The sequence below is a fragment of the Laceyella sacchari genome, assembly GCF_004343255.1.
Lineage (GTDB): Bacteria > Bacillota > Bacilli > Thermoactinomycetales > Thermoactinomycetaceae > Laceyella > Laceyella sacchari.
In genome coordinates this window covers 516,529-629,448 of the sequence record NZ_SMDD01000003.1, presented here as the reverse complement: position 1 = coordinate 629,448, position 112,920 = coordinate 516,529, and the positions used below count along the sequence as shown (strand labels likewise).

Annotated in this window: 125 protein-coding genes, 1 pseudogene, 1 riboswitch and 1 other annotated feature (2 of these 128 cut by a window edge); of the genes and pseudogenes, 96 read left to right on the top strand and 30 right to left on the bottom strand. The window is 50.6% G+C overall.

The annotated features are described in order from the left end of the window. The 3 genes in view from EDC32_RS13500 to nadA are tightly spaced (at most 12 nt apart) and all read left to right on the top strand, a layout consistent with a single transcriptional unit that may run on beyond the window. On the top strand, positions 1-1,233 hold the 3' portion of the coding sequence (locus EDC32_RS13500) for an L-aspartate oxidase (protein ID WP_132222940.1). Its footprint begins 279 nt before the window's first position; only the last 1,233 of its 1,512 coding nucleotides appear in the window; the start codon falls outside the window, past its left edge; its stop codon occupies positions 1,231-1,233. 12 nt (positions 1,234-1,245) lie between these two features. Then, positions 1,246-2,094: a carboxylating nicotinate-nucleotide diphosphorylase gene (gene nadC, locus EDC32_RS13495; protein ID WP_132222938.1), complete on the top strand. Its 849-nt coding sequence runs from the start codon at positions 1,246-1,248 to the stop codon at positions 2,092-2,094. Continuing rightward, positions 2,094-3,197 carry a quinolinate synthase NadA gene (nadA, locus tag EDC32_RS13490; protein WP_132222937.1) on the top strand — a complete coding sequence of 368 codons (1,104 nt, stop codon included), beginning with the start codon at positions 2,094-2,096 and terminating at the stop codon, positions 3,195-3,197. The genes nadC and nadA overlap by 1 nt, the downstream gene beginning before the upstream one ends. An 89-nt stretch (positions 3,198-3,286) precedes the next feature. Here the strand turns inward: nadA and EDC32_RS13485 are convergent, their stop codons facing one another. Beyond that, on the bottom strand, positions 3,287-4,444 hold the full coding sequence (locus tag EDC32_RS13485) for an SH3 domain-containing protein (protein WP_132222935.1): 1,158 nt from the start codon (positions 4,442-4,444) through the stop codon (positions 3,287-3,289). Positions 4,445-4,710: 266 nt separating this feature from the next. Further along, a complete protein-coding gene (locus EDC32_RS13480) occupies positions 4,711-5,856 on the bottom strand; it encodes an SH3 domain-containing protein (protein ID WP_132222933.1) in 1,146 nt (381 codons plus the stop codon). A gap of 335 nt (positions 5,857-6,191) precedes the next feature. Here EDC32_RS13480 and EDC32_RS13475 point away from each other — a divergent pair, with 335 nt between their 5' ends. The 11 genes from EDC32_RS13475 (at position 6,192) to EDC32_RS13425 (ending at position 18,588) form a co-directional block, all read left to right on the top strand. Beyond that, complete coding sequence (locus tag EDC32_RS13475; RefSeq protein WP_132222931.1) at positions 6,192-7,331, top strand: HAD family hydrolase; 1,140 nt, start codon at positions 6,192-6,194, stop codon at positions 7,329-7,331. A gap of 142 nt (positions 7,332-7,473) precedes the next feature. Beyond that, positions 7,474-8,085 (top strand): superoxide dismutase, encoded by a 612-nt coding sequence (locus EDC32_RS13470; RefSeq protein WP_022736931.1) that lies wholly within the window; start codon positions 7,474-7,476, stop codon positions 8,083-8,085. A 168-nt stretch (positions 8,086-8,253) separates the two neighbouring features. Next, entirely contained in the window at positions 8,254-8,535 is a 282-nt protein-coding gene (locus EDC32_RS13465; protein WP_132222929.1) for an alpha/beta-type small acid-soluble spore protein, read from the top strand. 137 nt (positions 8,536-8,672) lie between these two features. Then, complete coding sequence (locus tag EDC32_RS13460) at positions 8,673-9,773, top strand: MGDG synthase family glycosyltransferase (protein ID WP_132222928.1); 1,101 nt, start codon at positions 8,673-8,675, stop codon at positions 9,771-9,773. 98 nt (positions 9,774-9,871) lie between these two features. Beyond that, positions 9,872-10,882: a fumarylacetoacetate hydrolase family protein gene (locus tag EDC32_RS13455; protein ID WP_246026950.1), complete on the top strand. Its 1,011-nt coding sequence runs from the start codon at positions 9,872-9,874 to the stop codon at positions 10,880-10,882. Positions 10,883-10,967: 85 nt separating this feature from the next. Further along, a riboswitch (SAM riboswitch) is annotated at positions 10,968-11,079 on the top strand. An 87-nt stretch (positions 11,080-11,166) separates the two neighbouring features. Further along, positions 11,167-12,483 (top strand): homoserine dehydrogenase, encoded by a 1,317-nt coding sequence (locus tag EDC32_RS13450; protein WP_132222926.1) that lies wholly within the window; start codon positions 11,167-11,169, stop codon positions 12,481-12,483. A 164-nt stretch (positions 12,484-12,647) separates the two neighbouring features. Further along, positions 12,648-14,036 (top strand): 23S rRNA (uracil(1939)-C(5))-methyltransferase RlmD, encoded by a 1,389-nt coding sequence (gene rlmD, locus EDC32_RS13445; RefSeq protein WP_132222924.1) that lies wholly within the window; start codon positions 12,648-12,650, stop codon positions 14,034-14,036. Positions 14,037-14,071: 35 nt separating this feature from the next. After that, a complete protein-coding gene (locus EDC32_RS13440; RefSeq protein WP_132222922.1) occupies positions 14,072-15,031 on the top strand; it encodes a nucleoside recognition domain-containing protein in 960 nt (319 codons plus the stop codon). A gap of 126 nt (positions 15,032-15,157) precedes the next feature. Next, positions 15,158-15,622 (top strand): GNAT family N-acetyltransferase, encoded by a 465-nt coding sequence (locus tag EDC32_RS13435; RefSeq protein WP_106341636.1) that lies wholly within the window; start codon positions 15,158-15,160, stop codon positions 15,620-15,622. A gap of 362 nt (positions 15,623-15,984) precedes the next feature. Then, a complete protein-coding gene (gene abc-f, locus EDC32_RS13430) occupies positions 15,985-17,565 on the top strand; it encodes a ribosomal protection-like ABC-F family protein (RefSeq protein WP_158283389.1) in 1,581 nt (526 codons plus the stop codon). A 120-nt stretch (positions 17,566-17,685) separates the two neighbouring features. Further along, complete coding sequence (locus tag EDC32_RS13425; RefSeq protein WP_132222918.1) at positions 17,686-18,588, top strand: DMT family transporter; 903 nt, start codon at positions 17,686-17,688, stop codon at positions 18,586-18,588. 34 nt (positions 18,589-18,622) lie between these two features. Here the strand turns inward: EDC32_RS13425 and EDC32_RS13420 are convergent, their stop codons facing one another. Together EDC32_RS13420 and EDC32_RS13415 are read right to left on the bottom strand one after the other, a co-directional pair. Continuing rightward, positions 18,623-18,979, bottom strand: a complete 357-nt coding sequence (locus EDC32_RS13420; protein WP_132222916.1) for a YolD-like family protein — start codon at positions 18,977-18,979, stop codon at positions 18,623-18,625. Further along, entirely contained in the window at positions 18,976-20,205 is a 1,230-nt protein-coding gene (locus tag EDC32_RS13415) for a DNA polymerase IV (RefSeq protein WP_132222914.1), read from the bottom strand. Before EDC32_RS13415 ends, EDC32_RS13420 begins: the two co-directional genes overlap by 4 nt. 117 nt (positions 20,206-20,322) lie before the next feature. On the opposite strand from EDC32_RS13415, the gene EDC32_RS13410 reads away from it, so the two are divergent. The 3 genes from EDC32_RS13410 (at position 20,323) to EDC32_RS13400 (ending at position 22,751) form a co-directional block, all read left to right on the top strand. Next, entirely contained in the window at positions 20,323-21,927 is a 1,605-nt protein-coding gene (locus EDC32_RS13410; RefSeq protein ID WP_132222912.1) for an amidohydrolase, read from the top strand. An 83-nt stretch (positions 21,928-22,010) separates the two neighbouring features. Beyond that, positions 22,011-22,439 (top strand): cell wall hydrolase, encoded by a 429-nt coding sequence (locus tag EDC32_RS13405; protein WP_132222910.1) that lies wholly within the window; start codon positions 22,011-22,013, stop codon positions 22,437-22,439. 12 nt (positions 22,440-22,451) lie between these two features. Continuing rightward, a complete protein-coding gene (locus EDC32_RS13400; protein WP_054095919.1) occupies positions 22,452-22,751 on the top strand; it encodes a spore coat protein GerQ in 300 nt (99 codons plus the stop codon). Positions 22,752-22,841: 90 nt separating this feature from the next. On the opposite strand, the gene EDC32_RS13395 is transcribed toward EDC32_RS13400, so the two are convergent. Further along, on the bottom strand, positions 22,842-23,285 hold the full coding sequence (locus EDC32_RS13395) for a YtoQ family protein (RefSeq protein WP_132222908.1): 444 nt from the start codon (positions 23,283-23,285) through the stop codon (positions 22,842-22,844). Between the two features lie 428 nt (positions 23,286-23,713). Here EDC32_RS13395 and EDC32_RS13390 point away from each other — a divergent pair, with 428 nt between their 5' ends. The 6 genes from EDC32_RS13390 to sat all read left to right on the top strand — a co-directional run bounded on the left by EDC32_RS13390 (position 23,714) and on the right by sat (position 27,973). Further along, complete coding sequence (locus EDC32_RS13390; RefSeq protein ID WP_132222906.1) at positions 23,714-25,342, top strand: nitrite/sulfite reductase; 1,629 nt, start codon at positions 23,714-23,716, stop codon at positions 25,340-25,342. Beyond that, positions 25,339-25,560, top strand: a complete 222-nt coding sequence (locus tag EDC32_RS13385; RefSeq protein WP_106341631.1) for a DUF3906 family protein — start codon at positions 25,339-25,341, stop codon at positions 25,558-25,560. The genes EDC32_RS13390 and EDC32_RS13385 overlap by 4 nt, the downstream gene beginning before the upstream one ends. A gap of 66 nt (positions 25,561-25,626) precedes the next feature. Further along, positions 25,627-26,355 (top strand): phosphoadenylyl-sulfate reductase, encoded by a 729-nt coding sequence (locus EDC32_RS13380; protein ID WP_132222904.1) that lies wholly within the window; start codon positions 25,627-25,629, stop codon positions 26,353-26,355. Continuing rightward, a complete protein-coding gene (locus EDC32_RS16875; RefSeq protein ID WP_375163152.1) occupies positions 26,301-26,498 on the top strand; it encodes a TSUP family transporter in 198 nt (65 codons plus the stop codon). Before EDC32_RS13380 ends, EDC32_RS16875 begins: the two co-directional genes overlap by 55 nt. Before the next feature lie 56 nt (positions 26,499-26,554). Further along, complete coding sequence (locus tag EDC32_RS16870) at positions 26,555-26,725, top strand: hypothetical protein (RefSeq protein WP_158283388.1); 171 nt, start codon at positions 26,555-26,557, stop codon at positions 26,723-26,725. A gap of 87 nt (positions 26,726-26,812) precedes the next feature. After that, complete coding sequence (gene sat, locus EDC32_RS13370) at positions 26,813-27,973, top strand: sulfate adenylyltransferase (RefSeq protein ID WP_132222900.1); 1,161 nt, start codon at positions 26,813-26,815, stop codon at positions 27,971-27,973. An 84-nt stretch (positions 27,974-28,057) separates the two neighbouring features. Here sat and EDC32_RS13365 read toward each other — a convergent pair whose 3' ends face one another. Next, on the bottom strand, positions 28,058-28,774 hold the full coding sequence (locus EDC32_RS13365) for a S1C family serine protease (RefSeq protein WP_022736911.1): 717 nt from the start codon (positions 28,772-28,774) through the stop codon (positions 28,058-28,060). Between the two features lie 232 nt (positions 28,775-29,006). Here EDC32_RS13365 and EDC32_RS13360 point away from each other — a divergent pair, with 232 nt between their 5' ends. Further along, complete coding sequence (locus tag EDC32_RS13360) at positions 29,007-29,579, top strand: biotin transporter BioY (protein ID WP_132222898.1); 573 nt, start codon at positions 29,007-29,009, stop codon at positions 29,577-29,579. Between the two features lie 52 nt (positions 29,580-29,631). Here EDC32_RS13360 and EDC32_RS13355 read toward each other — a convergent pair whose 3' ends face one another. After that, positions 29,632-30,012 carry a hypothetical protein gene (locus EDC32_RS13355; protein ID WP_132222896.1) on the bottom strand — a complete coding sequence of 127 codons (381 nt, stop codon included), beginning with the start codon at positions 30,010-30,012 and terminating at the stop codon, positions 29,632-29,634. 57 nt (positions 30,013-30,069) lie between these two features. Between EDC32_RS13355 and EDC32_RS13350 the strand changes: the two genes are divergently transcribed. The 3 genes from EDC32_RS13350 (at position 30,070) to cobT (ending at position 32,371) form a co-directional block, all read left to right on the top strand. Next, positions 30,070-30,261 (top strand): YqgQ family protein, encoded by a 192-nt coding sequence (locus EDC32_RS13350; RefSeq protein WP_132222894.1) that lies wholly within the window; start codon positions 30,070-30,072, stop codon positions 30,259-30,261. Between the two features lie 86 nt (positions 30,262-30,347). Next, a complete protein-coding gene (locus EDC32_RS13345) occupies positions 30,348-31,265 on the top strand; it encodes an inositol monophosphatase family protein (RefSeq protein ID WP_246026948.1) in 918 nt (305 codons plus the stop codon). Positions 31,266-31,282: 17 nt separating this feature from the next. Beyond that, positions 31,283-32,371 (top strand): nicotinate-nucleotide--dimethylbenzimidazole phosphoribosyltransferase, encoded by a 1,089-nt coding sequence (cobT, locus tag EDC32_RS13340; protein WP_246026947.1) that lies wholly within the window; start codon positions 31,283-31,285, stop codon positions 32,369-32,371. Here the strand turns inward: cobT and EDC32_RS13335 are convergent. Then, positions 32,321-32,737: a hypothetical protein gene (locus tag EDC32_RS13335; RefSeq protein WP_132222890.1), complete on the bottom strand. Its 417-nt coding sequence runs from the start codon at positions 32,735-32,737 to the stop codon at positions 32,321-32,323. The two genes, cobT and EDC32_RS13335, sit on opposite strands and share 51 nt — an antisense overlap. A 232-nt stretch (positions 32,738-32,969) precedes the next feature. Between EDC32_RS13335 and cobD the strand changes: the two genes are divergently transcribed. The 6 genes from cobD to cbiB are packed head-to-tail and all read left to right on the top strand — an operon-like array spanning position 32,970 to position 37,661. Continuing rightward, positions 32,970-34,082 carry a threonine-phosphate decarboxylase CobD gene (cobD, locus tag EDC32_RS13330; protein ID WP_158283387.1) on the top strand — a complete coding sequence of 371 codons (1,113 nt, stop codon included), beginning with the start codon at positions 32,970-32,972 and terminating at the stop codon, positions 34,080-34,082. 10 nt (positions 34,083-34,092) lie between these two features. Then, positions 34,093-34,641, top strand: coding sequence for a bifunctional adenosylcobinamide kinase/adenosylcobinamide-phosphate guanylyltransferase (gene cobU, locus EDC32_RS13325; protein ID WP_132222886.1), 549 nt, complete (start codon positions 34,093-34,095; stop codon positions 34,639-34,641). After that, entirely contained in the window at positions 34,638-35,384 is a 747-nt protein-coding gene (cobS, locus tag EDC32_RS13320; RefSeq protein WP_132222884.1) for an adenosylcobinamide-GDP ribazoletransferase, read from the top strand. The genes cobU and cobS overlap by 4 nt, the downstream gene beginning before the upstream one ends. Then, complete coding sequence (locus EDC32_RS13315; protein WP_132222882.1) at positions 35,381-35,986, top strand: histidine phosphatase family protein; 606 nt, start codon at positions 35,381-35,383, stop codon at positions 35,984-35,986. The genes cobS and EDC32_RS13315 overlap by 4 nt, the downstream gene beginning before the upstream one ends. Positions 35,987-35,991: 5 nt before the next feature. Further along, positions 35,992-36,681, top strand: coding sequence for an adenosylcobinamide amidohydrolase (locus tag EDC32_RS13310; RefSeq protein ID WP_158283386.1), 690 nt, complete (start codon positions 35,992-35,994; stop codon positions 36,679-36,681). 5 nt (positions 36,682-36,686) lie between these two features. Next, a complete protein-coding gene (cbiB, locus tag EDC32_RS13305; RefSeq protein ID WP_132222878.1) occupies positions 36,687-37,661 on the top strand; it encodes an adenosylcobinamide-phosphate synthase CbiB in 975 nt (324 codons plus the stop codon). Positions 37,662-37,665: 4 nt separating this feature from the next. Here cbiB and EDC32_RS13300 read toward each other — a convergent pair whose 3' ends face one another. Then, on the bottom strand, positions 37,666-38,070 hold the full coding sequence (locus EDC32_RS13300; protein WP_132222876.1) for a DUF3054 domain-containing protein: 405 nt from the start codon (positions 38,068-38,070) through the stop codon (positions 37,666-37,668). Between the two features lie 92 nt (positions 38,071-38,162). Between EDC32_RS13300 and EDC32_RS13295 the strand changes: the two genes are divergently transcribed. The 3 genes from EDC32_RS13295 to EDC32_RS13285 are packed head-to-tail and all read left to right on the top strand — an operon-like array spanning position 38,163 to position 39,530. Continuing rightward, positions 38,163-38,858 (top strand): serine/threonine protein kinase, encoded by a 696-nt coding sequence (locus EDC32_RS13295; protein ID WP_132222874.1) that lies wholly within the window; start codon positions 38,163-38,165, stop codon positions 38,856-38,858. Between the two features lie 4 nt (positions 38,859-38,862). Next, on the top strand, positions 38,863-39,285 hold the full coding sequence (locus EDC32_RS13290) for a CoA-binding protein (RefSeq protein WP_132222872.1): 423 nt from the start codon (positions 38,863-38,865) through the stop codon (positions 39,283-39,285). 56 nt (positions 39,286-39,341) lie between these two features. Next, on the top strand, positions 39,342-39,530 hold the full coding sequence (locus EDC32_RS13285; protein ID WP_132222870.1) for a hypothetical protein: 189 nt from the start codon (positions 39,342-39,344) through the stop codon (positions 39,528-39,530). A gap of 143 nt (positions 39,531-39,673) precedes the next feature. Here EDC32_RS13285 and EDC32_RS13280 read toward each other — a convergent pair whose 3' ends face one another. Next, positions 39,674-40,147, bottom strand: a complete 474-nt coding sequence (locus EDC32_RS13280) for an acyl-CoA thioesterase (RefSeq protein ID WP_132222868.1) — start codon at positions 40,145-40,147, stop codon at positions 39,674-39,676. 256 nt (positions 40,148-40,403) lie between these two features. Between EDC32_RS13280 and EDC32_RS13275 the strand changes: the two genes are divergently transcribed. The 11 genes from EDC32_RS13275 (at position 40,404) to EDC32_RS13225 (ending at position 48,065) form a co-directional block, all read left to right on the top strand. Further along, positions 40,404-40,898 (top strand): DUF3907 family protein, encoded by a 495-nt coding sequence (locus tag EDC32_RS13275; RefSeq protein ID WP_158283385.1) that lies wholly within the window; start codon positions 40,404-40,406, stop codon positions 40,896-40,898. A 55-nt stretch (positions 40,899-40,953) separates the two neighbouring features. Then, entirely contained in the window at positions 40,954-41,673 is a 720-nt protein-coding gene (locus tag EDC32_RS13270) for a tetratricopeptide repeat protein (RefSeq protein ID WP_022736892.1), read from the top strand. Positions 41,674-41,988: 315 nt separating this feature from the next. Next, complete coding sequence (locus EDC32_RS13265; RefSeq protein ID WP_158283384.1) at positions 41,989-42,369, top strand: DUF309 domain-containing protein; 381 nt, start codon at positions 41,989-41,991, stop codon at positions 42,367-42,369. A 93-nt stretch (positions 42,370-42,462) separates the two neighbouring features. Further along, positions 42,463-43,026: a hypothetical protein gene (locus EDC32_RS13260; protein WP_132222862.1), complete on the top strand. Its 564-nt coding sequence runs from the start codon at positions 42,463-42,465 to the stop codon at positions 43,024-43,026. Positions 43,027-43,066: 40 nt separating this feature from the next. Further along, positions 43,067-43,309, top strand: coding sequence for a hypothetical protein (locus EDC32_RS13255; RefSeq protein WP_132222860.1), 243 nt, complete (start codon positions 43,067-43,069; stop codon positions 43,307-43,309). A 90-nt stretch (positions 43,310-43,399) separates the two neighbouring features. After that, positions 43,400-44,065: an NAD-binding protein gene (locus tag EDC32_RS13250; protein ID WP_158283383.1), complete on the top strand. Its 666-nt coding sequence runs from the start codon at positions 43,400-43,402 to the stop codon at positions 44,063-44,065. Positions 44,066-44,080: 15 nt separating this feature from the next. After that, positions 44,081-44,617: a hypothetical protein gene (locus EDC32_RS13245; RefSeq protein WP_132222856.1), complete on the top strand. Its 537-nt coding sequence runs from the start codon at positions 44,081-44,083 to the stop codon at positions 44,615-44,617. A 1,027-nt stretch (positions 44,618-45,644) separates the two neighbouring features. Beyond that, positions 45,645-45,929, top strand: a complete 285-nt coding sequence (locus EDC32_RS13240) for a hypothetical protein (protein ID WP_132222854.1) — start codon at positions 45,645-45,647, stop codon at positions 45,927-45,929. 127 nt (positions 45,930-46,056) lie between these two features. Then, complete coding sequence (locus EDC32_RS13235) at positions 46,057-46,272, top strand: hypothetical protein (protein WP_132222852.1); 216 nt, start codon at positions 46,057-46,059, stop codon at positions 46,270-46,272. Positions 46,273-46,314: 42 nt separating this feature from the next. Then, positions 46,315-46,602, top strand: coding sequence for a spore coat protein (locus tag EDC32_RS13230; protein ID WP_158283381.1), 288 nt, complete (start codon positions 46,315-46,317; stop codon positions 46,600-46,602). Between the two features lie 5 nt (positions 46,603-46,607). Next, positions 46,608-48,065 (top strand): FMN-binding glutamate synthase family protein, encoded by a 1,458-nt coding sequence (locus EDC32_RS13225; protein WP_132222848.1) that lies wholly within the window; start codon positions 46,608-46,610, stop codon positions 48,063-48,065. A 52-nt stretch (positions 48,066-48,117) separates the two neighbouring features. Here the strand turns inward: EDC32_RS13225 and EDC32_RS13220 are convergent, their stop codons facing one another. Further along, complete coding sequence (locus tag EDC32_RS13220; RefSeq protein WP_054096026.1) at positions 48,118-49,176, bottom strand: isocitrate/isopropylmalate family dehydrogenase; 1,059 nt, start codon at positions 49,174-49,176, stop codon at positions 48,118-48,120. Between the two features lie 630 nt (positions 49,177-49,806). Between EDC32_RS13220 and nagZ the strand changes: the two genes are divergently transcribed. From nagZ to acsA, 10 genes are all read left to right on the top strand, one after another. After that, positions 49,807-51,564 (top strand): beta-N-acetylhexosaminidase, encoded by a 1,758-nt coding sequence (nagZ, locus tag EDC32_RS13215; RefSeq protein ID WP_158283380.1) that lies wholly within the window; start codon positions 49,807-49,809, stop codon positions 51,562-51,564. Then, positions 51,561-51,950: a DUF948 domain-containing protein gene (locus EDC32_RS13210; protein WP_158283379.1), complete on the top strand. Its 390-nt coding sequence runs from the start codon at positions 51,561-51,563 to the stop codon at positions 51,948-51,950. The genes nagZ and EDC32_RS13210 overlap by 4 nt, the downstream gene beginning before the upstream one ends. Positions 51,951-51,970: 20 nt before the next feature. Further along, complete coding sequence (locus EDC32_RS13205; RefSeq protein WP_029071882.1) at positions 51,971-52,264, top strand: YtxH domain-containing protein; 294 nt, start codon at positions 51,971-51,973, stop codon at positions 52,262-52,264. 145 nt (positions 52,265-52,409) lie between these two features. Beyond that, positions 52,410-52,757, top strand: a complete 348-nt coding sequence (gene ytxJ, locus EDC32_RS13200) for a bacillithiol system redox-active protein YtxJ (RefSeq protein WP_132222840.1) — start codon at positions 52,410-52,412, stop codon at positions 52,755-52,757. A gap of 95 nt (positions 52,758-52,852) precedes the next feature. Next, positions 52,853-53,947 (top strand): bifunctional 3-deoxy-7-phosphoheptulonate synthase/chorismate mutase, encoded by a 1,095-nt coding sequence (locus EDC32_RS13195; RefSeq protein WP_132222838.1) that lies wholly within the window; start codon positions 52,853-52,855, stop codon positions 53,945-53,947. A gap of 194 nt (positions 53,948-54,141) precedes the next feature. Next, positions 54,142-55,518, top strand: a complete 1,377-nt coding sequence (locus EDC32_RS13190; protein ID WP_132222836.1) for an SseB family protein — start codon at positions 54,142-54,144, stop codon at positions 55,516-55,518. A gap of 145 nt (positions 55,519-55,663) precedes the next feature. Further along, positions 55,664-56,701, top strand: coding sequence for a catabolite control protein A (gene ccpA, locus EDC32_RS13185; RefSeq protein WP_022736871.1), 1,038 nt, complete (start codon positions 55,664-55,666; stop codon positions 56,699-56,701). A 33-nt stretch (positions 56,702-56,734) separates the two neighbouring features. Then, a complete protein-coding gene (locus tag EDC32_RS13180; protein WP_132222834.1) occupies positions 56,735-57,451 on the top strand; it encodes a 5'-methylthioadenosine/adenosylhomocysteine nucleosidase in 717 nt (238 codons plus the stop codon). A gap of 59 nt (positions 57,452-57,510) precedes the next feature. Continuing rightward, positions 57,511-57,663, top strand: coding sequence for a DUF1540 domain-containing protein (locus tag EDC32_RS13175; protein ID WP_132222832.1), 153 nt, complete (start codon positions 57,511-57,513; stop codon positions 57,661-57,663). Positions 57,664-57,783: 120 nt separating this feature from the next. Further along, entirely contained in the window at positions 57,784-59,502 is a 1,719-nt protein-coding gene (acsA, locus tag EDC32_RS13170; RefSeq protein WP_132222830.1) for an acetate--CoA ligase, read from the top strand. A 41-nt stretch (positions 59,503-59,543) separates the two neighbouring features. Here acsA and EDC32_RS13165 read toward each other — a convergent pair whose 3' ends face one another. Together EDC32_RS13165 and EDC32_RS13160 are read right to left on the bottom strand one after the other, a co-directional pair. Continuing rightward, positions 59,544-61,820, bottom strand: coding sequence for a transglycosylase domain-containing protein (locus EDC32_RS13165; protein ID WP_158283378.1), 2,277 nt, complete (start codon positions 61,818-61,820; stop codon positions 59,544-59,546). A gap of 418 nt (positions 61,821-62,238) precedes the next feature. Beyond that, the gene (locus EDC32_RS13160) at positions 62,239-64,587 is read right to left on the bottom strand and encodes a transglycosylase domain-containing protein (protein ID WP_132222826.1); all 2,349 of its coding nucleotides are present in this window, start codon (positions 64,585-64,587) and stop codon (positions 62,239-62,241) included. Between the two features lie 81 nt (positions 64,588-64,668). Further along, positions 64,669-64,886: a binding site (T-box leader), on the top strand. A 44-nt stretch (positions 64,887-64,930) separates the two neighbouring features. Here EDC32_RS13160 and tyrS point away from each other — a divergent pair. Continuing rightward, positions 64,931-66,190 carry a tyrosine--tRNA ligase gene (gene tyrS / locus EDC32_RS13155; RefSeq protein WP_132222824.1) on the top strand — a complete coding sequence of 420 codons (1,260 nt, stop codon included), beginning with the start codon at positions 64,931-64,933 and terminating at the stop codon, positions 66,188-66,190. 190 nt (positions 66,191-66,380) lie between these two features. Next, positions 66,381-66,764, top strand: coding sequence for a hypothetical protein (locus EDC32_RS13150; protein ID WP_132222822.1), 384 nt, complete (start codon positions 66,381-66,383; stop codon positions 66,762-66,764). Positions 66,765-66,832: 68 nt separating this feature from the next. On the opposite strand, the gene EDC32_RS13145 is transcribed toward EDC32_RS13150, so the two are convergent. The 3 genes from EDC32_RS13145 to trmB all read right to left on the bottom strand — a co-directional run bounded on the left by EDC32_RS13145 (position 66,833) and on the right by trmB (position 69,138). Continuing rightward, positions 66,833-67,243: an NUDIX hydrolase gene (locus tag EDC32_RS13145; RefSeq protein ID WP_132222820.1), complete on the bottom strand. Its 411-nt coding sequence runs from the start codon at positions 67,241-67,243 to the stop codon at positions 66,833-66,835. A gap of 350 nt (positions 67,244-67,593) precedes the next feature. Continuing rightward, positions 67,594-68,196: a 30S ribosomal protein S4 gene (rpsD, locus tag EDC32_RS13140; RefSeq protein WP_022736862.1), complete on the bottom strand. Its 603-nt coding sequence runs from the start codon at positions 68,194-68,196 to the stop codon at positions 67,594-67,596. Positions 68,197-68,457: 261 nt separating this feature from the next. Continuing rightward, positions 68,458-69,138: a tRNA (guanosine(46)-N7)-methyltransferase TrmB gene (trmB, locus tag EDC32_RS13135; RefSeq protein ID WP_246026946.1), complete on the bottom strand. Its 681-nt coding sequence runs from the start codon at positions 69,136-69,138 to the stop codon at positions 68,458-68,460. 173 nt (positions 69,139-69,311) lie between these two features. Here trmB and holB point away from each other — a divergent pair, with 173 nt between their 5' ends. Together holB and EDC32_RS13125 are read left to right on the top strand one after the other, a co-directional pair. Beyond that, entirely contained in the window at positions 69,312-70,322 is a 1,011-nt protein-coding gene (gene holB, locus EDC32_RS13130; RefSeq protein ID WP_158283377.1) for a DNA polymerase III subunit delta', read from the top strand. Positions 70,323-70,501: 179 nt separating this feature from the next. Continuing rightward, complete coding sequence (locus EDC32_RS13125) at positions 70,502-71,104, top strand: histidine phosphatase family protein (protein WP_132222814.1); 603 nt, start codon at positions 70,502-70,504, stop codon at positions 71,102-71,104. Here the strand turns inward: EDC32_RS13125 and EDC32_RS13120 are convergent. Further along, the gene (locus EDC32_RS13120) at positions 71,086-71,928 is read right to left on the bottom strand and encodes a diacylglycerol/lipid kinase family protein (protein WP_132222812.1); all 843 of its coding nucleotides are present in this window, start codon (positions 71,926-71,928) and stop codon (positions 71,086-71,088) included. The two genes, EDC32_RS13125 and EDC32_RS13120, sit on opposite strands and share 19 nt — an antisense overlap. A 50-nt stretch (positions 71,929-71,978) precedes the next feature. On the opposite strand from EDC32_RS13120, the gene EDC32_RS13115 reads away from it, so the two are divergent. The 3 genes from EDC32_RS13115 to EDC32_RS13105 all read left to right on the top strand — a co-directional run bounded on the left by EDC32_RS13115 (position 71,979) and on the right by EDC32_RS13105 (position 73,566). Continuing rightward, positions 71,979-72,455 (top strand): PaaI family thioesterase, encoded by a 477-nt coding sequence (locus tag EDC32_RS13115; RefSeq protein WP_132222810.1) that lies wholly within the window; start codon positions 71,979-71,981, stop codon positions 72,453-72,455. A gap of 12 nt (positions 72,456-72,467) precedes the next feature. Further along, on the top strand, positions 72,468-72,902 hold the full coding sequence (locus EDC32_RS13110; RefSeq protein WP_054095940.1) for an NUDIX hydrolase: 435 nt from the start codon (positions 72,468-72,470) through the stop codon (positions 72,900-72,902). A gap of 106 nt (positions 72,903-73,008) precedes the next feature. Beyond that, positions 73,009-73,566, top strand: a complete 558-nt coding sequence (locus tag EDC32_RS13105; RefSeq protein WP_132222808.1) for a hypothetical protein — start codon at positions 73,009-73,011, stop codon at positions 73,564-73,566. A 26-nt stretch (positions 73,567-73,592) separates the two neighbouring features. Here EDC32_RS13105 and EDC32_RS13100 read toward each other — a convergent pair whose 3' ends face one another. Then, on the bottom strand, positions 73,593-74,093 hold the full coding sequence (locus tag EDC32_RS13100) for a GAF domain-containing protein (protein WP_132222806.1): 501 nt from the start codon (positions 74,091-74,093) through the stop codon (positions 73,593-73,595). Positions 74,094-74,242: 149 nt separating this feature from the next. Between EDC32_RS13100 and EDC32_RS13095 the strand changes: the two genes are divergently transcribed. The 6 genes from EDC32_RS13095 to hfq all read left to right on the top strand — a co-directional run bounded on the left by EDC32_RS13095 (position 74,243) and on the right by hfq (position 80,794). Continuing rightward, entirely contained in the window at positions 74,243-75,373 is a 1,131-nt protein-coding gene (locus tag EDC32_RS13095) for an aminopeptidase (RefSeq protein ID WP_132222804.1), read from the top strand. 22 nt (positions 75,374-75,395) lie between these two features. After that, positions 75,396-75,878 carry a PTS sugar transporter subunit IIA gene (locus tag EDC32_RS13090; protein ID WP_022736852.1) on the top strand — a complete coding sequence of 161 codons (483 nt, stop codon included), beginning with the start codon at positions 75,396-75,398 and terminating at the stop codon, positions 75,876-75,878. Positions 75,879-75,957: 79 nt separating this feature from the next. After that, entirely contained in the window at positions 75,958-77,004 is a 1,047-nt protein-coding gene (locus EDC32_RS13085; protein WP_132222802.1) for a M42 family metallopeptidase, read from the top strand. Positions 77,005-77,197: 193 nt separating this feature from the next. Beyond that, the gene (locus EDC32_RS13080; protein WP_132222800.1) at positions 77,198-79,657 is read left to right on the top strand and encodes a DNRLRE domain-containing protein; all 2,460 of its coding nucleotides are present in this window, start codon (positions 77,198-77,200) and stop codon (positions 79,655-79,657) included. 230 nt (positions 79,658-79,887) lie between these two features. Beyond that, positions 79,888-80,367 carry a PaaI family thioesterase gene (locus EDC32_RS13075; RefSeq protein WP_022736849.1) on the top strand — a complete coding sequence of 160 codons (480 nt, stop codon included), beginning with the start codon at positions 79,888-79,890 and terminating at the stop codon, positions 80,365-80,367. 196 nt (positions 80,368-80,563) lie between these two features. Beyond that, positions 80,564-80,794, top strand: a complete 231-nt coding sequence (hfq, locus tag EDC32_RS13070; protein ID WP_132222798.1) for an RNA chaperone Hfq — start codon at positions 80,564-80,566, stop codon at positions 80,792-80,794. 65 nt (positions 80,795-80,859) lie between these two features. On the opposite strand, the gene EDC32_RS13065 is transcribed toward hfq, so the two are convergent. Continuing rightward, a complete protein-coding gene (locus EDC32_RS13065; protein ID WP_102993134.1) occupies positions 80,860-81,225 on the bottom strand; it encodes a hypothetical protein in 366 nt (121 codons plus the stop codon). A 302-nt stretch (positions 81,226-81,527) separates the two neighbouring features. Here EDC32_RS13065 and EDC32_RS13060 point away from each other — a divergent pair, with 302 nt between their 5' ends. After that, a complete protein-coding gene (locus EDC32_RS13060; RefSeq protein WP_022736846.1) occupies positions 81,528-81,809 on the top strand; it encodes an Fpa/YlaN family protein in 282 nt (93 codons plus the stop codon). A 91-nt stretch (positions 81,810-81,900) separates the two neighbouring features. On the opposite strand, the gene cax is transcribed toward EDC32_RS13060, so the two are convergent. Next, entirely contained in the window at positions 81,901-82,962 is a 1,062-nt protein-coding gene (gene cax, locus EDC32_RS13055; RefSeq protein WP_132222796.1) for a calcium/proton exchanger, read from the bottom strand. A gap of 227 nt (positions 82,963-83,189) precedes the next feature. Here cax and EDC32_RS13050 point away from each other — a divergent pair, with 227 nt between their 5' ends. After that, positions 83,190-84,008, top strand: a complete 819-nt coding sequence (locus EDC32_RS13050; RefSeq protein ID WP_022736844.1) for an NYN domain-containing protein — start codon at positions 83,190-83,192, stop codon at positions 84,006-84,008. A 116-nt stretch (positions 84,009-84,124) separates the two neighbouring features. Then, the gene (locus EDC32_RS13045; protein WP_132222792.1) at positions 84,125-84,496 is read left to right on the top strand and encodes an Asp23/Gls24 family envelope stress response protein; all 372 of its coding nucleotides are present in this window, start codon (positions 84,125-84,127) and stop codon (positions 84,494-84,496) included. Positions 84,497-84,550: 54 nt separating this feature from the next. Here the strand turns inward: EDC32_RS13045 and EDC32_RS13040 are convergent, their stop codons facing one another. Then, on the bottom strand, positions 84,551-84,895 hold the full coding sequence (locus tag EDC32_RS13040) for a YugN family protein (RefSeq protein ID WP_022736842.1): 345 nt from the start codon (positions 84,893-84,895) through the stop codon (positions 84,551-84,553). 185 nt (positions 84,896-85,080) lie between these two features. On the opposite strand from EDC32_RS13040, the gene EDC32_RS13035 reads away from it, so the two are divergent. The 8 genes from EDC32_RS13035 to EDC32_RS13000 all read left to right on the top strand — a co-directional run bounded on the left by EDC32_RS13035 (position 85,081) and on the right by EDC32_RS13000 (position 91,492). Then, positions 85,081-86,244 carry a M20 metallopeptidase family protein gene (locus tag EDC32_RS13035; RefSeq protein ID WP_132222790.1) on the top strand — a complete coding sequence of 388 codons (1,164 nt, stop codon included), beginning with the start codon at positions 85,081-85,083 and terminating at the stop codon, positions 86,242-86,244. A 58-nt stretch (positions 86,245-86,302) separates the two neighbouring features. Next, positions 86,303-86,752, top strand: a complete 450-nt coding sequence (locus EDC32_RS13030; protein ID WP_022736840.1) for a CBS domain-containing protein — start codon at positions 86,303-86,305, stop codon at positions 86,750-86,752. A 214-nt stretch (positions 86,753-86,966) separates the two neighbouring features. After that, positions 86,967-87,314, top strand: coding sequence for a cupin domain-containing protein (locus EDC32_RS13025; RefSeq protein WP_132222788.1), 348 nt, complete (start codon positions 86,967-86,969; stop codon positions 87,312-87,314). Between the two features lie 226 nt (positions 87,315-87,540). Beyond that, positions 87,541-88,584: a stage V sporulation protein AD gene (gene spoVAD, locus EDC32_RS13020; protein ID WP_132222786.1), complete on the top strand. Its 1,044-nt coding sequence runs from the start codon at positions 87,541-87,543 to the stop codon at positions 88,582-88,584. Then, positions 88,568-89,218, top strand: a complete 651-nt coding sequence (locus tag EDC32_RS13015) for an SGNH/GDSL hydrolase family protein (RefSeq protein ID WP_158283375.1) — start codon at positions 88,568-88,570, stop codon at positions 89,216-89,218. The genes spoVAD and EDC32_RS13015 overlap by 17 nt, the downstream gene beginning before the upstream one ends. Before the next feature lie 121 nt (positions 89,219-89,339). Further along, complete coding sequence (locus tag EDC32_RS13010) at positions 89,340-90,188, top strand: SPFH domain-containing protein (RefSeq protein WP_132223018.1); 849 nt, start codon at positions 89,340-89,342, stop codon at positions 90,186-90,188. Continuing rightward, positions 90,185-90,370, top strand: a complete 186-nt coding sequence (locus tag EDC32_RS13005) for a type II toxin-antitoxin system antitoxin (RefSeq protein WP_022736833.1) — start codon at positions 90,185-90,187, stop codon at positions 90,368-90,370. The genes EDC32_RS13010 and EDC32_RS13005 overlap by 4 nt, the downstream gene beginning before the upstream one ends. Before the next feature lie 75 nt (positions 90,371-90,445). Beyond that, positions 90,446-91,492 carry a S8 family peptidase gene (locus EDC32_RS13000; RefSeq protein ID WP_132222782.1) on the top strand — a complete coding sequence of 349 codons (1,047 nt, stop codon included), beginning with the start codon at positions 90,446-90,448 and terminating at the stop codon, positions 91,490-91,492. Here EDC32_RS13000 and EDC32_RS12995 read toward each other — a convergent pair. Both EDC32_RS12995 and mgtE read right to left on the bottom strand, forming a co-directional pair. Then, the gene (locus EDC32_RS12995; RefSeq protein WP_132223016.1) at positions 91,489-92,790 is read right to left on the bottom strand and encodes a hemolysin family protein; all 1,302 of its coding nucleotides are present in this window, start codon (positions 92,788-92,790) and stop codon (positions 91,489-91,491) included. The genes EDC32_RS13000 and EDC32_RS12995 overlap by 4 nt on opposite strands. A gap of 48 nt (positions 92,791-92,838) precedes the next feature. Further along, complete coding sequence (mgtE, locus tag EDC32_RS12990; RefSeq protein ID WP_158283374.1) at positions 92,839-94,197, bottom strand: magnesium transporter; 1,359 nt, start codon at positions 94,195-94,197, stop codon at positions 92,839-92,841. Between the two features lie 88 nt (positions 94,198-94,285). On the opposite strand from mgtE, the gene EDC32_RS12985 reads away from it, so the two are divergent. Both EDC32_RS12985 and EDC32_RS16425 read left to right on the top strand, forming a co-directional pair. Then, positions 94,286-94,648, top strand: coding sequence for a hypothetical protein (locus tag EDC32_RS12985; protein ID WP_132222778.1), 363 nt, complete (start codon positions 94,286-94,288; stop codon positions 94,646-94,648). A 125-nt stretch (positions 94,649-94,773) separates the two neighbouring features. After that, complete coding sequence (locus tag EDC32_RS16425; RefSeq protein ID WP_158283373.1) at positions 94,774-94,911, top strand: hypothetical protein; 138 nt, start codon at positions 94,774-94,776, stop codon at positions 94,909-94,911. A 46-nt stretch (positions 94,912-94,957) separates the two neighbouring features. Here the strand turns inward: EDC32_RS16425 and EDC32_RS12980 are convergent, their stop codons facing one another. Then, positions 94,958-95,299: a protease complex subunit PrcB family protein gene (locus EDC32_RS12980; protein WP_158283372.1), complete on the bottom strand. Its 342-nt coding sequence runs from the start codon at positions 95,297-95,299 to the stop codon at positions 94,958-94,960. Between the two features lie 238 nt (positions 95,300-95,537). Here EDC32_RS12980 and EDC32_RS12975 point away from each other — a divergent pair, with 238 nt between their 5' ends. The 3 genes from EDC32_RS12975 (at position 95,538) to EDC32_RS12965 (ending at position 99,394) form a co-directional block, all read left to right on the top strand. After that, the gene (locus tag EDC32_RS12975) at positions 95,538-97,025 is read left to right on the top strand and encodes a DEAD/DEAH box helicase (RefSeq protein ID WP_132222774.1); all 1,488 of its coding nucleotides are present in this window, start codon (positions 95,538-95,540) and stop codon (positions 97,023-97,025) included. Then, positions 97,009-98,871 carry a helicase-associated domain-containing protein gene (locus EDC32_RS12970; RefSeq protein ID WP_132222772.1) on the top strand — a complete coding sequence of 621 codons (1,863 nt, stop codon included), beginning with the start codon at positions 97,009-97,011 and terminating at the stop codon, positions 98,869-98,871. Before EDC32_RS12975 ends, EDC32_RS12970 begins: the two co-directional genes overlap by 17 nt. 100 nt (positions 98,872-98,971) lie before the next feature. Next, positions 98,972-99,394, top strand: coding sequence for a YlbF/YmcA family competence regulator (locus EDC32_RS12965; protein WP_246026945.1), 423 nt, complete (start codon positions 98,972-98,974; stop codon positions 99,392-99,394). On the opposite strand, the gene EDC32_RS12960 is transcribed toward EDC32_RS12965, so the two are convergent. After that, positions 99,391-99,717, bottom strand: coding sequence for a hypothetical protein (locus tag EDC32_RS12960; protein WP_132222768.1), 327 nt, complete (start codon positions 99,715-99,717; stop codon positions 99,391-99,393). The two genes, EDC32_RS12965 and EDC32_RS12960, sit on opposite strands and share 4 nt — an antisense overlap. 222 nt (positions 99,718-99,939) lie before the next feature. On the opposite strand from EDC32_RS12960, the gene EDC32_RS12955 reads away from it, so the two are divergent. The 6 genes from EDC32_RS12955 (at position 99,940) to EDC32_RS12930 (ending at position 104,098) form a co-directional block, all read left to right on the top strand. Continuing rightward, positions 99,940-100,194, top strand: coding sequence for a YlbG family protein (locus tag EDC32_RS12955; RefSeq protein WP_022736822.1), 255 nt, complete (start codon positions 99,940-99,942; stop codon positions 100,192-100,194). A gap of 224 nt (positions 100,195-100,418) precedes the next feature. After that, positions 100,419-101,633 (top strand): MFS transporter, encoded by a 1,215-nt coding sequence (locus EDC32_RS12950; RefSeq protein WP_022736821.1) that lies wholly within the window; start codon positions 100,419-100,421, stop codon positions 101,631-101,633. A 234-nt stretch (positions 101,634-101,867) separates the two neighbouring features. Beyond that, the gene (locus tag EDC32_RS12945; RefSeq protein WP_022736820.1) at positions 101,868-102,386 is read left to right on the top strand and encodes a hypothetical protein; all 519 of its coding nucleotides are present in this window, start codon (positions 101,868-101,870) and stop codon (positions 102,384-102,386) included. A gap of 56 nt (positions 102,387-102,442) precedes the next feature. After that, a complete protein-coding gene (locus EDC32_RS12940; RefSeq protein WP_158283371.1) occupies positions 102,443-102,802 on the top strand; it encodes a YkvA family protein in 360 nt (119 codons plus the stop codon). A 212-nt stretch (positions 102,803-103,014) separates the two neighbouring features. Next, positions 103,015-103,815, top strand: a complete 801-nt coding sequence (gene minD, locus EDC32_RS12935) for a septum site-determining protein MinD (RefSeq protein ID WP_022736818.1) — start codon at positions 103,015-103,017, stop codon at positions 103,813-103,815. A gap of 22 nt (positions 103,816-103,837) precedes the next feature. After that, positions 103,838-104,098, top strand: coding sequence for a hypothetical protein (locus EDC32_RS12930; RefSeq protein ID WP_054095945.1), 261 nt, complete (start codon positions 103,838-103,840; stop codon positions 104,096-104,098). 53 nt (positions 104,099-104,151) lie between these two features. Here the strand turns inward: EDC32_RS12930 and EDC32_RS12925 are convergent, their stop codons facing one another. Continuing rightward, positions 104,152-105,000: a hypothetical protein gene (locus tag EDC32_RS12925; RefSeq protein WP_132222764.1), complete on the bottom strand. Its 849-nt coding sequence runs from the start codon at positions 104,998-105,000 to the stop codon at positions 104,152-104,154. Positions 105,001-105,301: 301 nt separating this feature from the next. On the opposite strand from EDC32_RS12925, the gene EDC32_RS12920 reads away from it, so the two are divergent. Next, a complete protein-coding gene (locus EDC32_RS12920) occupies positions 105,302-105,724 on the top strand; it encodes a hypothetical protein (protein ID WP_132222762.1) in 423 nt (140 codons plus the stop codon). Positions 105,725-105,761: 37 nt separating this feature from the next. Here EDC32_RS12920 and EDC32_RS12915 read toward each other — a convergent pair whose 3' ends face one another. Continuing rightward, positions 105,762-105,980 carry a hypothetical protein gene (locus EDC32_RS12915; protein ID WP_022736814.1) on the bottom strand — a complete coding sequence of 73 codons (219 nt, stop codon included), beginning with the start codon at positions 105,978-105,980 and terminating at the stop codon, positions 105,762-105,764. A gap of 426 nt (positions 105,981-106,406) precedes the next feature. Between EDC32_RS12915 and EDC32_RS16420 the strand changes: the two genes are divergently transcribed. Together EDC32_RS16420 and EDC32_RS12910 are read left to right on the top strand one after the other, a co-directional pair. Then, a complete protein-coding gene (locus EDC32_RS16420) occupies positions 106,407-106,574 on the top strand; it encodes a hypothetical protein (protein WP_022736812.1) in 168 nt (55 codons plus the stop codon). A gap of 276 nt (positions 106,575-106,850) precedes the next feature. After that, positions 106,851-110,417, top strand: a complete 3,567-nt coding sequence (locus tag EDC32_RS12910) for a bifunctional 2',3'-cyclic-nucleotide 2'-phosphodiesterase/3'-nucleotidase (RefSeq protein ID WP_132222760.1) — start codon at positions 106,851-106,853, stop codon at positions 110,415-110,417. 85 nt (positions 110,418-110,502) lie between these two features. On the opposite strand, the gene EDC32_RS12905 is transcribed toward EDC32_RS12910, so the two are convergent. Further along, positions 110,503-111,168: an SOS response-associated peptidase gene (locus EDC32_RS12905; RefSeq protein WP_132222758.1), complete on the bottom strand. Its 666-nt coding sequence runs from the start codon at positions 111,166-111,168 to the stop codon at positions 110,503-110,505. A gap of 396 nt (positions 111,169-111,564) precedes the next feature. Between EDC32_RS12905 and EDC32_RS12900 the strand changes: the two genes are divergently transcribed. Next, positions 111,565-111,783 (top strand): hypothetical protein, encoded by a 219-nt coding sequence (locus EDC32_RS12900; protein ID WP_132222756.1) that lies wholly within the window; start codon positions 111,565-111,567, stop codon positions 111,781-111,783. A gap of 143 nt (positions 111,784-111,926) precedes the next feature. Here the strand turns inward: EDC32_RS12900 and EDC32_RS12895 are convergent. Both EDC32_RS12895 and EDC32_RS12890 read right to left on the bottom strand, forming a co-directional pair. After that, positions 111,927-112,268, bottom strand: a pseudogene (locus EDC32_RS12895) (manganese catalase family protein); the annotation flags it as partial. A gap of 36 nt (positions 112,269-112,304) precedes the next feature. Continuing rightward, a protein-coding gene (locus EDC32_RS12890; protein WP_132222753.1) for a 3'-5' exoribonuclease YhaM family protein crosses the window boundary here: on the bottom strand, positions 112,305-112,920 show its 3' portion. It continues 362 nt past the right edge of the window; the window shows 616 of its 978 coding nt (coding positions 363-978); its start codon lies beyond the right edge, outside the window; the stop codon is at positions 112,305-112,307.

Genomic DNA, 112,920 nt, shown 5'->3' with positions numbered 1-112,920 from the left:
CTGTCTGGATGGGGTACTCCGTTTGACCAGGAAGGTGCGCAATTTGCTTTGGGGCGGGAAGGCTCCCATAGTGTTTCGCGCATCTTGCATGTCGGTGGGGACTCGACGGGGGCGGGCATCACAGACAGCTTGTTGAAGCAGGTGCAAGCTCATGAGCGGATTGAAATCATGACGCACACCATGGTGGCGGATCTGATTGTGCATGGGGGAGTCTGCCTTGGGGTCACCGCGCTCGATGAAGGCCGTGAACCGATCGCTTACCTGGCGCGCAAAGGGGTAGTTTTGGCCACGGGCGGTTGTGGACAGTTGTACCGCTATACAACGAACGATCTGGTGTCCACCGGCGATGGTTTTGCGATGGCCCATCGTGCCGGCGTTAAATTGATGGACATGGAATTTGTGCAGTTTCATCCAACCGCGCTCGCGATAGAGCAAAATCCGATGTTTTTGGTTTCGGAAGCGGTACGTGGAGAAGGCGCGCATTTGGTGAATGACCGGGGCGAAGCGTTTATGGTGCGTTACCACTCCTGGAAAGATTTGGCCCCGCGCGATGTTGTCTCCCGCGCGATTTATACGGAGATGAAAGCAGGAAGAAAGGTTTTCCTCGATGCTCGCGTTCTGGGAGAGCGGTTTGAGAAACGCTTTCCGAAGATCTACCGGCAAGCGCGCGAACACGGAATCGATCCTGAAACAAACCTCATTCCTGTAACTCCGGCGGCTCATTTCATCATGGGTGGGATACAAACGGATTTGCACGGACAAACCTCGTTGCCGCGTCTGTTCGCGTGCGGGGAAGTCGCTTGCACGGGTGTTCACGGAGCGAACCGCTTAGCGAGCAACTCCTTGTTGGAAGGAGCCGTGTTTGCGCAACGGGTGGCGGATAAGCTGTCTTCCTTGGCGGAGCAAGCAGTTGAGGATGTGCCCGATTTTTCTATTCCGACTTTGTGCAATGATAAGCAATCTGAAGAAAAGTTAAAACAATCCATACGTCAGATCATGTGGGACTATGCAGGAATTGTAAGAACGGATGAAGGTTTGCGCAATGGTCTATCCCTACTGGATAAGGTGGCGGCACAAGTAAAAGATGGGATGCTTGAAACGAGAAATATGTTAATAACTGCACAAATCATTATGAAAGCGGCGTGCATGCGTGAGGAGAGCCGCGGCGGTCACTACCGGCGCGATTTTCCGGAAACTCGGGTAGAGTGGTCTCATAAACATTTGGTGATATAGGGAGTATGGAAGATGAATCCAATTTATTTAAAGCAGTTTATTCGTGAAGTTTTGAACGAAGATATCGGCGCCGGTGATTTGACGACGGAAGCACTCGTTCCGGAAGGGCACCGTAGCACCTGCGTGCTTCTAGTCAAGCAGCAGGGGGTGGTGGCCGGTCTGCCGGTCGCTGAACAAGTGTTTAAAGAATTGGACCCCGCCTGTGAATGGACTCCCTTGGTTGAAGAAGGGGCGGAGGTGGACAAAGGAACGGTGATCGCGCGGATCACGGGAAGCACCCGTGCTATTTTGACCGGAGAACGGGTTGCGCTCAACCTAATGCAGCGCATGTCGGGTATTGCAACCGTTACCCGTGAGCTGGTCAACAAGCTGGAAGGGCTTTCATGCCGTGTACTGGATACGCGCAAGACGACGCCGGGGTTGCGCCAGCTGGAGAAATACGCGGTACGTGTTGGAGGTGGCGTCAATCACCGCTATGGTTTGAGCCACGGGGTGATGATCAAGGATAACCACATCGCCATGGCCGGAAGTTTGGAAGAAGCCATCAAGCGTGTACGCGAACGGGTTGGGCACATGGTGCAAATTGAAGTAGAGGCCGACACACTGGAGCAAGTGAAACAGATATTGGCGTTCGATGTTGATGCGATCTTGTTGGACAATATGGATCTGGATACTATGCGCCAGGCAGTGAAGTTGATTGATGGCCGCGTGTGGACGGAAGCGTCAGGAGGCATCACTCCCGAGACGATCCGCCCGATTGCGGAGACCGGGGTGGATGCGGTGTCTTTGGGCTGGCTCACACACTCTGTCTCTTCACTGGATATCAGTTTGGATTTTGAAGATGAAAAGGGGGATGAATAATGTCTATTGACACGCTCACCTATTTGGACGCGGAGTTGCCCGAAGTTTACCGCAACATGTCCAGCCAGGAGCTGGATGAACGCATCGCTCGCGCTAAGCAACAACTGGGGCGGGATCTCGTGATTTTGGGCCATCATTATCAACGGGATGATGTGATCAAGTTTGCTGATTACCGTGGAGATTCGTTGAAGTTGGCGCGGATCGGCGCGGAGCAGAAAGAAGCCAAAACCATCATTTTCTGTGGAGTACATTTTATGGCCGAGACGGCTGACACATTGGCTCAAGATCATCAAATCGTCATTTTGCCCGATTTGCGGGCGGGATGTTCGATGGCCGATATGGCTGACATTGAAGACCTGGAAGAGGCGTGGGAGATCCTGCAAGAACGGTTCGGCGACACGATCATTCCGCTGACATATGTTAACTCCACTGCTGCGATTAAGGCGTTTGTCGGCAAACATGGTGGAACCACATGTACTTCTTCCAATGCCCACAAGGTGCTGGAGTGGGCTTTCAGCCAGAAAAAGCGAATTCTCTTCTTGCCTGACCAACATCTGGGCCGTAACACGGCATATGCGATGGGCATCCCGTTGGAGCAGATGGTGGTTTGGAACCCGCAAACGGAAGAATTTGAAGAAGTAAAAGGCGATTTGGAGCAAACATTGATGATTTTGTGGAAGGGTCACTGCTCTGTGCATCAGAAATTTACGGTTGAGCAAATTAAACGCATTCGTGAGCGGGACCCGGAGATGAAAGTGATCGTGCATCCGGAATGTTCGTTTGATGTGGTGCAAATGGCTGATGACTCCGGATCGACGGAGTACATCATCAAAACGATTGAAGCGTCTCCAGCGGGGAGCAAATGGGCTGTGGGAACGGAAGTCAATTTGGTGCAACGGTTGGCCAATGAGAATCCGGACAAAAAAGTGGTGCTGTTAAGCACGACGATGTGCCCTTGCCTCACCATGAACCGCATCGACCGTCCTCATCTTTTGTGGGCGTTGGACAGCGTCTTGGAAGGTCGTCCCATTCATGTGATCAAAGTGGATGATGAAACCAAGCATTGGTCCAAAGTGGCGTTGGATCGGATGTTGGCAATTTAATAAAGAGGGAATACAAAATCACCTCTTGCTTTGCAGAAAAACGAAAAGGAGCCCGATCATGGGCTCCTTTGTTATATGAAGGGGAACAGTTATTTGGCGACGGAATTGTGAATAAATCCAGTGCGTCCGTCTTTTAACTTCACAATAAACCATTCGCCGTTTGTGCCTGTGCGTTCCAGTTTGGTGCCTTTGGCCACTCGCATGATAATGGTTGCTTTTTGTGAAGGGGCGTTGCGAATGTTGGCCAAGTTCACCGTTACGGTCACCATTTGCTTTTGCACCGGTGCTGTTGCGGAGATTTTGGAGACCGATTTATGGACATACGCTGTGTAGCCTGTTGTCAGTTGAACCCGGAACCAATCTTTGTTCTCACCGGTCAGCGCGATTTTGGTTCCTTGTTTCACTTTTTGCACGATCGGTGCACTCAGTGAAGGGTTGGAACGAATGTTGACCACGTTTTCAGTGGTGACCACGGTTCCGCTTTTGGAGACAAACGAGGAAGTTGGTGTGTCGCTTGGTTGACCGGAAACTTTGGTGACGGTCGAGTTGTGGATGAAACCAATCTTCCCGTTTTCCAGTTTTACTTGGTACCAATCTTTGACGAAGCCGGTCAATTCCAAGACGATACCTGTTTTCTCCTGTTGGATGATAAAGGCACCAATCGATGGACCGGTACGTACATTGGCCAAATTGACGGTGACTTTCACTTTCCCTTCAGTTGGTTGTACAGCGAACGAGGGGTCGCCTGACCATTTGCCGTTGGAAGCGCCTTTGTGAATCCATACCGGCGTTCCTTCAGGGATGGTATTGTACAATTCAATCAAGTCTTCTTTTTTCATGCGCACACAACCACTGGAAGCGTGCGTGCCGATAGACTCAGGCTTGTTGGTGCCGTGAATGCCGTAAGTGCGGCCATTGTCGCCGTTGACGCTCAGACCCATCCATTTTTCCCCGAGGGGATTGTTTGGGTCGCCGCCAGGAATGTTTTTCCAACCCGGCTTGTTGATCTTCACGACCATGGTGAATGTGCCTTCAGGTGTGAGTTCTTCCGTCCGCCCGGTAGCGACCGGATAGGTTTTTTTCAATTCACCGTCTTTATACAAATGCAACTTATTGTTGGTTTTGTCGATCTCTACTTGGTAATTGGGTGCGGCCCCAGACGTCGTGTAGTAGAACCCGAACACGACGGCGATGGCAACAAGTGTGGGGACGAACCATTTCAGATGTCTACCCGTAACTCTTCCCACCTGCGGGCCAGATGACGAGCAGGTGGGTTTCACCTCTCTTTGTTTATGTTTTTCAATGTATTTGTGATTTGCTCTCTTCTCTAAATGCGAACAGACGGCTTCCCCTTCATGTGTTCATGAGGACAAGCCATTTGCAGGCGTGTCTTTTTTACTATACAAGGAAAAGGAAGCGAACGGGGGAGTATATTTTAGCTAAAATATGAATTATTGATTAACAAAATATGGCGCCCGTAAGCGCCATGAAAGACCGTCGCGGATATGCACTTTCAGGAAACACAAGAACGATGGATGTATGCCGTGCTTCCGCTTTTCAGCCGGATTTGTACCCACTCTCCCGACATGCCCGTCTTGGTCAGTGTCGTGCCCTTGGCCACGCGTTGCAGTACCTTGCCGGTAGTAGAAGGCGTGGCGCGGATATTGGCGAGATTGACACTCACTTTTACGGTGGAAGTGGAGGCTGTGCTTCGGGTGGCCACCGTGTAGTGCAGATATGCGGTGTTGCCATTAGCCAATTTGATGCGGAACCATTCCTTGCTAGCTCCAGTCAAAGTAAATTTGGTACCTTTTTTCGCTTTGGTGACAATGGAAGCGGACAGGCTTGGAGCGGAACGGACATTGGCGACCGAAGCCGTCACCGTCACTTGCCCGGTAGCCGGTTGGATGCCGGATGTCGGGGATTGGTCGCTCCCCTTGGCCTCATACTTTACATAGGGACTGTACACAAATGCGAGGCGCCCATTGGGCAATTTCACTTGATACCAATCGCCGGAAATGCCGGTGACCGTCAAGCGGGTGCCTTTTGCCAGGGTTTGAATGACGAAGGAACCGGTTGATGGGCCTGTACGGGCGTTGACATTGCTACCCGTGATCGTGGCTGTCCCTGATTTGGGTTTGAGTCCGACGCGGCTGTCCCCACGCCATTGGTTGTTGCTGGTTCCGGAGTGAATCCAAACCGGAGTTCCTTCATAAATGGTGTTATACAATTCAATCACGTCTTTGTTGTGCATCCGGACGCAACCGCTGGAGGCATGTTTGCCAATGGATTGAGGATTGTTTGTCCCGTGAATGCCATAGGTGCGGCCGTTGTCGCCGCGGACGCTGATGCCATTCCAACGCTCCCCGAGCGGATTGTCGGGATGGCCGCCAGGAATGTTTTTCCAGCCTGGCTTGTTGATTTTGACTACTATGGGCCAAGTGCCTTCAGGTGTGAGTTGGCTGGTTCGCCCAGTTGCCACGGGGTACACCTTGCTCACTTTGTCATTTTTGTATAAGTAGAGTTTGTTCGTTTTTTTGTTAATTTCGATTTTGTAGTCAGTTGAAGCCGCGAAGCTGTGTTGTGGAATGATCAATGTGGCCATTAAGGCGATGATGGCAATCAAGCCCATGTTCAAAAGTATCTTTCTATGGAACAATATGTCCCCCTCCCTTTAAGTAAAAAGCCTTTGGCGACGGGCAAAATTTGACAAATGCCTCTATTTCGATCATACTTCATGTCAAATTCCCTGTGAAGACTATATAATCAAAAATATTTAAAAATAATCGTAAGATCATTAACTTGCCTTCTACCTGCCAGATTGGGATGCCTGCATTGTGCCGGTGGGTAGGGGATTGATGGCGAGTGACATCATTTTAATAAAGAATTAATGCGATAAAGGCTAGAAGTCGGCGGCGGGTTAATGGTAACATCAATCTCATAACAAACGGCAAGGCAAAAGCGAATGCCATCACTTTGGGGGAGGGTTTTGCGGTGTATAAGACGGTTTTGTTTGATGTGGATGGTGTGTTTTTGAGTGAAGAGCGGTGTTTTGATGCTTCGGCTCTGTCAGTGTGGGAATTGTTGCATGCCCCCCACTTCCTTGCGTTGCCGCAAGCGGAGCATGATGTTCAACCGGAAGAATCCGCCATTCGGCTGATCCGGGACCGGGTGTTCGACCGCAATCGGGTTTTGGATTGGATGAAGACGCGGGGGCTTAATTCCAATTGGGACATGGTATATCTCGCTTTTGCGGGCCAACTGCTTTTGTTGTTGAAACATCTGTATCCAACGCATCCGACGGAAGTGAAGGCGTTTGTCAGCCAGCCGATCACGGAGGAAGCGCTTGCCGGAATCCAGCAGTGGGCAGGAAAAGATAAGAATGGATTCGCACCAGAGTTCACCCGGTTCCCGGATCTTTTTGCAGGGCAAGAGCAGTTGGACAAGATGGCTTTGCTCACCTATTTCAACACGTTAGCCTCTGATTGGTTTGACGTAGAAGTGAAGCAGTTTTCACGAAACAGCGCCTTGTGGGAATGCTGTTACTCCGTTTATCAGGAGTGGTATCTGGGGGATGAATTGTACCGAAAAAGCGAAGGTGTCGATGTGCGCATGCCCGGAAAAGTAGGCTTTTTGCAACAGGAAATTCCCATTGTCGCCCCTGAACGGATGGGGGAGATGCTCAAGCTGCTCAAAGAGAAAGGGATTACCGTGGGCATCGGAACCGGGCGCACCTTTGAAGAAACGGCAGTGCCGCTAAAACAGCTGGGGCTATTCGGATTGTTCGATAAGTCGCACATCGCCACGGCATCAGACGTGATCGCTGCAGAGGAAGCCTATCCTGAAAAGGCGCCGCTCGGCAAACCCGAACCATATACGTATATTAAGGCTCTCTTGGGGGCGTCGTCCTCCATAGAAGCGTGTCTCGATTGCGCTTTGCCGCTGGCAGAGGGTGCTGAGATCTTGATCGTGGGGGATTCCGTCGCCGACTTTTTGGCAGCCAGAAAAATGGGTTGCGCTTTTGCGGCCACTTTGACAGGTTTGACTGGGAAGGCGGCGCGGGCTAAGTTTGAGCAGCTGAGGGCGGATTACATTCTGGACGATGTGACTGAATTGATGAAGGTGTTCACTTAAGAAAAATAAGTTTTTGGGTGAGTTCGTTGACTAACATCACCGATTTTTTGCATAATAAAAATTGAGACGCAATCATGATAGCAGCTCTTCTCCCCATCTTGGGGAATAGGAGTGTGGACATATTACATAGGAGGGTTCTGGAATGGCGAAATTCGAATTGCCCGCATTGCCTTACGCTTTTGATGCTTTGGAGCCGCATATTGACGCGCAAACCATGGAAATTCACCATGACCGCCATCATGCCACATATGTGAACAACTTGAACGCCGCTCTGGAAGGAGTGGAAGTGAGCGCTACTTCCGTAGAAGCGTTGATTGCCAACCTGGATGCACTGCCAGAGAACGTGCGCACCGCTGTTCGTAACAATGGTGGTGGCCACGCTAACCACAGCCTGTTCTGGGAAATCTTGAGCCCAAATGGCGGCGGTGAACCAACTGGCGAAGTGGCTCAAGCGATCAAAGATACATTTGGCGATTTCGACAGCTTCAAGAAACAATTCACCGATGCGGCGACCAAGCGCTTCGGTAGCGGTTGGGCTTGGTTGGTTGTGAAAGACGGCAAGTTGGCTGTGACCAGCACCCCTAACCAAGACAGCCCGCTGATGGAAGGGGCTACACCAATCTTAGGCCTGGACGTATGGGAGCACGCTTACTACCTCAAATACCAAAACAAGCGCCCGGCTTACATCGAGGCTTTCTGGAATGTGGTCAACTGGGAAGAAGTAAACAAACGTTATCTCGCCGCGCGCGGATAATCGGGAAGCGCAACCCGTTATGGGTTGCGCTTTTTTTGCTCTGGCGGGGCATGCCGGGGCGGAGTGTGCGCTTTTGCGCCCTGTAAACAAAAAGTGTAGAATAAAAAAAGTTCACCCCTTATATTTGCTGAAGTGTTGTCGCAGACTATCCAACAAGGAGGGGATGTGATGGCGCGCAAAAGAAAAAACCGGTTGCTCCATCCCGCAGCCAGACAGGGAATGGATATGCTTAAGAAGAATGTGATGGGCAAGGCGTTGGGCAAGCATATCGCAAGCCCAGATGACGTAAGTATGGAAGTAGCCAAGCAATTAGGCATTCCGTTTCAGGAGCGTGGGAACGGAGAGCTGAAGGCTGAAGACGCCGGCAAGATCGGCGGAGTCATCGGAGGAAGCATGGTGAAAGAACTGGTGCGCATGGCTGAGGCCTCGTTGGCTCACAACCGAAAATGAGGGCAAATCGGTATGAACGGTTAGTTAAGATTAGTATAGAAATCAACAGATTCATATATATGCGCTAAATGAGCGCGCTATAATGGGGAAGACGGGTTAAGGAGGGGAGTGCCATCGAACGCATACTCTTGCTTACAATGGGATTTGGGACAGGCCACAACTCCGCCGCCAAAGCGTTGGCGTGCGAGTTTAATAAACAACCGAACGTCACCGCGGAAGTCGTTGATCTGCTGCAACTCATTCCAAACAGTTTTCATCCCCTGTTGCAGTCCGGATACCACGGCATGCTAAGTAAGTTTCCGACCTTATACTATTATTTATATGATTGGACTCACCATAACAAAGTCATTCGGTACGTTTCTAGTGAAGTGATTGAAAAGATGGGCTGGTCCATTCGCAAAAGGTTGAATCAGCTGATTCGCGTGACGGAGCCAACCAAAATTGTGACCACCCATCCTTTCGGATTGCTCATGTGTCCGGACATCTACGAAGAGATCCCGACGGTTGGGGTGGTGACGGATTATGAGTTGCATCCCATTTGGCTCGCTCGCGTGCCCCATGTGTTGTGCGTGCCCAAAAAATTGCCTAATTGGCATCAGTTTGAGCGGATACAGTGGCAAACCGGGTTGTCATTGATTGAGACCGGCATTCCGGTCAATCCCACATTTTATGAGCATGTATCCAAGCAAGAGGCGTGCCGCCGGTTGGGGTTGTCCCCCGTGCGCCCGGTGGTGCTCGTCATGGGCGGAGGCACTGGCCTGGGACCGTTGGAACAAGTTGTGGGCGAATTGCAAGAGTTGGACCATTTGCAGTTGGTGGTGCTGACAGGGAAGAATCGGGGGTTGTTTGAGCGGCTGACTCAACAGTTTGTTGCACCGCACATACGGATTGAGGGGTATCGCACCGATGTACCCTTATGGATGTCCGCCGCCGACCTTTTGATCACCAAGCCGGGTGGGGTGACCATCACCGAGGCTATTGCTAAACAGTTGCCGATGCTGTTGTTTGAAGCTTTCCCGGGTCAGGAAGAAGCTAATCAGCAATATCTCTTGCATCATCGCGTCGCCATGATTACGCGTCCGTCAACCATTCGCCTGCAAGTCTCCAAACTGCTCGATTCACCGTTGCAATTGGGGCGGATGCGCGAACGGTTTGAGGTACTGATGTCATCAGACGCGTGTCAGAGAATCGTCAAAGAGACATGCAATGCCAAAGCTCCCATTTTACAGACTTTGTAATGAAGTCTGTTTTTTTATGCGCCGTAGGATGAATCATTTCGCCGCTTGCTAAACGATTCAAAGTTGGAATATTGTAAAAAGGAGGGGAGGGAAAGTGGATGAAGTTGGTTACTTATATGGTTAAAGTGGATGAACTCAATATTCAATCACAAGATGGGATGCTGGCCCGTTTGGGCTGGGTGCGGGACGGGCATGTGATCGATGTCGGGCTGGCACAGCAGTGCATGGAGTTGGAGCAAAACCTCGTCTTTCCTTACCGTCTCGCCACCGACATGCTTACGTATTTGCAACGGGGTGAACAGGAACGCGACTTTCTGCAACAACTGGATCAAGCATTGGGGCAGAGAGATTGGTTGCGCTTGCAAGTGGAAGGGGAACCGGTGGCATTGGCTCTGGCCGAAGTGGATTTATTTGCGCCGATTGCGACACCGAGTAGCCTGCGCGATTTCTACGCCTTTGAAGAACATGTGCGGACATGCCGCCAAAAGCGGGGATTGGACATGGTACCGCAGTGGTATGAAATCCCCGTTTTTTATTTTTCCAACCATCAAGCAGTGATTGGCCCAGAAGCGCCTGTGAAAAAACCGGCGTACACCAATCAGCTGGACTATGAATTGGAGATTGCCTGTGTCATCGGCAAAAGGGGTAAGAACATCAAGCGCGAAGAGGCTCTTGCCCATATCGCAGGCTTCATGATTATGAATGATTGGAGTGCTCGCGACGCCCAACTGCAAGAGGTGGCGGTCGGGCTTGGGCCGGCGAAAGGGAAAGACTTCGCTACTTCGCTTGGCCCCTGGTTGGTGACGACAGATGAATTGGAAGATTGTCGCGATGGAGAGCACTGGTCGCTTACGATGCGCGCGCGTGTTAATGGCCGTGAGCTATCCAAAGGGAATACCAAAGAGTTGCATTGGACCTTCGCGCAAATGATTGAACGGGCGTCTGCTGAGTGTGAATTGGTACCAGGAGACGTGATCGGATCAGGCACGGTGGGCACAGGTTGCTTGTTGGAGTTGGGTGAGGAAGTCCACCCTTATCTCCAACCAGGAGATGTGGTAGAATTGGAGATCGACCGCTTGGGATTGTTGCGCAACACGATTGTGGAATGACATTTTCTTTTTAATAATTGACAAGTATCCTCGGTTAGCCCATAATAAATTAAAATATTGGAAAAACGATATCGGTTGTACGACTTTCTTATCCAGAGTGGCGGAGGGACTGGCCCGATGAAGCCCGGCAACCTCGGTATATCCTTACCGGAAGGTGCCAAATCCTGCAGTGCCCATGTTGCACTGAGAGATAAGAAGAATGGTTTCGTCGTGTGCAAAAACCCTCTTCTTATCTAGAAGAGGGTTTTTTCTATATTCAAACACAATCATTTGGAGGGATTGGGATGGAACAGGTGCGAGTGGCACTGTTGGGCTTGGGTACGGTAGGCACCGGCGTGTGGAAGATGATTCAAAGCAACCAAGACGTGATCGCCCGGCGCACGGGCATGTGGGTAACGGTGGAGGCCATCTTGGTGCGCGATATCAACAAAGAACGCCAAGTGGAAGGAACGCAATCGTTGTTGACCAACTGTTTTGACGAAGTGCTGGCCCGCGAGGTAGATGTAGTTATCGAAGTGATGGGAGGCGTCGAACCGACCCGTGATTATTTGCGGCGGGCAATGGAAAACGGTTGTCACGTTGTGTCCGCCAACAAGGAGTTGTTGGCCCGCCATGGGGAAGAATTGCGCGCATGGGCAAAGCAGTTTGGTGTGAAGTTGGCTTATGAAGCCAGTGTGGGCGGTGGAATTCCGATTATCGGCACGGTTTCCCATTTCCTGAAGGCCAATCGCATATGCAAAGTTTCTGGCATATTAAATGGTACAACCAACTTCATTCTAACCAAAATGAAGGACGAAGGTCGTACGTATGAGGACATATTGATAGAAGCGCAGCAAAAGGGATATGCTGAAGCGGACCCGACGGCAGATGTTGAGGGAATCGATGCTGCTCATAAACTGTCGATTCTCTCGCGCCTCGCTTTTGATGTGCATGTGCCTGTCGATCAGATTCAGCGGGTGGGCATCACACAGATCTCCCCGATCGAATTGGAGTTGGCCGATCAGCTTGGCTTTGCGGTTAAATTGCTTGCTTCCGCTGAACAATACGGTGAAAACGGCCCAGTGTCCTGCTCGGTATCCCCTACCTTGTTGCCGTTGTCCCATCCCTTGTCCAATGTGAACGATGTGTACAATGCTGTGCATGTAGAGGGAGACTTTGTTCAGGACCTTACGCTGATCGGCCAGGGGGCGGGTGAGAAGCCGACTGCCAGCGCTGTGGTGGAGGATTTGTGCAACTTGTGGCGGTTGACGGGACAGACCGCCGGCAAAGCGGCTCCCCGCGCATTGTTATTGGAGAGTGCGGATGGAGATGGTTCACGCTTTCATCTCTTGTCTTATCCGTCCGTGCAAGCATCGGCTGCCCAAGTGGTCGGGCACCTGGAGCGGGCAGGTCTACCGGTACAGGCATGGAAGGCGACGCAAGAGGGAGAAACAACGTGGTTAGCGTTGATCGCCAACGGATGGAAGCAAGGGCAAGCGGATTGTTTGTTGCGTGAGCGGAGCTTGGCAGTGACTTGGCATGCAAACCGTCCCGTTGTGGGCGGAGGGGTTCCATGGAGCTCCAAGGCAGTGCCGTTGGCTAAAGCGGCGGGCGGCCAGTGAACAGGCAGAAGGCTCCTGCTGTTTAAAGCTTTTGGTTTTTTCTTTATTCCGGCGGCCACCAATGGCCGTCTTTTTTTGGAATCACCTGCCCGTCAGACCTGCGTTTTCAAATTGTTTCGGGTACAATAGGATAAGCGCATTTATTAAGGAAAGGAAAACGGCAGATGAACAAGTCAACCAAGCAAGCAAAACAGATTCGCTTGAAGCGGGGAGAGGTGATCCAGCTTCCCATCCGCCGCATCGGCATCAATGGCGAGGGTATAGGCCACTACCAAAAGCAAGTCGTTTTTGTGGAAGGCGCTGTACCGGGTGAAATCGTGGTTGCCCGTGTGGTACAAGTGGAACCCAAATTTGCCAAAGCCCAATTGCTGAAAGTGAAGAAAAAATCAGCTTATCGGGTGGAACCGCCGTGTCCGGTGTATCGGGAGTGCGGTGGGTGCCAATTGCAGCACATTGACCGCCGGATGCAGAAGCGCTTGAAGCGGGAGTTGGTTGCCGAGAGTTTCGCCAGGTACGCTGGTTTGCGAGATGTGCCGATCGGCGAGACTGTCACCATGGATGAACCGTGGTCGTATCGCAACAAGGCGCAATTTCCTTTACGGCGCGTGGGCGGTCAAGTCTCTATGGGCATGTTTTCCGCCGCTTCTCACCAATTGGTTGATGCGAGTGCATGCATGGTGCAACACCCTAAGCTGAACGAAGCCCTTTATAAAGCCAAGCGACTGGTGGAGGAGTTGGGGGTGGATATCTATGATGAGCGGAAACATCGCGGCACACTCAGGCATTTGGTGGGGCGGATTGCTTTCGCCACGGAAGAAATCCAGTTGGTGTTGGTCACCCGGACAAAATCATTTCCCGAAGAAGAAGCTTTTGTGCGTGAAGTGACCCGAAGGCTACCTCAAGTGAAAAGCGTAGTGCTGAACTACAATCCAGATAAAACTTCGCTTGTATTTGGAGAAGAGTCCCGGCTGTTGTGGGGGAATGAGAAGCTGATTGAGCGATTGGGAGAGTTGACGTTTGCGTTATCTGCCCGGGCCTTCTTTCAGCTCAATCCCGTCCAGACCGTCCGGCTGTATGACGCGGTCAAACGAGCAGCTCGCCTGACAGGGACAGAAACTGTGATTGACGCCTATTGCGGAGCAGGAACCATCGGCTTGTGGTTGGCGTCTGGAGCGAAGCGTGTCATCGGCATGGATACAGTACCTGAAGCTGTTGCCGATGCCAAGGAGAACGCCAAGTTGAATGGTATCGCCCATGCCGAATATTACGTGGGTGCGGCAGAAACGCTTTTGCCCAAGTGGATCAAAGAAGGGTTGCAGCCAGATGTTATCGTGGTAGATCCGCCGCGGACCGGATTGGGACAGCCTCTGTTGCAGGCTCTGATGCGGACAAAGGTGCCGCGCTTGGTATATGTTTCTTGCAATCCAGCGACGTTGGCCAAAGATTGTGCGCAGTTGTTGAAGAGCGGGTATCGGGTTGCAGGGATTGAACCGTTTGATATGTTTCCGCAGACAGCGCATGTGGAAGCCGTGTGTGAATTGGTGCAGACATAAATGAATAGCAAAACAGAAAGAGCGGGTGGGAGAAGATGAACCGTAGCGTGGATTGGAAGAAGGGGATGCGCGCTGGCCTTAAAACATCGTGGGAGTTGAGCAAAATCGTTCTTCCCATTGCATTTGTCATTCAGGTGGCTAAGCAGACGCCCGTGTTGGAATGGGTGACGGAACGCATTGCTCCCTTTATGTCTGTGTTTGGATTGGGTGGGGAAGCGGCGATTCCGCTGGTGTTGGGCAATGTGTTAAATCTTTATGCCGCATTAGGGGCTATGCAGGCGGTTGACTTGACGGTGAAGCAAGCGTTTATCTTGGCGGTCATGCTTAGCTTCTCACACAACATGTTTATCGAATCGGCGGTTTGTCGCCGGGTGGGTGTGGCGACATGGGCCGTGATCACTGTGCGGATGGGACTGGCAGTGGTCTCGGCCTTGATCATCAACTGGACGTGGGCCGGTGGCGGAGAACCGATCACACAAGGAGTGTTGGCGCCAGTTGAGCATGCCCGTGCCGACGGCTGGGTGGATATCTTGCTGACGGCCCTCTACGCATCGGCCGAAGGTGTATTGCAACTGGTGGTGATTGTGCTGCCGTTGATGGTCGTTTTGCAGGCCCTCAAGGATGTCGGTTTTCTGGATCGGGTGGCGCAGTGGATTATGCCGCTGCTCAAACCTTTGTCGATTTCCGGGCATGGAGCGATTGCGATGGCCACGGGGTTGTTTGCTGGCTTGTTTCTGGGGGCGGGTCTTATCATTCAAGAGGCGGAAGAGCGCAATTTTTCCAAGCGTGATATGACATTGATTATGATTTTTTTGGCCGCTTGTCATGCGGTCGTTGAGGATACCTTGATTTTTGTCCCACTTGGAATTCCGGTCATTTACCTGTTGTTGATCCGATTGCTGGCTGCGATCGCCGTCACACTGGTTGTCGCACGCCTTTTAGTGAATTCCGGAGAAGAGCCCTTAGGGCAGCGGATGCAAAGACAGGTGCATTGAAATTGATGATTGGGTATTTTTCTACATTTTATAAATGTTTAGCAGGGTTAATCTATATAAAAGTCGAATAAAATCATTTAATATTCTAGTGGTTTGGTGCAATGACATGAAAGGGATGAACATGACATGGAACTCGTTTTTCGCACGATTAAACCTGCTGATGCACCTGTGTTAAAGGAATTCTTGGAGTTGGCGATGGAGTTTTATGGAAACGAACGTGAACAAATGATGGATCATTATCTCGCAGATTGGGGAAAACGGGTGGATATCGGCTTTATCGTTTTATTAAAGAAAGAAAAAAAGCCGATTGGTGCAGTATGGTTCCGCCAATTCACACAAGACCGCCCGGGGCTCGCTTTTCTTGATGAGAAGACGCCAGAGCTGATTGCCGCTGTTTCGCCAGAGTATCGCAATCAAGGGATTGGGCGCTACCTGATTACCCGGTTGGTTAATCAAGCCCGCATGGAGGGCTTTCAGGCACTTTCGGTTGCCGTGCATAAGGATAACCCGGTGCTCGGCTTATACGAGCGGCTCAGCTTTCAAGTTGAGCGCGAAGATGGGTCTCTCAAGGTGTTGCGGTTGACGCTTTAGCCTTGAAACTCCTGGGCGCATTGTTTTTTACCGTTTTTGCTTCGGTAAGGTTTGCCTTTTGCCCGATCGTCTTGCAGTTCGTTGACCGAGTGCGTTTGGGAGGGTTATAATAAATGACAAATTGAAGGAAAGGAACGGTATGCGAACAATGGACAATGTATCTCGCTAATCGAAACCAATCATTGAGGAATCAATTACTCAGTGTTTTCGGAGCGGGATTCGTCTGTCCATTTTTCGTTATTGCACGAGCATCACTGGCGCGTTGCTTGGCTGGTTTATACCTGTCAAGTGATGGGCTTTTCGTGTATGCCGTTAAACGGATATGGCATGAATCCTCTCTGAGAACGAAGGGAGGATTTTTTTTGTTTTTGCTAGAAGCGGCAAATGTGAATAAGTGGTTGGGTGAGCGGTTGTTATTCTCATTGGATGAATTGAAGGTACAAGCCGGTGAAAAAATCGGCATCGTCGGTTTGAACGGCGCTGGCAAAACGACGCTTTTGCGCACATTGGCCGGGGAAGAGCCCGCCGACGAAGGACGGATTGTGCGGCACGGTTCGGTGGCCTGGATCAAACAACTGGTCAGCGACAGCGAAATGCCGCTGAGCGGGGGTGAACAGGTGCGCGAGCAGATTAAACGGGCCTTTTCAAAGCAAGCCTCGCTTTTGTTAGCGGATGAGCCGACTTCTCACCTCGATTTGGCCGGGGTCAAGTGGCTGGAGAAAGAGTTGCGGTCGACAGACCGTGCCGTCCTGCTGATCTCACATGACCGGGCGCTGTTGGATGCGGTTTGCGGTAAGATTCTGGAGATTGAACAGGGAGTGTGCACACTGTATCCGGGCAACTACTCCTTTTACCGCGAAGAAAAGGAACAGCGTCGCGCCTTTGCCCAAGCGGAGTATAATCAGTACGTGGCCGAGAAAAAACGGTTGCAAGCGGCGATTCGTGAAGTGAAAGAACGGTCGCGGAGGATGATGAAGCCGCCGAAGGGGATGAGCGTGTCCGAAGCACGTATGGGAAAAGATTATCGAGGGACGAAGCAGGGAAAAGTGGCGGGACGCGCGAAAGCGCTCGAATCGCGGTTGGCCCGCTTGGAAGAGAAAGAAAAGCCGCGCGAGTTGCCGCATGTGCAATTTGATGCCAGCCATCACCATCCCATCGGAAGCAAGGTGGTGTTGCGACTGGAGCAAGTCGGCAAACCAGGCCTGTTTGCACCGTTACGGTGTGCGATTCCGACGGGAGCGAAGGTGGGCGTGATTGGTGCCAATGGTGCGGGCAAATCGACATTGCTTCAGTTGCTGGTTTCCCGCGCGCCTAGGGTTGCCTGGGCCTCGGCGGCGAAAATCGGTTTTTTCCAGCAACAACTCAATGTGTTGGATGAAAGAAAATCGATTTTGGAGAATGTGCGGATATCCAGCCGGTATGATGAGACCATGATCCGCACGGTACTTGCTCGGCTGTTGTTTCGCCGTGAGGAGGTGCACAAGCCGGTGAGCGTGCTCAGCGGCGGCGAGCGGGTGAAGGCGGCGCTGGCCAAAGTGTTTTTGAGCGAGTCCAATGTGTTGGTGTTGGATGAACCGACCAATTTCTTGGATCTGTTTGCGCGCGAGGAGTTGGAACGGGTGCTTAAAAGTTATCCGGGAACGTTGCTGTTCGCTTCGCATGACCGTCATTTGCTCCGGGAGGTGGCTGACCGCTTGATTATCATTGATGATCAGCGCGCCGTTTATTTCCAGGGAACGTTTGCGGAGTATGAGCGAAGCTTGACCCGAACAGTCGCCTCTCAGCCCCAACAGTCGGCTGAGTCCTTGTTGCGGGTTGAAACGGCATTGGCGGAAGTGCTGGGGCGACTCGGTTTCCCGTTACCAGAGGCGGAGCGAGCTGAGCTGGAACGGCGTTTTCAGGAGCTGGTGCGAGAACGCGATCGGTTGAAACGAGGGAAATAGAAGCGTGTGAGAGGGTTGCATCCATGGGGTAGGATGCGGCCCTTTTTTCGTTGAGGGAGTGGAGACATCGGCATGGTTTTGCCTTAAAATCAGAATATGATGCCAAAGGGAGGTGAAACGATGAATCCATCGCGTGCCGGTGTGTTTTTGTTACTCGCATTGGGAGTGGTGGCATTCTCTTTTTCCGGTATTTTCATCAAGTGGTCGTCTGCGCCTGCCAGCGTGTTGGCCACGCATCGTTTGTCGCTGACTGCGTTGCTCATGTTGCCATGGGTCTGGCGGGAGCGTGCCGGGCTGACTGGCCTGACGGGTAAGGATTGGGTTCGGCTGTCGCTGTCGGGCTTTTTTTTGAGCTTGCATTTCTTGTTCTGGATGTCATCCTTCCATTACACCTCAGTGGCTAGTGCAATGATTTTCTTGAATCTGACCCCGCTCCTGGTGGCGGCGGGAGCTTTTCTGATGTTTAAGGAGAAGTATCCGGCACGTGCGTTTTGGGGAATGGGATTGGCGCTGGTCGGCACGGGGCTGGTTGTTGGCGGTGATTTTACTTGGACCCTTACGGCGCTGTGGGGAGATGTCTTGTCGTTTTTGGGCGCGGTTGCTGTTGCCATCCATATGCTATTGGGGCAAAATTTGCGCCAGCGCATCTCTTCGACGGTTTACAGTTTTGTGGTGTTTGTGGTCGCCACCTTGGTGCTGGCCGGATATAACGTTGTTTTCGGTGTCCCGCTGTTTTCCTATCCAGCTGAAGAATGGGGCATCTTCTTCCTGTTGGCCGCCGTGCCGACCGTCTTTGGCCACTTGTTGTTCAATTGGTTGCTCAAGTTTACCAAAGCGGTTACGATTCAGATGGCCGTACTGGGTGAACCGGTAGGAACGGTTTTGTTGGCGGCGTGGCTCCTTGATGAGGCGGTCATTTGGTCGCAACTGGTGGGTGGATTGCTGTCTATCGTCGGAATTGTGTGGTTTATTCGGGCGCAGGCGCGGTCAGAAGAAGATGGCAAGGTTCAGACGGCTGCTTGAGAAGGCTTCAACCTCTGAGCGGAGCCACATGGCCTTATACGTCATCCCTGTCCGTAGCCTTTTCCATTCCGTAGATGTCGGAGAAGGGAATGGTGGTGGTTTCCCGCCCATTGGCCAGTCGAATCCAGCGCTCATGCGGATTGATTTTTTGCACAAAGCCGCACCATTCACAGGGGCGGCGCCGGCTCACATAACGGACGAGCAGAGGGAAGTCGCCATCCACCGCCTCCATCAGCAGGCGATTCATCTCGACGAGCTGGTCTTCATCCAACTGAGGGGGAATGAACGCTTCCTCGTCCTGTTTGCGTTGCAAGAGTGCCGCACGGTGTTCTGGGAGAAACATACGGCTGCCTTCCCACAGCATGTTGTGGCGATTCAAAGATTCATTCATCGGTAATGCCCTCCTATTTTTTGTGACCGTTCCAGAGCTTGCCCGGCGCGGGTTAGCGAAGCGGCTCGCAAAATGGCAGTAGGACCGAAGCGTTGGTTGATTTCATCCATGACATGGCCCAAACGGTACTGTTGCTCATTGTTCTCAAATAAGCTGAGTTGCATGGGTTGATCAGTGGACAGCTGGCTCAGGCTTACACCGATGGAACGGATCGGCTGGCCGTCCCAAAAGCGGGTGAACAATTCCCGGGCATGGCTAAATACAGTCATCGTGTGATTGGTTGCTTCCGGCATGGTGCGTTGCCGATGGAAGCCGCTGGGGAAGTTGAAATCGGCTCTGCGGCAACCGACGCTGACAGTCCACCCCACTTGCCGTTGCCGACGCGCGCGCCGGCACACTTCCTCGCACAACTCCAATAAAACGACACTGATTTCTTCCGCGGTGCGATAGTCACGGGGCAAGGTCATCTGATGCCCGATTGCTTTTTGTTTTTGAAACGTGTCAGGATGAACGGGTGATAGGTCAATGCCGTTGGCTGTCATCCACAGAACATGCCCGTTCACTCCCCACCGTTTTCGCAGGCGAGCCAGTGGGCAACGGGCGAGGTCGCCAATTGTGGCGATTCCCATGCGGCGCAAGTGGCGTCCCATCCGTTTGCCGACACCAAACATTTTTTCAACGGGCAACGGCCAGAGATGGGTTTCCAACTTGTCTTTGGTCAGTTCAAACAAGCCGCTTTCGTTCTTTTTGGCAAAGTGGTCGCAAGCCATTTTGCTGAGCACTTTGTTGGGGCCGACGCCAATTCGGGCATACAGACCGAGTTGGATGGCGATCTCTTGTTGGATTTTGCGGGCCGTTTCCATCGGGGAGCCGAATAATGTTTGGCAACCGTTGATGGAAAGGAATTGCTCATCAATCGAATACGGTTCAACCCGATCGCTAAATTGGCCCAAAATCTCTGTAATCCGCAAGGAGGTTTGCAGGTAAAGAGACATTCGCGGCCGAACCACGGTCAAGTGGGGGCAACGCTCTTCCGCTTCCCGCAAGGTGATAGCGTTTTGGATGCCATACGATTTGGCGAGCGGGCAAGCGGCGAGGATGACGCCACTTCGCCGCTCTGGGTCACCCGAGACGACCAGGGGGCGATGTTGCAACTCGGGCCGCAAGGCTTTTTCGATGCTGGCGTAGAAAGATTGCATGTCAATGAGAAGCACCGTTGATTCCATATGGGTCACTCCATTATGCGAACATATGCTTGCGTTTGGTTTTATTATATGCAAATATATGTTCGGGTAATATCGTAAAATGTTTCCAATCAGATCAGGACAGGGGAGAGGACTGGCATGAACGGGAAAACGATCTATTATCACGGACGGATCATCACATTGGACCCGTCCCAGCCATTGGCGGAAGCGGTAGTTGTGGAGCAGGGGCGGATTGTAGCGGTGGGGGAGACGGAACAGCTTTTGCTCGATCATGGCCGGGCGCAAGTAAACAAGGTAGATTTGCAAGGGGGCTATGTTTATCCGGGGTTCGTCGACAGCCATCTTCACCTGTCAGGGGTTGGGCAACGGTTGCGATGGCTGGATCTGGGTGTGTGTCGGAGCAAAACGGAGTTATTGCAGGCAATCAAACGGCGGGTGGTAACCAGCAAAGAGGGTGAATGGATTCTGGGCATGGGGTTGGATGAAAACCGTTTGCAGGGCGGCGCACCGACACTGGAAGAGTTGGATGAAGCCAGCCCCCACCATCCCGTGCTTTTGGCCCGGGTCTGTTTGCATGCTCATCTCGTCAATTCGGCTGCTTACCGGGTGGCGGGGATCACAGAGTCAACGGCGCCACCGGAAGGCGGTATGTTTGGGAGGGACGGAAGCGGACGGCTGAACGGATGGGTGTATGAACAAGCTTCCCAGCCTTTCTATGCTGCGCAACCCACCCCGTCTTACCACGAAAAGAAAGAGGCGATTCGCCAAGCGATGAAACAGGCGTTGGCTTGTGGATTAACTGGCGGGCACAGCGAAGATTTGCGGTATATCGGAAATGTCGGGGAGTTGGTGCGGATTTATCGCGAGTTGGTGGATGAGGGAGTGAAGTTTCGAACGCATCATCTGTTGTATCACCCTTATCTGGCTGAACTCGATGAGCTGGAGCCAACGGAGCTGGTGCCAAATCCGTGGGTTCGCTTGGGGGCGGTAAAAATTTTTGCCGACGGTTCGATTGGCGGAAGGACCGCGTTGATGTCGGCACCTTATACCGATGATCCGAATCAAATCGGGGTGGCGATCCACGAGCAAGCGGAATTGCTGGACTTGGCGCGCCGTGCTGCTACCTGTGGACGCCCCATCGCGGTGCATGCGATTGGTGATGAAGCGGCGCGCCGGGTAATTGAGACCATGGAGCAAGTCCCCGCTCCGGCAGGAGAGCTACGGCATCGCCTCATTCATGGTCAATTTTTGCGGGCGGATCTGATTGCGCGCCTGCAAAGGCTGGATGTGGTGGTGGACATTCAACCGCGTTTTGTAGCGAGCGACTTTCCATGGGTGTTAGAGCGGGTGGGAGAACAACGGATTGCTTATGCCTATGCATGGAAAACGTTGCTCGAAACAGGAATTTCCTGCGCGGCAGGGAGTGATGCTCCAATCGAGCCTTTGCATCCGCTCTTGGGAATGCACGCGGCAGTGACCCGGCGACGCCTGGAAGATCCAGTTACTCATCCTGGATATCTGCCTGAGCAGAAATTGCAACCGCTTGCGGCTTTGCGTTTGTTTACGCAGGGAAGCGCTTACGCGGAAGGCATGGAAAAGGAGAGAGGCGTGATCGCTGTTGGGCGCTGGGCAGATCTCACCGTGTACGACCGCGATCTTTTGCAGTGCCCAGCGGAGGAATGGATCAAAGCGAAGACGGTGTGCACAGTGGTGAACGGACAGATGGCATACGATGGGAGATAATCCGAACCCGTCGACTCCGCTTCCAAACATTTGATGTTCTTTTTTGACAAGGGGCCACATATTTTTACCTCAGGGGGGATGGTATGGCCATCATCAACGCGCGGGAAAAAGATGTCAAGTTGTTGGCCCGGTTGATGCGGGCGGAAGCAGAAGGAGACGGGAAACTTGGTATGTTGAATGTGGGCAATGTGGGCGTGAACCGGGTGTTGGCCGATTGTCTCGATTTTGAGGGGCTACGCTCGGTCCAGGACATGGTGTTTCAATCTCCGGGCGGGTTTGAAGCAGTGCAAAAGCCTTATTTCTACCAAGCGGCGCGCCAACAGGACATCCGGCTGGCCCGACAAGTCGTTCGCGGCCAGCGGTTCACCCCAGGACGGTATGCTTTGTGGTTTTTCGAGCCACCGGGAGCATGCCCGGCCCGATGGTTCAACCAAGTTAACGCCGGGCGTTATAAAAGCCATTGCTTTTATATACCGAGCCAATCGGATTGCCCCAAAGTATTCAGTTTTTAGGAGGCGGTGGAGATGTACTGGTCTTATCCATATGTTATGGGCATGGATGCCAATGTGTCGCAGCGGCGGCAGGAGCGGCGGTTTTCGGAAGATTTGATGCAAGCCAATGTGGGAAGACGAATCACGGTGTTTTTGACTTATGATGGTAGCCAACAGTGGCGGGATGTGACATTCTCGGGGGTGTTGCGCCAAGTGGGCCGGGATTATTTCATGATCCGGGAACAGAATTCTGGCCGGGACATGATGTTTTTAAACATCAATTTGGATTATGTGGTATTTGAGGATCAACCAGCGCGATTGGCGGAAGCATAGGGGAATGTGTGAAATGGAACGATGGCAAGCCGGGCGGAAAGGCGCCTGGTTTTTTCTGTGGATGAAAGGACTCCAACAAAGCGGAGTCCTTTACTCTTCAAAGAGATAGGCCAAGGCGTCCAAAGCTTGTTCAGGGGTCTCGACGACCAGTTGCGCGCGTTGGGCGAGTTCTTTGAGCGGATGGTGCAGACTTTCTGGCCGGATGAGAATCAATGGCTTATTTAAAGCCAAAGCCATAGATGCATCCATGGCCGTGTTCCATTGCCGGTATTTTTCACCGAACAGTGCGATCACAATGTCGGCTTTTTGCATCCAAACCCGTGTACGCAGGTTATTCACTTCTGAAGCGACATGGTCGCGATACACAGCATTTGGTTGCGTTCCTTTGATGCGTTCGCCGATTGCATCGGAGAGGTCATGGTTTTCTTGCGGCCCTTTGAAGCGGATGGGGAGGTTGCGGGCTTGCGCGCCTTGACGCAATTGTTCCCGCCAATCATCGTGAATCTGCCCAGCCAAATATACGATCAATTCCATAGCAAAACGCCTCCTTGATTCCCACGGGGGAATGTGTTTTACATGGCGGCTCCGTGTGGGCGGGCCACAAACTAAAGTGTATCAAATGAGCGTTCTGCGATAAATGGGTTTGCCGTGAATCGGAACAAGTGAAGAGGAAGGGTTGGCAGAACATTGGTGAAAAAAAGCTTCTTACAATCGAAAATGAATGGATCGTATCAACAGGGAGGTTCGGTCAAATTTTAATAAACCCGATCATCTAACTTGGGTTATGATGTAAGAATTGAATAAAAATGATTGACTGTATTAGTTATCTATTTTATTCTTAAAGCAGTGTACTTAATTCCGAGTTAATGTATATGGAATACCTGTTTTGCATGAGCAGACGCTGGAGGAAAGCGTGGGTTGTCTGTTAACACGGGGGAAATTGGGCAAAGGGAGTGACTGCCATGACGGTAGAATGGAAGTGGGCTGAACAAGCAGACAAACTAAACTCAGTAGAGCAATTGAAATTGAGACAGGATGGGCTCGACATCATCGACGAGATCAGAGAAGTTTACGCCAAACAGGGATTTGCCTCCATTCCGGAGGAGAAATTCGCCTTGTTCAAATGGGCGGGCATATATCAACAGCGCCCAAAATCTGACGGTTACTTCATGATGCGGGTTCGCATTCCCACCGGCATCTTAAACAGCCGTCAAGCGAGAGTCATCGCGGAGCTCTCTGAACGGTTCGGACGTGGTTTGATCGATGTGACGACGCGGCAGGCCATTCAATACCATTGGTTACGGGTGGAAAATCTGCCGGAGATGTTCGACCGTTTAGGCGAAGTAGGCCTCCATTCATACGAAGCGTGTGGAGATTGCCCACGGACCATTATTGGCAATCCGCTGGCGGGCATCGATCCCAATGAATTGATTGATACCCGGCCGATTGTGGCTGAGTTGGAGAAGACTTTTTTGCTGAACAGAGAGTTTTCCAACCTGCCGCGCAAGTACAAAATTTCGGTTTCGGCAAGCATTTATAATCCTGCCCATGCGCAGATCAATGATCTTGCGTTCACTCCCGCAGTCAAAGAAATAGATGGGGAAGAAGTGGTTGGATTCCATGTTTGGGTGGGCGGCGGCTTGTCCAACCGTCCGCATTTGGCACAACAATTGGATATATTTGTCCGACCGGAGCAAGTGGTGGATGTAGCCGTGGGTGTGACCAAAGTGTTCCGCGATTATGGATATCGACAAAAACGACACCGCTCCCGCCTGAAATTCTTGGTTGCCGACTGGGGCCCGGAGAAATTTTTGGAGGTGTTGTCCGGCGAGATCGGCACCTACCCGACGCGCGGGGAAGATCGGATCGTTGGCTGGAATGCAGGATATTTCACCGGAGTGCATCCGCAAAAACAAGCGGGCCTCTCCTATGTGGGGTTGAGTATTCCGGTCGGCCGGACTTCGGCGGAAGAATTCACAGCGTTGGCTGATTTGGCTGATCGTTATGGCTCGGGCACATTGCGCACAGTCAACACGCAAAACATTATCATCTCCGATGTGCCTGATGAGAAGGTAGCAGCCTTGCTCGAGGAGCCGCTCTTGAAGCGGTTGAGCCCGTCGCCAAAACCGTTTGAAGGCCACGCCGTGTCCTGCACCGGCAATGAGTTTTGCAACTTGGCGCTCACAGAGACGAAAGAGTTGATGCGAGAAGTGGCGCGGTATCTGGATGAGCATGTGGAATTGGATACCCCGATCCGGATTCATGTCAATGGATGCCCCAACTCCTGCGGACAACAGCAAATCGCCGACATCGGCTTGATGGGTGGCAAAAGCAAAACAGCCCAAGGGATGGTCGAGTCTTACCAAATCTCCGTCGGCGGTCATCTGTTCGGAGCAGGGAAGTTCAACACTCCGCTCAAAGGGCGTGTGGCCAAAGAGCATGTAGCTCCGGTGCTGAAAGAGCTTGTTCTGTTCTATAAGGAACAAAGACAGGCCGGAGAACGGTTTACACAGTTTATCGAGCGAGTTGGCATAGAGGCGTGCCAAGCAGAGCTGGATCGCATTTGTGAACGGGTGGTGCCGTCAGTATGAGCCAGGAATTGTACTTATACCGGTTGAAGGCTGAACTGAAAAACGGTGACACCCATGCGGTGGTGGTGTTGTCGACGGGCGATGAGCAAGCTTTCACCCATGCGGAAAAGGAATTGGAGCGTTATCTCATAGCCACACCAGATGTGAGGGAATGGACACTGGAAGAGAAAAAGAGAGTTCGCCCGGGTTCTGGTTACGTCTTGTCGTCCAACGGCTGAAATTGGTCTGATATGTGATCAAACCGTGCAACCAGACATATATGGAATGGGTGAGGAGGAATGAAAATGGAAAAACAGCTGTTGCAACAAGCGGTGTTGGATGAAACGCGGCTGAAGAGTTTGCAAGAAGAGTTGCGGACGAAACATCCGGAAGAAATCATCCGTTTCGGCGTAGAAGAGATTGGAGTCAAAGCGATCACGCTGGCTTGTAGTTTCGGTTATGAGGATGTGGCGCTGGTGGATATGGCGCTGAAGGTAAATCCTGAACTAGATATTTTTTATTTGGACACTGACTTGCACTTTGCGGAGACATATCAGGTGCGCGACCGCTTGAGCGAGCGTTACCGGAAAGAATTTATTCGTGTTGCGCCGGCACTGACGTTGGAAGAACAACAGGAGCACTACGGTGCTGAGCTTTGGAAACGCGATCCCGACTTGTGTTGCAAATTGCGCAAGGTGGAGCCGCTGAGAAAATTCCTGACCGGCTATCAAGGGTGGATCACCGGCATCCGTCGCGAACAGTCGCCCACGCGAGCGCATGCGGAAGTAATTGAATGGGATAAAGCCTTTGGCATGGTCAAATTGAATCCTTTGGCCTTTTGGAATGAAAAACAGGTGTGGAACTATATCTTCGCTCATGATATTCCGTACAACCCATTACACGACCAACAGTATCCGAGTATTGGTTGCCAGCCATGCACCCGGCAAGTGAAACCGGGTGAAGATCCGCGCGCGGGCAGATGGGCCGGGTCTGCCAAAACGGAATGCGGGTTGCACGTCTCGCAAAGCGAGTAATGTTGACAGTCTCCTTCACTGGATTCATCGTCGGTTTGCTTGTGGGCTTGGCGGGAATGGGTGGGGGGCTTCTGATGACACCGCTACTCATCTTGCTGTATGGCTTTTCACCGACGATGGCAGTGGGGACGGACTTGATATAAGCAGCAGTGACCAAAGTGGTGGAGAGATTTCAGCATTTCCGCCGGAAGACAGTCGATTGGAGCATTGTTGGCGCCTGGCCAAAGGAAGCGTTCCAGGCGGTTTGTTGGTGGGTCTGACATCGCTTGGCAGCGGGACGCAGTTTATGGCAATCTTGCTTTCCAGCAAGTCACTCGCGGCGGCGAAATTGGTGGAACCGATGTGGTTCATGCCTTTTTTCTCACCTTAAGCGCGCGGGTGCGATGCATGCTTCATTCGGTCAGGTGCACTTGGAGTTTGTTACAGGAATCAAGATGGTGTGAAGGGAGACGAAAGCATGGCAGAATTGATCGCCCCTCACGGAGGACGATTGGTGCAACGTGTTGCAACAGGAGCAGAAAAAGAGAAATGGTTAGAAAGGGCGGCGGCGTTTCCCTCCATATCGGTCGGCGCAGTGACATTGTCTGACTTGCATTGCTTGGCAACGGGCGTGTTTTCCCCGCTGACAGGATTTCTCAATGAGCGGGATTATCAGACCGTTCGGGACGAGATGCGGCTTGCTGACGGTACGGTATGGAGCATTCCTATTACCTTGCCTGTTCCGGAAGAGAAAGAGGCAGAAGTTAAGCGAGCGGAGTATGTGTCCCTGGTGACGGAAACAGGAGCGCTTGTGGCCGTGGTACGCGTGGAAAGTGTGTACAGAGTGGATCCGGAGTTGGAAGCGAGCAAAGTGTATCAGACCGTGGATCGCAACCATCCTGGGGTTGCCCGGTTGGCCGCGCAGTCAAACGTGTATCTAGGCGGGGAAATCACGCTCCTGGAAAGATTGGATCAAGGCATTTTTGCGAAGTATGCGTATGACCCCGCCGATACGAGAAAAATGTTTGAAGAGCGGGGCTGGCGGAAAGTTGTCGGCTTTCAGACGCGCAACCCTGTGCACCGGGCGCATGAATACATCCAAAAAGCGGCGTTGGAAACGGTGGATGGTCTCTTTTTGCATCCGCTGGTAGGGCAGACGAAGTCGGATGATATCCCTGCTGATGTGAGATTAAAAAGTTATGAAGTGATTTTGGAACACTACTACCCGCGCGACCGGGTGATGTTGGGTGTATTTCCGGCAGCCATGCGTTACGCCGGGCCACGTGAGGCCATCTTCCATGCGATGGCTCGCAAAAACTACGGTTGTACCCACTTCATCGTCGGCCGCGACCATGCGGGGGTAGGAGATTATTATGGCACTTATGATGCGCAAAAAATCTTTAGCCGGTTTACCCCTGACGAATTGGGAATCACCCCACTGTTTTTTGAACACAGCTTTTATTGCAAGAAGTGCGCGGGAATGGCTTCATACAAAACATGCCCGCACGGCAAAGAAGACCATGTGATCCTGTCAGGAACAAAAGTAAGACAGATGTTGCGCGAGGGAACGATGCCGCCACCGGAGTTTTCCCGTCCAGAAGTGGTTCGGGTGTTGATTGACGGCATGAAAAACGCTTAAACAAACAAATTTGAACAACGAAATCGCCAGGAAACAAAATGCAAACCACCCGGCATATGCCGAGGTGGTTTGTCGCTTTTGCGGTCATGGCAAGAAACGTCGGATGTCAGCCAACACATCTTCAATGGGGATCGCAAACCCCAAGCTCTGTGAGGGAAAAATAATCAGGGTGTTGATGCCGATCACTTCGCCTAAGATGTTGACCAATGGCCCGCCGCTGTTGCCGGGATTGATGGCGGCATCGGTCTGAATGACGTTGTCATAGTGCAAGCCATTGATGTGGAGGGGACGATTTTTGCCGCTGATCACCCCGACGGTGACGCTCTGTTCCAGGCCCATCGGATTGCCCATGGCCAGCACCCATTCTCCCACTTGGGTCGCTTCGGAAGATCCCAAAGTAAGCGACTTTAAAGGCCGCGGTGGTTGAATTTTCAATACAGCAATGTCCTTGTCCGGGTGGGACCAAACCACAGTGGCGGGCAAGATGCGCTTGACTCCGTCCACTTTGACCCGGATTTCCGACGTGCGTTCAATCACATGCTGATTGGTCAAGACATAACCGGACGGATGGATGATGAAACCCGAACCGAATTGGCGCGACCGGTTGACCGGCTTGGCGAGTTCGGGAAACAGCATGCCCAAGACCGCGCTTTGCAGAGAAAGGCCTCTTTGCTCTTCCATGGTTTCAATTGCTACGACACCGCTTTTGATACGGCGGGCGACGGATACAAAGAGATTGGCGGGGTGATGGGCAGCAAGTCGAAATTTGTGCGTGTACGCACGCGGATTATCATGGTTCAAAGAAGGTCACTCCTCAGCACTTGTTGACCTGGATGGGATATCTTATGTTCCGCGCCTGCGCGCTGACAAGGCGCTTGCCCGGAAACAGGCGAATCAATTGGCATGGGGATAGCACACAGAGAGGCGAAGTGAGGTTTGTTTGTAAACGGGAAAAGGTTAATTGGTTGACAATATAAACCGAACGCTATAATCTAAAAATGATTTTATAGTCATTTATTAAGGAGACTGCAAGATGGACAAAAACAGGCAGACCGTGCGTGACATGACATGGATTGCATTGTTCACGGCATTGTTGGCAGTGAGCGGACAATTTCAGATTCCGATAGGACCGGTTCCTATCACCCTGCAACCATTGGTAGTCATGTTGGCAGGCTCTCTCTTAGGCGCCAAGCGGGGCGTTATCAGCATGGCGGTGTTCATTGGCCTCACCGCGGCCGGGGCACCAGTCATGGCGGGAGGAACAGGCGGGCTGGCTAAGTTGGTCGGGCCGACCGGAGGGTATGTCTTCAGTTGGCTGTTAGCCGTTTGCGTGATTGGTTGGATGGTTCAGAAGATGGCGCGGCATGGGCAGATCGCCTTATGGCAGCTTATCTTGGCCCACTTGGTCGGAGGCGTCGCAGTGGTACATGCGATCGGATTCGCTTGGGTGGTCACGTACTTGAACCTTCCCCTCACCATGGGCACGTTGAGCGCAAGTCTGTTGATTTTCCTGCCTGGCGACATCGCCAAAGCTGTGGTCGGTGCCATTGTGGCGCAAGCGATGTATCGTGCGATTCCCGCTTTGCGTCCCGTGTCGAAGGGATAATCCCATAATAAAAAGCCCCCCTGTTCCGTCATCAGGCATGGGGGGCTTTTTATTATGGCAACAGCGTTAAGTTGGTCACTTGGCTCAAAAAATGGATAAAACGGCTGTTGAGGGGAATGATCAAGTCCGCGGTATCTTGGGTGAATGCGCCTTGGCGGTTGACCAGATGAAGACGGGCGACGGATAGCTTGTAAAAATCACGGTGCCGATTGGGTTCGAGCCAGCCAACCACCGAGTGGGTTCCGCGCTGGTTGGTTTGCAGGGGATAGGGGACCAGGCCCAAAATGTCATCTAAAAAAATATGGTAGGATAAATGGGGACGTTGAAAAATCAACTCTTTGGTTGTCAAGGTGGCTCCCCAATGGTTGTGACGTTGTGACAAAATCAATTGACCGGCTAATTGTTTGATGGGAATGAATGATGATCGGTACATGGGGACACACCTTTCTTGGTTGAGTTGCAACTATTGTATCATAAGGGAGGGAATCTGATGCGGACGTTCGCGGATGTGCGCAAGCTATTGAAGCAATTCGGAACCGTCATTTACACCGGGGATCATCTCGGCGATTGTGAGTTAATCTTAGATGAATTGCGGGAAATGAAAGCGTATGGGATGATCGACGCGGACACGTACCGGATGGCCGTGATGATAGTAAAAAGCAGCCAACAACGCCAAGCTTGACCAGGGTATGCCCGGCAAATCAAGTTGATGGGGAAGTAGCGGCAGAGAAATCTTTCTCGAAGAGTACCGAAGTACAAGTGAAGCGAATGAGAAAATGGTTTTGGAGCCGCTGGCCGATTCATCAGACATGCAATAGTGGGAAAATTTACTCCAGTATGCTGGATACAGCGTCGTCAGGCGTGAACGGTTTGTTGACAGGAGGCGATCAAGTGGAGTGGCAACGAGTGGTACAGGAGGCACGCGCGGCTGCCGAAGAATTGGCGGTTGCGGCAGGGAAATTGGCGAAGGAAGCTTTTCTCCAGGACAAGGAGATCGAAGCCAAAGGGGAATACGGTGACATTGTGACGGAGATTGACCGCCAAGCGGAAGAATGGATTGTGTCTGGCATTAAGAAACGGTTTCCTAGTCACCGCATCTTGGGTGAGGAGTTTGGCTGGCAAGGTGGGAACGATCCCGACTGGTCCTGGATGATCGATCCGCTGGACGGTACCAACAACTATGCGATCGGATTGCCGGTGTATGCAGTGTGCATCACCTGTTTTTATCGTAATGAGCCCGTATTGGGAGTCATCTATGATTCGCATTTAGAACGGTTGTATGTTGCTGTAAAAGGGGAAGGGGCAACAGTCAACGGCAAACCGCTAACCATCGAACCTCAATCGTTCAAGCGCCCCACTGTCGCCTGGGTACAGGGACATCATGTACAGGGGGATGATCGCTCTTTGGCTTTGCGCCAAGCCTTGGAACAACGGTGTAAGCGGGTGTTGCGCCTCTGGGCTCCTGGGATCGCTTGGAGCTTGTTGGCACAAGGGCAGATTGATGCCATGGTGGTGTACCGTTCCGGTGGGGTCGACATGTATGCGGGAATGCTATTGGCCCGTGAAGCGGGTGCCGTCACCGTCGATTATGGGGGCAAAGCGTTTGAAGGCATCGATCCCGACGCTTCCTTGATCGCCTGTCATCCCGAGAAGTTGACAGAGATCATCAAGTTGGTGCGAACATAAAAAAGGGGGGCATCGTGGTGCGTCAGATAAATCACAAACGACTGCATGAAGAGGTTAAGAGACAAGCAAAGCGGCATGTGGACAATTTGACCAAGCCGTTGGGCAGCTTGGGGGCGTTGGAACAGATCTATGTTAGACTAGCCGGCATCACTGGACAATTGCATCCGGATATCGGCCAAAAAGCGATTGTCATCATGTGCGGGGATCATGGTATCGCGGAAGAAGGGGTGAGTGCCTATCCGCAGGCCGTGACTGGATTGATGATACATAATTTCGCCAAAGGCAAAGCCGCGGTCAATGTGTTAGCTCGCCAGCATGGAGCAGAAGTAAGAGTGGTTGATGTTGGGAGTTTGTTGGATGAAGTGCCAAACCCCGTAGTGGACAGACGGGTGCGCAAGGGCACTGCCAATTTTACGGTTACTCCGGCGATGAGCCTGGATGAAGCGGAGCAAGCCATTCAGGCCGGGGTGGACGTTGTTCGCCGATTGAAGGCAGAAGGAACGCGCTTGCTGGCTGTTGGCGAGATGGGCATCGGCAATACGACTTCGGGGGCAGCTTTGACCGCGGCGTTCACCGGATTGGAGGTGGAGCACCTGACTGGCCGCGGCACGGGGGTCTCCGACGAAAGCTTGTCTAAAAAGCAACAGGCGATTAAACAGGCACTTGCCACTCATCGCCCTGACCCTAGTCGTCCGCTCGAAGTGTTGGCTCAACTGGGTGGCTTGGAAATTGCAGGCATGGTAGGGTGCTATTTGGGGGCGGCGCAAGAGGGGTTGCCGGCGGTGATGGATGGTTTGATTTCCACCGCCGCCGCCCTCGTTGCCGTAAGATTAGAACCGATGGTCAAAGACGTGTTGTTTGCTTCCCATTTGTCGGTGGAACCGGCTCATGCCGTGCTGTTGCAAGAATTGGGTTTGGAGCCACTCATTGCGGCCGGCATGCGGCTGGGAGAAGCGAGCGGCGCAGCGCTCAGCTTTCCGCTGTTTGATTCAGCTGTGGGATTGGCCAGGGAAATGGCTACCTTCGCCGATCTGGGTTTACCTGAACCAAACTCGTCACTTGGTGAAATAGAGCAGGGCGAAGAACAGGGTACCAATCAGCCATAGCCACCATAACTCCACGCATTGTATCAGCAACAGCTTGGAGGCGGGAAGTGGGATGGCGGGATTTTGCCGATAGATCACAACCCAGTATCCGTCATTTACCGCATGGATGTCATGTTGCCATTCATCCTCGTGTTTTGAGGTGAGCCAAGCATCCATGCTTTCTTCCATGCCCCGATGAAAGAAGCGGGCGCGGGTGAGCAGGCGGTGTGCAGGATCATGGATCAAATGGGCGAAATAACCCGTTTCCAACTCGGTGAGGGTGGCAATGGCATAGCCGCGGTTGAAATGTTCGTTTAACCAATCTTCTTTCTCACGAATTTCTTCTTTGGTGAAGAAACGTGAACGAAAGTGCACGTTGTCAGCCATAGGCATTCTCCTGACGATGAAAAGGTGTCTTTGTTGATCTTATTCGAAGACAAGCGTCATTTTAAAGAGGTTTTATAAAAAAGCGCATTCTTTCCACGGTGAGAGTGCGCTTTTTTGCAAATGGGGCTGAGTGTGCCCGTCTGGCGTGTTATGATGAAATGGCAGACTTTGAAAAGGTCACCGCAAGGTTAAAAAGGGGTTAATGAAGGGAAAAGAGAAGGGAAGGACAGAGATGATGATCGAACGTTTTGGGCACGGCGGGGATCTGGCCACAGCCCAAGCGATGTTCTTAATCGAAGAAAATGCATGGCTTGATTTCAGTTCAAACATATATCCTTACGGCCCTCCATCCAGTGTGTTGGATGTGTTAAATCAGGCGCTCAGAGAGCCTGGGGTTCCTGTGTTAAGCCGTTATCCCGATCCGGACGCTCGCGTGTTACGGCGGATGATCGCCCAGTTTCACGAAATGGATGCGGAGGGGGTGATCGTGGGCAATGGAGCGGCTGAACTCATCGATTTGTTGGTGCAGACCTTGTCGCCACAGAAGGTTGGTGTGATTCAGCCCGCTTTTGCCGAATATGCGGACAGTGCCACAAAGCGGGGAATACCCGTGCATTCAATCCACACCTGCTGGGAAGAAGGGTTTCTGCCTGAGCCGTCTGCGGTGGAGGCATTGATGAAGGAAGTGGATGCGCTCTTTGTAGGGACGCCGAACAATCCCACCGGTCATCTGTTCCCCGCCGGACTAATGGAGCAGATGGCGGCATGGGCGAAGCGGTGGCAGACTTGGTTGATTGTGGATGAGGCGTTTCTCGATTTCGTGGCCGATGGGGAAGAATGTTCGGCATTGCGGTTGATTTCTGCCCATCCACAGGTGATGGTGTTGCGCTCATTGACAAAATTCTTCGCATTGCCCGGCCTGCGGTTGGGATATGTAGTGGCTGCTCCCGAAGTCGCCGCGCGGTTGCGCTTGATGCGGACGCCATGGAATGTGAATGGTTTGGCGCAGATGGCGGGCGAAGAGGTGATGCGCCCGGAAGTGTATCGTGCGCATGCGTTGGCGGTGCGTCGCTGGCTTGAGCCGGAGCGCGCGCGGATGATTGGAGAATTGGCTCAGTTTTCGGAAATGGCGTTTTTCCCAAGCGAAGCCAACTATCTGTTGGGAAGGGTTAACGGCGGCAAGATGGACGCGCGGCAACTTCAATACGCCTGCGCCAGTCAAGGTGTCCTGATCCGGAGTTGCGCCAATTATCCAGCATTGGGGGACGATTATTTCCGTATTGCCATCAAAAGACCGGAAGAGAATGACCGGCTGCTCGCTGTATTGCGGTCATGTATGGATTGAGGAGGAAACGATGGGAATTCGATTGGTAACGGGCGGCGTGCGTTCTGGCAAAAGCCGTTTCGCCGAATCGTTGTGTGTGAAAGAGGGGAAACCGGTCGTCTATTTGGCAACAAGCCAAGTGATGGACGATGAGATGAAGGCACGTGTGATAGCCCATCAGCGGCAACGGCCTAAAGAGTGGGAAGTGAAGGAGGAAGCGTTTGATTTGGCAGGAGTGATCGCAGAGATCCCCACGGGTAGCGTACTGTTGGTTGACAGCCTTACGGCTTGGGTCAGCAATCTGTTAATGAGCGAACCTCTCGCGGAAGGGGAAGATCCTTCTCGTTGGCGCTCTCGGAGGCTGACGCAGGTAGAATCGCATGCGCATGCGTGGCTTGACTGTCTGGCGGCGCGAGATGCGGTGATCGTGACTGATGAGGTAGGTTTAGGCGGTGTGGCGATGCATCCGATTAGCCGGTGTTTCCAAGATGCGCTCGGCTGGGTGAATCAGCAAGTGGCACTACGGGCGGATGAAGTGTGGTTTGTCGTATCTGGTGTGCCGTGGAGAGTGAAAGGATGAGCGGTTTTGCACATGCAGTTGCGTTTTTGACCCGGTTGCCCATGCCGCGGCGATGGTTGTTGGGAGATTATCGGACCAGTCCGATGTGGTATCCCGTGGTGGGGGCGTTATTGGGTTTGTTGTTGGTCTGTTTCGATTGGCTAGTGGCCCAATGGTTCCCGCAGATGGTGCGCGCGGTGCTGGATGTGGGATGTTTGGTTTATCTCACTGGCGGATTACATTTGGATGGGCTGATGGATACTGCCGATGGGTTTGGGGCCAATCGTGATCCCGAGCGCACACGACAAATCATGAAAGATCCGCGTGTCGGAGCGATGGGCGTGTTAGCCGGCGTTCTCGCTCTGTTGTTAAAAACGGCCACCTTGTATTATCTCTTGCAGTCCCATGTTTGGAACGGAGCTTTTGCTTGGGCTAGTTCGGTGATGCTCGCGCGCTTTGCGGCCGTTGTGGCGATTTTCGTGTTTCCTTATGCCCAAGCGCAAGGATTGGGAAGTGGCTTGAAAGAATCCTTAACTTTGCGGCGCATGAATATGGCCAGTTTTTTCACCATTCTCCCCCTGATCTGGTGGTGGGAGTGGGAAGGCATCGTCTTGTTGGGCATTGTGTTCGTTTGGACTTGGTACCTCGGCAAAACGGCGGTTCGCCGGTTGGGAGGTTGCACGGGCGATATATACGGGGCTTTGATTGAAGGGGCTGAAATCGTTGCCTTGCTCTTTTTTACGTTGGGGGTGAAACTGGCATGAAATGGATTTGGATTCGGCATGGGGAAACGAAAGCTAATCGCGACAAAAGGTACTGCGGACAACTGGATGAACCGTTGACGGAGGTTGGCAAGAAACAAGCGCTGCTGCTGTCCAACCAATTGGCGGATTTGAAGCTGGATGCCATCTATGCCAGCGATCTGCAACGATGTGCCGAAACAGCGCAAGCCATCAAAGAGGCTCACCCGTCACTTTCCATCCGTTTCACGCCGGCACTGCGCGAGTGCTCTTTTGGCGCTTGGGAAGGGCGAACTTATGATGAGCTGATGGGCACTGATCCCGAACATGTAGGCAAATGGCTGGAAAATCCATTTTTTCATGCTCCTCCAGACGGTGAAACCCTACGTGACCTGGATCAGCGCTTGATGGCATGGGTTAGGCAGGTGATCAAGCGGCATCGAGGGGAGACGGTTTGCGTTGTGACGCATGGTGGGCCGATGCGATGGTTTTGGGCACGGATGATTCGCCGCGATTGGGAGTCTTTTTGGGAGCCGGAGTTGCAGACGGGTCAAGGCTGGCTGGTAGAACGTATTGGAACGGAGTGGCAAGTCGTGAGGAAGTTTGGGGAAGAACGGGAGGAGTGAGTGGGATGTTGCCACAGGAAAGCCGGCTGACAGTGCAATGGGACGCAGAAATGATTCAGCTGGTCGCAGCAAAGCCCCTCACTTGCCTGAGCAGTGCGGTGGTTGGCGGAGGTGTGCAACAGGCGGTGCGCATCATCAATCGCCATGTAGATAAACAATATGACGCGCTTGATCCCACGAAGGAGATCAACGAATGGTTGGCTACGCGGGGCATACCGCGAGAAGGAACAGTTGTATTGCTGACCGCGGCTGATTTGACATTGGGCAGTGAACAAACAGCGGAGACACCGACATTTAGCTTGAGGACATGGGTGACGGCTGGGATCGGGAATGCAGCGCGAGCCGGGCAGAAGGGACCCACATTCAGGGAGCCCTCTTTTGGCATGCCTGGTACAATCAATATTTTGTTGTTGATTGAGGGAGCCGTCGCTCCAGCCGCGCTGGTAGGCGGGGTGATCACGGCCACAGAAGCGAAAGCGGCGGCATTAGCCGATTTGGGAGTGACAGATTGCAAAGGGCTGGTGGCGACAGGGACGACGACCGACGCAGTGGTTATCGCCGCTACGGGGAATATCCGGGGTGGAGTTATCCATCCGTATGCCGGCACCCTGAGTCCGCTTGGGCAAGCGATTGCGCGGACAGTGTATGCGGGAGTTACAGAAGCGGTGGAAAACGAACGGCGCAGAAAGCGGTGAGGAAGATGGATTGGGGTTTAATCATATTGTTCGCTTGCCTGCTGGATGTGACGTGCGGAGATCCGCGATGGCTGCCCCATCCAGTAGTGGGGATGGGGAAAGTGATTTCCTGGATGGACCGAGGGATTGGCCGGTGGCTGGAGAAGAAAGGTTGGTCTAATGAGACTCACCGTGTCCCCATTCGTTGGCTGGGGCTCAGTTTCCCTATCGTGGTTGTCGGTGGCGTCTGGATGGTTTGCGCGGGATTGGTGCATCTGGCCTATGATTGGCAACCGCTGGCTGGAGGGATGCTGGAAGCGATGATGATTTGGCTGGCGATTGCACCTCGAGGATTGGCTGAAGCAGGGTTGAACATATACCGCGCGCTTAACAAGCAGGAACTGGAGGAAGCGAGGCGCCAGCTGGCGATGGTCGTCAGCAGGCAAACGGAAGGGTTGGATGAAGGAGAGGTGGTGCGCGGGGGAGTGGAAACCGTCGCCGAAAATCTGGTCGACGCCATCGTGGCACCGCTGTTTTTTGCGGCCATCGGAGGGGCGCCTCTGGCGATGGCGTATCGGGCGGTGAATACGCTGGATGCGATGGTGGGTTACCGCTCTGAACGTTATCTTCATCTGGGGACAGCTTCGGCCCGCTTGGATGACTTGTGTAACTTTATCCCCGCCCGCCTGACAATCGGGGTTTTGCTATTGGTGTTTTGGATCATGCGCTTAGATGTGAGACAGGCTTGGCGCACTTACCGTCGCGATGCCCATCTTCATCCCAGCCCCAACAGCGGAATACCCGAGTCTTTGGTTGCGGGAGCACTCCATATCCAATTGGGTGGGGTAAATGTTTACCATGGGCGCCTGTCAGAACGGGCGCGGCTGGGAGACCCGATCGAACCGCGCCAGGCCAAGCATCTGTTGCAAACAGTGCGTGTGATGTGGTGGGCGACCGGGGTGTGGGTGGCTATCCTGGTCGGGGTCAGTGCATTGGTTTAACTCTTTATTGACCTGGTTTGACCACCCAGCGCCGGACAACCCAGCACCATCCCAACCGCCACAGCGAGAAAGCGACCAACATGAAGAGGGCGGTGATGCACAGAAACAGCCAGTCAAAAGGGCGATTCAGATACCAAGCCCTGAGCGCGGTTCCCAAGCAAGTGCTGATCAGAACCGCGCCGCACAACTGGAGCCAACCCGACAGTAGCGGTTGACGATGCGGAGCGCGATAAAGCCCCATAGAGAATGCGACCATGAACCAGGCGATGAGGAAGGGAGCGGCCGTAGTCAACACCGACGGCACATCCAACGGCATCTGGTGAGTGACGCGCCCTTGCCATGAAAAATAGATAAACAAGAAGCTATCCCCAAGCAAAAGAGATGCCAATAACTTATAACATTGGCGCATGTTCTTCACTCCAATCGGGAAAATACTGTCTATAGAATAATAGAAATCTTTGATTCGGTACAGGGGCACACTCAATCACAGGAGGATCCGGAATGGATGACAAGCTTGATGCAAGCTTAAAGGAAATCATCGTTCATGCGAATGACCGAAATGAATTAGTGGATGTGAAATATATCCCATCACCCTTGCGCTTGATCGGCGTTGGTACGGATGCGGTGGTCGTCCAGCATCCCGACTACCCTGACCTGGTGTTCAAATGTTACGCGCCAGATCGGCTCGCCAAAAAAGAACAGGAAAAACAAGTGTATGAACGCTTGGGAAACTCGCCGTACTTCGCTCGCTTACGTGGGAGTGGAACCAATTACTTGGCGTTGAGTTATGAACAGGGTCCCACGCTGTACCAATGTTTGGAGCGGGGAATCACCATCCCAGAGCAAGTGATCGAGCAAGTGGAAGAAGCGCGCCGATTTGCAAGGAGCAAGGGGCTCAATCCGAGGGACATTCATTTGAAAAACGTGATTCTGCAAGGAAATAAGGCCAAGGTGATTGATGTCTCTGAATACTTGAACCCCGGCGATGACAAGAGATGGGATCATCTTGTTGAGGGATATAATGCGTTTTACAGTTTAATCAAGGGAAAAAAACTGCCCATTTGGTTGATTGAGATGGTGAAACATATTTATTTGCAACAACAGGACGGACCTTTTCATTTGCAAGAATTCGGCAAAAAAATCATGCAACGGTTCGGTCTGGGACTAACCAATCACGATCGGAATGAAGGAGGATAATCATATGTTTCAAAATCCAACGGATCAGGAAAGAAAAGAATTGCTGGCAACTGCCAAAAATATTGCCGTCGTCGGTTGTTCCAACAATCCGGAGCGAACCAGTTATCTGATTGCGGAAGCATTGCAAAAAGCTGGTTATCGTATTTTTCCGGTGAACCCCAATCTGACAGAACCGGTTCTCGGGGAACGTCCCTACGCTTCCTTGGATGAGATTGCTGAACCGATTGACATTGTGGATGTGTTCCGGCGGAGCGAGGCGGTTTTGCCCGTGGTGGAAGAGGCGGTTAAGGTGAAACCGCGCGCAATCTGGATGCAGTCAGGCGTGGTGAATGAGGAAGCAGCCCGCTTGGCGCAAGAGCATGGCATCATGGTGGTCATGGATCGTTGCATCAAAGTGGATCACGCGATCTTGCTCGGCGGAAAATAGGTGTGGATGGTGGGAGGGCTGCAAGCGGATAAACATCACAGCAAGAGGTGAGGCGAATGCAAGCAATAACCTTGTCCCGCTTGGTGTTGGACCGGATGCCCGAAATACATGAGCTGTTGACGGAAACAGAAAAAGAAGCACAAATCCTCATCTATGGTGAAGTGTCAGCATTAAAAGAAGAAGAGATTTATTACATTGTCGCTGAAACGATTGCAAAAAAGCGCATGTGCTTATATTACCACTAGGGGCATGTCTGGTGAATGGCTAATAAAGCAAAGCACCAGAGAACATAAGGACGATTTGTAATGAAATGATCTGGTCTCTCATGAGGCCTCTTTTTTTCCTCCCCGCACGCCTTGAAGGTGCGGGGAGTGTTGGTTGTGGCGGATTAAGGCTGCTCTTTTTCAAAGGAGCGAATCAATTCTTTCGCCTGTTCAGGCAAAGGCTGGCTTTTGCCAGTCGCGGGATTGACATAAACCACTGTGCCGCGTCCGATGGCTGCGATGATTTCTTCCTCTGTCAAAAATAAAGCGTATTCAATATCTAAGCTGCTTGTTCCAATACGACTGACGCGAACACCTAGGCGCACATCTTTGCCGAAATGAATTTCTCGCAGATATTGGCATTCTAGATTGGCCGTGACAATATATCCGCCTGGCTCTGTCGGGGACTGCAATAGATAACGGGTCAGACCCAATTTTTCCAGATAAGCGATCCTGCCATGCTCGAAATAGCTGAAGTAGCTCACATTATTGATATGCCCCAACATGTCGGTATCGGAGAAGCGGACCTGGATCGGAGTGAAGAAGCGGAATTGTGTGCTCCATTGGGCCAAGTCGGTGGGTGGCCAAGCTGTGTTCATATGCCATTCCTCCAGTGGGATTTAAACTAGGTGTGTCTGGCAAGTCGCGTTGACGCATATCATAAGGATCAGACACGCCTTGGTTTCGGTAAATTCTTGTTTCGTTATATGAATTCCTTCTAAGGTCCTAGTCTTTTTCTCTCTTCTTATTTTTAAAATATCTAAATTGATTGCAGAAATGAAATGGGCCATATGATATACTAAAAGTGGAAATTTAACATGGGCGTAGTTTGTCGCAACAGGGGGTTGTTTCATCGTGCCAGCTGAGCAAACCAAAGAGCTGTGCATTCTGGTGAAGGAACATTTGAAAGAGGCCAAGACACAACTGAACGAGTTTTTGGATTATACCGCCTTGCCGCAGCTGACGAGTGAGTTCGCACCAGCAACCAAAGAGCAGGAAGCGTACGTTCGGGAGTTTTTGCATGATTTGCGCTATCTGAGTGTCGCCTGCGAACGGGGCTATGAACAGGTAAGCCGGGTGTTGCGTCGTGCTGATTTTCATCAGGAGCTTGCGGAAAAAGCGTTGCGTAACATCGCCCATACTTGTGTTCATTTCTTCTATCATCCCCAAAACGAAGTGTATTGGGAAAACAGCCGATATAGTTATACACGGGGTGACAGCATTATTTTTCGGCAGACGCCGCCGACCATGTTGCGCCGCGTTACGCTCTCATTGTCGGGATTATTCACCACATTGCGGGATGAGCTGGACTGTTACGAGACGGACGATGTGACCCGCATGCGTCTGTGATCGCGATCAGGTAGCTGCGCTTAGGATTTTATATTAGATAAAGGGGGAGAGAAACGTGGCCGGACCCATTATCGAGTTGGATTTCGCAAGGGAGGCACAAGGGAAGCGGTATATATCGGGGAGCTACCGCCGCAATCGGGCAAAGCTGGAACGCATGATCAAGGAGGAGCCTCAAGCGGAGTATTTTTTGATGTTGGCTGTGCTGGAGGTCAGAAAGCAATATTGGAGCCGGGCGCATCAGGCTGTGGAAAACGCGCTCGCCCTCGCACCAGATCACAAAGAAGCGCATCTGCTGTATGCGCAAATATTGGAAGCCCAACAGGAGCTGACGGAAGCGGGCCGGTCTTATCAAGCGATTTTGCACCGGTTTCCCCACTTCAGCAGGGGGTATCGGGAGTATGCCCGTTATTTGATGACCCATACCGATTGTATCACCATGGCACAAAACTTGTTGTTGCGGGGGCTGGAGTTGGAGCCTACCGACGCGCTGAGCCATATTTTGATTGCGGAGATTTGTTTGTTGCGCGGCAAAACGGGACAGGCGCTGTTGCACTTTGAATTGGCGCAACAATATTATATGGAGCACCCCCGCTACCATCTGGGGAAAGCCCGATTGTTCATGGAGATGGAGCGCTATGAGGAAGCGGCCAAGCATCTCAAAATGGCGATGCGCCTCGATCCGAAGAATAAAGTGCTGCGAAATCAATTCGCGCAGGTGCTGAAAGCGACCAACACGCCGAAAATCTTTATGTTTTGGAAGCGTTGGGTGATTTGAAAAGAAGGGCAAAATTGAAAAAGTTTGAAAACAACCCTCGACACCATATCGACAAAATTCGCGGAGCGTGATAAAATGGTTCCTGTAAGTAAGGTTGACCTTCTTGCTTACGCTACCACGCTTCTTTTAACTCCTTAATCTTGACCCTCTTTCATGTGACCAGGAACGGAACCTGGTCTTTTTTCTTTGCCTTTTTTAGGCAAGGTTTCCTTGATAGGGCAAGTTCATATAAAATGAAATCGGATGAATGAAATTTTCCTTCGCCGGGAAAAGCGAAGTCTCCCGCGCGTTTGGAGAGAGGAAAGGGAGTTGGCGATGTACCACACCAATTATCTCAGTTTCTTCCGCCATTATCACGCCGAAGAATATTGGGAAGCGCATGAAGTGTTGGAGGAGCTTTGGCAAACACAGCGGGACAATGATTTTTATCACGGACTGATCCAGATTGCGGCGATCATGCACCAACTAAAGCGTGGTAAAGTGCGGGGAGCGCGTAAATTGGCCACAAGCGCCTATCGCTATCTGTCGCCTTTCCGCCCTGAACGCGACGGAGTAGATGTGGAGGCGTTGCTGGTGTGGCTGGCCTTGTGCTTAGAGCGTTTGCCGGAAGGTCAAGCGGTCATGGCGTTGCCAGATTTGGAGCAACTGTTGATTCCCGTTGGGCCACTCCCTCGGTTGCATGAGATGGGATTTTAAGTTTGAAACATAATATCCTCCCTTCCAGACTACATAATATATATAGAAAAATATTGTTCACAGGATGAAAGTGAGGGGAGGGGCAGAATAGATATGAAAGGGCGTCGCTGGACAGAAGAGGAAGACCAACTGTTGCGTGAGTTTGCGTTAACGGCAATCGAAAGTGGCAAAACGCAGATCGAAGCGTTTGAGGAAGTAGGCCGCAAATTGAACCGAACACCAGGAGCCTGCGGTTTTCGCTGGAACGCCGTGCTTAGGCAACAAGACTTGAAGGCCTATGCCGACGCGAAGAAAAAGCGTGTGTATAGACAATTAAAAAAGAAAAAAGGGGATCAATTGGAGTCGTTAACGCAAGTGATTCCGCTCATCAAAGAGCTGGATCGGGAAGGACGCCGGGCCAAGGATGAGGTCAAACGGTTGACCAAACAGTTGGCTGACGCGGAGAAAGCCTTGCGCGAGCTTGAATCGGAGAATAGCAAACTAAAAGAAGAGCGGAAATCCTACGATTGGTATGAAAACGAAGTGAAAGACAAATACCAAGATCTTTTGCGGATGTTGCAATCGATAAGAAAACAAGCGGAGCTACCAGAGCTTGTCATTAAAAATGAGGAAGCACAACAGGTAAATGCGGATAGCGGAATAGGGGAATCATCATAAGATAAAGTAGCAGCCAATGGGGAGAAAGAGGTGGCGAATATTGCCTAATCCAAGCAAGTCCGCCCGTGAACTCAGCCATGTCCGCATATCCCAACTGGAAGAGCAAGTGGAACAGATGGGGCAACAAATGAAACGGTTGGCCCAGGAAAATCGCAAATTAAAACAAGATTTGCGTTTTTTTGAAGTGATGTTGATTGAACAATATCACATGTTGCTCCATCTGCTTGGCAAAGACCAAAGTAAATGCTTGATCCAATCGGTTGCGCCTTATCATGAAATTTAGCGAGCCAGGAATTTCCCGTGGCTCGTTTTTGTTTCGTCCTTTTCTTCACAAATGATTTGATAGCGTTTTAAAATGAAAGGGCGAGGCTGGATGAAAGGGACGAAAGAAATGAAGCGATATCAACTCATTGTGATTGGTGGCGGAAGATTGGGCTCAGTCATTGCCGGCCAAGCGGCCACCTGGGGTGCCCATGTGGCTTTGCTGGACCCGGGCGGCGAGGGAGAAGAGGACTTTTTCGCCTACGAGGGCATGGTGGATGTGTACAAGGGGAATGTGCGCTTTCTTACAGAACATGAAGTAGAAGTGGCTGGACAGGTGCGATTAGCGGCTAAGGCATTCATCATCGCTTTGGAACACGTCCGGGAGGTTCCGGAGCCCGCAAGTGTAGCCACAACCGGGGAAGTGGCAGAAGAGCCCGGTTGGAGGCAGCCGCCAACCAAAAAATGGGTTGTGCTGGGCGGAACGGAGCATGGAATCGAATGGGCCCAAGCTCTTGCCCGTCAAGGGGCCCAGGTGACGGTGGTCGAAACAGGAGCCCGCTTGTTGCCAGACTATGATCCGGAGTGCCTGTCCATTTTGGAAGCATCGTTGCGGCAAGAAGGAGTCAGAGTGCGGTGCCACACCCAAGTGGTGAAAGTGGTGCAACGCGCTAACAAAAAGATCATCCAGTTGCAGTTTGACGGTTTGGTTGAAGCCTTGGAAACGGATGAAATCGTATCGGCGGATGTGTCTTTACCCCAAGTGTCCAGTCTGTGATTGGCGGAATTGGGGTTGACCTACAAAGAGGGAGGGGTGGTTACGGACTCGTGGATGCGGACTTCCTGCTCCCATATTTATGCTGTTGGGACGCTAGTCCATGGGCGTCCCGATTGTGGTGTTTGGCTGGAAGAAGTCAGGCGTGTGACGATGAATGCCCTTTTGGGCACCAAGCACCGAATCGATTACTCCATTGCTCCCCGAATCGTCAAGACTGATCCCCCCTTAGTGGCAGTGGGGATGAGTGAGGAACAAGTGCAGCAAGTGGATGATGGTGCTCAGGTATGGCGTGAGCAGCGAATGACGGGCCTCATCAAGCTGATCACTCGCCGAGATGGGGAGATTGCAGGAATCCATGCGGTAGGGACGGAAGTGGACGGCCCGGTGGAGGCATTGCGCCAAGCCAAGCGGAACCGTGTATATGTAGATCGTCCAGAGCGCTTTCATCAGTTGTTGCAACAAAAGCGGACAAGTTTGTTCCATTCGTTGCCCGTTTGGTGGGGGGACTGGGTGGACAAAGGGATACGCGCCTATGTGCGTTTGCGCAGATAATGAAGAGCGCCCTCTGATTAGAGGGCGCTTTTATCAATCCTGGCCACCAACGCTTTGGAGGTGGAGGCTTAGGCATATTTTATTTGGGAAGCATCTGCCGACAAAGATGCTTTAGCAATATCCTCTGCCAAAGCAACCAGCCACAAACACAAAGATGGTTGCGATCACCAACAGGAAGATCAAGAGCTGTCTCCAGCCAAAACCGCCGTAGTATCCGCTCATGAGAACCCCTCCTTTGGATGGGTCATGTGGTCATCACTGCCGTCAGCTTAGCAATATCCTCTGCCATGGCAACCAGCCACAAACACGAAGATGGTCGCGATAACCAACAGGAAGATCAAGAGCTGTCTCCAACCAAAACCGCCGTAATATCCGCTCATGATTACACCCCCTTTCAGGAGAGATGCGGCCTGTTGCAAGCGAAGTTACATAGCTTAGCAGTAACCGCCGCCTTTATAGCTGAATCCGCATCCGACGAAGACGAAGATCGTCGCAATCACCAACAGGAAGATAAGAAGCTGTCTCCAGCCAAAGCCACCATAATAACCGCTCATAGCGATTCCTCCTTTGATCTGATTTAGCTGAATGAAAGAGTGGTTGATAAAAGTCTTTAAACTTTCATCAGCAGTTGATTTACTCTATGCCCCAGTGCAAACGGTGGGAAAGGCGGATGTCCAGATTGCGGTAAAATGGGATTCCGTCTAGAAGCACAAGCTTTCAACGAAAACAAAAATGGTGGGAATAATCAAAAGAAAGAGCAACAGGCACTGCCACGGATGGAGGCGGTCGGGGGGCGCCGCATAATAGGCGCGGCAATGTTTCAATGCGTAAGTCATGCGAGCCATCCTTTCTCGCTGAGATATAGAAACGTACTATCAACTTTATATACGGCACGACGGTTGGAAGTGATAGGTGATCCGTCCATTTTCCACGGCATGGGCGCGCTGATTTGGGCATATGCCCGGGACGGGATGGGCAAACGTGGCATATGGTGTAACGAGTGCGCAAACAGGAGGGAATGATTGAGATGCCACGTAACAACGAGTTTTCTATGAAAGAGTTGGCGCAGATGATCAATACGATCATGGGGCGCAAGGTGTTGACTGAAGAGCAGTTGAGCAAAATCATGGACGGCGCCAAAGAGGCTTTTGATAAAGGTGGCATGAACGCGGTGTTGGAATATCTGATGAAAGTGACGCAAGCCGACGTCGACATGGGCCAGCTTCAGCGATTTGCCGACCAGGTGCAATCCAATCCCGCGCTGGGTTTGGACATTTTGCAAGGCAAACAGCGCTTACCGAGAAAAAAATGATTACCATCAGATAAAGCCCTGCGGGGCTTTTTTTGTTGCACATAAGATGAAGAGGAAATATCCATACTAATTGATAAGCAGAGCGATTGATAAAAGTTGAGTTATGCCGGCATAAGGAGGGTAACAGATGGAGCAACTCACACAAGAGGAATTGTTGAAATTGGAGGAACTGCTGGAGTTGGAGGCATTGTCGATCAAGAAAACGCAAGCGGCCATCAATGAAGGGAACGAGACGGAATGGGAGCCATTGCTGACCGAGGCTTTAACAATGCACAAGCAGCATCTGCAACAATTAATCGACCAATTGCGCAACCATAGCGGACAAACGCGGATGCAACATTGAAAGGTCAAGTGAAAATGAAGTTATCTTACAAGGAGGATGTCGATGATGGAATGGGTGATGCGAGACATGATTCGCGACCTTTTGACCACAGAGCGGACATTGAGCCAGCACTATCTGCAAGCACAGCACATCAGCGCGAACGAGGAGTTGCGGCAAACGCTTGAACAGTGTTTATACGAAGTGAACCGGGTTCAGACCAAGTTGTTTAACGAAATGGAACAACGGGGTTGGTTGACGTTGACGACGGCGGGGCAGCAACCGATTGAGAGCGCCATTATTCACTGGGAACAACAGCTGGAGCGCCATCCCGAATTGGCGGCAAAGGAGTAAGCGTTATGTTGACTCGCATTGTACACCGCATCATCAATACTGTGGCGGATGCAGTGATGAACCGGATGATGCAAGACCCTTATACCGAGAACTTGTTTTCTTATGTGACGATTACGCAAAAACTGACATTGCGTGCAATTGTAGAAGCGGCGATGCGAGCGGAATCAGGCAAACCGATCCCTCGGCCATTGGGTAGCCCTATCGTTTTATCACAGTGGGAGCAATTGATGTTCAACCCCGTTCATCTGTACCGTATGCCCACGCAAGACGGGGTGCGCGTACAGACGGGCGTGACGATCGGCCCCAAAGCGAAAAAGCCGCTCACGCTGGAAATTCCCATTTTGATTTCGGGTATGTCTTACGGCGGGGCATTAGGATTAAAAGCGAAACAGGCGTTGGCGCGGGGCGCGAGCATGGCCGGCACGGCGACCAACTCGGGGGAAGCGCCTCTGGTGCCTGAAGAGCGACGCGAGGCCCGGTATTTTATCGGCCAATACAACCGGGGAGGATGGATGAATGACCATGAATCCCTCTCGCAACTCGATGCCATTGAAATTCAGTTAGGACAAGGGGCCCAAGCGTCTGCGCCAATGGGCTCGTCGTCGTGGCAGATGGATGACGAATTCCGCCGCCGTTTTAACATCCCGGAAGGGGAGGACGCTCCCATCCATTCGCGGCTGAAAGGGGTCAATCGACCCGAAGAGTTTCCGCCGTTGGTGCGCAAATTGAGGCAGACTTATGGTGTGCCTGTCGGATTGAAGACATGTGCAACGCACTATCTGGAAGATGAGATCGATTGCGCATTGGAGGGTGGGATCGACTATATTGTGGTCGACGGTGCCGAAGCGGGTACACACGGAGGGCCGACGACGTTGCAGGATGACGTGGGATTGCCCACGTTGTATGCTTTGGCACGAACCGTGCGTCATCTGGAAAAACGCGGGGTGAAGCACGAGGTGTCGGTGATTGCTGCGGGTGGACTTACCACGCCGGGCCATTTTTTAAAAGCGATGGCATTGGGGGCCGATGCGGTTTATATCGGCTCGATCGCCTTGGTAGCTATGCTACAAACACAATTTAACTTGGCGTCCCCGTTTGAACCGCCGGTGCAGAGCGTGCTTTACCACGGAAAGTTCAAAGAAGACCTCAATATCGAACAAGGCGCAGAACATCTGGCCAAGTTTTTGAAGTCCTGTGTGGAAGAGATGAAGCTGACGGCCATTTCGCTGGGGAAAACCGATCTGCAACAAATCGGACGTGATGATCTGGTATGTATGGATCGCGAATTAGCTACGGTGCTGGGGGTCGACTATGCCGGATGGTCACGCGCCGAACAGCGTGCCACCAAAAAAGAACATATGGCCTTGAAGCCGGACAAGGCCGATTCGTTGTGGAAATGGGATGACTTCATGTCCTACAATTCCGGAGAGGAAGCCGGAGATACGACAAGGCCCCTCCATTGATCGCATATCTGTAAGACAAAAGCCAACTCCTCGTCAGGAGTTGGCTTTTTGCTTAAAATCCTTGCAAAGTGGTCCACACTTCCAATTTGGTTTGCACTTTGCTGATCACTTCATTGGTAAATTCGGAAGTGGTGGAGCTTCCTCCAAGGTCAGAGGTACGTACGCCTTCCCGCACCGTTTCGATGACCGATTCATAAATTGCGCGTGAAGCGGCAGAGGCTTTGGCATCGCCAAAATAGGTGAGCAGGGAGGCAGCGGCCAAGATCATCGCCATGGGGTTGGCCACGTTTTTGCCGAAGAGCGATGGCGCTGTGCCATGCGGAGCTTCAGCCATGATCACTTGCGGATTAAATTCATCGTCAAAGCTCATCAAGATCGATTCGGAACCGGCGATGGAGCCAAACAGTTGCAACACCATATCGCTCAAGCAATCACCGTCGCGGTTGAGGGCGGGGATAACTAATGGATCGCCGGAGTTGTTGATCAGAAGCGCGTAGGTCGCGTCGATCAACTGCGGTTCATACCGGACTTCAGGATATTTTTGGCTCGCCAGGTCCATTTCTTCTTTTAGCATGCCTTCATACACGGGGCTTACGGTATATTTGGGGCCACCAAATACTTTGGCATTCGTTTTTTTGGCGTGACGGAACGCGAATTCGGCTACGGCACGGCAGGTCTTGCGATCGATGGTTTCCGTGCGATATGCGACTTCATCGAGGCCTTCCCCATCCCGCCATTCTTTGGCGCCATAAGCGTCGCCAACAGCCATCCGAATCACAGAGATCGGCGCGAAAGTCCCTGCCACGGGCCGTACGCCAGGAATCCGACGACCTGTGCGGATGATTACTTTGCCGTCAATCTCTTTGCGCAAGATAGCATTGGGGCTTCCTACATCCCCTTTTTCTTCAGGGGTGATGGTGGCAGCTTTCAATCCGAAGCCAGTGCGTTTCATCGCTTGTGCGGCTTCATAGACCACTTGGTTATTGGTTTTACGGCGATGTTCCAAGCTAAGGTCAAAGGTTTGGAAATCGATTTCAAAACCGATTACATTGGGATCCAGAACGCGCAACGCTTCTTCCAGCAATTCCTGTCCGGTTTGGTCTCCCTTCATGATCACAACGGATTTTGTGCTCAAGTTTCTTCACCTCGTTCAACGGATCACAAATTTATATAAACAGGTGGGAGATAGGTCCTTTATCTCATATAGCCTGTTGACAAAGTGGCCCAGAGCCGATTTTTGAGTCACCGTTTCCAGTTGCTCAGACGGGAAGTGGCTCCGCCGCCGAACGCAGGCAGCGGGCAACGTCCGCTTTCGCGAGGCGTTTTTGCCCCTAAGCCCGCTTTCTTCCTCCGTTCGGCGCTCCGTTTTGATTCAGAGCTTCCAGTCACACTGTTCTCAAAAATCTTGCTCGTTTCGGGTTTGTCTACAATATGGGAGATAAGCCCTTTATCTCTGTCGATATTTTATTATACTATTATATATTTGTCCATTTTATTGAATTCAAGACCATTTTTACAATGGCCTTTCTTGCCTCTTCCACCTGCCATCTCGGTTTGCAGGCACTTCCGAATGATTGAGAGAAGTTGTAGATTCATTGAAAGAGAAGTGACATTTGTTTCCGGTGTTCCAATTATCGAGTAAAATGGGGAAAGACTGATTTTTGCGCAGATGTTTTGAATGATTGGCAGCCCGTGGCTTGGCGGGCTTTGTTTGAAGAGGGTGAGAAGGGAGAGTCATTGTGTGATTTTAAAACAAGGGAGAAGATGGGCGCTTGTTTTGTCGAGCTTGCTCCTTGCTACGCAAGCTGCATGCTCTCCTCCAGCACAGACTGGTCGGGAATCGCCCACCACCTGGGTGGATGAGAAGATCGAGCAGATGAGTCTGGATGAAAAGATCGGCCAGATGTTTATCATGGGCTTTCGTGGTGAAGCAACTGAACAAGCTCACACGGTGAATGCCCAAGCTGAAAAGCTGGTTAAGGACTACCATATCGGGGGGATGATCTTATTTGATCGCAATGTGGACAACCCCCGTCAAGTAACCAAGCTTAATCAGGACTTGCAAGCACTGGCGATGAACAACGGTGCCAAAATTCCGTTGTTTGTGACGATTGACCAAGAAGGGGGCCGCGTGAGTCGGTTTCAAGAAGGGGCTACACTGTTTCCTGGCAACATGGCTTTGGGTGCCACCCGCAAGCCCGAATTGGCTTACCGGACAGGAAAAGAGATGGGAACCGAGTTGAGAGCGATGGGCATTAATTTGGATATGGCCCCGGTGCTAGATGTAAACAACAATCCGCGCAATCCGGTAATCGGTGTTCGCTCCTTTGGAGAAGACCCGCAGTTGGTCTCTCAGATGGGGACAGAAATGATTCGCGGTTTTCATGATGCGGGCGTGCTGACGGTGGTAAAGCATTTTCCCGGACACGGGGACACTGCGGTCGATTCCCACGTAGGTTTGCCCAAAGTGCCGCATGACCGGAAACGGTTGGAACGGTTGGAGTTGGTTCCGTTTAAACAAGCCATCGATAAAGGTGCGGACATGGTGATGAGCGCACACGTGGTCTTTCCGGCCATTGAACCGACACCGGGCTTGCCAGCCACCTTGTCCAAACGCGTATTGACGGATTTATTGCGCAAGGAGTTGAAGTTTGACGGCGTCATTACCACGGATGACATGGAAATGGGCGCCATCAAAGATCATTTCGGAACCAGCCGGGCGGCGGTGAAAGCGATCCAAGCGGGCGCGGATATCGTATTGGTCTGCCACCAATTGGATGTACAAGAAAAGACGATTGCCGCTGTCAAACAAGCCGTCAGTGAAGGGAAGATCACGGAAGCGCGGATTGACCAATCCGTTCGCCGCATTTTGTCATTGAAAGCAAAAGAAATTGGCAAGCGTTCGATCATCACCCATACCCAACCGGAATCAGCGCAAGGGGAGCCGTTCGCCAACAGCGCCCAAGCACAAGCTGTGGCTAGGAAAACGGCGGAAGGGGCAGTTACTTTGCTGCAAGACAAACAGAAGCGCCTTCCGTTGGCCCCATCCAAGACGGCTCGTCTGCTGATTGTCACTTCAAATAAGCCGCAAGCGTTTAAAGCCGCGGCTGAAAAAGCAGGGTACCAAGCCGACGTGGTCTGGGTGGAGGAGTGGGCCAAAGCGCCAGTGAATGAGCTTATAGCCAAGGCGGAACGGGCCGACGCGGTGGTGATAGGCATGTCACGCGCGCAAACCAAACAATTGGCGCTCATCAGACAGTTGGAAATGAAACAGAAACGGGTCATCGTGATGGGCATGGATGTGCCATATGATGCGGTCAAACTGCCGTCCGCCTCCACTGTGTTGGCGCTGTACGGGGCAACCCGTCCTTCGATCGAGGCCGGCATGCGCGTGGTGGCCGGACAGCTCCCGGCTACGGGCCGATTGCCGGTCACCGTGTCAGGTGCTTATCCTTATGGGTTTTCAGCAGGAGTTGATGGAGGGGGAAATGAATCGTGATCATAACGATTAGTGTGGCGGTAATCGCTGTTGCATTCGTGGTGCTGTCCATCTTTTTGATTCGCACGCTCAATGCGGTCAGACAGGTGATGCTCAATGTGGATCAAACGGTGAACGGCTTGAAAGAGAAAGTGGAGACGACAGTGGAAGAAACGCGACTCACTTTGCAAGAAACCCGGTTGTTGGTTGAAGATGTTCGCGAAAAGTCCCGCAAGGCAGATGCTGTGGTCAACTCCTTAACTGAAGTCGGCAAGAGCTTGGAGCAAGTTTCTTCAAGCATCAACCGCACCGTTTCCGCAAACCAAGAAAGATTGGGCAATGTTGTTGCTTTGGTGGGAGCCGGAATCGATTTGGTAAAAAGATGGCGGTCTGACCGCAAATCTTGATGAGAGAGGATGAGACACCGATGAGCAAAGGTAAATATTTTATGGCGGGTGCTGTGATTGGCGGCTTGATCGGGGCAGCGACTGCGCTGTTGGCTACGACCAAAACGGGCAATGAAATCCGTAAAGAATTGGGGAAAGGCTTGGAATTGGCCAAAGAGCGTGGAAAAGAGTTATACCTGACGATCAAATCGCAAGCGCCGGTGGAAAACAAATGGGAAAAAGTAAACGATGAGGGGACCGTGTTGGTTAACCGCTATATTGATGCGCCCTCCTCTACCACGCCCGATTATATTTCGATTGAAGATAAGAAATAATGAACGTGAAGGCGGTCATGCATGATGATCGCCTTTTTGCATAAAGTTGAAAAAGGTTTGCGAAGACGTGCCAAGAAAGAATACGAACGTGCGTCTGACGCCTGGCGCAAAGATAAGCTGAAAAACTGATAAGGATGTGGAATGGATGGAAAAACCAGCGCGAATCACCTCTGTGGAACAATTGGACGAATGGATGGCAAAAGCGGGCAAACGCCCCTTGTTGTTGTTTAAACACAGCACTTCGTGCCCAATCAGCGCGGCGGCCTACGGCGAATGGGAAGCGTTTTTATCTTCGGATGCAGCAACAGAGGTGCTGTCCGCTGCCGTGTTCGTAATCGAAGATCGACCACTGTCCAATGAAATTGCCGAGCGATTTGGGATCAAACATGAGTCTCCACAAGCGCTTTTCGTGATCGGAGATGAAGTGAAGTGGCATGCTTCTCATTGGAATATCACCAAACAGGAGTTGACCGATGCCGTGCAGTCACTCTAAGTTGATACAGGTGCAGAATTCCCTCGACAAAGTGCTTGTTTTTCGATATAATGGCGAAAATTATTTTTCTAGTTGAGAAGAGAGGAGCAAGAAGAGTGAGAGAGAATCAATTAGACGCATTGCGACAAAAGCTGGATGAAGTCAATTTGAAACTGTTGCGACTGTTAAACGAACGAGCGGAACTGGCAAAGCAAATCGGTGAAGTGAAACAAAAGCAAGGCATTAACAAATTTGATCCGGAGCGGGAGCGTGTCATGTTGGAAACGCTTGTTCAACACAACGAAGGGCCGTTTACCGACAACACCGTGCGTTACCTGTTCAAGCAGATTTTCAAGGCATCTTTGGACTTGCAACAAACAAGCCAAAAGAAAACTCTTCTTGTAAGCCGCGAAAAACAGGCGACCGACACGGTGGTAGACATCAAAGGTACCTTGGTGGGGGCGGTGAAGCCCCAAGTGGTGGCTGGGCCCTGCTCCGTGGAATCAGAAGAGCAAGTGTTTGAAGTAGCCCGAGCATTGAAAGAACAAGGCATCGAACTGATGCGCGGCGGTGCATTCAAACCACGCACCTCCCCTTACGACTTCCAAGGATTAGGGGAAGAAGGGTTGAAGATTTTGCGCAAGGCCGCTGACCAATTCGGTTTGAAGATTGTCAGTGAAATCGTCAACCCGAGTGACATGGAGATGGCTGAACAATATGTAGACGTGATTCAAATCGGTGCCCGCAACATGCAGAACTTTGAGCTGTTGAAGGCGGCGGGTGCGGTTCGCACTCCTGTCTTGTTGAAGCGAGGATTGTCTGCGACGATCGAGGAATTCTTGTTTGCTGCCGAATACATTTTATCGGGTGGTAACGATCAAGTTATTTTGTGTGAGCGCGGCATCCGCACCTATGAGAAAGCCACGCGCAACACATTAGACATCTCGGCTGTGCCGATTTTGAAAAACGAGAGCCACTTGCCGGTGTTGGTCGACATCACACATTCCACAGGCAGACGGGATATTTTGTTGCCATGTGCGCGGGCGGCTTTGGCAGCGGGGGCTGATGGCATCATGCTGGAAGTGCATCCAAATCCGGCAGTTGCTTTGTCGGACGCCAAACAGCAGATCGACATCCCTACTTTCGACACTTTTATCAAAGACTTGCGCGCTTCCGGTTTGCTAGATCAAAAACAAGTGACCGTGCGTTAAAATGACATAAAAATATATCCAAAGCAGTACTTTTTGGTGAAAAAGCGAACAGACCTATCGTCGGTTCGCTTTTTTTGCTTATAATTTGTTATGATGTTACAAGGGATATTACTTTAACGCTTGCCATAGTAGATAATTGCGAGGCCTTTGCAAATAAATGAGTTGGACTTGTTTTGTAGGGGGAGGAAGCTTCGTTGAATGTACGCGAATGTTTGGAATTGGCCAGTGCCAATCGTGTTACACCAGAGCAGTTGTATCAATTTTTTGCGACACGCCTGCCGCGGTTGATTGTTTTGTACAATCACGGCGAAGCGGGGGAAACGCCGTTTCTGGCGCGGGGAAATGAACCCAACAGCCGCTTCATCGTGACTTTTACCGATTTGGAAGCGGCACGCAATGTTAAAGTGAATGAACCGGAACATGTGCGGATGACCGAAGAGCCCGCCCTTTCGTTTCTGATTAAGGCCTATCGATCGGATGCACAAGGGATTTTATTTAACCCCGGACTCCCGTCACGGCTGTTTCTGACCAAGCAACATGTTTTGCAGATGATCCAAGAGTATGCCGCCCAACAGTTTTCACAAATGACCGGACCCTGGGTGCCAACCATGGATCAAAACATGTTGATGGTGGAGTACCAGCCAGAGTCGTATACGATCGCCGTTTACGCCTCTGAGCAAGATGCGGAGTATGTGACCCGGAAATCAGGTGGGCAACCTGTGCAACACCCATGGTCCGTCATCTGGGATCGGTGTGAGGAGCTGGGCACGTCGTCCTTGTTTTTCCACTTTAGCTTGCCGGAACAAGCTTTGTTGACAAGCAAGCATATGGAAACGATCCGTTTTGGCAGCCAACACGGTATCATTGACGAGAACGTCGTGGAGCATCCGTTTATGATCGCTTTTGACAGCGGCTCCTCCCAGGTTGCGGCAACGCCCCAAGAAGAAGTGCCACCAGTTGAAGACCATCCGCTGGAACCCCATTCATCCCAAGCGGTGGAGTCCCGGCAGGAAGATGTGCCGTTGGTGGATCACCCAGCACCGCCAATGACTCCGCCTATTCCTGAAGTGACTCCAAAAGCGACGGAATCACCGCAACCGGTGATGGCGCCGCAGGGAGCAGCTCAGACTCAGGGATCAGAGCGGCCGATAGACCCGGATGTGGCGCAAGGGCTGAAAAAATTAGAAAAAGCGACTATCGAAGGGCAAGGAATGGGCAACGGTTGGGAAGTGTGCCGGGCGATGGCTGAATTGCGCCGAATCTGGGTTGTTGTCGACCCCGACGGCAATATGGTGATTTTGGCCGGACAGGATCATAGCCCCATTGTCGACTTTTTCACTTCTGCCCGTCACGCAGAGCGGCTGATTGCGGAAGCGCGGCAGAAAAATCCGCACTTGCCGCCGATGGTTCCTCGCTTGATCTCAACCAAAAAGCTGTACAAAGCGTTGGCTCCGCGTACCCCGATTGTCTGGATCAACCGGGGATCGCCGGAAGCGTGGACGAGTATCATGGGCGACACCCTGCCATATGTGTTGCAACTGATGTCCCAGTTGCGCAATGAAACGATCTGAGGCCCATTCCGAGGACATAAGACAAAAGTGTGGTTGCTTTTCTTATGTCTGGAAAAAATAATCGTGCGGCCATAATCGTTTGTGAAAGGCCAAGATAGACTGGCAGATCAAGAAATTTGACTGAACTGGATGTGAATGAATAAGTATGGTGAAGAAAAAAGAGACGATAACCATTTATGATGTGGCCAGGGAAGCGGGCGTATCGATGGCGACCGTTTCCCGTGTGGTGAACGGAAACCCTAATGTAAAACCAGTGACTCGCAAAAAGGTGCTGGATGTTATTCGACAGTTGGGATATCGGCCCAACGCGGTGGCGCGGGGCCTGGCCAGCAAAAAGACGACCACGGTGGGCGTGGTGATCCCGGACATCTCCAACACCTTTTATGCGGAGTTGACCCGTGGGATCGAAGACATTGCCACCATGTATCATTACAATATTATTCTAAGCAATTCCGATATGAAAAAAGAGAAAGAAATCCAGCTGGTTGAGGCGTTGTTGGAGAAGCAGGTGGACGGACTTCTGTTCTTAGGCGGTGAAATCACCGACTCCCACCGCGAAATTTTTGCTGCTAGTACGGTGCCGGTGGTATTGGCCGCCACGCGTGACGAAAGAAGAGAACTCCCTTACGTGACGATTGATCAAATCCAAGCAGCCAAAGAAGCGACCACTATCCTCGTTCATGAAGGGCATGAACAAATCGCCTTTATCGGTGGGCCGCTGACCGATTCGGTGAATGGATACCCGCGCTATGTGGGTTACAAAGAAGCAATCGAAGAAAGCGAAACTTCGTTTGATGAAGCGTTGGTGCGGTTGGGCGATTACCGTTACCGTTCCGGTTATGAGGAGATGAAGAGTTTGCTTGAAAGCCAGCCGGGCGTGAGCGCGGTGTTTGCGGCCAGCGATGAGATGGCGGTGGGAGCGATCCACGCCGTGCAGGATTTAGGTAAGCGCGTGCCGGAGGATGTGTCCGTTATCGGTTTTGAGAATATCCCGCTTTCTTCCCAGGTGCGCCCGTTACTCTCTACGGTCAGCGTGCCTATGTACGACATCGGCGCGGTTGCGATGCGCTTGTTGACCAAGTATATGAATGACGAGCAAGTAGAAAGCGGACAAGTATACCTGCAATATAGCATGGAGCTGAGAAATTCCACCAAACTGAAAGAATGGGAAGATGAGCGCTAAGCGGATCGGCCCGGGGAGAAGAGGGATGAACAGATGAAAGACAACAAAGAAATTATCGGCGTCATCGGCGCCATGGATGAGGAGATTAAAGCGTTGCTAAACGCTATGGAGGATGTTCAAGAGCAGGAGCGTTACCGTGTCACGTATTACTCGGGAATGCTGTGTGGCACACCTGTGGTTCTCTGCAAATCCGGCGTGGGCAAAGTGAATGCCGCTGTGTGCACACAAACGCTGATCGACTATTTTCAAGTAGATGCCGTGTTGTTTACTGGAGTTGCAGGGGCTCTGCATCCCGATTTGGACATTGGGGATATCGTCGTTTCCACTGCTTGCCAACAGCATGATATTGATGCCAGCCCGGTCGGTTTTCCGAGAGGGACTGTACCATTCCAAGATGTGTCGATTTTCCCGGCCGATGAGCAGCTCGTCGCTTGGGCGGTCGAAGCAGGCCGTAGCATTTCCGGCGTCAAGGTATTGACGGGCAAAGTCCTGTCCGGTGATCAATTCATCTCTGATGCCGGCAAAGTGCGGGAGTTGCGAGAGCAGTTTGACGGGGCTTGTGTAGAGATGGAAGGGGCTGCCGTCGCCCATGTGTGCCATTTGGCCGATGTACCATATGTGGTGATCCGCTCTATGTCTGACCGCGCTGATCACACGGCTGATGTTAATTTTGCCGAGTTTACAGAGCTGGCCTCCGAGCGTTCTGCTAGCATGATTCAAGCGATTTTGCGCCTGCGGATGCAGAAATAATTGGATGAGTACTCCCTCTTGTTCCAGGACAAATTAGGTTTAGGAAAGGGGGAGTTTATATGCCAAAAGATGTCTTGTGTGAAGTGAGCAACTGTACTTATTGGGGACAAGGCAACAAGTGCAAGGCGGATGCCATCTATGTGGTCACCCATAAAGAAGAAGCGGAGACGAGCAAGGAAACAGACTGCAAGACATTTCAACCGCAGCATTAAACTCCAACCGGCGGCTGTCTAAGCCGCCGGTTATTTTATTGTGTTAAATTGCTAATATTTATTCATGTGATATAATAATGAAAACTGAAATCGTTTGCAAACAAAGGGAGGCGTGACTTGATGACCCATGAAGAACGCGTGCCAGTCCAAACCACCGGCAACAATATGAGCAGTTATGAAGAGGCGAGATCCCATTTTGATTGGAAACAAGTGGAGCAGGCATTTTCTTGGCACCACACCGGCAAGGTGAACGCCGCCTATGAAGCCATAGACCGTCATGTGGAAGCGGGGAAGGGAAACAAAACAGCCTTGATCTACAGCGACGCTGTGCGAGAAGAGCGTTACACGTTTTTGCAACTAAAGGAAAAATCCAATCAATTCGGCAATGTGTTGCGCAAGTTGGGCGTCAGTAAAGGGGATCGCGTGTTTGTGTTTATGCCGCGCACTCCGGAGCTGTATGTCAGCGTTTTGGGAACCATCAAAATCGGAGCCATTATCGGGCCTTTGTTTGAAGCGTTTATGGAAGCGGCCGTCAAGGATCGGCTGGAGAATAGTGAAGCCGTTGCGCTGGTGACAACGCCTGCTTTGTTGGAGCGGGTGCCGGTGGATGCGCTTCCTCATTTAAAACACATCATTTTGGTCGGTGCGGTGGGAGAACTGGTCGAAGGATATTACAGCTTTGAAGAGGAAATGAGTCAAGCTTCCTCCGATTTGGACATTGAATGGGTTGATCGGGAAGACCCGATGATCATTCATTATACATCTGGTTCTACAGGGAAACCCAAAGGCGTTTTGCATGTGCATAATGCCATGATCCAGCATTACCAGACAGGGAAGTGGGTGCTAGATCTGCAAGATGACGACATTTACTGGTGCACGGCTGATCCGGGCTGGGTGACGGGCACTTCCTACGGAATTTTCGCGCCGTGGCTCAATGGCGTGACCAATGTGGTGCGCGGTGGCCGATTTAGTCCCGATGATTGGTATCAAACATTGGAAAAATACAAAGTAACAGTCTGGTACAGTGCGCCGACGGCTTTCCGCATGCTGATGTCGGCGGGGGAGAGCGTTGTTAAAAAATATGATCTTTCATCGGTAAGGCACGTGCTGAGCGTGGGTGAACCGCTGAACCCCGAAGTGGTGCGCTGGGGCCTGAAGACGTACGGTAAGCGTATCCATGACAACTGGTGGATGACGGAGACTGGTGGCATCCTCATCTCCAACTACCCGCAGATGGAGATCAAACCGGGCTCGATGGGTAAGCCTTTCCCTGGTATCCATGCGGCGATCATTGACGATGAAGGGAACGAGTTGCCACCGTATACGATGGGGAACCTGGCGATCCGGACTCCATGGCCGTCGATGATGCGCCAGATCTGGAAAAATCCCGAGAAGTACCAAGAATATTTCCGCATTCCTGGATGGTATGTGTCAGGCGATTCTGCCTATATGGATGAAGACGGGTATTTCTGGTTCCAAGGCCGACTGGACGACGTGATCAATACATCCGGTGAACGGGTCGGGCCGTTTGAAGTGGAAAGTAAGTTGGTGGAGCATCATGCCGTGGCTGAGGCAGGAGTGATTGGTAAACCGGATGCGATCCGGGGTGAAATCATCAAAGCGTTCATTGCGTTGCGGGAGGGCTATGAACCTTCGGAGGAGCTGAAAGAGGAGATCCGCCAATTTGTGAAGACGCGTTTGGCCGCCCATGCTGCCCCGCGCGAAATTGAGTTTAGGGATAAGTTGCCGAAGACAAGAAGTGGCAAAATCATGCGCCGGGTGTTGAAAGCTTGGGAGTTGGGTTTACCTACAGGCGATTTGTCTACCATGGAAGATTGAAAAAAAGCACCTTCCCCGTGGTGATGGGGAAGGTGCTACTTTTATTGCGACGTTTCGCCGCCACCATTTTGTGTGTTGTTGTGCCCGTTTTCTCCCCCGGTCGGCTGTTGAGGAGTTTGATCTCCAGCTGGCTGTTGGGGAGTTTGTCCCGTATTGGGTTGTTCTGGAGTCTCTCCTGCCGGAGGTTGTTGTCCTTGAGGTTGTCCCTCTCCCTGTGCGGGATCTTTCCCAGGCTCCGCATCGGTTTTCGGGACGGCGCGGCCGCATTCAAAACATTTGCCGCTCGTCAAACCGCCTGGATTGTTAAAATTGCTACCCGGTTTAATCAAATCCGGCTTGGTTTGAGCTGCCGCTTTGAACAGGCGAGCCCATGCTTGCTTGGTGAACGTTTCATGTGCATTTTTATAATGTTGATCATAACCGGACCATACTCCCAGAGACACCTCAGGAGAAAAACCGACAAACCATAGATCAACGTAATTACTGGTGGTTCCTGTTTTACCGGCGATATTGTATCCGCCCAATTGTCCACCGATAACTTTAGCCGTACCGTTACGTACAACTTCCCGCATCATTTGCGTCAATTGGTATGTGGCTTGCGGGCTAAAGATTTGTTTCTCTTTAAACTGCTTATTAAAATCATAAATGACATTGCCAGAAGAATCTTCAATTCGCTCGATTAGGTGAGGCTTGTTGTATACACCGGAGTTGGCGATCATGGCAAAAGCAGCAGTCATTTGAGCTACCGTATATCCTTTTCTCATCCCACCGAGAGCCGAGGCTTCGCCATCCCATTTATGTGGAGGCATGTCCATCTTCCGCAAGTAGTCGAAAGCGTGTTGCACCCCAAGTTTTTTGATCAACTTGATTGCCGGAGTGTTCAACGACCATTGCAAGGCATAAGTCGCTGTGACCGGGCCATTTTTGTATTTCCCGTTTGCGTTTTTGTACATCGTACCGTCACCTTTGGGAACGGGTTCATCCCAAATCATCGAATCAGGGGAGATGATGCCGTCGTTTAAGGCGGGACCGTAAACCAACAGCGGTTTGATTGCAGAGCCGGGTTGCCGTTCTACTTCAAACGCGTGATCAAGTTGCGTATCTTTAAAGTCGGTTCCTGAAACAAAGGCAAGTACAGAACCGGTTTTATTGTCAATGAGTGTTGCCCCAATTTGCTCTTTGACTTTCTTCCCGTTTTTCCATTTTCCTGGGACATTCATATTTTTGATCGAGTCATTCAAAGCATTATAGAGTTGCTCATCAATGGTGGTATAGATTTTATACCCACCTTTTTTGATGCGGTCACGGTATTCTTTAATATTTGCTGCGTTTTTTTCTGCTTTGTCCTGCTCCATCAATATATCAACGGCTTCGTTTTCTGTGGCTGTAATGATGTAGGGGTATTTTTCCAATGGATTCACAAAATCAGTTGGTTTGGCCAGGGAGTTTTTAATATCGAATTTAATCGCTTGATCATAGTCAGCTTTCGATATTTTTTTGTTCTCAAGCATTTTAGCCAAAACCAATTTCATCCGTTTTGTCCCTAATCGGATATTGTCATCCCCACGGAATGGATTGTATGCATTGGGGCGTTGAACCATCCCTGCAATATAAGCCGCTTGTGGCAAACTGAGCTCTTTGACGTCTTTATTGAAGATCCCGCGTGCTGCAGCGACAACGCCGTACATGTGCTTTCCGTGAGCACCTTTGCCAAAGTAAACGCTATTCATGTAAGCGACAAAGATTTCCTCTTTGTTGTAATATTTTTCAATCCTTAAGGCATTAATAATTTCAAGGGCTTTCCGTTCCAACGATTTTTCTTGGGTAAAGAGTTCATTTTTCACTAATTGTTGTGTAATGGTACTACCGCCTGTGGTCACTTCACTACCGGAAACTTGTTGCCAAGTTGCACGGATCAGAGATGAAGGAACGATCCCTTTATGTTGATAAAACTCATGGTCTTCGACTGCTAAAAAAGCATCGGTCAAATAAGGGGTGACTTCATTCAGTTTTTTGACGAGCTTGCGATCATCAGGGGAGATTAACGCACCAATCGGTTTAGGTGGTTGATTCCCATCTTCAGATCGGAAATAAGCGTAACTCGTTTGTGACCAACCAGACAATTCTTTGTCAAAATCAGATTTGGTACGTATTTTTTCGTCTTTGGTTAGCGCTGATACAACGCCTGCACCAACCCCAACACTGCCAACGGTAACGATAGAAATCGTAGCTAAACTAATATATAGAACTTTGCCAATTATTTTTAATGCCTTTTTCTTCCCTTTGGCTTTTTGTTTATTGTAAGGGTATTTTTCCATCTTTCGCCCCCCCCTTGGTTCCATGCGAAGATAATTATATCACAGGGATATGCATGCTAGGTGTTATACAAATTATGACAATATCTTTTGTGATGGAACGATGATTTTTGCTTTTGGATTCATTGTTAATGGGAATGGGCATATTGGTAGTTTGGGGTGGTTGCACACTGATGAATAGCAGCGGCTCCAAAACCGTTTTCCCATTCGCTTCACTTGTGCATCGACGCTTATTGGGACAGGTTTTTCGGTCGCTTCTTTTTAACTTGATGTACTAGACACGATCAGGTCATTGGCTGTGGATGAGAAGTGTTTCATACGGGTATAGCTGATGATTCCGGCCTACTCTTTTTGAGTGAATACAAATAACCCTCCATCCCTTGACGGGTGGAGGGTTGTTTATTAATCGGTCTTGGCGGGATTAATCCCGATTCGGCGGTCGTGGTGGGAAGGCGGGCCTTTGATTGCCATCCCCGGGTTCGTCACCACCGGGATTGTTACCAGGACCGTCGCTTGGATTATCACCGGGGCCATCCCCCGGATTGTTGCCAGGGTTGTTACCGGGATTATCGCCAGGTTCGTCACCAGGCTCGTTACCGGGATCGCCAGGCTGATTTGGCTTTCTCTGCTTCTGTTCTTCTTCCTCTTTTTTCTTTTGCTTCGACAAGTAGTCGTTGATGGCGCCGCAATCCAAGCAGGAGATGTTGTCTCTTAGGCCGCCGGGCGATTGGAACCGGGCATTTTTGTCAAAGTATTCCGGTGCGGCAGCTGCAGCGGCTTTAAAGATGTTGACCCACGCCCGCTTGGTGAATTTGTCGTTATGGGACATGCGGAAGTTATGGTCATATCCGCCCCAGGCACCAATGGTGATGTTTGGCGTGGAACCGATGAACCACAAGTCTTTGTCGTCGCTGGTCGTTCCTGTTTTGCCGGCAAGGTCATACCCATACACACGAGAACCGATATAGACCCCGGTGCCTTGGGTGACGACATTGCGCAGCATTTTAATCATCTGATAGGAAGTTTGCGGCGAGAAGACCTGTTTTTGTTCTGCTTGGTGCTCATAGATCGTGTTGCCGTTCGCATCGGTGATCTTGGCGATCAGATGAGGGGAATTGTATTTCCCTTCATTGGCGAATGTGGCAAACGCGGCAGTGATCTTATCCACGGTGTAGCCACGGTATTGCCCGCCAATGGCCGCGGCTTCCGTGTCATTTTTGTGGGGAGGGATGTTCAGTTTGCGTAAGTAAGCGAAACCCACATCGTGTCCCATTTTGTTAAATGTTTTGATGGCCGGGATGTTGAATGAATACGTGAGCGCTTTGGTCACTGTCACAGGGCCGTAGTATTTGTTGGCCGCGTTCTCGTAATAGCCTGAGCCGTCCGCTTTTGGATACTTCTCGTCCAGAATGAGGGTAGAGGGGCTAATAATCCCTTCTTCCATCGCTGGGCCGTACACGATGAGCGGCTTGATGGCCGAACCGGGCTGGCGGTAAGCGTCAAGCGCGTGGTTTAGTTTCCCTTTGTTGTTGGAAGTGGGTACAAATGCCAGCACGGAGCCGGTGCGGTTGTCTAAGACCACGGCGCCCAGCTGTTCTTGCTCTTTCACTCCCTTGTAAGTGCGGGTGTGAAAGGTCAGCCCTTTGCTGGCGGCGGCGTTAATGGCGTCGTACATCGGTTTGTCGATGGTGCTGTAGATGTGGTAGCCGCGCGTCAGCACTTGTTCGATGTAGTGATTCAAAGTCGTCAGGTATTTCCCTTCCTGACTCAATTTTTCAATGTCCAAGCCGTCCTTCTTCATCAGGATTTCGGCCGCTTCCTCTTCCAGAGCGTACATGATGTATGAGTAGTTGGTGTAGCCGTTGCTCTCGTTATTGGGCTTGGCCAGGGATTGTTTGATGTCAAAATTTAGCGCTTTATTATATTCTTCTTTGGTGATTTTATCGTTTTCTAGCATTTTATCCAACACGAGCTTCATGCGTTTTTTGCCGCGGGCGAGGTTTTTTTCGCCCCCAAAAGGATTGTAATCATTGGGCCGCTGTACCATGCCGGCGATATAAGCGGATTGGGCCAAGTTTAAGTCTTTGGGGTCTAAGTTGAACAAGCCTTTGGCCGCAGCCTGTACGCCATGAAGTCGCTGTTTGTTGGCACCGTTGCCAAAAAAGACAGAGTTCATATAATAAGTTAGAATTTCATCTTTTTCATACATGGCATCGAGCCGGATGGCCAAAATGATTTCTTTTGCCTTCCGCTCGAGGTCTTTGTCAAAGTCTTTCAGGATGACGTTTTTGACGAGCTGTTGCGTGATCGTGCTTCCGCCAGTGCTCACCTCGGACTTGGCCAGTTGCTGGTACGATGCGCGTAATAGAGATCGGGGAACCACACCTTTGTGCTTGTAAAAGTCGCGGTCTTCGACGGAGATAAAGGCATCTACCAGATACTTGCTCACATCGTTTTTGGATCGAATCAGTTTGCGCATGTCGCCACCATTGCGAAATGCGCCAATTCTCAGGGGTTGGCCTTGTCCGTCTTGGGTTTGGAAGTAAGCGTAGCTGTTTTGGAACAGACTGTCCAATTCCTTTTGGAAATCTTCTTTGGTGCGAATCGGTTCATCCTTCACCATGGCGGACACGATCCCCGCCCCGACTCCGATTCCCGCCGCAACCAAAATCAGTGCGACGGCGAATAAGACGTAAAGGGCCCCAAGGATTTTCTTGAATATGCGAGTATTGGAACTCTTGCGAGAACGCCGCATTTGGTGTTTATCCATTCACTTGATACCCTCCTCGTTCTAGGGTAATATTATAGCATAATCGCATGTCACAAGCCCCTGACTCGTCAGGTAACATATTGAAAAGCTGTGAACAAGCGCAGTAGTCGATGGATGGAATCCATGTCAGAGAGCTGGTGGTTGGTGCGAACCAGTGGATCGCTATCGATGAATTACACTTGGGAGCTGATGCCGGCCTAATGAGGTCGGTGTACGGAGCGATCCGTTATGCAATGAGGGGAAAGCCAATTCGTGCTTTCAATTAGGGTGGTACCGCGGAAATAAACTCCGTCCCTTTTGGGGGGCGGGGTTTTTTTATATTTCAAAAAGGTTGGTGGTAAACATGGGTACGCAAGAGCAAGCGATGAAGCCTGAAGTTCAGGCTGAATTGGAGAAACAACTGAAAATTATTCAACGAGGAGCGGCAGAAATCCTTCCAGCAGAAGGATTGATTTCCAAATTGCGCCGTTCGATTGAAACGGGAGAGCCGCTCAAGGTTAAATTAGGTTTGGACCCGACTGCGCCGGACTTGCATATCGGCCACACGGTGGTCTTCAACAAGCTGCGCGACTTTCAGAAACTGGGGCACATTGTGCAGTTGGTCATCGGTGATTTCACGGCCCAAATCGGCGACCCGACAGGCAAGTCGGAGACGCGCAAACAGTTGACGGAAGCGGAAGTAAAGGAAAACGCCAAAACGTACACGGAGCAACTGTTCAAAGTGTTGGACCCGGACAAGACGGAAATCCACTTCAACAGCTCTTGGTTGAGCCCGCTCACTTTTGCCGATGTGACATTCCTCGCTTCCAAGTGCACGGTGGCTCGCATGTTGGAGCGGGATGACTTCTCCAAACGTTACCAAAGTGGGCAAGCGATCAGCATTCATGAATTTTTCTACCCGCTCATGCAAGGATACGACTCGGTGGCGCTCAAAAGTGATATCGAGTTAGGTGGAACGGACCAGACTTTTAACCTGCTCATGGGGCGTCAACTACAAAAAGAATATGCGCAAGAGGAACAAGTGATTCTCACCATGCCGTTGTTGGAAGGCTTAGACGGCGTGAAGAAGATGAGCAAAAGCTTGGGCAACTACATTGGGGTGGATGAGGACCCCAACAACATGTACGGCAAGGCGATGTCTATCCCAGATGAGTTGATGGTAAAATACTTTGAACTGGCCACGGATCTGTCGTTGGAGGAGTTGGAGGAGCTGAAACAAGGGTTGGCTGAGGGAACCATCCACCCGCGGGATGCCAAGATGCGCCTCGGTCGCACGCTGGTGCGGATGTACCACGGCGAACAAGCGGCGCAAGAAGCTGAGAACCACTTCAAGACCGTGTTCCAACAGCGAGACTTGCCGGATGACATGCCCGAAGTGCAGGTCAATGCCGCCGACTTGGAGGATGGACGGATGTGGATTGTCGCTTTGCTCAGCAAATTGGGGCTTGTGGCCACCAATGGAGAAGGTCGCCGCATGATCCAGCAAGGGGGCGTACGCATCAACCAACAGAAAGTGACGGACCCGCAGGCAAAAGTGGAAGTGCAAGATGGGATGGTTGTGCAAGTAGGTCGGCGAAAGTTTGCCAAAGTGATCTTGGGTTGATGTAAACTCGATACCAGGACGGCATGCCGATGGAGGATGCCTCCGTCGGCTTGTTTGTCCCGGTGTGATGACAAGCTGGCACGGAGCCAAATTCGGATAAATAAATCATCATCCTTTTACCGATTTTTCTCACTTTTCAGTATAATAGAGGTGAGTTTAAATCCGATTAAAAGGATGGGGATGATTTATTTTGACTAAGCGAAGCAATAAAGGATTGCAGTCGCACGATCATGGACTGCGGGTGTGGGAGAAGTTGCACCATGAGTATTGGCATGAAGAGTTGATGGAAGAGATCAAGGCTGAATTGGAGGAAGCGGTGGCTAAAATGGAAGCCCACATGGAAGAGGAATGTGTGTGCGGGGACAGTCGTCTGGATGTAGCGTTTTATCGAGAAATGCTGTCATTGGTACAGACAGGGCATCACGAGCGCAACTTTCGGGTCTTGCCGTTCGTAGAAGAATCCTTGCGTCGGTATGTGGAGACGAAGCTGTCTGATCACAAGTGTCTTCGCCATCTTCTGAGGACGCGGCACCGTTGGGGACAGGATGTGTTAAATCAAACGCATGGCTGCTAACTGATGCTCAACGACTGGGAGAAACATGCTGGCTCCGCCTCCGGCCCATCAGAAGGCGGAGCCGACCCTTAATATTCTACAAAGAATGGATGTCTGCGTTCATCTAAACAGTAGAGAATCCGTTGTTTCATATGTCGCCATGTGACAAGGCGCATCGCTGTTTCAACCGGGAAATAGCCAGCATCTTCGTATTCATCGCCATTGGTGGAGATGCGGCCGCCGATCGGTTTGCCGATGAATAGAAAGTTGCAGATATTCGAGCGCACATTTTGGAATATGCCGCAGTATTTGACAAGTTTGATGAGAACCCCGGTATCTTCCTTGACCTCGCGAATGGCGGCAAGGCGGATGGATTCATTCTCTTTTACTTGACCACCGGGAAGCTCCCAACCGCGTTGAGGGTGTTTGATAAGCAGGATTTCCGCGTCATAGTTAAGGATCAACACATATGCGGCGAGAATATGCTTAGGTGGTGTCACAGGGATCACCTAACCTTTGAGGATTTTAAAAACGTTCTAACCGGTATGGAAAAGGGGTTTGGGGTTAAGCACCGGGAAACGGTGCAAAAAAGCGATATCTGATTTGAGCGGCGTTTTTGGAATGTTGAAACAACAGTAAGGCGAAGGAATGAAGAGATGGAGGATGAGATGGGGTAGTGAGAAGAGAAACAAACCCCTGTATCTATATTTTAGCAAAAATTGCTAATGAGTTATATATAGAAAGGGATAAATATATGTTAAATAAGATTCATAGTTCTCGCTGACACTTCATCACCATGAAAAAACGGCTGATCCATGGGATCAGCCGTTTTTTTATCAAATCCCCCAAATTAACGGGAGTAGAACTCAACGATCATGGTTTCGTTGATTTCGGATGGCATTTCGGAACGCTCTGGCAGGCGGTTGTAGGTAGCCTCCAGTTTGTTCTCATCGAAAGACATGAACTCTGGCAGGTATTGACGCTCTTCCAGAGCTTCTTTGATGATGCTCAGATTGCGGCTTTTTTCACGCAATCCGATCACTTCGCCAGGTTGTACTTGGTAAGACGGACGGTCGAGCTTTTTGCCGTTTACCGTGATGTGGCCATGCACCACCAATTGGCGGGCTTGGGCACGGGTGCGGGCGAAACCAGCGCGGTAAACGAGGTTGTCAAGGCGAGATTCCAGGAGTTTCATGAAGTTTTCACCATGAATCCCTTTCATCTTGCCTGCACGCACAAACAAGTTGCGGAATTGTTTTTCGCCCACGCCGTACATCAGGCGCAGTTTTTGTTTTTCTTGAAGCTGAAGTCCGTACTCACTTAATTTTTTGCGTTGGCCTGGTCCGTGTTGACCTGGGGCATATGGGCGTTTAGCCAACTCTTTACCGGTTCCGGAAAGAGAGATACCCAGGCGACGGCTCAGTTTCCATGTTGGTCCAGTGTAACGTGCCATTGTTATTGCTCCTTTCATCATTTGCATTTGTTTCTTGCAAATGACAGGGTGCTGATTCGCTAACGTTATCCACGCCTTCCGGATAGCGGCGAAAGGCAGGACACCCATGAAGAGCTCATGGGGCGAATCAGTGAGGGTGATCCTCTCACCTATCGTTTGCATGCTATCCTCAAATTCCCTCGGAGGCAGTTTGAGCCATACAAAGAATAATTATAGGGGAAATCCATGAAAAGTCAATGTGCCGGCGGTTTGTTCCAGCTGTTAATTTTCGTCAGCTACAGCCCGCTCTTTGGGCGGAGTAACCCTCACATAGTGAATAGGCATGCCTCGGGAAGAGAACTTATCTTCGTATTCCGTGGTGATGTTGGTGGGGGCATAGGGACTGTGGTGCAGATCGCGGCTGATTTCGACCACTTCCCACCCCCGCTCTTCAAATTCTTCCAACGAGAAGTCGAACAGGGAGACGCTATCCGTTTTTAAGATCAGGTCGCCAGCCGGCGCCAACACTTGTTCATATAAATCAAGAAACCGGCGGTAAGTTAAGCGACGCTTGGCATGCCGCTTTTTGGGCCAAGGATCGCTAAAGTGCAGATAGATGCGGTCGACTTCTCCGGTTGCGAAAATGTCGGTTAAGTTTTCCACATCGGCCCATATATAGCGGAGGTTGGTGTTTTCGGTTGCTTCGCCCTTGCGAACAGCCTGCAAGAGCGGCTCTTCAATTCGTTCCACCCCGATCCAATTAATATCAGGTCGCAATGTTGATGCTTTGGCCAGGAATTGGCCTTTTCCCGTGCCGAGCTCTACATGAAGCGGATGGGTTTCATGAGGGAAGGCGGAGCGCCACTGGCCTTGCATCTGCCCTTTGTTGTCTTCTGTTGGGGTGAAGACAAGGGGATGTTCCATCAATTTTTGCTTTGCTTCAGGTTTTCTTCTTAATCTCATCGTTAGCCTCAACCATTCTTCCAAGTATTTTCGTGTTTTATTATAAACGGGCGGAACACGGAAAACAAAAGATTTATCCAGACAAGGTCGGAGCATAGGCTACTCGCGCCTTGCTTTTTCACCGCGCCCATGTGATGATAAAACCAAAATGGTGCGAGCGGAGGCTTGGTCAGATGTCTTTCCAAAATGCGATGCAACCCCGTTTGGCGGAGTTTTTCCAGCGCGCGATCCGGCAAAACAAGCTGGCGCACGCGTTTATTTTTTACGGCAAGCCGGGGACAGGCAAAAGGGAATTGGCGTTGGAATTGGCGAAAGCCGTCAACTGTGAAGAGAGCAAGGGGGACCCGTGCGACCGCTGTCCTTCATGCCTGCAAATTGCTCACGGCAATCATCCCGATGTGGTAACCATCCAGCCGGACGGGAATGTGATCAAAATCGCCCAGGTGAGGGAGCTGCAAGCCAAGTTTAAATACAGCGCGCGCCAAGGCATCACCCGCGTCGCCGTGCTGGAACAGGCAGACAAGATGCGCGATGAAACGGCCAACAGTCTATTGAAATTCATTGAAGAACCCAGCTCCCCCATGGTGGTGGTGTTGATTACGGAGAATTTATCCGACTTGCTTCCCACCATCCGATCCCGGTGCCAACGCATCCGCTTTCCTGAACTTTCTCCGGAGCAAAAGCGTCAGAAACTGGTGGAGGACGGTTTGCCGGCTAAAGTGGCAAGTGTGATGGCGCACCTGCCAGGAAAAGTGGATATGGAGGAGTTTGACCCGCAAGCGTTTGAAGAGACATGCCGGCGAATCATTGACTGGGGTAACCAAATTTTGGCCGGACAAATGAGCGCGCTGTTGACCCCGACTGAAAAATGGTTTCAAACTGAAGTGGAGCAAGGGCGAGCGGAGCAGCTTCTCGATGTCCTGCTCCTTTGGTATCGTGATGTACTTATGCATGTGACGGTAGATGGGGCGCGTGTTTTCCGGGAGTGGGAGGTGCGCTTTCCCGACCGATACGGGCAGGATCAATTGTTGCTTGCTATGGATAATGTCATGATCGCCCGTCGGTTGTTGATTCGACCGCAATACAACAACCAGAGCATTATCGAGCAGATGGTCATGTCGATCCAAGAAGGGCGGCTGACCATGGAGAACGGCTGGCAACTGATCTCCCTGTCCAAGGTTTGAGAGCGGGGCTCTTTTGTGAAAGAGCCCCGTTTTTTTTATGTCAAACGTGTGCGAGGTCGGTGTAAACAACAGATCACAGCAGGGTAAGCCGTAGGCTGAAAATCGGGCGGGGCACTTTTGTCAATAGATTCAATATATAATAGAAAAAAGCAGATCATATAGCAGAGAGGAAGACGAAAATGGAAACCCATGTATTTCTAGTGCGTCATGGTGTCACCGAGTGGAACCAAACAAAGCGCTATCAAGGGCATCAGGATGTGCCGTTGAGCGAGCTGGGGCGACAACAAGCGGAACGGGTTGCCGCCTATTTGGCCGATCAGCCGTTTGCCGCCATTTACTCCAGTGATTTGGAGCGGGCTCATGAAACCGCGAGGTGTATCGCGGCCAAACAGGGGATATCCGTCACTTGTTTTCCCGAATTTCGCGAGCGCCACGGTGGAGAATGGGAAGGACGCACGGTGGAAGAAGTGTTGCGGGAGTATCCTGACTGGGAGACGGTGCGGCTGACGGGTGGCGTGTACGGAGTGGAACCCACCACAGCGGTGCAGGAGCGGTTTGTGCGCAAGTGTGAAGAATTGGTGCACAAGCACCGCGGCGAACGGATTCTGATTGTGGCCCATGGCATGTGTATTACCGCCGCGTTAGGCGTGCTGACTCAAGGAGAAATCGACTTTGGGAAAACCAGGCTGGAAAATACAGCCATTTCCCATCTGACCCATCATGAATTGGATGGGTGGAAATTACGGTCGTTTAACCAGACCCCTCACTTGGAAGCAGAATAGAAGTCCGGCCAGATCAACATGCGCAGATGGCCTGGTAATACTTGCAGGCGAGTGGGGATAAACATATTTTTCTCCCCGTCGCAGTCCACCTTCAAGCTCGGCTCTGTGATGACTTCGAGGTGGGGAGTCTTGAACGAAATCAACCCTTCGGCACTCGGTCTTTCCGCTGTGAACAGCGAATAGGTGAGGGAAGTGACGGCAGAGAGGGAGAGTTCTTTGAAGATCAAGAAGTCCAACAACCCATCATTGACTTGGCTGTATGGGAAATACGCTTCCACTCCGCCGACATAGGAACCGTTTCCCACCAGTACCATTACTGCTTCGCCTTTGAAATGTATCCCATCTCCGTTTACTTCCACGTGGAAGCTTCGTTGTTCTTGGATCATGTGAAAGGCACTCAAGTAATAGACGATGCGGCCAAACTGCTTTTTTATTTCGCTGTCGATCTGTTCAGACACTTGCGTGATCAGCCCGATCCCCCAGAAGTTAAGAAAATAGCGGTCTTCATACTTTCCGACATCCATGGCTTCTCCCCTGCCTTCAAGCAAGGTCTCAACCGCCTCGTCAATGTTTTGGGGAATGCTGAGCGTACGCGAAAAGTCATTACAAGTGCCTAAGGGTAAGATGCCAAACACTGGGCGCCTTTCTAATTTGATGCATTCATGCACGATGCCGTCCCCACCAGTGGCGATAATGAGGTCGACGTCCGCCGCCTGCGAGGTGATGGCCCTGGCTCCATCACCGGGGCGATTGGTGTGAACCACTTCAATCGATCCCAACGCATGGCGGTGCGAGCTGGGGTTGCTTGCTAACCCTTTTTTGATTCGTTAATATAAAGTAAGACATAAAACAGTTGGCAAGGTAGGAAAGCGCGATGACATTGGAAACCTTATATCAAGAGATGCAAGACTTGACCCCATCGGAAGTGAAGACGATCCACAAATTGGTGCAAGCTTTGAAACGCACTCGTGTCAGCCCGCTTGCCTATATCGAAGAGATGATGAATTTTCAAGTGCTCGGTTATGATGCAGACAAAGGAGTTTACTTGCACCGCATGTTCATCACTGATGAATTGCGCAACCGCTTCAACATGTTGCATGGTGGCGTGACAGCGACGTTTATTGACACGGCGATGGGTTCGACCGTCATCCAAGCCGAGGGGAGCCAGGCGAAAGCGGTGACGCTGGATTTGAACGTGCATTTCCTCGCGCCGGGCGAAACGGGATGGCTGACGGCAGAAACGTCCGTCATCAAAAAGGGAAAAACCATCATCGTGATGGATACGAAAGTAACCGACGAGCGGGAAAAGTTAATCGCCACAGCTTCCTCAACCTTTTTTCGCTTGAAGTAGGTGGGGGCTAATATGAATAAACCTTATAAGATTGCTGCGAAAGCTATTATTTTCGATCGGGACCACGTGCTGATCTTACGCAAGTCTGAGGAAGAGCGGACGAGAAAAGAGACGCATGGGTGGGATTTTCCGGGAGGCGGATTGGAGCCTTCCGAACCGTTGATGGACGCGTTGTCCAGAGAAGTGATGGAAGAGACGGGTTTGCAAGTAAAGGTGGTTGCACCGGCTTACATCTATGATGAGATTCAAGAGGAGAAGCACTTGATTATCGTCAAGTTTGCCTGCGACCAGCCGTTGGGCCAAGTGCGGTTGAGCGCCGAGCATGAGAGTTACCACTGGGTGCCGTTGGCCGACTTGGATCAAGGAGAATTTCCCGATTGGATGAAAGAGGAGATCCGCCGCGCTTACCGCGTGTATACCGATTTTCGCGGGATCGAGCGCGAATGAAACCTTCCGCCGCTAGGAAGGTTTTTTTCTTGTTCACTGTAATGACAAGCTCTCAGCCCGAAAACATGCTATTATTTTTCTGATGAGGTTTTAGGAGGGGTATTTCTTGAAAAAAGGTTGGAAAGTGTTGGCCGCGATATGTTTGTCCAGCGCCCTCCTTCTGGGCTGCCAAGAAACTGAAGAGCTTGGAACAGGCACGGTCGTGGGCAATGAGAACAAAGTCGCGTTAGCCGAAGAGAGCAACCTAATGCAATTAAGTCCAGACGAATTGAAGGTGTATGCCGCCTTTAAAAAGAAATTTGATGACCGTGTGCTCAAAGAAGCCGACCCCATCATGGTCGCCAAGCTCTACTTCCATGCGATTGAAACCCATGATTACAACACGCAGTATGAACTGTTTGTTGACGATGTGGAACAAAGGGAATGGAGCAAGCAAGAGCATATGCAAATGATGAAAGAAGAAGGCCCCAAGATGGCTGAAAAGATGCGCAAGCTCTTCGCCCGGATGCAAGAAGTTAAGTTTATCGAAGTGGATCAAAAAACAGGCTATCTGGAATTTCCGGAAGAAGGGGAGAATCTGGGCCAGTTCCAGATGGTGAAGAACAAGGCCGGAATCTGGAAAGTCAAATTCCGCCCGATGCAATGGGGATACAATATGAAGTGAGGAAAGCCACGCGAATCGTGGCTTTTTTATTTTAATAAACTACTCCAGTCACACCCTTGGCACAAAAGCTCTGCTACCCGCTCCAGCGCCGTGCGGTCGGTGTCGTCGAAGCGGTTAATGACCGGGCTGTCAATATCTAGTACGCCAATGATCTGACCATCCACTTTCAAAGGAATAACCATTTCCGAGCGGGTGGCGGCGTCGCAGGCGATGTGGCCTGGGAAGGCATGTACATCTTCCACCAGCAACGTTTTTGCTTCTTGTACAGCTGTTCCGCACACGCCTTTCCCCACTGGGATGCGAATGCAGGCCGGCAAGCCATGGAACGGTCCGAGGACCAGTTCGTTTCCCTTCATGAGGTAAAATCCAACCCAGTTGACTTCACCGAGGGTATGGTAGAGGTGGGAAGCTGTATTGGACAAATTGGCCAACCAGTCCCTTTCCCCGTCAATCAGATGGACTACTTGGTTCACGATGCTGTTCAACCGGGTTTGCTTGTCTCCGGCCGCTTTTTCAAATGTGAACAATTCAATTCCTCCCAGTTATGGCATTTGTCATCAGGAAAATTCATGATAAAATAAATTATTGAGGGTTCGATTGTGCTGGAATTAGGCTTGACCATTTGATCTCGTGTCATTGTACAATGATCACTCACAAATGAAAAGGGGATGAAGTCATGCGGGATTCTCGTATTTCCAAATTGGCCAAAATACTGGTTGAACATTCGTGCAAGGTGCAAAAAGGGGAACGCGTTTTAATTGATGTTTTCGGAAAAGAGCGTGAACTGGCGCGCGAGCTGATCGCCGCTGTGTATGACGCTGGCGGTTATCCGTATGTGCAACTTCATGATGAGAAGATCACGCGTGCGCTGTTGCTCGGAACCTCTGAGGAGCACCAAGAAATCTGGGCGCGTCATGCACTCAACCAGATGAAAGACATGGATTGTTACATCGGCATCCGCGGAAGCGACAACGTTTCTGAGACGAGCGATGTGCCGGATGACAAAATGAGTCTGTATGCGCGCATGTTCAAACAGCCAGTACATAGCAACGAGCGGGTCAAAAACACCAAGTGGGTTGTGCTACGGTACCCGAACTCTTCCATGGCACAATTGGCCAACATGAGTACGGAGGCGTTTGAAGACTTTTATTTCCAAGTGTGCAATGTGGATTACGAGCGCATGGCGGAAGTAATGGAACCACTGGTGAAACGGATGGAGCAAGCAGATCAAGTGCGGATCGTCGGGCCTGGCACAGATTTGACATTCTCAATCAAAGACATCCCCGTGATTAAGTGTGCCGGGGAGTGCAATATTCCTGACGGTGAAGTGTACACGGCACCCGTTAAGGACTCGGTCAACGGAAAGATCACGTTTAACACGCCGTCCGTGTACCAAGGCGTCACCTTCGAAAACATCTGTTTCGAATTTGAAAACGGCAAAATCGTAAAAGCGAAAGCCAACGATACCGAGCGCATCAACCAAGTGTTGGATACGGATGAAGGCGCCCGCTTTATCGGCGAATTCAGCATCGGGGTCAATCCATACATCAACCACCCGATGAAAGATACGCTGTTTGATGAGAAGATCAATGGCAGCTTCCACTTTACGCCGGGTAACGCGTATGAAGATGCTGACAATGGCAACCGCTCCTCCGTGCATTGGGATCTGGTTTGCATCCAACGTCCCGAATACGGCGGTGGGGAGATTTACTTCGACGGAGAATTGATCAGAAAAGACGGGTTGTTTGTGGTTGATGACTTGATTCCGCTCAATCCGGAGAACCTAAAAAACAGCAATTCATTTTAAAAGAAGGTAGGAACTAGCACGCATGTTTTTTTGGAAGCGCAAGAAAGAAACCGAGATTTTGTCACCGCTCTCAGGACGGAAAATACCGCTGGAGCAAGTGCCAGATCAAGTGTTTTCTCAGAAAATGATGGGCGATGGCTTTGCCGTGGAACCGGATGCGGGCCTCGTGTGCGCGCCGGCGGACGGGGAAGTGATCAATCTGTTTCCAACCAAACACGCCATCGGTTTAAAAACTGCCGCAGGTGTGGAAATGCTGATCCATGTGGGAATTGATACCGTCGAATTAAACGGTGAAGGGTTTGTCGCCCATGTATCGGAAGGGGACAAAGTCAAAGCAGGTCAGATGTTGCTTGAGTTCGATATGGATTACATCAAGGAAAAAGGCAAGCCGTTAACCACACCGGTCATTTTTCCTCAACTAGCGGATTGGACCATTCGCGACCAAGTGCAGGAAAAAGTAGAAGCAGGAAAAACGGTGGCCGCCATCCTTGAACCGAAGAAATAAAATAATCGTGAATGGGGCTTCCTTCTGATATTGGGCAAGGCGAAGGAAGCCTTTATTCTGATTGCGGGGAGGGTGCCTAATGGCCTTTTTTCGAGAGAAAGAGACACGCCGGACATTGGTTCAATTGTTAAATATTCAAAGCCCCACAGGTTGTGCGCATGAGGCGATCCAATATATTGAACAGCGCATGGATGCCTTGGGTTTGCCGTGCAAAAAAAACAACAAAGGCAGTTTGATGGTGACCATAAAAGGGGAGGATGACGATGTCCATCGCTTGGTCACTGTGCATGTAGACACATTGGGGGCCATGGTGAAAGAGATCAAGGCCAACGGACGGTTGCGGTTGAGTAAAATTGGCGGATTTGGTTGGTTTTCCGTCGATGGGGCATATTGCTTTGTCAAAACGCGGTCGGGACAGGTTGTGCCGGGAACGATTTTGGCGACTCATACCTCTGTGCATGTGTATGCGGACGCCGAAGAGCAGAAACGGTCGGATGAGCATATCGAAGTTCGGCTAGACGCCAAAGTGAGCAACGCGGATGATGTGAAAGCACTGGGAATCAGCGTAGGTGATTATGTCGCATTTGATCCACAAGTGGTAGAAACAGAATCAGGCTTTATCAAAGCCCGTCATTTGGATGATAAGGCAAGTGCGGCCATTTTAATAGAATTAATGGCTGATATTAAAGAAAATAATATAAAATTACCGCATACAACGCATTTTTTCTTTAGTAATTTTGAAGAAGTGGGGTTTGGCGCCAATTCCAATATCCCTGCTCAAGTGCGTGAATATCTGGCGATTGACATGGGTGCCATCGGGGAAGGGCAGACGACGGATGAATTTTGTGTCTCTATTTGTGCCAAAGATGGAAGCGGCCCTTATCATTATGAACTGACCAGCAAATTGATCCGGTTGGCGGAAGAGCACGGAATTTATTATCAAGTGGACCTTTATCCGTATTATGCGTCCGATGGCAGCGCGGCTGTCAGAGCCGGATTTGATGTGATGCATGCATTGATCGGCCCTGGTGTGGACGCTTCCCATGCCTATGAGCGGACCCACCGAGACGCTTTGGAACACACTTATCGGCTTCTGTATCATTACTTGCAATCCGCCTCGCTTTGATGTGACGCGGTTGTGGAGAAAAACAAATCATTGAAATAAGCCTCAGTGATGAGGCTTATTTTAATTTTTCAACAAACCGTAATAAGTATTCAGTTGGAAGTGGTGCATGATGCAATAAAATGCAAATTGAGCCCTTAAAACCCCATAAAAATGCATCAACACGGGGCATGGGTTCCAGAGAGGAGTGAAGGAATTGAAACGACCTGCCAAGCGGCGCCAATGGCTGTCTGTTCCATTGCTGACTGCGATGGTGGCCATGTTGTTTCTATCGCCCAATCCGTCCGTTTTCGCGCAAAACAAAACCACTCCTGAACCGATGGGCAAAGTGAAGGAATTGGTCGAACTTCGGACGGAAAAGTCCAAAACTTATATCAAAAACGACGGAAAAACCTATGTCACGGAGCAGTACTTAGAGCCGGTTCATTATAAGAAGAACGGCACATGGATGGATATTCGGGAGCAACGCAAAGCCGAAATAAAGGCTAAAACGGCGGGGGCAGGGATGACTTATATCGAGTTGGGACATGCCACCCGCTTTGCGTTTGCCGGGATTTCCACTTCTCCTTCGCTGATCCGGTTTGAACAAGGCCCAGTAAAAGTTGATTTCGGATTGATCGATGGCAAGCGGGTAGCGGTTAGCCCATTGGATCATGGCATTCGCTATCCCAATGTGTATGAAGGGACAGATCTGGTCTACAAAGTTGGAGCTACAGGCGTCAAAGAAGAATGGGTGTTGCATAAGTACACGGGTCGATCCGTTTTTACTATGGCATTGAAAGTCAAACACGCCAAACCAAAGTTGCAAAAAGACGGTTCTATTCAGTTTATCAACGCGAAGGGACAATCGGTCTTTGAAGTTCCCGTCCCATTTATGTACGATCAGCAGGATGCTTCTTCCCACAAGGTGAAATTTGCCTTGCGTCAGCAAAATGGTGTCACTTATCTGGATATCAAAGTGGATGACAAGTGGTTGAGAGATCCAAAACGGGTTTATCCGGTGGTGATTGACCCAACAGTGGGCCTGCAAGGGGTGAATCAGACGTATGACAACCTCGTCTCCAGCAAAAACCCTACCCAAAATTATCGCTTGTATCCTTTTGTGATTACGGGTACCCACGCGGATTATGGCGTTGCGCGTACTTATCTCAAATTTGATTTGCCCGCACTTCCCACAGGAGCAAAGATTAAGGATGCTAAATTGTTTTTGCACCAATACGCCACCGCGCAAGAAGAGCAGGTGGATGTGCATCCGGTTACATCGGAGTGGATCAGCGGCGAGCTCACCTGGCAGAATCAGCCGACCGTGGGAGCCGCGGTGACCCAAACAAATGTGGCCGGTGCAGGGGAATACGCTTGGGATTTGACAGAACTGAGCAAAAACTGGTACAGCGGCACCCCTAACTATGGCATTTCTTTGCGCCATCATACGGAAAGCAATGACCGCAAATCTTTCCGCTCCAGCGATTATGTGGATGATATCACCAAAAGACCGAAGCTGTTGATCACCTATCAGGTAGATCCAAATGTCCCGATCGCCGAGCCGAAGATGGAGGCTAAATCGTATATTCTGATGGATTATCAGACAGGATTACCCCTTTTCGGTAGTCAGATGGATCAACCTCTCCCGCCTGCTAGCATGACCAAAATGATGACCGAATACATTGTGCTAGAGGAAATTCGCAACAATAAGTTGACTTGGGATGAAATGGTGCAAGTTAGCCCGCGGGTGGCGGGAATTAATGAAGCCCAGATCGATCTGGAAGCCGGCGAGTTGATGAGTGTAAAAGACTTGTTCATGGGCATGGTTGTATATTCGGCGAATGACGCTACTGCGGCTTTGGCCGAGAGGGTGTCGGGAAGCGAAACGCAATTTGTGCACCGGATGAATGAGACAGCCAAGGCATTGGGACTTAGAAACACGCATTTTCGCAATGCAACGGGGTTGGAGATGACCGATTACCCTGATCCGCCGCAAGTGGATGGGGAGCATGTGATGTCTGCGCGGGATGCTGCGATCCTGGCACGAACATTATTGCAAGAGCATCCTGAATTCACGCAGATGGTTTCCGTTTCCCAATATACGTTCCGCCCGGGGACGGAACGGGAAAAGAAAGTGGTCAACTGGAATCGCATGCTACCAGGCTTTGACCATTACTACCCTGGTGTTGACGGCTTGAAGACCGGTTCTACCCAAGCCGCTGGCTATTGCTTCACCGGAACGGCGCAACAGGAAGGGCGCCGACTGATCTCAGTTGTCATGGGTACTAGCTCTGAAGATGGCCGTTTCTTGGAGACGAAGAAGCTGTTTGATTATGGATTTAATCAATTTGAAACAGCCACTTTGTTAAAACGCGGTGAAGTGATCCAAGGAGCGAAGTTACGGGTTCCAAATGGGGACGGGCAATATGTCCCGGTCGTCAGCAAGTACGACATTCGCTTGCCGATTCACCGGGGTGAGCGAGATCAGTATGAGATTAAAGTCCGCTTCTTCACTGGCTTGAAAGCTCCGCTCAAAGCAGGGGCGATTGTCGGCGAAGCGCAAGTGTTATACCGTGGGAAGCCTTTGCAGACGATGACCACATTTCCGATCAGCATCACCCAGCGGGTCGAACCGGCAGGGCAATTGGAGAAGTTTTTCCAAAAGTTGTGGTAAACCAGTTTTGTCCAAGCCAAGGAACTGAGTCGCATACCCACCTTTGCTAAAAAGCGGAGGTGGGTTTTGCTTTGCCTCAGCCTCTTCTCTGACTTGTCAAGCTTTTCTTTATTAGGTGGGGGATATTGTTTAAAATAAGAATGATGATTAGCCTAGAGCGTGTCTGGTGGTAGCCAGCGACTCCCAGACACTCCCTGGAAAAAGCAGTAGGGGAAAGGAAACGGTGAGCCATGAATTTGGATGGAGAATTGCAACAGATCTTGCAGAATGGGACAGATGAAGAAAAGCAACTGTTGGCGCTAGCTGTGCAGGCGATCAAACAGAAGCGGGAGCGGAACAGCGCTTATATATCAGGGTTCATGGGGTTGAAAGGCCGGTTTGTGGAAGACGATGTATATGAATTTCGCGTTCCGGTAACCCCCTTCACCCTGAACAGGGCAGGAATTGTGCACGGGGGCATTACGGCGACACTGGCCGATTCGACGATTGGTTCGCTGATTAATCAGCGGTTGCCGGAAGGGTATAAAGGTGCCGTCACCGTGGAGTTAAAAGTGAATTATTTAAAACAGGGACTGGGAAAAGAGCTGATCTCTCGCGCACGATTGGTACATATGGGGTCTACTTTGGCCACGGCCACCTGTGAGATCACCAATGAAAAAAACAAATTGATCGCATTCACCACAGGGACGTTTTACATGATTAGAAAATAAGGATATGAGAGACATTCCGATGAGGGATGTCTCTCAGCTATGTTTGGGAAAGTGGGGTTTGTGGTAAATGGAATATAAATTCAAAATTTTTTATTTTATTTTTGCGGCGCCCTGCCGCTGTTCTCATATAGAGGAGGACCCCAGGGCGGCGCGGTGCCGGTCGGTTTAACCCTTTATGAAAGGATGAGCGCAGGGGATGTCGAACATCCTAGATCGTTTGCTGGATCAAATGCGAAAGGAACGCATCTTGGTCACCGTTTTCATGGGCACCGGAGTGACCGTTCGGGGGTATATTGCCGCTTTTGACCCCTTCATCGTTCTTCTTATCGATGACAAAGGTCGGCAGCAACTCATTTTTAAACACGCTATTTCCTCGATCCAACCCATGCGTTATGTTGACATTGATACAAAACAACCTGATAACTGAGCGGACGAATAAGCGAAAGGAGACATCTGCTCCCACTGGAGAGGAAGCGGATGTCTCCTTGCTTGTTACACCAGTTCCAGTTCTCTGATGTAATCGATGGGTTGCTCTTTGTTGCTTCCGTCAGCGAGATAGAGCAAGGCTGGTCCTCCTTCGCGAATTGGGCGACCGTCCTTGGCAAAACACAGAATGGCGGTGCGCGCCTGATCAAGCGTCAGGGTGACCGCCTCTTTTTGTTCACGGTGGCAGATGACTTTGGTCACCGACGCATCCGGTTCAGCCTTGTCCAAATAGGGACCCAACTCCATTGCTAATCCTTCCGTCCCTGCAATGCGATCCTCCAGTGGAAAACGGCGGTCATCCAAGATCCAAATGGAGGGGTCGAGATTGATGCGAAATGCGACATTGCCGGTGATAAGGATGATCGGACTCATGATATGCGATGCTCCTTTAAAAATCACGTGATTTGTCAGTCAGGTTGAAGCTGTTCTACTTTAACTCACGATAACAGCTTCAGTTACCTCATTATAGCAGATGTCTACCAACTCGCGCGTCAGAAAGGAGATCACGAGAAGCAGGTGAAATTATTGGAAAAGCAATGAGTGCTTGCAGCGTGCGGTTTCTCGCAAGTTCTGTTTTTTTTGCAAAGAAATGTTGATCGTGATACACTGTGTTTAGTGTAAAGTATGGGCCGTTACTTATAGACCGATCGGAACGGTCGCTGGGGGGGGTTACTTTGACCACGCCAACACAGACCGATTTAAATCTAAAAGCCTTACAACTCTTGCAAGAGGATGCGGAAAAAATCGCTCAGCTGATTTCGGTGCAATTGCAAAACCTGATGTTACCGAAGTGTCCTCTTTATGAAGAAGTGTTAGACACACAGATGTTCGGTTTGTCGCGCGAAATCGACTTTGCCGTTCGAGCTGGGCTCATCACTCGCGACCAAGGTCAGCAGATTATTCATGATCTGGAACGGAAGTTAGCAGATTTATATTCCAAAATTCTCCCGTCTTGATGGGAGTGTGAACGTATGACTCCAATCGTGGAGTCTTTTTTTGTGCAATCGGTAAAAAAACGGATTTCCCTGTTGGAAATCCGTTTGCTCATTACACCACAAAAAACACGGTGCCCAAAATCGTATATACGATCAACAGCAGAACCCCTTCATACCAGTTGGTCGATCCATCGCGTGAGATGGAGCTGGCGATAAAGGCGGACACGGCGATGGCCGCGATTTCGTATGTGCTGAAAATGATGTTCATGGGATTGCCGAACAGCCAGCTGATAAACACCAACATGGGCGCGACGAACAAGGAGATTTGCAAGCTACTGCCAATGGCGATCTCCACAGCCGCTCCAATGCGGTTTTTCAAGGCCAAGAAGACGGCTGCGCTGTGTTCGGCGGCGTTACCAATGATGGCGATCAAAAAGGCGCCGACAAACAGTTCAGACCAGCCCAGCGCTTGGGCTACGGCTTCTACGCTATGTACGAGCCATTCACTCTGCAAGGCAACAAATGCGGTGGACACGACAAGTAGCAAGATGGAGACTCCTTTGCTCCATTCTGGCTCTTCCCCCTCGACATGGTCCGGCATGCCGTCAATTTTTTCACCCAACTCTTCTTTATGGGTAACCAGAGAGAAATACAGCCACAAAAAGTAACCCAGGATGAGGGCACCGGAAATGATTAAGCTCACATTGTTAATCTTGGACGAGGGCAATTGTTGCAGGAACACTGCGGGCACAAACAGAGCGATGACGGAAAGCATCATCAAAGATGCGTTGTGACCGGCCAGCATGGGATTGAATTGCTGCGTTTTGAATTTCAAACCGCCGGCGAACAAGCTAAGTCCAAGCACCAAGAGTAAGTTCCCTATAATCGACCCGGTTACGCTCGCTTTCACCATGTCAAAGAATCCTTCTTTGACCAGGAAGATGGCGATAATCAATTCGGCGGCATTGCCAAATGTCGCATTGAGCAGGCCGCCCAACCGCTCACCGGCGTAGTGAGCCACGTTTTCGGTCGCTTTTCCCAGCATAGCTGCCCAGAATAAAAGGGACAAACAGGCTGTCGCGAATTGCAATGGTTGGTTGTGAACAGTAAAATGAACAACGGTACTGATGAGAGTGGATAAGATCAAAATTGGATAAAACCACTTTTTGTTCAAGGAAGTCACCCCTTTATCATATTGGTTGATCGACCTATTCGTTCGTCCCTCGACAAGAATAGAGAATGAATGATAATTACCACACCCAATCTAGCATACGAATTAGTGGAAAAATGTCAAATTCGATCAAAGAACGTTTGAGACGATTTTGGGCTGTTTTGGCAGGAAAACACTCGGAAAGATCGAAATAGTTCAACATGATTGATAGATGGGAAAGGGGGGGGACGATGAGCGCCAAGGTTAAGGATACGGCGATATTTATTGATTTGGAAAATGTCTATTACGGCTTAAAAAAATATCATATGGATCCCGATCATCCCGATGAAACGCACAACCTTTTCCTGAGATTGCAGGAGTATTACGGCCGGGAAGCGATCCGGATGGTTGAAGCGTATGCCGACTTTGAGCAACTGGAGATATCGATGATGAGTTTGCAGAAAAAGCGCGTTCATGTGCATCAGGTATACGGAAACGGGCGGGACGGCAAAGAGCGCAAAAACGCGGCGGACATCCAGCTATGTTTGGATGCGATGGAAGTGCTTCACCAAATCCCGGAAATCCACACGTTTGTCATTGTCAGTGCGGATCAGGACATGATCCCGCTACTCGACCGGCTGTGGTCCAAAGGGAAGCGGGTGGAACTTTTTTGTTTATATGACGAAAGTTTGTCCAGATCAGCGCAATTACATGAGTTTTGTGATAATACACACAATTTATTTGAATTTTTGAATATTCGGGAATTCCAAACGCTATCCCGGGTGGATCGGCTGATTCACAATGCGGTGGTCCAAATCTATGAGTGGTACCACGATCCCAACAACATTGGCAAAAGTTACGGAAGCACGTGGATCAAGAACGATTTCATGAGGAAGTTTCATGTGACTGATTTGGAAGCGAACGAGCTGTTCACCAAGTTACTCAAGGGCAAGTACATTGTCCCGGTGGAGATCGAAATGGATGATAAAACGTATTATGGCTATAAAGTGAATTTGTCACACCCGCAAGTGCAGTTAATGGTCAAAATCGCTGGTTACAAAGTGAGTTGACAAGCGAAAAAGCAGGCGGGGCTTTTTTTTCCCGTACAGCAGGCCGCGAACAGGCAATTTCATGTTACACTACAGGTGGGGATGCTTTGGAGCGCTTCACGAAAAGGAGGCTTCACATGGCAGAATCCAATGGAGGTTCCATACGGATCACCGACGGCGTGGTTGCGGTTATCGCCGGACTCGCGGCCGCGCAAACACAAGGGATCAGCGGTATGTCCAGTGGGATGACGGAAGGGATTAAAAAACGCGTCAGCGGCAAAGGGAACATGCGCGGGGTGCAGGTGGTTGTCCAGGACACCCAAGCCTCTATCAACCTGCGGGTGATCGTTCAATATGGATGCAGGATCAACGAGGTTTGCCACCGACTGCAACGCGATGTCAAGCAGGCCGTCGAGAATATGACAGGGCTGGAAGTGACACGGGTCAACGTGCGGGTGGATGGGGTGGAGTGGACAAAGGAAAAGCGGGGTTCGCAAACGGAGAAGTGAGAGAAGAGGGGGAATGGGTTCCGCCCTCTTTTTGTGCGTCTGAACGGATGAACGTCACGCCGTAAGCGCTTTTTCCAATTCAGCCAATTTCGCGTCCACTTCTTCTTTCAACGCGTCTGGAACTTCTGCGTTGTGATCCAGACCGTGTGGGAAAAAGTGGCGAACAAATGAAGGATGATCCAATTCTACCAACGCTTTGGGGTTTTCCAACATGTAGTTGTTGACGACTGTTCCCCGCAGGCGCAAGTAATAGTCCACGCCGTCCACTGTGTATTTTATTTCATAGGTCACTTTTTCAAAATCCCAGGTCCAGCGGATAAATTGAAGTTGCTTCATCAATTTTTCCAGTTCACGAAACTCTTTTCGAATACCTTTGGTTTTGATCTCTTGAAATATCATGGGAAATGTGCGCCTCCTTTGACTGGCACCATAGTAAGTCCTTATTAATGATAGTATGAACTTCCAGATCGCGCAACTGCAACACGCGTGACAGAAGTCCGACAACTGGCGAAAAGAAGCGTGGGATCAGCGTATTGGCGAGAGGTTAAACCAACCATTTCCATGGAGAAGGAAGGGACGGGAAAATGGAAGGATTAAAAAAAAGGGTGGCTGACCTGTTTCCGCAAATGGTTGAGTGGCGTAGGGATTTTCACCGGCATCCCGAGCTTTCGTTTCAAGAACAACAGACGCAACGCAAGTTGATTGCCTTCATGGAGTCGTGCGGACTGGAAGTAAAAACGGGTTGGGGCGGTTATGGGGTGACCGGATTATTGCGGGGGGCCGAGCCCGGTCCCACCATCGCGCTCAGAGCTGATATGGATGCGTTGCCCATCCAGGACGAGAAAATAGTCTCTTATCGCTCGCAAGTGACTGGGGTGATGCATGCCTGTGGGCATGATGGGCACATGACGATGCTGATGGGAGCGGCCCGCTTGTTGACCGAAATGCGGGATAGATTGGCGGGGAATGTATTGTTTTTGTTCCAGCATGCCGAGGAGTTGTTGCCGGGCGGCGCTAGGCAAATGATCGAAGCGGGGGTGCTGGAGGGAGTGGATGCCATTTTCGGCATTCACTTGTGGACGCCACATCCCGTCGGAACGATCAGCCTTTGTAGCGGCGAGCTCATGGCGGCGGCTGATTCGTTTGAAGTGGAAATCATCGGCAAGGGCGGGCATGGCGGCTTGCCACATGAAGCGACAGATGCGGTAGTGATTGCCGCGCACGTGATTACCCATTTACAAACCATCATTTCGCGGCAAGTAGACCCATTGGATTCGGGGGTTATCTCTGTCGGGGCGATTGAAGGTGGAAACGCGTTTAATGTTATTGCCGAGCGGTGCCGGATGAAGGGCACGGTGCGCAGTTTCAACAAAGGCGTCCGCGAAGCATTGGCCAAGCGCATGGAAGAAGTGGTTCGACATACCTGCCATATGTTTGGAGCTGATTATCAGTTTCAATATGGTTGGGGATATCCTCCGCTCATCAATCATGAAAAAGAGACGCGACAGCTGATGGAAGTTGCTCGCCAGGTGGGAACGGTTCAAGAGATGAAGCCGATCATGGGTGGGGAAGATTTCGCCTATTACTTGGAACAAATTCCTGGAGCGTTCTGTTTTGTGGGAGCAGGTAACCCCGACAAAGGGATCACCGCTCCGCATCACCATCCCCGGTTTGATATTGATGAAGAAGCATTGAAAGTGGGCACGGAGCTGTTTGTCCGCTTGATCTTGGAGCGCATTGGGCGTTAAAAGATGCCAAGTATGTCTAAAGAGAATAGGGCAATGATAAAGGGCAGGGAGGGGATCCATGATGCACAAACTGCGCGATATCATGTCCACCAATGTGACGGCGGTCAATCCGCAAGAAAACGTCTACAGTGTTGCCAGCAAAATGAGGGAACAGAACATCGGCATGGTGCCTGTCGTGGAAAACGGCCGGTTGCTGGGCGTTGTGACTGACAGAGACTTGGTGACACGCGGAATCGCCAACAAAATGCCCAACTCCAGTTCGGTCAGAGACATCATGTCCACCCACATTGTCAGCGGCACACCGGATATGACAGTGGATGAGGCGTCCCGGATCATGGCGGAAGCGCAAGTGCGTCGTCTTCCGGTTGTTGAAAACAATCAGGTGGTCGGCGTCGTTTCCTTGGGTGACCTGGCCGTCAACCAACCCTACCAGGATGAAGCGAGCCAGGCTCTCAGCGAGATTTCGGAGACGCATAACCCGCATGCATCAAATGATCTCCAATCATGATAGCAGGCTACCGGCTCCGGCTGGGGGCCTTTTTTTGTTTTTAGTGACAGAAATGGTTTGAATAATGCAGAAAAGGGATATTAGATTGGGTAAAGATGGAACGTTGCGGTTCGCAAGCGCGAACCAGCAGGAAGACGCTTGTGAACGGCGGCCAACCCAGCTTGATGGTGTAAAGAACTAGAGGAGCAAAAAAGGAAAGTTGGGGGTTTTTCAAGTGAACAAAATCTACTTAATCCGGCGCAATGAACGCGATTATATTCAAGTTGGTTCTGGCGTTTCAATGTCGTATTTGCGCAAAGAGGCGGACGAATACAGCTTGGTGCTAAAAATGGAGCCGGGGAGCCGTTTCCCTATGCATGGACATCACGGGGGCGAACAAATCTACGTGGTCAATGGACGGGTAAAAATCGGCCAGTATGAATTGAATGAAGGCGATTATTTTTTCACTCCGTTCAATCACACCCAAACGCTGGAAACAGAAGAAGGATGCAATCTGTTGGTGTGTTCAGCCAAAAAAGTGGATGCCGCGCACCATTTTTCACAAGCGGAAACAACCGCATAAAAACAAAGGGACACTCTGGACAGGGTGTCCCTTTTTTTGTGCATAAAGACAAATGGAAAACTGCACGATAAAAGAGAGGACGAGGGAATGGGAAACGATGGCCTCAAAGGAAAGGCGTTCTTGGTCAGCCTGATTGCGATCTAAGTGATGGGGACGGAGATCGCCATTATCTTTTGAATAACCGGCATGACATTCAACTTGATTACTAAATAAGGGGAAGAGAACCATGGCGAATAACAAAATCGGGCAATGCACTTGGAAATTTGCAAATCATGTTCATGTCTTGTCCAGTGCAGCCACGGTGGGCCCCATGGAAGGGGAAGGAAAGCTTAAAGATAGTTACGACCGGATTTACCCCGATTTGTACGCAGGGCAGGACACGTGGGAAAAAGCGGAGCGCACCATGATGGAAGATGCGGTGACCATCGCCATACATAAAGCCGGGCTTACAGAGCGAGAAATCGATGTGTTCTTGGCTGGGGATTTGTTGAATCAAAACATCTCCTCCTCCTTTACGGCCAAGACGAACCAAATACCGTTTATGGGTGTGTACGGTGCCTGCTCTACTTCTATGTTGTCTCTCACATTGGCAGCGGCATTGGTGGACGCAGGGTTTGCTAAGTATGCGGTAGCGGCAGTCAGCAGCCACAATTGCACTGCCGAGAAACAATATCGGTATCCCACAGAATACGGGGGGCAAAAGCCTGATACGGCGCAGTGGACAGTGACGGGTGCGGGCGCTTGTGTGGTAGGCTCGGCGCACCAAGGCCCACGGATTACCCATGCCACGATCGGCAGTGTACAGGATATGGGGATCAAAGATCCGTTTGATATGGGATCGGCCATGGCCCCTGCGGCGGCGGACACGATCCAAAAGCATTTTCAGGACACAGGACGCTCACCCAAAGATTACGATCTGATCGTCACTGGAGATCTGGCCTCCGTCGGTTTGCCCATCGCCCGCGAACTGCTGGAGAAAGCCGGCTATGTTATGGGGGAGCGTTTCCAAGATTGTGGGTTGATGATCTATACCTCGGAACAAGACACTTTTGCCGGCGGAAGTGGGTGTGCCAGCAGTGCGGTAGTCACGTACGGGCATTTGCTACATGAAATGTGTGTTGGCAAATACCAGCGGATACTGGTGGTGGCCACAGGTGCGCTCTTAAGTCCAATCTCTTACCAGCAGGGGGAATCAATCCCATGTATTGCCCATGCGGTGGTGTTTGAGAATGAAAAGGGGGGAGAACAAACAGATGCGGGAAGGTATTAAGCCAGTTTCTTATTTGGCATTGGGAGATTCATTAACGGAAGGAATTGGGGCGGAAAGCCCGACTAAGAGCTTCGTGTCCCAATTCTTCCAGCATATCAAACATTCGGATCGGTGCCATATGCGCAATTGGGGTGTATCAGGAATGACATCGGAGGAATTGTTGAGTTTGGTCAACAGCCCCGGCATGCACAAGCTATTTCCCAAAATGACCCATATTTCGGTCACCACCGGCGGATGTGACTTTATCGAGCTATACGAGCGCGGTCATTTCGGGTTGCGAGATTTGTTGAATACATCACGGCAAATCATTGATCGCGTGAAATCTATCTTATCTATTATCGTGATGAATAACCCGGCATCGAGAATTAGCCTGATGGGATTTTATCTGCCTCCTCCCGCCTATGAATGGGGATTTCAAACCAGTGCGGCGATTGTACAGATGATGAATCGCTCCTATGCCAAAATTTGTGAGGAAGTGGGTTGCCATTTTTTCAACCCCTACGATGTCTTCTTGCATCGGCAAGATTATTTTTTCGATGAAGTGCATCCCAATCAAGTAGGGCATGACGAATTGGCCAAATTGGCCATCCAAACAGTGGCCGGGGAATCCGGAACGATCCAAGCCCAAGTATGAAACAAAAAGCATCCTTGCCAAAAATCAATTTGGGGGGATGTCTTTTTATTATCAATGTGATATCATATGAATATAACAATGATAAATTTCTGAAAAAAGGAGTCGGTGACGCGTGAATAATATCAGGGAAAAAAAAGCGTTCCAAATGAACGGATTTCTCTTTCTGCTCATTGAATTGTTTTTATTGGGGGCGGGCCTTATCTTGATCTTTGGGATGGAAAGTTTGGCCTTGGGCATCATCTGCATCGCGCTGGTGCTCATCTGCGCCAACGGGTTTGGTTTAATCCAGCCCAATGAAGCCCATGTGTTAACGTTTTTCGGTCGTTATGTGGGGACGATTCGAAAGGATGGGTTTTACTGGACGAATCCGCTGGTGGGCCGCAAAAAGCTTTCTTTGCGGGTACGCAACTTTCACAGTGACAAGATCAAAGTAAACGATGCGGATGGGAATCCGATTATCATCGGTGCCGTGATTGTGTGGCGTGTAGTGGATACGGCCAAAGCGGTGTTTGATGTGGAGAACTTCAGTGCGTTTGTCGATGTGCAGAGTGAAACGGCGATTCGGGCGCTGGCTAGCCGGTATCCATATGATAGCCATGAGGAAGGCAATCCATCATTGCGCGGGGCACCAGAAGATGTAGTGGAAACATTGCGCGAGGAATTACAAGAACGATTGGAAATCGCTGGTGTGGAAGTGTTGGAAGCTCGGATCAGCCACTTGGCGTATGCGCCAGAGATCGCTCAGGCGATGTTGCGGCGCCAGCAAGCGCAAGCGGTAATCGCTGCCCGCAAGCAAATTGTCGAAGGGGCGATGGGTATGGTTAAGATGGCTTTGCAAGGTTTAGAACAGCAAGGAGTAGTGGAGTTGGACGAAGAGAGAAAAGCGGCAATGGTCAATAACTTATTGGTGGCTTTGGTCTCTGAAGGAGAAACGACTCCGGTGATCAACACCGGTTCGCTGTATTCATGAGTGCAAGTAAAAAACGCTTTCTCCTTCGGATCGATCAGCAACTCTATGACTCACTTGAGAAATGGGCAGCCGATGAATTTCGTAGTGTTAACGGGCAAATTGAGTTTTTGCTGAAGGAAGCAGTGCGTAAAGCAGGTAGGGCGCCTAAAAAGCGGACGGAAAATGGGCAGGATGAAAACTGAAAATCAACGGTTCTCTGGAGTAGAATCCAAGCAAAATCACCCCTTTATTCATAACTAGGATAAAGGGGTGATATTATGTTAGCGAATCATTGGCAGAGAGTGAACCTCGCCGATTTGACGGCTGAGCCAGCGGAAGATGCGATGGAAACGGTCAGCTGCCAAGAGAGACTGACCGCTTCCTCCTCTAAAAAAACGCGACGCCCCCGGCCATTGGTGGCGCAAACGAGCCTGACCTTGCCCTATTTCAAGGTAGAACGGGTGTTGGCGAAAGCACGGATATCCAACCAACGGCGTGCTACATCTCGCCAGATCTCTCCTTGGAACATCACCCGTGTCATCGGAAATGGACGCCCCAATCAGGGGGAAGGGGTGCGGGTGGCGATACTGGATACCGGGATCGACTTGTTGCACCCCGATTTGGCTGGCAATATCAAAGGGGGAATCAATATTGTCGAACCCAATCGCTATCCGCAGGATGACAATGGGCATGGCACGCATATCGCAGGGGTGATCGGTGCGCTGAACAATCAATTTGGTGTGGTGGGTATCGCGCCAAAGGTATCGCTGTATGCGGTAAAAGTGTTAGACCGCAACGGAAGCGGCACGATTAACAATCTGATCAAGGGGATTGAATGGGCGATTGACAATGGCATGCACATTCTCAATATCAGCATCAGCGGTGGCATGATTATTCCGCCCGCATTGGCGCAAGTAATTCAAGAGGCTACCAACCGCGACATATTAGTCGTCGCTGCCGCCGGTAACGCAGGCAATCCGTCTGGCAGCGGAGACACGGTCGAGATTCCTGCCCGCATCCCGCCCGTGATCTCGGTTGCGGCGTTGACGAGAGCCAATCGGAGAGCTTATTATTCAGCCACGGGCAAGGTGGATATCGCCGCGCCGGGTTCGCAGATTTTAAGCACGTACGCCAACCAACGGTATGCCGTACTGAGTGGCACTTCCATGGCAGCCGCTCATGTGAGTGGTGTACTGGCGGTGTATCGAGCGGCGTATCCGCGCGTGCCAGCGACGGCGCTCAAAAATCTCTTGTACGCCCGGGCAATCGATTTGCCTCCGCGCGGAGCGGACCCTTATACCGGCAGGGGATTGGTCCAAATCTAGTCTTCCGGCGACGCGGTTGGTTCGACTGCGGGCGGTAGGGGTTTGACCAAGATGCGGGTCACGCGCCTACCTTCCATTTCCTGCACGGAAAAGCGGTGTCCGTGGGCTTCAATCGCGGAGCCGGGCTTGGGTATTTCCTGCAACTGGGAAAAAAACCATCCGCCGATCGTATCATTGTCCTCATCTTCGATGGCGATGTGAAAATGTTCATTTACCTCTTCGATTAACAGTTGAGCGGAAATCGATGTTTCGTCCCCTTTTTGTTGAAAAAAAGGCCGTTCGTTGTCAAATTCGTCTTGAATCTCACCCACAATCTCCTCAACAATATCTTCAATCGTGATTAGACCCGCCGTTCCCCCGAATTCATCAATGATGAGAGCGAGTTCAGTGTGATGTTTTTGCAGGGTACGCAAGACATCTTTGATTTCCATCCCTTCGGGAACGAAAACGGGTGGACGCGCTACCTCAGTCAATACCGGAACTTTTTGGTTGACGATATCATTGTACACGTCGCGAATGTGAATGATGCCCAGGATGTCGTCTTTGTCTTTGTGACACAGGGGATAACGGGTGAAGGGGCTTTTCTGTATGATGTTCAGGTTTTCTTCCAAAGAGCGATCCCGATACAAGCAAACCATGTTCACGCGGGGAACCATCACTTCCCTGGCAATCCGGTTAGTGAAATCAAAAATATTGTCAAACAAGGACAGTTCGGTTTGGTCGATCATTCCGCTTTTATGGCTTTGTTCCACTAACATCCGAATTTCTTCTTCTGTGTGTGCTTGTTGCTGATCGGGTACCAATTCCACACCAATCCATTTCAAAATAAGGTTAGCCGCACCGTTTAAGAGCCAGATGGTCGGCTTGAAAATGACAAAAAACCAGTGCAACGGCTTGGCCGTCCATAACGCAGTAGCTTCTGCCCTGCGAATTGCCAATGACTTTGGTGCCATCTCTCCAAGGACGATATGTAGGAAAGTGATGATGGAAAAGGCGAGCACGAAGGAAACCACATGGATGAGCGGTTTGGTCATTCCCAGCCAAGCAAGCGCGGGGGTGAGCAAACGAGCCAAATAAGGCTCACCAATCCAACCCAAGCCAAGTGAAGCCAAAGTGATTCCCAATTGGGTTGCGGATAGGTAGGCATCCAGATCAGCCAATATTTTTTGCGCTGTTTTTGCACGGTGATGCCCTTCTTCGCTCAATTGTGCGATCCGGGTGTGTCTCACTTTGACAATGGCAAACTCGGATGCCACAAAAAAGCCGTTTAGCAAAACCAAAAATAGGATCATCACCATCTGTGACAAAAACGTCAAAATATCGGTAGCCAAGGAAGATTCACCCCCTTATGGATGTGTAAGTTGGTCGATGAATAGCGTGGCCAAGCCAAAATAGATCAACAAAGACAAGATATCGTTTAACGTGGTGATTACCGGTCCGGAAGCAGCCGTGGGATCAATGTTCATACGGTTGAGCAACAACGGGATCAACGTCCCGATTAAAGTGCCCAATAACAAGGTGGCAAACATGGCACCGCCGATGACCAGACCCAGACGAGGTTGATGAAAGGCTAAGGCAACCAAAAGAACGAACAAAAAACTGCAAACCATGCTTACGAGAAATCCCGCCAGCCCTTCTTGCTTTAACATTTTTGCCATGAACGAAACACCAGTCCGTTCGTGTGGGAGTCGTTGGATTATTAAGGCCAAAGATTGCGTGGCAGCATTGCCGGTCATGCCCGCTACCATCGGCATGAAAGCGGTAAGCGCTGGTACCGCGGCGATTGTCGGTTGAAATAGATTGATTAAATTGGCGGTTGCCAAGCCGATAGCCAACAATAGCATCAGCCATGGGATTCGTTTTTGCGCCGAGCGCCAAGAGGAGACGGCTTGTTCATCCAGTCCGGAAGTTAATCCTGACAGGTGCTGGATATCTTCCTCTGCTTCTTGAATCAGCACGTCGATGATGTCGTCGACTGTCACGATGCCGAGCAACCGACGAGACGGGTCAATCACCGGGAGAGCCAAGAAATGATAGCGGCTCATAATGCGGGCCACTTCTTCTTGGTCCATGTTCACCGGAACCGATATTACCCGTTCCACCATGATTTCTTCGATGGACTGTTCCGGCTCAGCCAAAATCAATTCCCTCAGTGATAAAACCCCCACCAACGTTCCATCTGATTGCTGGACATAAAGATAATAGATCGTTTCCGACTCCTCCGCTTTGTGGCGCAACAAGCTGACTGCATCTTGTACACTCGCTTTGGGATGAATGCTGACGAATTCGTCTGTCATCAACCCGCCCGCACTGTCCTCCGGATAATCGAGCAAAGCGCGAACCTTGGCCGCTTCACGGTGTTCCATTTGCGTGAGCAAGTTTGTTCGCTCTGCGCTTTCCATGCTTCCCAACAGATCGACCACATCATCCCGCGACATCAATGCCAACACGTCGGCGATTTGGTGTTTACCAAGACTGTTGATGATGTGGCGTTGCGTATGGAGATCGCATTCTTCCAATAGCGTCGCTACTTCTTCGGTTTCCAATAAGTACAAGAAACGACGCCGTTCAAATTCGTTGAGGCGGAGAAAGAACTGTTCAAGGTCGTAGGGTTGCATTTCCTCCACCAGCTGACGGAAAGCGGCTTGGTCTTTGCGCCGCAGATGGTTGAGCAGGCGTTCCGATTCCTGGGTTCCCTTATTCATTGACCTGCGCTCCTTCTCCGTTTGACATAAGACAAGCTTGGTTGGCATAGGGTGAAATGAAGAATGATTGGATAAAGGAGGATTTTTAATGCACAATCAAGCTGTTCCCCCCTATATTCGGCCTTATTATGAGGGAGCGCATGTGCATGGCACGCCGCCTCATCATCACTACCATTATCCACCCATGCCGATGACGTCGGGGTGCTGCGGTGGCCCGATGGCTCATGTTATTCCGCACCCGGTAGCGCCAATGGTTCCCATGTGGCCATGGGGAATGCCATATGCGCCGAATCCGGTTTATCAGCCAACTACTCCTATGATGCCACCAGGACAGGGAAGTTATAGGCCGCCAGGTTACTATTCTCCGGTGTGGGAATCTCCTGAATCTCCGGAATCTCCTTGGATTCGAGCTTACCGCAAGCAAGAGCAAAATCAGAAGGGGAAAGAATAGCGAAGATAAAAGGAACGGGAATAGGATGTCTTGTTTGCTGAGTAATTTGGAAAAAGATGCCTCGGTAAACGGCTTATCAGAGGGGAAACTACCGACAGAACTTTAAACAAGGAGGAAAACGCATCATGAGAATCCCCGATCTGACACCGCTTACCGATCCGGAGATATATCAACCTCCGTTGCCGGAAATCATGACTCCCCAAGAGCTCGAACCGCTCCGCCGCGAAGAACCTCACGCGCCAGAGCGGGTGAAGGAGGACTGAACACAAAAGGAACGGCCCTCGTGATGAGGGCCGTTCCTTTTGTGTGTCAGGATTTGCTCAGTCTGACTTCTACTTCGGCCGATCCGATGTTTTCCTGCAATTTGACCACTGCTTGCGGATAGCTGAAGGCTTGGGTTACCATCATGCCTTCTTTGGGCGGGATCTCTGTCGCGTTCACTATGATACGCGATCCTTGTTTGATGATACGATTCACCCGCACATCATAGCCGCCGGTCGGGCGCTCGCCGATGCTGACAATGATATGGTCACCAGAAACCACTTTGGCTGTGGCTTCGTGGGCGCGCCATTGTTCTCCTTCCCGTTTCACATTCTCAGGGATTTGGTCTGGTTTCAACTGGGTGAAAGGCAACGATTTTTCATTATCCATAGGTGATCCTCCTGAAGGTGGGGCATGATTCGTGCATCCAATGACAAACATCATGATAAGCAAGGGGAACCAAAACCAACGAAAAAAGGTTTTCAAGGGTATTCCTCCTTATATACCAAGAAATTTATATACTATAAGACGGTTTTCCTGCATGGGTTGTTGCGTAGTTCTCATGCCCACCCACCGCACATGGGTTTTCATGGAAACGGGCAAGCTATGAGCGAGTGGAGGGAGTTAGATGAACCAAGAACAGCGACCATTTATTATCCATAGTGATGGGACGATTTTTGTGGAAAGGCGGCACCCGGACATCGTTCGCCTGTGCCGCGAATTGCGGATGCTGGCTTATCAGGTGAAAGAGACAGAGCAACTTTTCATGTTTCGACTGAACATCGATTCGGCCAGAGTGCGCCGTGCTACCGAGGAACGGACAGCGGAAGCTTGGATTCATTGGCTCCGTCAGCATAGCAAATTGCCAGTGCCATCGCAAATTGCGCAGCGGATCAAAAAGGAATTTGCATCGACTCCATCGCCACCGTTTCCGGAGCCAAAAGAATTTCTTGATATAAACCTGGAGAGTTCGTCGCGCTTTGCCGATTTGCGCGATTATCAGCGACAGGCGGTGGAGGCTTACCTCGGATTGGCCCGTCAGGAGGGGGGTGGGATTATCCTGTTGCCTTGCGGTGCAGGTAAAACGGTGGTCGGCTTGGGAGTGATGGCCAAACTGCAAACGGAAACCCTGATTCTGGCCCCTAATGCAACTTCAGTCAAACAGTGGGAGCGGGAATTGTTGAACAAAACGACGTTGCGCGCGACGGAGGTGGGAACATATACCGCAGACCGGAAACAGATTCGCCCAGTCACCGTGACAACCTACCAGATGTTGACTCATCGAGATGTTCAAGAAGATACATATCCGCATTTACAGGCTTTGTGTCAACGGAATTGGGGGTTGGTGATATACGATGAAGTGCACATGTTGCCCGCGCCCGTGTTTCGCCTGACTGCTGAATTACATGCGGCGCGCCGCTTGGGATTGACGGCGACACTGATACGTGAAGATGGTAAGCAGAATGAAGTTTTTTCTTTGATCGGCCCATTGGCATACCAATGTTCATGGAAAGACTTGGAGCGACAAGGTTGGATTCGGGAGGCTGTATGCCGTGAGATGCGCATCCCCATGCCAGCAGATGCCGAGCGTGCTTACCAGATGGCAGATAAGAAACAACAGGTGCGAATCGCTGCCGAAAACCCAGCCAAACTGGAGGCTATCGCTCGCTTGCTGGCGTTGCACGAAGGTGAGCAGATGTTAATCATCGGCCATTATTTGCGGCAATTGGAAGAGATCGCCGGTCGGTTTGGCTTTCCGCTCATCACGGGGCGCATGCCGCAAGCGTTGCGGGAGGAATGGTATGAGAAGTTTCGTTCGCGGGAAATCCCTGTGCTGGTGGTGTCCAAAGTGGCAAATTTAGCAGTGGATCTTCCTTCTGCATCAGTCGGCATCCAAGTATCAGGCACGTATGGTTCCAGGCAGGAGGAAGCGCAACGGCTTGGTCGTGTTCTGCGAAGTTCGTCCTCTGGGGGTAAAGCCTATTTTTATCAGCTTGTGACAGAGAATACGGTAGAGGAAGAATATGCATGGCGGCGGCAGTGCTTTTTGGCGGAACAAGGATATCGCTATGAATTGGTTGAGTTGGAGGGATGGATGAATGGCACAGGAGCTTAGCCATTGTCTGAATCAGTTGTCAGATGGTGCGGTGGCTCAGATCGGTTTGCAATACGGGTGCCAAACGCGCAACGAACTGTGCCGCGCATTGCTCCAGGTGTCTCATTTTACTCAAGCGTGGGAGCAATTGGACCAGGTGGAGCGACAGGTGTTTCTATCGTTTCTGTTTGCCGCACGCGCGGGTGCTATTCCAGAAAGGGAAGGAGAAGTATGGGCGCGGGAGCACCGTCTCTCCCACTCGGCATGGCAGAGAGCGCTGGTGGGTTTAAGACACCGGGGCTGGATTTATGCCTTTCGGGATAAACATCGGCAACGCATCTATGTATGCCCTTTGGAAATCAGGCAATTGCTGAGTCGCGTTCTGTTTAAAGAGGATGGGGAGCCATGGCACAGGAAAGGGAATGTATCGGTTGAGGGAGAGCCCAGCTATGGATTGGGACAGGCGCTGTTTCATTTGTTAGCCCGATTGGAGCAGGAACCTTGGCGCCTGACGCGGACAGGAGGTATTCATAAGACAGATGCGCAAAAAATGGATGTGGAGTTGGGGTTGGATTCAGAAGCCCTGCGCTACACGCCTTGGTGGGGAACGGAGATGCCTCCTTGGGTAGCCTTTTTGCTCGATCTGGGTCGGCAGCTTGGGTTGATTGTGGAGGACGGGCACATCCTTACCGTTGATGCCAGTAGTTGGTGCCAATGGACGGATCAAGATTGGGAAGAATGGATGAACGGATTGTATTGGGAGGCACGAGAGTTGCTCTCGCAGCGGATTCCTGGTTTGGAGGCCGACTTTCTCCTGATGGAAGAAGTGGAGCCGCGCCAGTGGTTGCCATTGTCGCAATGGAAGGCAATAAAGCGGTGCTGGTACAGGGAAAAAGGGCGCAAGGCGCGGGAGGAAGAAGAACGGTTGGACGCGTTTGTCGCCGTGATGGCATCCGCCGGATGGCTGGAGATGGGTTTGACGAAATCGGGGGAACGGTGTGTACGGCTGACGGAGATGCCGCCATGGCAACAAGCCCCGCTTCCGGAGATGCCAATATATGTCCAACCGGATATGGAACTGATCGTGCCCGGCCATTTTCCACCGTCCCACCGTAGGCAGTTGGAGAAATTGGCTGATTTTATGGGAGGCGAACAAGTGCTGTTTTATCTGATTACGGAAGAGTCTTTGCACAGGGCGCGACGGCATGGCATGACCACCGAGCAGCAACTTGATTTTCTGGCAACCTGGAGCGGCCAACCGGTTCCGGAGGGGGTGGCGAGAAAAATCCGTGACGAAGCCAAGCGATCCCCGCTTGTTTTTCGCGAAACGCTGGTTCAATATGCCTTACCCCTGTCCCTGCCGCGAGAGCGGATTACTCCGCATTTGTCCGCATGGCAAGCGGTGCTGATGGAGGACGGACGGCTACTTGTTCCGCAAACGAAGACAACAGCGGTGGATCGTTGGCTGACTGAGGCCGGATTGGAAGTGGTAGAGCGAAAGCCGGAAAGCAGGGAGTCCGCCGAAAACGACGCGCGCGCGACAGGGGGGCACGATCGCATGCGCGATTGGCAAATAGAGGAGGAGCTGCCTGATCCCGATGCCGTTTCCCGGGGGCTCGAACATCTACCTAAGCTCTGGTGGAGCGGAATGCGCGCCTACCGGTTGCCGATGAAGCGGGAATTATTGCAACACGGGATTCATGGCGGCTTGCGTGTCAAAGTGGAGTGTGGCGGAGAAAGACAAGTGTTATATCCGCTTCGTATCGAGGAGCGTTCCGGTGATTGGTGGCTGACAGCGGAGCACAGCGGGCGTGAAGTGCAGTTGCCGCTGGCACAGCTGGAGAAACTCCAACTCATCGACGAATGAGAGCGGGCGCAGAGGATGGATGGTGCCATACGCTACCAGCTGGTTATAGATGCGAACGGGGAACTGTTAAGGTAGAATGGGGAGAGGGAGGAAAGTTAAAGTGGAAACGTTAGATATGGCAGAAATACTCCTTGGCGCATACAAATTGGCCGATAAGATAAATGACTCAGAAGAAGTGGAAAGATATTTGGAGTGCAAACGGCGGTTGCAAGAAGATCAGGAAGCGCAACAGATCATTAAAGATTTTCAGCGGGTGAAAGAACGGTATGAGGAAGCGAAGCGGTTTGGCATTTTTCATCCCAATTACCATGAAGCGAAGGAAGAAGCTCTGCGTTTTCAAGAGAAGTTGCAAGCCCACCCCACCATTCAAGCCTTTCTGAAGGCTGAGGAAGAGTTGGATACGCTGTTGCACGATGTTTCAACGTTGATCGCCCAAGCGGTGTCGGATACGATCAAGGTGCCTTCTAACGATCCCAATCCAGTCGTCAAATCGGGATGCCGACCATGCGGCGGAGGGGCTTAAAGGTTTCTGTATAGGATGCAGTGGGGACACTGGTTTCCGCAACAAAAGCTTTTCTCATTGGGAACGGACAGCTGAAACCGGTAGATCAATCCCCGCCGCTCTGAATGGCGTACAAACGAAAGAGACGCTTGCCAAGCAGTTCCGTCAGTGAAGCGGGCTGCTTCTTTTTCTATGAACGATTCCACATGTTTTTGGTCAGATTGGCCTTCCACTTGAATATAGAAAAAAGAGGCCCCGGCAAAAGTCTTGTGCTCCAGCCGTTCAAACGGCAGGGAGTCCAAGTGCATCAAATGATCGACAAACAGATCCACAGGATGAATCATCAACTCTCACTCCACAGATGGGATATGCATTCATTTTAACAAAGTCGTGTGTGGATGGAACAGTACTGGAGCCAATCGGAAAACGGTGTAATGGTTTCCGTTGAATCTGGCCAGCTCCAATGGTACCATGAGATTAGACAGATTTGTTACAAATCGTACCGTGTATTGACAAGATGGCAGCGCCCTCCGGACATATGGTATTGGCAAAGGAGATAATCACATATGGATATTGTGGAACGGTTAGGTCTGGCTGTGTGGGTTAAAGACATCAAGGCAGCCCGTTCGTTGGGACGCATGGGAAATATCCATTACATTTCTAAACGGTTAAAATACGTTTACCTGTATGTGGACGGCAAAACCGCTGATCAGGTGATTCACCGGATTGAGCGTTTGCCCTATGTGCAACGAGTTGAAAGATCGCAACGCACGAATATATCGTTTGATTTTGCCAAAAACAAGAGAACACAACAAGCATGAGTTCGCTCCTGCCACGATCGTGTGGCAGGTTTTTTGTGTTTATAACGGAATGTCGGTTGCATGGACATGGTTTTTCGCGGCGCAAGGATGCAACAAAGTGCCATCTGTTTATATTCCCGAGCCGATACACGGCATGACGGCCTTTTATCACGTGCAGGGAAAACAGATCCGGTTTGATGTTTCTGTACACGAAATTTAAAATGAACGTAAGGAGAGGATAGCGAATGGAGCAGTGGAAAAGAAATTTATATATCTTGATGTTTTCCCAGTTTCTCGTGTTGGGGGCCATGTCCATGGTCATCCCGTTTTTGCCGTTGTATTTGAAAGAGATGGGCACCAAACCGTCGGACATCAACTTTTGGGCCGGGATTATATTCGGTGCCAATTTTCTGTCGGCGTTTATCGTGGCACCCATCTGGGGTCGCCTAGCAGACCGGCATGGCAGGAAAATCATGATTTTGCGGTCAGGTTTCGGCATGGCGATCGTCATTTTTTTGACTGGCCTAGCCACATCGCCGTGGCAATTGTTGATTCTTCGTTTGTTGAACGGTACCATCTCCGGGTTTATTCCCGCTTCGATTTCCCTTGTCGCTACCAATACCCCGAAAGAACGGGTTGGTTACGCTTTAGGGATGTTGTCGTCAGGAGCTGTGGCGGGGTCGATTATGGGACCATTTGTTGGGGGAATGATGGCTGAGGTTATCGGATATAGCGAAATCTTTTTCTGGACCTCCGCTTGCCTGATGACGGCCAGCTTCATCGTATTGTTTGCGGTGAAAGAGGAATTTGTCCCAGTCAAAGAGGAGAAGCGGGCGAGCTTTTGGGCGGAAGGGTCTATGATTTTGCACCAACGCCCATTGGTGATTATGTTTACCGTGGCCATCTTATTGCAGTTCGCGACGTTGGGCCCGGGGCCCCAAATGTCGTTGTTTGTGACGGAACTGGGCGTACCGGGAGGGTATGTCGCTTTTTTTGCAGGGCTGGTCATTTCTATTACCAGTTTTTCAAACATGATCTTTGCTCCGATTTTGGGCAAATTGGGAGACCGATACGGTTCGGAGAAAGTTTTGTTCGGTTGTTTGATTGCCACTGCATTGTTTTTTATTCCGCATGTGTTTGTCCATTCTGTCTGGCAACTGTTGATTTGCCGATTTTTATTGGGGCTTTGCTTAGGAGGATTGATGCCTTCGGTAAGCACGCTAATTCGAAAGTTTGCGCCGGCTGGTAAGGAGAGTACAGTCTTCGGCTATCTGACAAGTGCCAACTGCATTGGAAATATGCTGGGGCCAGCCACGTATGGGGTGCTGTCTGGTCTTATTGGGATTCGCGGCATCTTCTTGATTACGTCAGTCATTCTCTTGGTGGCAGCCTTATGGCTGAAAGCAGGATTGAAAGGCGCAGGCAAGGAGTCGATGGCGACGATGAAAAGCTCTGCTTGACGATCTGCGAACGCATTTTGGATAAAATGGTGAAATCTCGTCTAATCGGATAGAAATGTCGCCAGAAGGGGTATATGATGAACGGAACCGCGTTTCTCCGGTGCGCTCCCGGGGAGATGAGAGGACGCGGCATTTTTGCGTGACAGGAAACGATTCTGCTCGAAATCATTCTTGTGCAAGGAAGAACGACTGGTTAATATTAATACCAGCAAGGTGCACTTAAGGAGCGATAGGATGAGTTTTTTACAAGAATTGAAACAGAAACTGGAAAAAGGGGTAGAAACGGCGGGTCAAATGTCTCAACAGATGTTGGAAATCAGCCGTTTGACATTGCGGATAAAAGGAAAAAAAGATGATATCGATCGGCTCATCGCCAATTTGGGCCGGGAAGTTTATCAAACGTGGGAACAAAATCAGGATCTGTCTGAGTCGGAAGCGATCAATCAGCTCTTAAAAACGGTGCGTGATCAATATGAACAGTTGCATGCCTTGCAACAGGAATTGGAAGTGTTGAAGCGGTCTAACCAACAGGCCGATCACGCGGAAGAAGTCACTCCGACGCTGGTAGAGGAGAGAGCAGATGATCTGGCCACCGTTGAAGCGCTCCCACAAGCTGAGGAGCACCAAGACGCGCCGGCCTCTATCGATATGGGTGGAACCCGCGTGGCTGTGTTATATCTTTGTCCTTTCTGCGCGCATCAGGTAGAGAGCGAAGCGACCAGTTGTTCGCATTGTCACAAGCGGTTTTATTGAGATGAATCTGCATTCGCCGTTTCATCCGCACGATCATGTTTGAGGAGGGGCTCTCGTTGGCTGAACATCCAGATCGACAACGCATTTGGAGCAAGCTGATGGCATTTAAACGTCGGGCCATGACCAAAGAAGGCTCGCAAACCATTGTGAATGAGTTTAACCACAAAGTGGAACGAGTCGGCGGGATCGACGCCATCATCGACAAATTGAAGATCATGTATCAATATTTTCGGGATCCAGAAGTACACGCAGCTAAAAAAGGGTTGATCGGGGCGGCGCTTCTGTACTTCATCATACCGACGGATGTTGTTCTGGACGTGTTGCCGGCGGTGGGGTATGTGGACGATATGACAGCCGTCCTCCTTGTTTGGCGCTTATTGTCGAGTGAACTAGAAGCTTATAAACATACCCGTTGACAACCGGTTGCTCGGTTGCGGCGTGAAAGTCCGATGGGTAAGGAGTCGGCAAGCGAACCTGCAAGGGTTTGGGGCTGATTTCTTACTTTTTTTATTTCTGCGGGTTTGCTACAATAATGTTGAATCTTGTAGAAAAACGCGGGAAACAGCCAATGTGAAAAACGAGTGGCGCTTCAGATACATAAGAGGGTTAGGAAAGGGGTAATCGCGGAATGAACCACAGGTCAATGGCTATCACCGTGACAAGTGGCAAGGGCGGAGTGGGGAAATCGACGACAGTCGCCTCGCTTGGTCTAGGCCTTGCCCAGCTTGGCTACAAAGTGTGCCTGGTGGATACCGATATCGGACTCCGCAAGTTGGATTTAATGCTGGGATTGGAAAACCGGATTGTGTATGACTTGGTTGATGTTATCGAAGGTGTGTGCCAATTGCGCCAATCACTGGTCAGACACAAAGAGTTTCCGGAGCTGGCCCTGTTGCCGGCAGCCCAGACAAGATACAAAGAAGAGGTCTCACCCGATCAGCTTACGGCAGTCGTAGATGAACTGCGTAAGGAATTTGATTACATCTTGATTGATTCTCCTGCCGGAATCGAGGGTGGGTTTCGTAATGCCATAGCCCCTGCAGATCGTGCCATCCTCGTAGTGAACCCCGAGATCCCGTCGGTACGTGATTCAGACCGAGTCATTGGATTGTTGGAAGCGGCCAATGTCAAACATATTGATTTGGTGGTCAACCGGGTTCAACCCGGCATGGTGCGAGATGGGGACATGTTGAGTGTTGAGCGTGTGCAAAGCCATCTGGCGATCAGCTTGCTCGGGGTGGTGCCGGAAGACAAACGGATCATCCGTTCGTCCAATACAGGAGAACCGGTGATTTTGGATGCCAAATCGATGGCCGGCAAAGCTTTTTCCAATATCGCACGCAGAATTGCTGGTGAAGATGTGCCTTTTTTGGAATTAGAGGAAACCAACCTGATCACAAAAATCAAACGTCTATTCAGTATTGCTTGAGTAGGCCATTGGGGTGAGCATTGTGGCTTTTTTAAACATGTTCGGTCGTGATAAAGACGAGCCGACCGCAGTGACGGCGGATGACCGGTTGTCACTGGTACTGAGCTTTCAACGTTCAGATATTGACGAGAAAAAAATCAAGATGTTTCGCACGCGCCTGATCGAGTTGTGCGATGAGTTCGGGTATGATGTGGTGGGGCATGTTGAAGTGATCCCACAGGCAAAAGAGAGAACCACTATTATCAACGCAAGCATCCCAGTCAGATTGAAAGAGCCGATTTAAAAGAGCACGGACCGTAATAGGTTCGTGCTTTTTTGTTGAGTTCGTTTACCATTTCACAAAAACTTATGATTGCGTAACCGCCGCTCCAAGAATTCCAGAATATAAACAGGAAAGGCTTTGTCTTCTGCAAGGGTGAAAATGGCGATGGAGACGCGGGTGCTGCCGTATGTACGCATCAGATCGATCATTTTGTTACGCGATTCGGGATTGAGGTGTCCATAACGTTCCGTGAAGGCTTTGATTACCATTTCTTCCTCATTGGTCAAAGCAGCTGCTTGATCTTTGTTGTTAAACGAAATGGGTTTGAATAGGGATTTGTTGTATGTATGAAGGTGGTCGATAGCGGTGGCTAGCTGTTGCTCTGCAGTCGACGAGAAATGGTCAAAGCCTGATTGATTGCGTGCGCTGTACTCATCAAGTGAAGGAATCGAGGCATGTTGCGGTTCCCAATCATGTATTTTCCGCCGGCGTCGCGGTCGTCTTTCGGGGAGATGAGTAAATTTGTCTGGATGCTTCCGTCTGAGCGTGTAAATGCGTTGATAGATGGCACCCTGGGTGCGGGAGAGCTGGCTTTCCAGTTCGGCAATGGCTTGGGACAACGGTTTTCCTTCCTCCAAAAATTGATTCACGGTCTTGATCACGAGTTCCTCTTCTTCTTCACTCCAGCTGTTCAAACGGTTTCCATCTCCCTGGTCATCATATGCGTGGAAGCGGTCGGGATATTCCGATCTCAGCTTTCGAACATGGGACATGATGCCCGCATAGCCTCGTTTTAATTGTTGTGACAATTCTTTTAAAATCTCACGCTCCCGTTTTCCTTCTTTTAATCCTTGATTCATCGTTTCAATGATAATTTGATTTTCCTCGTCAGTATATTTACCTTTTTTTGTATCAAAAATCATTGGGTTCGCCCCCTTTTGTCGATAATTATCGTCGAAATCTTTACTTATAAATATAACAGAAAAGACATAATCTTTTCTAGCACCCATCGTAAAAACTTTTCATACTCTGGTATTTTACAGTAAAACGGGAGGTTCGGCATATTGTTTGGTAAGAAAATTTAAGTAAATGAACATGAAATTATATATACAGCAGATGTTTGAATGGACAGGTATATAATGGCGGACTTTTGACCATAACCCATATTAGGCGCTATAAATTGGTTTTTTTTGGTTTTGTTCACTGCGGAAAGGGGAGATTTTCGTGAAACCGTTGTCAGTGAATGAGATGAGCGCATATTTGCGTTCGCGACCTGTCCAGTCTGAACAGGAAGAAATGTATCCCCATCGGTTGTGGGAACCATCAAAAAGGGCGGCCCTTGTTATTTTATGGGGTTTATTGATTTATCCACAACTGGACCCGGATTTGCGCCAACAAAAGAGAACTTATTCCATCCATGTCAGCCAGCTGATCAACTTGTTTGGCGACGCGCTTGGGCCTGATGGCGAGAATGCGTGGCCGGCCACGTTACGACTGTTAGCGCGCCATGATTATATCCGCATCAATGGAGAGATGATTACGCCGGGCACGGGCTTGTTTGTGGCTGTCGATGCGGCAAAAATGTATAAGATGTTCCGGTCTTCTGTTTTGTCGCGGGACATATTTCAGAGGCGGTTTGGTACATGACAAGCACCCCTACTTTCATTGTTGAAGGTAGGGGTGTTTAGTCGTGTTTGAGGGATTCGATGAAGAGTCTCAGGGTTTTGCGCTGCTCAGGTGATAATTCGAGGGCGATCTGAATAAGATGTTGAATATCTTCAGGGAGGTGATGGACGAATTGTTGCTGTTGTCCCAACTGATTAATCAGCTGCTCCAATAGATTACGCGACTCATTAATATGTTTGTAGGTTTGAATTAACAATTTTTCTGTCGGTTGAGTCATACGGTTCATCCTACTCTTTTTCAGAATGAAGGAGTTCATCAATTTCCTTTTTGATTCGGATAAGCTCCTCATGGCTCAATTTGTGAAGATCGCGAATCATCATTTCCAGTTTCATTGTGCGAAATTCTTCCAGAAAAGAAGGCATATATTGAGGGTTTACGGACACGAGCCAATAACTCCTTTCATATAATCGCTAGTTTGCCAGATTACTATTTTAACAGAGATTCGACGTGGGTCAATGTGAATATAGTGGATTTTTTCCAGTTTTTTGTCGTGCATTCGCCCCGTATTCAGTTTTTTCTCTTATTTAGGCAAAATTGTTTGAGAATGTGTCAAAAAATGTGGTTTAGCTTGTTTGCAATTGGGGTAAGTAAGCTTTAGTTCCTGAAAAACTATTATTAAAAAGAATGAATCGAGGTGCTTGCGATGGTTGAACAATTGAAAGCACTGGAGGAGCGTCTCTTTTCCGTGAAGCAGGAGTATCTTCTGGCAAAAGAGCGCCATGAATTTTTGGCGCAATACGACTTATATGAAGAGTTGAAACAGTTGAAACAAAAACGGCGGGAACTGAAAACAAAATTGGGATTAATGTAATAGATAGACAACGCAAAAGGTTGGCTTTCCGAGTGGGAGCCAACCTTTTGTTATGTGCGGAACCAGTATTTTTCAGGTTTGAGAACGAGCAGTGCCGTCAGCGCAAATGGACAAAACACCACTTTGTGTTAAAAGGGGAATTTTAAGAAAATATTTTTTGTTTGTGTATTAATTTATATTCATATTAATTGGTATCGTTTATTTGATATACTATTTATTGCGAGTTTTTAATATAGCATGTCAAAGTCTGCAAATTGTTAAAAGGGTGAATGATGGATGAAAATGCGAATGTCCAGACATGCCAGAAAGGTTTTATCTGCTTCAATCGCCTTGAGCCTCATTGCGGCACCTTTGTTTTCAAATAAAGCAGAGGCTGCCAAATTTGATCAACACCATCTGCTGAAGTTGCGCATCATGGAAACAACCGATGTGCATACCAATCTCTTGAACTACGACTATTACAAAAACGCAGATTATGAGAAAGTGGGTTTGGCCAAAACGGCGACGCTGGTGAAAGAAGCGCGCAAAGAAGTGAAAAATACCGTACTCGTCGACAATGGGGATTTGATCCAAGGAACGCCGCTTGGAACGTACAAAGCGAAAATCAAGCCTTTGAAAAAAGGAGAAGTGCATCCCGTCTTCAAGGCTATGAACCTCATGGGTTATGATATCGCGACATTGGGCAACCATGAGTTCAACTATGGACTGGATTTCCTTGAGGAAGCTTATAACGACGCCAAATTCCCTTATGTGAACGCCAATGTGTATGTAGATGATCATGACAAGAATCCCAAGAATGACAAGAACCGGTTTAAACCGTATCAAATCATGAAAAAGAAAGTGGTCGATGAGCGGGGCAAAACCCATATGCTGAAAATTGGCTTCATCGGCTTTGTTCCGCCACAAATCAATGAATGGGACAAAACGAACTTGGAAGGGAAAGTCATCGCCAAAGATGTGGTGCAAACAGCCAAAAAATTCGTGCCTGAAATGAGAAAAAAAGGGGCCGATTTGGTTGTGGCCATGGCCCATTCCGGCTTCAGCGGCAACAAGAACAATACGGAAGATGTGATTTATTCCTTGAGCGAAGTGCCCGGCATCGACGCCATCACGTTCTCTCACACGCACAAGGTGTTTCCAGCGAAAAGTGAGGCCGCGCTTGATGAACTGTTCCTCGGCCCCGACAAGAAGCCGTTACCCGGCGTTAACAACCAACGAGGCACCATTAACGGGGTTCCGGCGGTGCAAGCTGGCTACGGCGGAGGCTCTCTGGGTATCATCGACCTCGTCTTGACCAAGGAAAAAGGAAAATGGCGGGTGGTCACTTCCCAGTCATTTACACGCGAGACATGGAAAGATATCAAGGACCCAGCCACCGGAAAAAACAAAACCGTCAGCACGGTTCAGCCTGATCGAGATGTGGTCAAAGCCATCAAAAAAGATCATGAAGCAACCGTTGCTTACGTGAATACCCCCATCGGCAAAACCACCGGCGACATTCACAGTTACTTTTCGCTGGTTCAGGATGACCCTTCGATCCAAGTGGTGACCAACGCCCAGAAGTGGTATGTGGAGAAAATGATCGCCACGACGAAACCTGAATATAAAGATTTGCCCATCTTGTCTGTCGGCGCGCCATTTAAAGCCGGGCGCAACGGTCCAGATGAATACACCGAGATTAAAAAAGGTGATCTCACCATTCGTAGTGCCGGGGATTTGTATTTGTACGACAACACATTGAAAGCGATTAAAGTCACCGGCTCCACGGTGAAAGAATGGCTGGAAATGTCGGCAGGCAAATTTAATCAGATCATCCCCGGCAAGGCTGAAGAGCAGCCGCTGTTAAATCCGTCGTTTGCAGTGTACAACTTTGACGTGATCGATGGTGTGCGTTATCAGATCGATGTCACGCAGCCGGCGAAGTATGACACGAATGGCAACCTGGTCAACGCCAAAGCGAATCGCATTGTTAACTTGACTTATAACGGCCAACCAGTCAAACCCGATCAGGAATTCATCGTGGTTACCAACAATTACCGCGCCAATGGTGGTGGCAACTTCCCCGGCGTCAAGGAAAGCGAATGGGTGTTGGACTCCACGGAAGAAAACCGCCAAGTTCTCATGGACTATATCGCTGAGCAAAAAGAGATCAATCCCACGGCCGACGGCAACTGGTCGATTGCCCCGATCGCCGGTGAAGCGCATGTTACTTTCACTACCTCACCGCGCGCGGAAGCTTATCTTGAAGAAGGAAGCAATATCAAGCCGACGAACCAAACCGATGATAAAGGGTTTGCCATTTTCTCCATCGATTTGGGAAAAGCGCCACAACCGGAAGACAAAGTGAAAGTACAGTTGCTAGGCTTAAATGATTTGCATGGCCAACTTGACACTGACACCAAAGTGAAGCTGGACGGGCAAGAGGTTCTGGCTGGTAGCATGGAATACACGGCGGCAGCCATAAAACAGCGTGAAGCTGAAAACAAGAACACCCTGTTGGTTCACGCTGGTGACATGATCGGTGGTAGCCCACTCATCTCGGCATTGTATCAAGATGAGCCGACGGTAGAAGTGATGGAAGCGATGGGTTTTGACGTTGGTACACTGGGAAATCACGAGTTTGATGAAGGAATTGCTGAGTTGCGCCGGATGATTAAAGGTGGTGATCATCCCAAAGGGACAAAAGGCTACGATGGCATGAACTTCCCGATTGTTGCCGCCAATGCGTATGATACATCGACAGGGGAGTTGATCACTGAACCATACACGATCAAAGAAGTGGGTGGCCAAAAAATCGGTTTCATCGGCGTGGTGACCCAAGAGACGCCACACATGATCGTCAAAAAAGGGAATGAAACCCTGGAGATCCGCAGTGAGGTAGAAGCCATCAACAAATATGCAGCCGAATTGAAAAAACAGGGAATTAAAGCGATTGTCGTGCTTGCACACAACCCCGCGGTGCAAGGTGGCAAAGCTGACGCATTTGACGCATCAGAGATCGCTGAGCAAGTGGATGATGAAGTAGATGTGATTTTTGCTGCCCACAACCATGTACGTGTCAACCAAGTGGTGGATAACAAACTGATCGTGCAAGCGTATTCTTATGGTTCCGCATTTTCAGATGTGGATTTGGAAATTGACCCCGCCACGGGAGAAATCGTCAACAAGAAAGCCGAAATCGTCACCGTATACCAAAAAGATTACACACCGGACGCCACTGTGGCCTCCATCATTAAAAAGTATGAAGATCTGATCGCTCCGATCAAAGCGGAAGTGGTTGGTGTCTCCGCAACGGATCTGCCCAAAGGCTATCCGAGCACGGCGGCAATTGGTGATCTCGGGTTGGGCAATTTGATCGCAGACGGCATGAAAGCGGCAATGGACGCTGATTTTGCCCTGATGAATGGCGGCGGTGTTCGGTCTCCGATAGATGCCGGGGATGTCACTTTTGGCGAGCTGTTTGCGGTTCAACCGTTTGGCAATGTGTTGAATAAAGTCAAGTTGAGTGGAGCAGATCTGGAAGAGATTTTAAACAATCAGATTAGCGACAGTGGTCTCGATTTTCATATCGCAGGTTTCAGATACACTTGGGATGCCAATACCAAACGGGTAGTGGACATCATCTTGCCGGATGGCAGCCGGATTGACAAAACCAAAGAGTACACGGTAGTGGTCAATAACTACATGTATGGCAATGAGAAATACGGCATTGCGGCTCGTGCCACCGATATGGAAGTGGGTCCGGAAGACTTGGAGGCAACAGTAGCATTCGTCAAAACGCTTCCCAAACCGTTTACGTATAAGCCGGAAGGGCGCATCCAAAAAGTGGGGAGTACCCCATGACCCAATAAGGCGTTACTTGAGAAGAGGTATGAAAAAAGACAAGGCGACGTTAACGCCTTGTCTTTTTTTATGTCAAAAAGTGGCTTCAATGGGCAAGTGGCAACAAGATGGAGGGGTCATCGTTTTTTGGTGAATTGACCCGTGTGGATACGGGGAAAGCCTTCATTTCATCTGCGGGATAGGGTTGCAGCAAGGATTTTAGAAGTGCCAAATCCTCCATGTCTGGGTGCAACCAAGTTTCATAATCTTCGGGTCGAAGGATGGCCGGCATGCGGTCGTGCACTTCTTTGGCGATGGCATTGGGCGCGGTGGTGATAATGGTACAAGAAACGAGGGTTTGGTCTTCATGGCTCCAATGATCCCACAGCCCGGCAAAGGCAAACGGCTTGCCGTCAGCCATCTGAAAGCGGTACGGTTGTTTTTCTTTCCCGGTTTTCTTCCATTCATAAAAGCCATCGGCCAAGATCAAGCAACGGCGTCTTTTCAGCAGACCTTTGAATGTCGGCTTCTCGTCAAGGGTTTCGGCTCTGGCGTTGATCATTTTGTAGCCGATTTTCACATCTTTGGCCCAACCAGGAACGAGACCCCAGCGCATGTGTCGCCCCACCCGGGCTCCCTCTTCCAGCACCACCGACAGAATGGGTTGGGTGGGAGCGATATTGTAGCGGGGACTCACCTCATCGATCAACATCATCTCAAATTGCTTTTCCAATTGGTCAAGTTGAGCGGACAAGGAAAAACGGCCGCACATAGGATCACCTCCTTTTCATTGTAGCCTAGACACAAGCGAATCAGACAATAAAAATGAACCTAAGGGTTACACCTTTCCAGTCAATGGGAAACAAGGTCAAAGCGCCCCTAGCTATGATTCGTGTTTCATATTGGTTCATAAAGTTGATGAATAAAGGATTTTTTTATCATCAGTTGAATAGGAGCGTAAGTGATGTTCTTTCGACGAAAGGGAGGGGCATTTGTTTCAACAAAAGTTCGATATGTCGGTGGCGCATCGTCAGCCATCTTTGCGCAAGGAGGGAGTATACGAACGTAAAATATGTTATTTCCCTGCTCGCCACCATAGCGACAGAATGGTTATGCAGTTACTTATGTGCCAAGTTGCTTGATGTCGCACTGGTGGAGGTTGCGTGCTTTGTTGGATCAATGTTTCTTATCCTTTTTATTTGTTCAACACCAAGGGAGGCTTCTGAGCAAGTGGATGGATGCGGAGATTCAGGCGACGACGGGGTTGAAAACGGAGAACGCCGCGATCCGGATTCGATTCACTCCGGTTTTGGCAGGGCTTGTCCTCTGTTTCATCATCACCATGGTGTGGACGCTGGTCGCGTTTGGACCAGACCTTATTGCGTAACTGGAAGGCAGTTTTGGACAGAAAAAGCCGTGCTTATCCGTTAGCCAAAAATAAAAAAAGCCTGGAGACGCCTGCGCTTACCGCCTTGTGACCGCAGGCAGTCCCAGGCTTTTTCCGTTTTGCCGCAACCCACACAGATTAGCCTAAAAAAACTTCTTCTGGTCCCGATACTCCTTGAGCAACTCCACTGCTTCTCGAAAGCGTTGCGAGTGAACCACTTCCCGTTCGCGCAGGAATTTCAGCGCATCATTAATGTCCGGATCATCAGAAATGTCGATCAGCCATTGGTAAGTGGCGCGTGCTTTTTCCTCAGCGGCAATGTCTTCATACAAATCGGCGATCGGGTCGCCCTTGGCTTGGATATAGGTGGCGGTAAACGGAACCCCCGCCGCATTGTGATAGAAGAGAGCAGAGTCATGATCGACAAAATGTTCGCCCAGTCCGGCTTCCTTAAGTTGCTCTGGGGTGGCGTCTTTGGTTAATTTATTTGCTATCGCATCATGGAGACGGAAAATGGTTACTTAACTGAAATAATCTTCTGTTTCATTGAGCAGTGAATGTTTTAACATGTCATTCTCAAGGGATTTTGTCCGTTTCACCCATTCCCCGGACTGGAGCGATTGCATTTCACTAAATATGCAGAACATCATCGCATCCAGCTTGTCAATCATATGCAGAACCACCGCTTCTGGAATTTTCGGCGTCACCGGTGATCCCCATTCCAACTTTCCATGGTGGGACAAAACCATGTGTTGGAGCAACTTGAACGCTTCCGTTTTTACCACGCCTTGCTGTTGCCCGAATCGTTGTAACAGTGTGGCGGAAAAATGGATATGGCCGTGCAGTTTTCCCTCCAGCGTATAATCCCCACCATCGCGGAGATGGGTCAATTCGCCGATTTTTCCCAGATCATGGTACAAGACACCGGCCAGGAGAAGATCCCGATTTAAGAAAGGATATTGTTGCTGCACTTTATTGGCGCATTCCATCATGGAGACAATGTGATGTAGTAACCCGTGAAGGGTTGCGTGATGATTCGTTTTCGCGGCAGGGTAGGAATATAAGCGCTCAGAGATTTCACGATCAGAGAGAACAGCTTCAGCGAGCGCTCGCAAAATGGGGTGCTCCATGGAGCTA

Coding starts and splice junctions, on each gene's coding strand:
- nadC (WP_132222938.1), top strand. CDS start 1,246: ATGAATCCAATTTATTTAAAGCAGTTTATTCGTGAAGTTTTGAACGAA.
- nadA (WP_132222937.1), top strand. CDS start 2,094: ATGTCTATTGACACGCTCACCTATTTGGACGCGGAGTTGCCCGAAGTT.
- EDC32_RS13470 (WP_022736931.1), top strand. CDS start 7,474: ATGGCGAAATTCGAATTGCCCGCATTGCCTTACGCTTTTGATGCTTTG.
- EDC32_RS13465 (WP_132222929.1), top strand. CDS start 8,254: ATGGCGCGCAAAAGAAAAAACCGGTTGCTCCATCCCGCAGCCAGACAG.
- EDC32_RS13460 (WP_132222928.1), top strand. CDS start 8,673: ATGGGATTTGGGACAGGCCACAACTCCGCCGCCAAAGCGTTGGCGTGC.
- EDC32_RS13455 (WP_246026950.1), top strand. CDS start 9,872: ATGAAGTTGGTTACTTATATGGTTAAAGTGGATGAACTCAATATTCAA.
- EDC32_RS13450 (WP_132222926.1), top strand. CDS start 11,167: ATGGAACAGGTGCGAGTGGCACTGTTGGGCTTGGGTACGGTAGGCACC.
- rlmD (WP_132222924.1), top strand. CDS start 12,648: ATGAACAAGTCAACCAAGCAAGCAAAACAGATTCGCTTGAAGCGGGGA.
- EDC32_RS13440 (WP_132222922.1), top strand. CDS start 14,072: ATGAACCGTAGCGTGGATTGGAAGAAGGGGATGCGCGCTGGCCTTAAA.
- EDC32_RS13435 (WP_106341636.1), top strand. CDS start 15,158: ATGGAACTCGTTTTTCGCACGATTAAACCTGCTGATGCACCTGTGTTA.
- EDC32_RS13425 (WP_132222918.1), top strand. CDS start 17,686: ATGAATCCATCGCGTGCCGGTGTGTTTTTGTTACTCGCATTGGGAGTG.
- EDC32_RS13420 (WP_132222916.1), bottom strand. CDS start 18,979: ATGAATGAATCTTTGAATCGCCACAACATGCTGTGGGAAGGCAGCCGT.
- EDC32_RS13415 (WP_132222914.1), bottom strand. CDS start 20,205: ATGGAATCAACGGTGCTTCTCATTGACATGCAATCTTTCTACGCCAGC.
- EDC32_RS13410 (WP_132222912.1), top strand. CDS start 20,323: ATGAACGGGAAAACGATCTATTATCACGGACGGATCATCACATTGGAC.
- EDC32_RS13405 (WP_132222910.1), top strand. CDS start 22,011: ATGGCCATCATCAACGCGCGGGAAAAAGATGTCAAGTTGTTGGCCCGG.
- EDC32_RS13400 (WP_054095919.1), top strand. CDS start 22,452: ATGTACTGGTCTTATCCATATGTTATGGGCATGGATGCCAATGTGTCG.
- EDC32_RS13395 (WP_132222908.1), bottom strand. CDS start 23,285: ATGGAATTGATCGTATATTTGGCTGGGCAGATTCACGATGATTGGCGG.
- EDC32_RS13390 (WP_132222906.1), top strand. CDS start 23,714: ATGACGGTAGAATGGAAGTGGGCTGAACAAGCAGACAAACTAAACTCA.
- EDC32_RS13385 (WP_106341631.1), top strand. CDS start 25,339: ATGAGCCAGGAATTGTACTTATACCGGTTGAAGGCTGAACTGAAAAAC.
- EDC32_RS13380 (WP_132222904.1), top strand. CDS start 25,627: ATGGAAAAACAGCTGTTGCAACAAGCGGTGTTGGATGAAACGCGGCTG.
- EDC32_RS16875 (WP_375163152.1), top strand. CDS start 26,301: ATGGGCCGGGTCTGCCAAAACGGAATGCGGGTTGCACGTCTCGCAAAG.
- sat (WP_132222900.1), top strand. CDS start 26,813: ATGGCAGAATTGATCGCCCCTCACGGAGGACGATTGGTGCAACGTGTT.
- EDC32_RS13360 (WP_132222898.1), top strand. CDS start 29,007: ATGGACAAAAACAGGCAGACCGTGCGTGACATGACATGGATTGCATTG.
- EDC32_RS13355 (WP_132222896.1), bottom strand. CDS start 30,012: ATGTACCGATCATCATTCATTCCCATCAAACAATTAGCCGGTCAATTG.
- EDC32_RS13350 (WP_132222894.1), top strand. CDS start 30,070: ATGCGGACGTTCGCGGATGTGCGCAAGCTATTGAAGCAATTCGGAACC.
- EDC32_RS13345 (WP_246026948.1), top strand. CDS start 30,348: ATGAGAAAATGGTTTTGGAGCCGCTGGCCGATTCATCAGACATGCAAT.
- EDC32_RS13335 (WP_132222890.1), bottom strand. CDS start 32,737: ATGGCTGACAACGTGCACTTTCGTTCACGTTTCTTCACCAAAGAAGAA.
- cobD (WP_158283387.1), top strand. CDS start 32,970: ATGATGATCGAACGTTTTGGGCACGGCGGGGATCTGGCCACAGCCCAA.
- cobU (WP_132222886.1), top strand. CDS start 34,093: ATGGGAATTCGATTGGTAACGGGCGGCGTGCGTTCTGGCAAAAGCCGT.
- cobS (WP_132222884.1), top strand. CDS start 34,638: ATGAGCGGTTTTGCACATGCAGTTGCGTTTTTGACCCGGTTGCCCATG.
- EDC32_RS13315 (WP_132222882.1), top strand. CDS start 35,381: ATGAAATGGATTTGGATTCGGCATGGGGAAACGAAAGCTAATCGCGAC.
- EDC32_RS13310 (WP_158283386.1), top strand. CDS start 35,992: ATGTTGCCACAGGAAAGCCGGCTGACAGTGCAATGGGACGCAGAAATG.
- cbiB (WP_132222878.1), top strand. CDS start 36,687: ATGGATTGGGGTTTAATCATATTGTTCGCTTGCCTGCTGGATGTGACG.
- EDC32_RS13300 (WP_132222876.1), bottom strand. CDS start 38,070: ATGCGCCAATGTTATAAGTTATTGGCATCTCTTTTGCTTGGGGATAGC.
- EDC32_RS13295 (WP_132222874.1), top strand. CDS start 38,163: ATGGATGACAAGCTTGATGCAAGCTTAAAGGAAATCATCGTTCATGCG.
- EDC32_RS13290 (WP_132222872.1), top strand. CDS start 38,863: ATGTTTCAAAATCCAACGGATCAGGAAAGAAAAGAATTGCTGGCAACT.
- EDC32_RS13285 (WP_132222870.1), top strand. CDS start 39,342: ATGCAAGCAATAACCTTGTCCCGCTTGGTGTTGGACCGGATGCCCGAA.
- EDC32_RS13280 (WP_132222868.1), bottom strand. CDS start 40,147: ATGAACACAGCTTGGCCACCCACCGACTTGGCCCAATGGAGCACACAA.
- EDC32_RS13265 (WP_158283384.1), top strand. CDS start 41,989: ATGTACCACACCAATTATCTCAGTTTCTTCCGCCATTATCACGCCGAA.
- EDC32_RS13260 (WP_132222862.1), top strand. CDS start 42,463: ATGAAAGGGCGTCGCTGGACAGAAGAGGAAGACCAACTGTTGCGTGAG.
- EDC32_RS13250 (WP_158283383.1), top strand. CDS start 43,400: ATGAAAGGGACGAAAGAAATGAAGCGATATCAACTCATTGTGATTGGT.
- EDC32_RS13240 (WP_132222854.1), top strand. CDS start 45,645: ATGCCACGTAACAACGAGTTTTCTATGAAAGAGTTGGCGCAGATGATC.
- EDC32_RS13235 (WP_132222852.1), top strand. CDS start 46,057: ATGGAGCAACTCACACAAGAGGAATTGTTGAAATTGGAGGAACTGCTG.
- EDC32_RS13230 (WP_158283381.1), top strand. CDS start 46,315: ATGATGGAATGGGTGATGCGAGACATGATTCGCGACCTTTTGACCACA.
- EDC32_RS13225 (WP_132222848.1), top strand. CDS start 46,608: ATGTTGACTCGCATTGTACACCGCATCATCAATACTGTGGCGGATGCA.
- EDC32_RS13220 (WP_054096026.1), bottom strand. CDS start 49,176: ATGAAGGGAGACCAAACCGGACAGGAATTGCTGGAAGAAGCGTTGCGC.
- EDC32_RS13205 (WP_029071882.1), top strand. CDS start 51,971: ATGAGCAAAGGTAAATATTTTATGGCGGGTGCTGTGATTGGCGGCTTG.
- ytxJ (WP_132222840.1), top strand. CDS start 52,410: ATGGAAAAACCAGCGCGAATCACCTCTGTGGAACAATTGGACGAATGG.
- ccpA (WP_022736871.1), top strand. CDS start 55,664: ATGGTGAAGAAAAAAGAGACGATAACCATTTATGATGTGGCCAGGGAA.
- EDC32_RS13180 (WP_132222834.1), top strand. CDS start 56,735: ATGAAAGACAACAAAGAAATTATCGGCGTCATCGGCGCCATGGATGAG.
- EDC32_RS13175 (WP_132222832.1), top strand. CDS start 57,511: ATGCCAAAAGATGTCTTGTGTGAAGTGAGCAACTGTACTTATTGGGGA.
- acsA (WP_132222830.1), top strand. CDS start 57,784: ATGACCCATGAAGAACGCGTGCCAGTCCAAACCACCGGCAACAATATG.
- EDC32_RS13165 (WP_158283378.1), bottom strand. CDS start 61,820: ATGGAAAAATACCCTTACAATAAACAAAAAGCCAAAGGGAAGAAAAAG.
- EDC32_RS13160 (WP_132222826.1), bottom strand. CDS start 64,587: ATGGATAAACACCAAATGCGGCGTTCTCGCAAGAGTTCCAATACTCGC.
- tyrS (WP_132222824.1), top strand. CDS start 64,931: ATGGGTACGCAAGAGCAAGCGATGAAGCCTGAAGTTCAGGCTGAATTG.
- rpsD (WP_022736862.1), bottom strand. CDS start 68,196: ATGGCACGTTACACTGGACCAACATGGAAACTGAGCCGTCGCCTGGGT.
- trmB (WP_246026946.1), bottom strand. CDS start 69,138: ATGAGATTAAGAAGAAAACCTGAAGCAAAGCAAAAATTGATGGAACAT.
- holB (WP_158283377.1), top strand. CDS start 69,312: ATGTCTTTCCAAAATGCGATGCAACCCCGTTTGGCGGAGTTTTTCCAG.
- EDC32_RS13125 (WP_132222814.1), top strand. CDS start 70,502: ATGGAAACCCATGTATTTCTAGTGCGTCATGGTGTCACCGAGTGGAAC.
- EDC32_RS13115 (WP_132222810.1), top strand. CDS start 71,979: ATGACATTGGAAACCTTATATCAAGAGATGCAAGACTTGACCCCATCG.
- EDC32_RS13110 (WP_054095940.1), top strand. CDS start 72,468: ATGAATAAACCTTATAAGATTGCTGCGAAAGCTATTATTTTCGATCGG.
- EDC32_RS13095 (WP_132222804.1), top strand. CDS start 74,243: ATGCGGGATTCTCGTATTTCCAAATTGGCCAAAATACTGGTTGAACAT.
- EDC32_RS13090 (WP_022736852.1), top strand. CDS start 75,396: ATGTTTTTTTGGAAGCGCAAGAAAGAAACCGAGATTTTGTCACCGCTC.
- EDC32_RS13085 (WP_132222802.1), top strand. CDS start 75,958: ATGGCCTTTTTTCGAGAGAAAGAGACACGCCGGACATTGGTTCAATTG.
- EDC32_RS13075 (WP_022736849.1), top strand. CDS start 79,888: ATGAATTTGGATGGAGAATTGCAACAGATCTTGCAGAATGGGACAGAT.
- hfq (WP_132222798.1), top strand. CDS start 80,564: ATGTCGAACATCCTAGATCGTTTGCTGGATCAAATGCGAAAGGAACGC.
- EDC32_RS13065 (WP_102993134.1), bottom strand. CDS start 81,225: ATGAGTCCGATCATCCTTATCACCGGCAATGTCGCATTTCGCATCAAT.
- EDC32_RS13050 (WP_022736844.1), top strand. CDS start 83,190: ATGAGCGCCAAGGTTAAGGATACGGCGATATTTATTGATTTGGAAAAT.
- EDC32_RS13045 (WP_132222792.1), top strand. CDS start 84,125: ATGGCAGAATCCAATGGAGGTTCCATACGGATCACCGACGGCGTGGTT.
- EDC32_RS13040 (WP_022736842.1), bottom strand. CDS start 84,895: ATGATATTTCAAGAGATCAAAACCAAAGGTATTCGAAAAGAGTTTCGT.
- EDC32_RS13035 (WP_132222790.1), top strand. CDS start 85,081: ATGGAAGGATTAAAAAAAAGGGTGGCTGACCTGTTTCCGCAAATGGTT.
- EDC32_RS13030 (WP_022736840.1), top strand. CDS start 86,303: ATGATGCACAAACTGCGCGATATCATGTCCACCAATGTGACGGCGGTC.
- spoVAD (WP_132222786.1), top strand. CDS start 87,541: ATGGCGAATAACAAAATCGGGCAATGCACTTGGAAATTTGCAAATCAT.
- EDC32_RS13015 (WP_158283375.1), top strand. CDS start 88,568: ATGCGGGAAGGTATTAAGCCAGTTTCTTATTTGGCATTGGGAGATTCA.
- EDC32_RS13005 (WP_022736833.1), top strand. CDS start 90,185: ATGAGTGCAAGTAAAAAACGCTTTCTCCTTCGGATCGATCAGCAACTC.
- EDC32_RS13000 (WP_132222782.1), top strand. CDS start 90,446: ATGTTAGCGAATCATTGGCAGAGAGTGAACCTCGCCGATTTGACGGCT.
- EDC32_RS12995 (WP_132223016.1), bottom strand. CDS start 92,790: ATGGTGATGATCCTATTTTTGGTTTTGCTAAACGGCTTTTTTGTGGCA.
- mgtE (WP_158283374.1), bottom strand. CDS start 94,197: ATGAATAAGGGAACCCAGGAATCGGAACGCCTGCTCAACCATCTGCGG.
- EDC32_RS12985 (WP_132222778.1), top strand. CDS start 94,286: ATGCACAATCAAGCTGTTCCCCCCTATATTCGGCCTTATTATGAGGGA.
- EDC32_RS16425 (WP_158283373.1), top strand. CDS start 94,774: ATGAGAATCCCCGATCTGACACCGCTTACCGATCCGGAGATATATCAA.
- EDC32_RS12980 (WP_158283372.1), bottom strand. CDS start 95,299: ATGGATAATGAAAAATCGTTGCCTTTCACCCAGTTGAAACCAGACCAA.
- EDC32_RS12975 (WP_132222774.1), top strand. CDS start 95,538: ATGAACCAAGAACAGCGACCATTTATTATCCATAGTGATGGGACGATT.
- EDC32_RS12970 (WP_132222772.1), top strand. CDS start 97,009: ATGGCACAGGAGCTTAGCCATTGTCTGAATCAGTTGTCAGATGGTGCG.
- EDC32_RS12960 (WP_132222768.1), bottom strand. CDS start 99,717: ATGATTCATCCTGTGGATCTGTTTGTCGATCATTTGATGCACTTGGAC.
- EDC32_RS12955 (WP_022736822.1), top strand. CDS start 99,940: ATGGATATTGTGGAACGGTTAGGTCTGGCTGTGTGGGTTAAAGACATC.
- EDC32_RS12950 (WP_022736821.1), top strand. CDS start 100,419: ATGGAGCAGTGGAAAAGAAATTTATATATCTTGATGTTTTCCCAGTTT.
- EDC32_RS12945 (WP_022736820.1), top strand. CDS start 101,868: ATGAGTTTTTTACAAGAATTGAAACAGAAACTGGAAAAAGGGGTAGAA.
- minD (WP_022736818.1), top strand. CDS start 103,015: ATGAACCACAGGTCAATGGCTATCACCGTGACAAGTGGCAAGGGCGGA.
- EDC32_RS12925 (WP_132222764.1), bottom strand. CDS start 105,000: ATGATTTTTGATACAAAAAAAGGTAAATATACTGACGAGGAAAATCAA.
- EDC32_RS12915 (WP_022736814.1), bottom strand. CDS start 105,980: ATGACTCAACCGACAGAAAAATTGTTAATTCAAACCTACAAACATATT.
- EDC32_RS16420 (WP_022736812.1), top strand. CDS start 106,407: ATGGTTGAACAATTGAAAGCACTGGAGGAGCGTCTCTTTTCCGTGAAG.
- EDC32_RS12910 (WP_132222760.1), top strand. CDS start 106,851: ATGAAAATGCGAATGTCCAGACATGCCAGAAAGGTTTTATCTGCTTCA.
- EDC32_RS12905 (WP_132222758.1), bottom strand. CDS start 111,168: ATGTGCGGCCGTTTTTCCTTGTCCGCTCAACTTGACCAATTGGAAAAG.